This is a genomic window from Modestobacter sp. URMC 112, assembly GCF_053502575.1.
This window is the reverse complement of record NZ_CP199957.1, coordinates 1-112,559: the sequence shown is the minus strand read 5'-3', so window position 1 is coordinate 112,559 and position 112,559 is coordinate 1. Positions and strand designations below refer to the sequence as shown.

The following is a 112,559-nucleotide window of genomic DNA, read 5'->3' as shown; positions in this document are numbered from 1 at the left end:
TCCGACCGTCTGTCCACAGAGTGACCAGGCGTCCACACAGAGGCACCGGCCCGGCTCCGTCCACACCCCTGCCGGCGGTCCCGGGGACGGGACGACAGAGGCCCCCGTCCCGGAGGGACGAGGGCCTGGTCAGGTGCCGCGCGGGGGGCCGCCGGTCAGCGCCAGCGCATCGACATGATCAGCCCGGCCACCATGGCGCCGAAGCCGACCGCGAAGTTCCATGCGCCGAGGGACACCATGAAGGGGATCCGGTCGCCGGCGACGTAGTAGACGACGATCCACAGCAGACCGAGGAGCATCAGGGCCACCATCACGCCCGCGTACCAGCGGGGGCTGGGCTCGGCTGCCCGGGTACGGGCCGCCCGGGAGGGCAGCACGCCCTCGGGCGGGGTGTACACCGACTTCTTCCGCACCTTGGACTTGGGCACCGCGCCGACTCCTCCTCCAGCCGGGGGCCTGCTGCTCCCGGCGACTCCGCGGACCAGCCTAAGCTGCGGAGGCGGGCGCAGACCGCCGCCGGGCCCGGAAGGAGCAGACCATGTCCCGCCGCAGCCCCGGCAGCCGCCGCATCTGGGCCGCCCTGGTGCCGGTCGTCGCGCTGCTGGCCGGCCTGCTGTTCGCCACCTCGGGGAAGACGGCGCTGGGCACCGACCTGCGGGCCGGGACCAGCAGCGAGCTCTCCGGCCTCATCGCGCAGCGGGACCAGGCGGTCGCCCGCCAGCAGCAGGAGCTGCTGCGGGTGCAGGAGCGCATCCAGCAGCTCACCGAGCAGGCGGCGTCCCGCAACGGCGAGGTCGCCTCGGCCCAGGTGGAGGGCGACGCGGGGCTGACGTCCGCGGGGCTGACCCCGCTGACCGGCGCGGGGCTGCAGATCACCCTGGACGACGCCCCCCGCCCACCCGGCGGCGGCCTGCCGGCCGGGGCCACCGGCGACGACGTGGTCATCCACCAGTCCGACGTGCAGGCGGTGGTCAACGCCCTGTGGGCGGCCGGGGCCGACGGGGTGGCCATCATGGGCCAGCGGCTGATCGCCACCAGCGCGGTGCGCTGCGTCGGCAACACCCTCCTGCTGCAGGGCCGGACCTACTCCCCTCCGTTCGTGGTGACCGCGGTCGGCGACGCGGGGGACATGCGCGCCCAGCTGGCGGCGTCCGAGGGGGTCGAGCTGCTGCAGCAGGCGGTCGACGACTTCGGCCTGACGTTCGCCGTGCGGGAGTCCAGGACGGTGGAGCTGCCCGCTTACGATGGCACCCTCGACATGCAGTACGCCGACGCCGGCTGATCTCCGGCCGCCGACTCGGAGGGCCTCGTGGGCAGCGCAGTGGGGACGGAGTGGCCCGCGTCCGCCGGGCCCGTGCGGTACGGGCGGCCCCGGGGTCCCGCCGAGCGGGTGCGCACCCTCGTCCGCGGCATCGGGCAGACCCTGGTCACCGCCGGTCTGGTGGTGCTGCTGTTCGTCGTCTACGAGCTCTGGGTCACCGACCTGCTCACCAACCAGCGCCAGGGCGAGCTCAGCGACGAGCTGCAGGCCGCCTGGGACGACCCGGCGGGAGGCGGCGGCACGTTCGACGGCGGGCCGATCGAGGTCGCCGTCGGCGAGCCGTTCGCCGTCGTGCACGTCCCGCGGCTGGGGGAGGACTGGTCCCGGGTGGTCGTCGAGGGCACCGGCACCGCCGAGCTCGAGGAGGGCCCCGGCCACTACGCCGACACCGCCATGCCCGGGGAGGACGGCAACTTCGCCGTCGCCGGGCACCGGGTCGGCCGGGGCTCGCCCTTCCTCGACCTGGACCAGATGCGCCCGGGCGACCCCATCGTCGTGGAGACCGCCGACGGCTGGTTCACCTACCGGGTGCTGGGGGACCCGGCGACCGGCGACTTCGCCGACCCGACCGGCATCCCCGGCCAGCACGTGGTGACACCGGCGGACGTCGACGTCATCGCCGCGACCCCCGGTGGCCCGCCGGGGGTCGCGGCGAGCGGCAAGTACCTGACCCTGACCACCTGCCACCCGAAGTACTCGGCCCGGCAGCGGCTGATCGTCCACGCCGCGCTGGACGACGCGCAGAGCCGGGCCGACGCCCCCGACGGCCCGGCCGCCCTGCGCGAGGGCTGAGCCGGGACACTGGGCCCACCGGACCGACGAGGAGACCCGCACGTGTACACCTGGATCTGGCGGCGCCTGCCCGGCGGCAACGCCGCCAAGGCGCTCCAGTCGCTGCTGCTGGCGGCGGTGGTGGCCGCCCTGCTGCTGTTCGTCGTCTTCCCGTGGGTGGAGCCGATGCTGCCGTTCACGGCCGTGACCGTGGACCCCGGGAGCGGACGGTGAGCGCTGACGTGCGGCCGGTGCTGGTCGTCGACAACTTCGACAGCTTCGTCTACAACCTCGTGCAGTACCTGGGACAGCTCGGCGTGCCCAGCGTCGTCCGGCGCAACGACGCGGTGACCACCGCCGAGCTCGCCGACCTCGACGTGGCCGGGGTGCTGCTGTCCCCGGGGCCGGGCACCCCCACCGACGCCGGGGTGACCGTGCCGATGGTCCGGGCGGCCGCGGAGGCCGGGATGCCGGTGCTGGGCGTGTGCCTGGGCCACCAGGCCATCGCCGAGGCGTTCGGGGGCGTGGTGGTGCGGGCCCCGGAGCTGCTGCACGGCAAGACCAGCGAGGTCGTCCACGACGGGGTGGGGGTGCTGGCGGGGCTGCCGTCGCCGTTCACCGCCACGCGCTACCACTCGCTGGCGGTGGAGTCCGGCAGCGTGCCCGACGAGCTGGAGGTCACCGGGCGCACGCCGTCGGGCATCGTCATGGCCTTGCGGCACCGTGAGCTGCCCATCGAGGGCGTGCAGTTCCACCCGGAGTCGGTGCTCACCGAGGGCGGCCACCAGCTGCTGGCGACGTGGCTCGGCTCCTGCGGGCTGACGCCGGACCCGGAGCTGGTGGAGTCCGCCGCCGCCACCACCCGCCGGCTGACCACGGCCACGCTCTAGCGCGGCCACCCTCCTGCCAGCCACCCGTAGTGCGGTCCTTCCCCTAGGGAGTGGGCGTCGGGACCGCCGTGCTGGGCGGCGGCGCGCTGCTCGTCGCGGGCGCGGTGGTGGTGGGGGCCGCGGGCGGCGTGGTGGTCTCCACCGGCTCCGGCACGGCCACCAGGACGGTGATCTCGTCGCCGGCCGCCAACGAGGTGTTCGCGCCGGGCTCGGTCCCGAAGACGGTGCCCTCGGGGACGTCGCCCCGCTCGCCGGTCGCCACGTCCACGTTGGTGAACCCGGCGTCCGCGAGCCGGTCGAGGGCCTCCTGCTGGGTCAGCCCGGTGACGTCGGGGAGCGGCGCGGTGCCCTGGGAGACTCGCAGGGTGATCGCGGCGTCGGGGGCGACGGCGGAGCCCTCGTCGGGGTCGACGGCGATCACCTGGCCCTCGGGCGCGAGGTCCGGCACGTTGTCGATGGTCACGTTGGTGAAGCCGGCGCCGGTCAGGTTGGTCCGGGCGCGGGACACCTCGAGGCCGACGACGCCGGGCACGGTGACGGTGTCCGGGCCGGACCCGACCACCAGGGACACCGTGGTGTCCGGGTCGACCTCCCTGCCCTGCTCCGGGTCGGAGCTGAGCACCCGGCCCTCGTCCTCGGCGCTGCTGGCGGCCGGGGTGGCGGTGCCCACCCGCAGGCCGGCCTCGGTGAGCCGCGCCCGTGCGTCGTCCTCCAGCTCGCCGACCACGGTGGGCACGGTGACCTGGGCGACCGGGGGTGGTGCCTCCTCGCCGCTGTTGAGGCTGACGACCAGCGCGATGATGCCGGCCAGGACGAGCAGGCCGGCGACTGCCGCGGCGATGACGTTGCGGCGCTGGCGGCGCCGGGCGTCCTCGTCGTCGTCCTCCCAGTCGTCGTAGCCGGCCGCGCCCCCGGCGATGATCGTGGTCTTCTCCGCGTCGCTCATCACCGGCGTCGCCTCGACCCGCTGCCCGGCCACGGCGCGCAGCAGGTCCGCGCGCATGTCCGCGGCCGACTGGTAGCGGTTGGCCGGGTTCTTGCTCATCGCCTTGAGCAGGATCGCGTCCAGCTCCGGGGGGACCTGCGGGTTGATCGAGGACGGCGTGCGCGGGTCCTCGCGGACGTGCTGGTAGGCCACGGCGACCGGTGAGTCGCCGGTGAACGGCGGGGTCCCGGTGGCCAGCTCGTAGAGCAGGCAGCCGGCGGAGTAGACGTCGGAGCGGGCGTCCACACCCTCGCCGCGGGCCTGCTCGGGGGAGAGGTACTGCGCGGTGCCGATGACCGCGGCGGTGGAGGTCATCGTCGCCGCGGAGTCCGAGACCGCGCGGGCGATGCCGAAGTCCATCACCTTGACCGTGCCCTGCGGCGTGATCATCACGTTCCCGGGCTTCACGTCCCGGTGCACGATGCCGTTGCGGTGGCTGAAGTCCAGGGCGGCGCAGATGTCCGCGGCGAGCGACATGGCCCGCTCCGGGGACAGCCGGCCCTCCCGCCGCAGCACGTCGCGCAGGGTCTCGCCCTCGACGTACTCCATCACGATGTAGGGCGTGGCCCCGGTGGTGGTGCGGTCCTCACCGGTGTCGTACACGGCCACGATGGCCGGGTGGTTCAGCGACGCGGCGGCCTGCGCCTCGCGCCGGAACCGGACCTGGGAGGACGGGTCGCGGGCCAGGTCCTGGCGCAGCACCTTGACCGCCACCTCGCGGCCCAGCCGGAGGTCGCGGCCGCGGTGCACCTCCGCCATGCCGCCGCGGCCGAGCACCCCGCCGATCTCGTAGCGCTCACCGAGCACTGAGGGGGTGGTCATCGGAGGTCCTCTCGGGCGGTGCGGTGCGGCGCCGTCGGCAGTGCGCCCGGGCCACCGGTGGACGTCGCGGGTGCGGCGGTCCCGGCGGGCCCGACGATCGGCCCGGCGGGCAGCGTAACCGCCGGGAGGGCGCCCTCCCGGGCAACGCGGGCAGCGACGCGGGGGTCGCGTGACGGGTGGGTCACGGCGTGCTCACCGGGGGCTGGGCCACGGGAGTGGTCTCCTCGGTCGGGGTCGCCGTGGCCGTGTCCGGCGGCTGCGTCGTGGTCGACGGAGCCGTGGTGGTGGGCTGGGTCGTGGTCGCCGGAGCCGTGGAGGTGGGCGCCGCCGTGGTGGTGGGCGCGGCCGTGGTGGTGCGGGGCGCCGTCGTCGCCGGCTCCTCCTCCTCCGGCTCGTCCTCGGGCAGCGTCCAGCCGTCCTCGGCGACGTACAGGACGACGGTGGCGCCCGGCTGGACCTCCGTGTTCGCCGGGTCGGTGCCGGCGACGGTGTCCTCGCCGAGCTCGCGGCCCAGCGCGGTGAGCAGCTCCTCGTCGGCCGGTTCCCGGTCCACGACCAGCCCCTGGCCCTCCAGCAGCGTCTCCACGTCGTCGGCGGGCTCGCCGATGTACTGGTCGGTGGCCACCAACACCCCGGCGGGCGCGCTGGTGGCGGCCGGCGTGGGGGTGGTCGTCACGCTGGTCGTGGGGTCGGCGGTGGTGGTGCCGTCGTCCTCACCGCCGCCGGTGAGGGCCATCGCGACGCCCCCGACGGCCAGCAGCAGCACCAGCCCGGCGACCAGCCACAGCCACGCCGGTCGCTTGCGCCGGGGCTCGTCGTCCAGGCCGAGGTCGTCGTAGACGTCGTCGTCGTCGTCCGGCGCCGCCAGCGGCGGCATGGTGCGGGGCGCGGTGCGCGGGCCGGACGTGGCCGGGCCGGCGGCGTGCCGGCCGCCGGTCTGCGGGCCGAGGGCGGGCAGCACCGTGGTCGTGTCGCCGGGCTCGCCGACGACCTGGGTGGCGGCGGTGGCCGGGGCCCAGCCGCCCGCGGCGACCGCCCGCACCGCGGCGGCGATCTCGGCGCCGTCGGCGAAGCGCTCGGCCGGGTCCTTGGCCAGCGCCCGCTGCACCAGGTCCCGCACCGGCGGCGGGATGTCCGGCGGCAGCGGCGGCGGCGGCCGGTTGATCTGGGCCAGCGCGATCGCGACCTGGGAGTCGCCGTCGAAGGGCCGGGAGCCGGCCAGGCACTCGTAGGCCAGCACGCCGAGGGAGTAGACGTCCGAGGCGGCGGTGACCGGGAGTCCCTGCGCCTGCTCGGGGGAGAGGTACTGGGCGGTGCCGACCACCATGCCGGTGCGGGTCAGCGGGGCCGCGTCGCGGGCCCGGGCGATGCCGAAGTCGGTCAGCTTCACCACGCCGTCCGGGCGGACGATGAGGTTCCCGGGCTTGATGTCGCGGTGCACCATCCCCGCCGCGTGGGCCGCGGAGAGCCCGTCGCCGGCCTGGCGCAGCACGTCGAGCGTCTGCTGGACCGGCAGCCGGCCCTGCTCGGCGAGCACGGTCACCAGCGGGTTGCCCTCGACGTACTCCATGACCAGGTAGGCCACCCGCTGCCCGGGGTGCGGGCCGTCGGTGGTCACCGTCTCGCCGTAGTCGTAGACCGAGGCGATGTTGGGGTGCGACAGCGCGGCGGTGTGCCGCGCCTCGTTGCGGAACCGGATCAGGAAGCTGGGGTCGCTGGTGTACTCGCTGCGCAGCACCTTCGCCGCGACGATCCGGCCCAGCGTTCGGTCCCGGGCCTGCCACACCTCGCCCATGCCGCCGCTGGCGATCGGGGCGACGATCTCGTAGCGGTCGGCGAGGACGCTGCCGACGTGCAGGGCCATCAGCCTGCTCCCTGGACGGCGAGGTGGGCCTCGATGACCTGGCGGGCGATGGGGGCGGAGACGTCCCCGCCGGTGCCCCCGCCGTTGGCCACGAAGACGGCGACGGCGATGGAGGGGTCGTCGGCCGGGGCGAAGCCGATGAACCAGTTGTGGTCGGCCCCGGCGTTCTCCGCCGTCCCGGTCTTGCCGGCCACCTGCACGCCGTCGATCCGGGCCCGCCGCCCGCTGCCCTCCTCCACGACGCTGGTCATCATCTCGGTGAGCTGGTCGGCGACCTCGGCGGAGACCGGCTCGGACATCTCCTCGGGCTCGGTCTGGTCGATGACGCTGAGGTCCGGCGCCTGCACCGAGTCCACCAGGTAGGGCCGCATGAGGGTGCCGTCGTTGGCCACGGCCGCGGCGATCATCGCGGCCTGCATCGGGGTCATCGCCACGTCGAACTGGCCGATCGAGCTCTGCCCGAGCTGGGCCTCGTTCTCGATGTCGCCCATGGAGCTGCCGGCCACGTCCAGCGGCATCTCGAAGCCCTCGCCGTCCATGCCGAAGGCCTCGGCCATCTCCCGGACTCGGTCCTGGCCGAGGTCGATGCCCAGCTGGGCGAACGCGGTGTTGCAGGAGATCGTGAGCGCGTCGATCAGCGCCTGGTCGGCGCCGCCGTTGCAGCTGCTGTTGTCGAAGTTCCGCAGGTCGGTGCTGGTGTCGGGCAGGGTGAGCACGTCCGGGGCCGGCACCGTGGTCTCGGGGGTGTAGTCCCCGCCGGCCAGCGCGGCGGCGGAGACGACGACCTTGAAGATCGAGCCAGGCGGGTACCGGTCGCTGAGGGCGTGGTTGCGCAGCTCGGCCTCGCCCAGCTGGGCGCGGTACTCGCGGATGGCCGCGGGGTCGTGGCTGGACAGCTGCCCCGGGTCGAAGGTCGGCGTGCTCGCCAGGGCCAGCACCGCGCCGGTCCGCGGGTCGAGGGCGACGACGGCGCCGGTGACCCCCTCCAGACCCTGCATGGCCGCCTCCTGGACGGCCGGCTGCAGGGTCAGCTCGACGTTGCCGCCGGCCGGGTCCCGGCCGGTGAACAGGTCGCCGAGCCGGAAGAGCGTCAGCCGCGGGTCCGAGCCGGACAGGATGGCGTTCTCCGCCTCCTCCAGGCCGGTGTTGCCGTAGACCAGCGCGGACTGGTAGCCGGTCACCGGGGCGTACAGCTGCCCCTGGGGGTACTGCCGGAGGTAGCGCAGCCGGCCCTCGGTCGGGACGGAGAGCGCGATCTCGTTGCCGTCGACCACGATCGAGCCGCGTTCCCGGTCGAACTCGGCGGCCAGCACCCGGGTGTTGCGCGAGTTCTCCCGCAGGTCGCCGGCGCGGAAGACCTGGATGACGTTGACGTTGACGATCAGCAGGGTGAACAGCACCAGGACGCTGATCGCCACCCGGCGCAGCGGTGCGTTCACGGCCGGACCACCTCGGTGGGCGCGTCCACCAGGGGCGCCGGCGGCGTGGGCGGGGGCTGCGCGGGCCGGCGGGCGGCGTCGCTGATCCGCACCAGCAGCGCGACCAGCCCGAAGTTGGCCACGAGCGAGGACCCGCCGTAGGCCAGGAACGGGGTGGTCAGCCCGGTCAGCGGCAGCAGGCCGGTGACGCCGCCCAGGACGACGAACACCTGCCAGGCGACGGCGAAGGCCAGCCCGGCGGCGAGCAGCTTGCCGAACCCGTCGCGGACGACCAGCGAGGTCCGCAGCCCGCGCTCGACCAGCACCAGGTAGATCACGATCACCCCGACCAGGCCGAAGAGCCCCAGCTCCTCACCGATCGCCGAGGCGATGAAGTCGCTCTTGGCGACCGGCACCTGGTCCGGCCGGCCGCCGCCCAGGCCGGCGCCGAACAGCCCGCCGGTGCCCAGGCCGAACAGCGACTGGACGACCTGGAACCCGCCGGTGTCGTAGTAGGCGAAGGGGTCCAGCCAGGTGTCCACCCGGACCCGGACGTGGCTGAACAGCTGGTAGGCCAGGAAGGCGCCGCCGGCGAAGAGCAGCAGGCCGATGACCAGCCAGCTGGACCGCTCGGTGGCGACGTAGAGCATCACCACGAAGATGCCGAACAGCAGCAGCGAGCTGCCCAGGTCCCGCTCGAAGACCAGCACCAGGATCGACACGACCCAGGCCAGCAGCACCGGGCCCAGGTCGCGACCGCGGGGCAGCTCCAGGCCGAGCACCCGCCGGCTGGCCAGGGCCAGCACGTCGCGCTTGTCCACGAGGTAGCCGGCGAAGAAGACGATCAGGCAGATCTTGGCGAACTCGCCGGGCTGGATGGAGAAGCCGGCGACCCGGATCCACAGCTTGGCGCCGTTGATCTCCGAGTTCGGCAGCACTGCGGGGACGGCCAGCAGCACCAGGCCCAGCAGCGCCAGGGTGTAGGCGAACCGGGACAGCATCCGGTGGTCGCGGACGACCAGCAGCGTCGCGACGAACAGGGCCAGCCCGATCGTGGCCCAGAGCAGCTGGACGGGGGCGTCCTCGCCGGTGGCCTCGCCGCCGATCTGGGTGGCGGCGATGTCCAGCCGGTGGATCATCGTCAGCCCCAGCCCGACCAGCACCGCCACGCAGGGCAGCAGCAGCGGGTCGGCGTAGGGCGCGAAGCGGCGGACGACGAGATGCGCGACCACCCACAGCGCGGTGTACCAGATGCCGAAGGTGGCCAGCTCGGTGCTCAGCGAGCCGGTGACGGTCAGGTCGACGATGCTCTGCGCGACCAGCGTCAGCACCACCGCGAACCCCAGCAGGGCCAGCTCGGTGTTGCGCCGGGTCGGCGGTGTGGTGCCGACGGCGCTCGCCCGGGGGTCGGTGCCGGGTCCGCTCATGCCGCGCTCCCCGTCGGTGAGCCGGCGGGTCGACGCACTAGTCGTCCTCCCGGCAGTCCACCCCCGGCTCGCCCGTCCGGGAGGGGGTGGCGGAGGTCGACGGCGAGGCGCTGGGGAACGAGGGGGTGCTCTCCGGGCTGTTCGCCGCGGGGGTGGGCAGGGTCGGGGACGCCGAGGGGGTGGTGTCCTGGCCCGAGCCGGTCCGCGCCGCCGTGCCGGAGGTCCGGCAGACCGGGAGCTGCTGGTCGCGGAGGTTGGACAGGATCCGCTCCGCGTCGGCCCGGTCGCCGGCGGTGATGCCGGCGCGGACCCGGCTGCGCGCGGCCTGGGTGAGGTCGTCGGAGGCGAGGTCCGTGGCCGAGTCCAGCCGGTAGAGGTCCAGGCCGACGACCGAGGTGTCCAGTCCCTGGAAGACCGCCACCGCCTGACCGTCCGCGGTGTCGTGCACGCCGACGAACCAGTGCCGCATGACGAACACGTAGCCGCCGATCGCCACGGCGCCCAACACCAGCAAGGTGGCCAGGGCGATCAGGCCGGTGCGCAGCGGGCGGCGGCGCCGGGGCGGTGCGGTGCTGCCCGAGTGCGCGCTGGCGGGCGGCACCGGCGGCGGGTCGGCCAGGGCGGCTCGGCCGGCGGCCGAGCGGGGGTCGACCTCCCGCTGGCCGCGGTTGTCGCCGGCGGCGCCGTCGACGACCGGGTCGATGAGCGAGGTGCGCCCGTCGTCCTCGACGACGTCGGCGACGATGCAGGTGATGTTGTCCGGGCCACCGCTGCGCAGGGCCAGTTCGATCAGCCGGTCGGCGCAGGCCTGCGGGTCGGGGACCTGCATGGCCTGGGTCATCGTCTCGTGGCTGACCACGCCGGACAGGCCGTCGGAGCACAGCAGGTAGCGGTCGCCGGCCCGGGCGTCGCGCATCGACAGGTCCGGCTCGACGTCCTGGCCGTTGAGGGCCCGCAGCAGCAGGGACCGCTGGGGGTGGCTGTTGGCCTCCTCCTCGGTGATCCGGCCGTCGTCGATCAGGGTCTGCACGAACGTGTCGTCGTGGGTGATCTGGCTGAGCACGCCGTCGCGGAGCAGGTAGGCGCGGGAGTCGCCGACATGGCACAGGCCCAGGCGTCCGCCGGCGAAGAGGACGGCGGTGAGCGTCGTCCCCATGCCCTCCAGCTGGGGTGACTCCCGGATCACCTCGCGGAGGTGCTCGCTGCCGTCGAAGACGGCCTGGCGCAGCGCCTGCAGCAGGTCACCGGAGGGGGCGTCGTCGTCCAGGTGCTCCAGCGCCGCGATCACGACCTTGCTGGCGACGTCGCCCGCGGCGTGCCCGCCCATCCCGTCGGCGACGGCGAGCAGCCGGGGCCCGGCGTACACCGAGTCCTGGTTGGTGCCGCGGATGAGCCCGCGGTCCGAGCGCGCCGCGTAGCGCAGGACGAGGCTCATGAGCGCAGCTCCAGCACGGTCTGGCCGATCCGGATCGGCTGGCCCGGCGCCACCAGCAGCGGGCCCTGCACGCGCTGCTGGTCGAGGTAGGTGCCATTGGTGGAACCGAGGTCCTCGACGTACCACTGGCCGCCGCGGTTGGTGAGCCGCGCGTGCCGGGAGCTGGCGAAGTCGTCGGTGAGGACCAGGGTGGAGTCGTCGGCGCGGCCGATGAGGATGGGCTGCTCCCCGAGGGTGATGCGGGTGCCCGACAGCGGGCCGGCGGTGACGACCAGGTGGCGGGGACCGCGGCCGCCGCGCTTCCGGGCCGTGGCGGCGCGCGGGGGCACCGAGGTGACCCGGCCGGCGCGGCCGCCGAAGAGGTCGGCCCGCACCACCCGGAACGCGGCGAAGATGAACAGCCAGAGCAGGATCAGGAAACCGAACCGGAAGGCCTGCAGCACGATCTCCGCGGTCATGGGGCGGACCCCCTCACGAGCCGTCCTGCCGGTAGACCAGCACGGAGTGGCCGATCCGGATGACGTCCCCGTCGGCGAGCTCCTGCCGGCCCACCCGCCGTCCGTTGACGAGGGTGCCGTTGGTCGAGCCGAGGTCCTCCACGACCGCCGTGCCGCCCTCGAGCTGGACGTCGGCGTGCTTGCGGCTGACCCCGGTGTCCGGCAGCCGGATGTCGGCGTCGGTCCCGCGGCCGAGCACGTTGCTGCCCGGTTCGAGGACGTGCCGCGTGCCCGGCCCGTCGACGACCAGCACGTGGCTGAGGCCCGGACGCCGTCCGGGGCGGCCCACCACCGGGGTGCCCTTCCCGGTGTCGGTGGCGTGGTCGGTGCGGATGCCCGACAGCGGCGGCAGCGGGGGCAGGCCGGGCGGCGCCGGGGGCGGGGGCGCCGAGGTCGAGGCGCGCGGCGGGTGGGTGCCGTCGCCGACGTGGGAGGCGACCTCGAAGACGCCGGTGTGCAGGTCGTCGTCCCGCTCGAGGCGGACCTCGATGTCACCGAAGGTCTGGTAGCCCTCGGACGCGACGTGCTCGGCGACCATGTCGGCCAGCTCGGTGGCGAGCTGCTCGGACCAGTCGGCGAGGTTCTCGTAGTCGACCTTGCCCAGGGTGACCACGTAGACGTTGGGGGCGAGCACCCGGCCGCCGCCCATCACCGAGCGCTGCTCGGTCGCCTCGCGCTGGAGGGCGTGGGCGATCTCGGCTGGGTGGACCTTGCCCTTGAAGACGCGGGCGAAGGCGAGCCCGACCATGCCCTCGAGTCGTCGCTCGAAGCGCTGCAGAACACCCACAGTCGCTCCCTTGCGCTCGGCTGGCCTCCCCGTGCCCTGAGCGCGATCGTAGCGGGGCCGGAGTCACCGGACCGGTCGGTGAGCGCAGGACACCCCGGACGATCTCCCCACAGGGAGAGCGACGGGTCCTGTCTACCAGGGCACGCGCCGCGGCGGGCGGTGCCGCGCTGGGGGCGGCACGCCGGGGGGCCGCCCAGGGGCGCCCGAGCGGGCTGCTACTGTCCTTCCTCGCCAGGGCAAGTGGCGGAATGGCAGACGCGCACGGTTCAGGTCCGTGTGTCCGAGAGGACGTGGGGGTTCAACTCCCCCCTTGCCCACCCACGCGAGCGACCCGCACCGGGACGACAGAGCGCCGGAGCCCCGCAGGGGCCCGGCGCTCTCCTCGTGTGGTCCTCCGGCACGGGGTCCGGCCGGTCCCTACGGGGCCGTCGCGGCCGGTGCGCTCCTGGCTCGCCCGTGCCTCTCCGTCCCCGGGCGCCTGCCGGTGACCGCCCTCGGTCGGACGACCCCAGCGGGACCGTTGTCACGGCGCGTGCCCCATGGGAGCGTGTGACCGCGTCGCGGGGGAGGGCTTTCCCAGGGCCGGCACCCGACGCCGGGTCGCACCCCTTCGCCGTCTCGCACCGGAGCTCGTGACGATCCTCGAGTACATCCGCTACCGCGTCCCGCCGGAGCAAGGCGAGGACTTCGCCGCCGCCTACGCGACCGCCTCGGCGGTCCTGGACGCCGACGAGCACTGCCTCGGGTACGAGGTCGCCCGTGGTGTCGAGGAACCGGAGAACTGGGTCGTCCGCATCACCTGGGACTCCCTCGAGGGCCACGAGCAGGGGTTCCGCTCCGCACCGCACTTCCGGGACTTCTTCGCCGCCGTCCGCCCGTTCTTCGGCGCGATCCAGGAGATGAAGCACTACCGGCTCGAGCAGACGAGCGGGAGCTGACGGGTCTCCTGCGGCCTCAGCGGGCGGGGTGCTGCCCGGAGAGCTGCGGGCGCTCGTCGTGGTCGCGGCGGCCGGTCACCGACTGGGCGAGCAGCATCGCGCCCCACGGCCCGATGACCCAGATCGGCCAGGGGTAGAGCCACTCGCCGGTGCCCAGCATGGTGGCCACCCAGATCGTGAGGACGATCGCCGCGGTGCTCGCCCAGCTGGCCCAGGCCGCCCGGGTGCCACCGGCCCACGGGCCGCAGGCCGGGACGCCGTGCCGGGCCACCTGCTGCCAGGCCGGTGCCCGCGTCGTGCCCCGTCCCTGCGTCGTCCCCGGGTCCGGCGAGACACCGGTCGCGCCGCTCGGCCGAGCGGGCGGGGTGGCCGGCAGGTCGGTGGTGAGCTCGGCGAGCTCGCCGAACGTCCGGGCCGCGTAGGCCCGGGCCAGTCGCTCGTCGTACTCGGCGACCGAGAGCCGGCCGGCGGACATGTGCGCGCCCAGCACGTCGGCGACCGCGGCCCGGTCGGCATCGGAAGCGCGCAGGTGGGGCTCGGGCATCTCTCTGTGCTCCTCAGCTCGGTTCGGGCTCCAGTCTGTCCGCCCGGGGGTGCTGCGGGCCACTGACGTCTGTCACCAGTTCCCCGTCCCAGGACGCACCTCGGCTCACGTGCGCTCGGCCCGCACCAGGCCGCGGCCGGGACGCCAGGAGCTGATCACCAGGTGGGTGCGGTCGTCGGACACCGCCGTCAGCACCACCTGGTCCAGTTCCACGTGGAACAGCTCGTAGGACCCGTCGTCCGGCACCCCGGCCGCGGCGGCGAACCGGGCCCGGGTGGGCCCGTCGAGCACCTCGGCGGCCCGGCCGGAGACCTTGGCGTCGGCGGTGAACGCGTCCGGCTCGTCGCTGCCGCTGTGCAGCGCCATCCGGGGGTCCCGGCGCAGGTCGGCGAACTTCACCGACCGGGGCATGCCGGCCAGCCAGAGGTCACCGTCGGCGAACGACGCCTCGATGCCGCTGACCCGCGGCGCCCCGTCGGCGCGCAGGGTCGCGAGGACCTTGTGACGGTGTGCGTCGAAGGCGGCCCGCACCCGGGCGGCGAACTCCGGCTCGGCGCGCTCGACGTCGGCGAAGGAGGCCATAGGACCAGCGTGCACCCGGGCACCGACAGGACGGGGGATCGTCGTCCCGGTGTGGTGAGCTGACCGCATGCCGCTCGATCCGCAGTTCCGGCCGTTCCTGGACCAGCTCGTCGAGGGCGGGTTCCTCCCGATCTCGGCGGGCGACCCGGTCGAGGCCCGCGACCGGTACCGCCGGCTCTCGCAGGCGCGGCGCGGACCCGGCTTCGTCCCCGAGCCGGTGGACGACGTGGCCGACTGCACCATCGAAGGCCCCGGCGGCGACCTGCGGCTGCGCGTCTACCGGTCCGGCGACCGCGGCGCGGCCCACGTGGGCCCGGTAGTGGTGTGGCTGCACGGCGGCGGCTGGGTGCTGGGGGACCTGGACACGGCCGACCCGATCTGCCGCCGGCTGGCCAACGAGCTGTCCGCCGTCGTCGTCTCGGTGGACTACCGGCTGGCGCCCGAGGACCCGCACCCGGCCGCGCTCGACGACACGATGGCGGCGCTGCGCTGGGCCGCCGACCGCTGGCCCGACGCGCCGCTGGTGGTCGGCGGCGACAGCGCGGGCGGCGGCCTGGCCGCCGGTGCGGCGCTGCGCGCCCGTGACGAGGGCGGTCCGCGGCTGGCGGCCCAGGTGCTCGCCTACCCGGCGCTGGACCCCTCGCAGGGCATGCCGTCGGTGACCGAGAACGCCGACGGCCCGTTCCTCACCGCGGCGGACATGGCCTCTTTCTACGCCGCGTACGTGCCGGGGGAGGCGGCGGCGGACCCGCTGGTCGCCGTCCTGGGCGCGGACCTGCGCGGGCTGCCCCCGGCGGTGGTGGCGACCGCGGAGTCCGACCCGCTGCGCGACGAGGGGGACCGGTACGCCGAGCTGCTGGCTGCCGCCGGCGTCCCGACCACGCACCTGCCCGGGCCCGGCCTCGTGCACGGGTACCTGGCGCTGGGCACGGTCGCCGCCGCGGCCGCCGCCCGCCGGGACGACGTGTTGGGCGCGGTGGCGGACCTGCTGGCCGCCGCCGGGGACGAGCCGGACGCACGCTGGCCGCGGACCCGGCCGACGGGCGCCGAGGTGGAGCAGGGCGGCGCCCGGCTCGCCGTGGACCTGCGCGGCGGTGGACTGCGCCGGCTGGTGGTCGACGGCTGGGAGGTGCTCGACGGGTACGCCGCGGGGTCGGTGCCGGCCGGACGGCGCGGCGGCGTCCTGCTGCCCTGGCCGAACCGGCTGCGCGGCGGCGCGTGGCAGTGGCAGGGCCGCGACCTGCAGCTGGACGTCGTCAGCCCGGCGTCGCCCAACGCCGTCCACGGATTGGTGTCGGCGCAGCCGTGGCAGCTGCTCGACGGCCGCCCGGACGGCGTGACGGTCGGCGTCGTGCTCGAGCCGCGCTCGGGCTACCCGTTCCGGCTGGCCGCCGCGATCGACTACGACCTCACCCCCGACCGGCTGACCGTCACCGTCCGGGTGCGCAACGTCGGGGCCGGGGACGCCCCGTTCGGCGTCGGCATGCACCCGTATCTGCACGTGGGCGCCGAGGAGGACGGCGCGATCGCGGACGCCGAGCTGCGCGTGCCGGCGCGCACCGCGCTGGACCTGGACGGCGGACTGCCCACGGGCTCCCGGCGCGACTTCGACGGCGACGTGGGGCGGATCGGCGACCGTGCGCTCGACGACGCGGTCACCGACCTGGTCCGCGACGACGACGGCTGGGCGCGGGTGCGGCTGGGCGGGCCGGCCGGGCAGCTGGAGCTGGCCGTGGACGGGTCCTGGCCGTGGCTGCAGGTGTACTCCGGTGACACGCTGCCGTCCGGCCAGCGGCGGCGCAGCCTCGCCGTGGAGCCGATGACCTGCCCGCCGAACGCGCTCGCGGACGGGGCGGACCTGGTCGTGCTGCCGCCGGGGGAGAGCTGGTCGGGCAGCTGGCGGCTGGCCTGGACGCCGCGGGGTGCGGCATGACCGGCGGGCTGCGCGTGCGGGAGCTGTGGCGGTTCCCGGTGAAGTCGCTGCAGGGTGAGCGGCTGGACCGCGCCGAGGTCGGGCCGCAGGGGCTGGCCGGGGACCGCGGCTGGGCCCTGTTCGACCTCACGACCGGCTTCGGGCTGACCGCCCGCCGGGTCCCCGAGCTGCTGTTCGCGGCGGGACGGCTGGGGCCCGACGGGAGCGTCGAGGTGGTGCTGCCCGACGGCACGGCCACCGCTGACGACGCCGTCCTCTCCGACTGGGCCGGCCGCCGGGTCGCGCTGCGCTCGGCCGCGGAGGTGACCGGGACCCGCCGCTACGAGAACCCGTTCGACGTCGAGCGCGAGGGTGACTGGAACCCCTTCTCCGGCGCCGACGGCGCCTTCCACGACAACGCCGTCGCGCGCGTCACGCTGGTGTCCACCGGCACGCTCGGCAGCTGGGACCGCCGGCGGTTCCGGGCCAACGTCGTCCTGGACGGCGAGGGGGAGGACGACCTCGTCGGCCGGGCGGTGCGGCTGGGGACCGCGGAGCTCGACGTGGTCGCCCGGGTGCCGCGCTGCGTGATGGTGACCCGCCCGCAGGCCGGGGGGATCGGGCGGGACACCAGCGTGTTCACGACGGTGCACCGCCGGCGCGGCGGCGACCTGGCCGTCGGCGCGCTGGTCCCCCGGCCGGGGACGGTCTCGGTGGGCGACGAGCTCACGTCGCGCTGAGCAGGGAGGATCGCGGGGTGCGCACCATCGAGATCCGGTCCGGCGAGGACACCATCCGGCTCGGCCAGCTGCTGAAGCTGGTCGACGCGGTCCCCACCGGTGCGCAGGTCAAGGACGTGCTGGCCGGCGGTGACGTCCTGGTCAACGGGGAGCCCGAGGACCGGCGGGGACGGCAGCTCCGCCGCGGCGACGTCGTCTCGGTGGCCGGCATGGAGGACGTCCGGGTGGGGTGACCCGGCGGCCTGCGTCACCTCCGCCGACCTCAGCGTGAGCACGCGCCGGTGGCGGGAGAGTTAACAGGGATGTCACAGACTCCAGGTGCATGGAACGTGTCCACCGGGCAAGGCGCGGATGTCCCGGGCGGCGGTGGCGGTGCGGAACCCGCCGCCCGGGGAACTCCTCATGCGTGGATCGTCGTCCACGAGCCGATCGGGCGGGTCAGCCGGAGCGGGAGGGGAGCACCAGTTCGGCGACGACCGCCCGGTGGTCGCTCCGCGGGATGCGGTGCAGGGTCACCCCGGCCACGCCGACCCGCGGGTCGAGCAGCACGTGGTCCAGCGTCAGCCGGGGCTGCGGCGACCGCAGCGGCGTCCACGTGGTCCACAGGGCCCGGCCCACCGCCCAGGCGGCGTCGACGAAGCCGGTCCCGACCACCCGCCGGAACGCGGCGTGGTCGAACGTGGCGTTGAAGTCCCCGGCCAGCACGCGCAGCAGCGCGGGGTCGGGACCGGGCAGCGCGGCCAGGTCCGCCGTCCAGTCCCGCACCGACCTCGGCGACGTCGAGGGCGGAGCGGTGTGCACCGCGGTGATCTCGACGTCCGGCGCACCCGGCACCCCGATCCGGGCCGTCGGCTGCTCGAACCGCCCCGGCGTCGCGAGCCGCGCCAGCATCGGCCAGCGCGACCACAGCGCACCCCCGGCCGCCGGCGGCGAACCGTCCCGCGCCGCGATGACGTGCGAGTGCGGCAGCTCGTCGCCGATGCCCGCGGCCCGCAGCGCCAGCTCCGCCTCCGGCGTCACCTCCTGCAGCGCCAGCACGTCCACCCGGTGGTCGGCGACCAGCGACACCACGGCTGCCGGATCCGCCCGGCCGTACCGCAGGCTTACCGTCGCCACCCGGAGGTGCCGCGTGCCCGGCTCCCACTCCGTCCCCCGCCGGCCGGCCCGGCGCAGCACCGCCGCGGCGAGGACGACCGTGGCGGCCCCCGAGACCGCGGTCGCCGCCCGAGCCCCCGTGCGCGCCGCCACCGCGACCGGCACGACGCCCAGCGCCGCCGCGTACGGCGTGAAGGCGAGCGCCGGCACCAGCGGATAGCCGCGTTCGGTCCCGGTCGCCCGGAGCGCCGCCCAGGTCGCCCAGCCCACCGCCAGCGTCCCGGCGGCCCGGCGGCCGCGAACTGTCCGGCCCGTGGTCACCCGCGCCACGCTAACCGGGGCAGCTCCGCGCCGCCCGGACGGCCGCAGCACCCCGCTCCGGCAGCGACCGGTGCGGCGCCGGCGCGTGCGCACTGGTGAACTGTCACCCACGCGGCGTGGGACGGCTGCCCGCCCGTCCGGGACGCAGAGCAGAGGAGTGGTGTCCGTGGCACGCGAACACGTGGAGATCGAGCGCAAGTTCGACGTCGAGGAGACGTTCACGCTGCCCGACCTCTCCGGCGTACCCGGCGTCGCCTCGGTCGCCGACCCCGTCGAGCACAGCCTCGAGGCCGCCTACCACGACACCGCCGACCTGCGGCTGGCCCGCGCCAAGGTCACCCTCCGGCGTCGCACCGGCGGCACCGACGCCGGCTGGCACGTCAAGCTCCCCGCGTCCGCCGGCGCCCGGCGGGAACTGCACTCCCCCCTCGGCCGGGCCTCCAGGGCCGTCCCCAAGGCGGTGCTGGAGCCCCTGGTGGGGATCGTCCGCCGCGCCCCCGTCATCCCGGTCGCCACGCTGAGCACCCGCCGGCTGGTCACCGACCTGCGGGCCGAGGACGGGCGGGTCCTCGCCGAGATCGCCGACGACCACGTCACCGGCACCGCGCTGCCCGCCGTCCCCGGCGAGGCCGCCGTCGTCAGCACCTGGCGGGAGGTGGAAGTGGAACTGGTCGAGGGCGACGAGGACCTGCTCACCGCCCTCGGCGACGCGCTGACCGCTGCCGGAGCACGTCCCTCCGCGTCGGCCTCCAAGCTGGGCCGGGTCCTCGCCGACCGGCTCGACGCCGGCAGCACCGCGGCCGCCCCGGTCAGGGGACCGGCCGCCGACGGGGACGACGGGACCGGTCAGCCACCGGCGGAGACCCCCAGGACCCCCGCCGGGGAGGACGAGCCGGACGAGGACGCCACCGGCGGACCCCCGGACGCCGGGCCCGGGAGCGGGAGCGGGAAGAGCAAGAAGGGGAAGAGCGAGAAGCCGAAGAGGGAGAAGGGCAAGGGCGGGAAGAAGGGGAAGAAGGGGAAGAAGGGGAAGAAGGCCAGGCGGGAGGAGGACGAGGCCGTTCGGCAGCGGGCCGCCGGCGCGACCGCGGGCGAGGTCGCCCGGGCGGCGCTCGCCGACCTGGTCGCCGGTCTCCAGCAGGCGGACCTGATGGTCCGCACCGACACCCCCGACGGCGTGCACCAGGTCCGGGTCTCCTGCCGCCGGCTCCGCAGCGTCCTGGCCGCCTTCCGCCGGGTGCTCGACCGCGAACGGACCGATCCCGTCCGGGCCGAGCTGCAGTGGGCCGGGGCCCAGCTGTCCGGCAGCCGGGACGCCGAGGTGGCCGTCGGGCACCTGCGCGAGCTGGTCGCCGGCCAGCCGCCCGAGCTGGTGCTCGGCCCGGTGGCCGCCCGGCTGCAGCAGGAGCAGCTGCGCGACGGGCTCGCGGGCGGCGACGAGGCCCGCCGCACCCTCGGCGACCCCCGCTACCTCGACCTGCTCGACACGCTCGCCGACCTGGTCGCCGACCCGCCGTTCACCGAGCAGGCCGCCCGGCCCGCCGTCCCCGTCGTCCGGGCCGTGCTCGGCCGGACCGTCGACCGGATGCGCACCGCCGTCGAGACCGCTCAGACCTCCGAGGGACCGGAGGCGCTGCACGACGTGCGCAAGTCGGCCAAGCGGCTGCGCTACACCGCCGACGTCGCCGTCCCGGTCCTCGGCGCCCCGGTCCGCGACCTGGTCACCGCCCTCAAGGAGGTCCAGGAGGTCCTCGGGCAGCGGCAGGACACCTACGTCACCCGCCCGCTGTGCACCCGGCTCGGGCTCGAGGCCTTCGCGGCCGGGGAGAACGCCTGGAGCTACGGCCGGCTGCACGCCCTGGAGGAGGCGCGCGGCATCGAGGCCGAGCGCGAGTTCTGGGTGCGGTGGCCCGGCGTGCGCTCGGTGCTCGACGCCGCCACCCGGTGAGCGCTGCCCCCGAGGCGGTCGCGGGAGCTCGCCGGTGTCGGTGATCCTCCTGCTGGGCTTCGCCACCGTCGTCCTGCTCGCCATGCTGCTGCTGCACGGGTACGTGTGGTGGCGCTACGTCCGCAGCACCACCCGGCCGGGACGGACCCGCCGCCGGCTGACGCTGCTCACGGCCGTGCTGGCCCTGCTCCCGGTCTCCGCGGTGCTGCTCCGCCGCTCGCTGCCGACCTGGCTGAGCACGCCGCTGGAGTGGGCCGGCTACAGCTGGCTCGGGCTGGTGTTCTACCTGTTCCTCTGCAGCCTGCTGACGGAACCGGTGCGGGCAGTCCTCGCGGCCCGCCGGCGACATGGCGGACGGACGGGACCCGCCGAGTCCGTCCCGAGTGGGGCCCGGCGGGTCCCGCGGGAGGACGGCGCAGCCGCTCACCACGAGGGGACGGCATCTGACCGCGGTGCGGCCCGTGAGGATCGCGATGTGAGCCGCCGCCTCTTCCTGGCCCGCTCGCTCGCCGCGGGGGCCGGGGCGCTGGCGGTCGGCACCGCGGGCACCGGGGTGGTGCTCGCCAACACCGCCCCCGTGGTCCGGCGCGTGCCGATCCGGATCCCCCGTCTCGACCCGGGCCTCGCCGGCCTGCGGATCGTCACCTTCTCCGACGGTCACCTCTCGCACACCTACGGCGGGCGGCGGTTCGAGCGGGTGGTGGAGACGGTCAACGCCCAGCGCCCCGACGTGGTGGCCATCGTCGGCGACCTGGTGGACGGCGAGGTCGACGAGCTGCGCCAGGACGCCGCCCCGCTCGCCGACCTGGTCAGCGCGCAGGGCGTCTACTTCGTGACCGGCAACCACGAGTACTTCGTCGACACCGACGCGTGGCTGCGGCACCTGCCGACGCTGGGGATCGACGTGCTGCGCAACGAGCGGGTGCCCGTGCGCGGCCGCGGGGGCGCCACCCTGGACCTCGCCGGCATCGACGACCGGACGGCGGCGTCGTCGGGCCTGCCGGGTCACGGCGCCGACCTCGACGCCGCGCTCGACGGCCGGGACGACGGCGTCCCCCTGGTGCTGCTGGCCCACCAGCCGGTGATGGTGGAGCAGGCCCGCGCGGCGGGGGTCGACCTGCAGCTCTCCGGGCACACGCACGGCGGCCAGCTCTGGCCCTTCGACTACGCGATCCTGCTGGACCAGCCGGTGGTCGAGGGCTGGTCGCTGCAGGGACCGACCCAGCTCTACGTCACCGCCGGCGCGGGCAACTGGGGCCCGCAGATGCGCGTGGGCGCGCGTCCGGAGGTGACCGTGGTCGAGCTGCAGCCCGGCGAGCCCACCGCGCCGCGAGGCTGACCGTGGCCCGGAGGCAGCTCGTCATGACGTCTAGACGTCTCTCGGTGCAGTACCTTTCCTGACGTGCTCAGTTCCGCTGCGGGGCCCAAGTACCTCGCCGTCCGCGAGGCGTTGCGCCGGCGGGCCTCCGCGCTGCCCGAGCACACCCTGCTGCCGCCCGAGCCGGTGCTGTGCGCCGAGTACGGGGTCAGCCGGATCACCCTGCGCCGCGCGGTCGACGGCCTGGTCGCCGACGGCCACCTGGTGCGCGAGCAGGGCCGCGGCACCTTCGTCAGCCGGCCCGGCATCCGGCACGAGTACCGGGAGAGCTTCGTCCACCGGATCGCCGGGTTCCACTCGGTGATGACCGAGCAGGGTGCCCAGGTCGGCACCACGGTGCTGGCCCAGCGCGTCGTCCCCGCGGCGCCGCCGATCGCGGCGGAGCTGGCGGTCGGCACCGCCGAGGACGTCGTCGAGCTGGTCCGGCTGCGCAGCGTGGACGGGCTGCCCAACCACGTCGTCCGCAGCTTCCTGCCGGCGGGCACCTACCCCAGGGCCGCGACGGAGGACTTCGGGCACGGTTCGCTCTACGAGTTCCTCCGGCGCGAGTACCAGGCCGACCTGGCGCACGCCCGGATCATGGTCGACGTCGGGACGGCGGCCGCGGACGAGGCCGAGGTGCTCCAGGTGATCGCCGGGTCCCCGCTGCTGGTGGTGCGGACGACGGTCCGCGACAGCGCCGGCCACCCCCTCGTGCACTCGTTCTCCCGGCTGCGCCCCGACGTCAGCCAGGTCGAGTTCGAGGTGTCGGTCGGGGGTCGCTGACCCGGTCGGCGGGTAGCGACGACCCATGACCGTCAGCTACTTCGCCCTGTACCAGACGCCCGACGACCCGGCGGACTTCGAAGAGCACTACTTCGGCACCCACGTGCCACTGGTCGAGAAGACCCCGGGCCTGGTGGAGAACCGGGTGCACCGCGTGCTCCGCCAGTTCGTCGGCAAGCCGGCCTACCACCTGCTGGCCGAGCTGGTGTTCCAGTCCCCCGAGGACCTGAAGACCGCGCTGGCCTCCCCGGAGTGGACGGCGGCCGGTGAGGACCTGCGGTCCTGGGGCGGCCTGGAGCTGGCCACCATGTTCTCCGCCGAGCCGCACGGCCCCGGCACCGCGGGCTGAGGGGTCAGCGGCCCGGCACGACGGAGCCGGAGGGAGCCAGGCGCCGGCGGGCGGCGGACAGCAGCACCCGGTCCAGGGCGTGCCCGACGTGCCGGGCCAGGTCCGGGAGGACGGTCCGCACCGCCGGGTCGAGCTCTCGCCGCCCGGCCCAGGTGACCATCAGCGACCCGCTGGACGCGTGCTGTCCCAGCAGCACCGGGACGGCGAGCGCCGTCTCGTGCCCGGCGTCCGGGACGCCCCGGGCGTCGGGGAACAGCGCCTCGCCCTCCTCCAGCGTCGCCACCGTCACCAGCCGGCGCTCCCGGACCGCCGTGCACAGGGGGTGGTCGTCGTCCAGGGTCAGCGTCGCCGACGGCTCCGGATACCACGGGTAGGACGAGGTGTTCCACGCCCGCACCACCGTGCTGCCCGCGTCGGTCACCGCCAGCACCGCCGCCGCGGCGCCGAGCGGGGAGCGCACCAGCCGATCGACGGTCCGCAGCACGTCGGCCAGCGTGCGCACCGACAGCAGCCCCGAGCTCAGCCGGGCCACCACCCGGGCCCGGTCGGCCTCGGCCTCGGCCTCCTCCACCGCCAGCTGCGCAGCCGTGGCGGCCTTCCGGGCGGCGGCCTCCTCCCGCTCGGCGGCCGCCCGGGCCTCGCGCTCGGCCAGCTCCAGCGCCTGCGCCTGCAGCAGGCAGGAGCACTCGTCGGCCAGCGCGACCAGCTCCCGCACGTCCCCGGCGGCCCAGTCCCGCGGCCGGTCGTCGATGGCCACCAGCACGCCCATCGGCCGGCCCTGGACGTCGACCAGCGGCGCGCCGGCGTAGGCGCCCACCCCGAGCTCCCGCACCGCCGGGGAGTCCGAGACCGCCGGGTCCCGGCGGGTGTCCGGGATGACCAGGACGTCGCCGGAGACGACCACCTCCTGGCTCAGCGAGTGGCTCAGCGGCATCGACCGCCGGGTGTTCCACGGCTCGCCCAGCCCGGTGGCGCCCGGGATCACCTGCCCGCCCTTGGAGACCAGCACCACCAGCGCCCGCGGCACGGCCAGCCGGTCGGCCAGCACCCTGGCCAGCCGGTCGAAGTCGGGGTCCGGGCGGGCGGGGAGCGCCGACCAGGTCGGCAGTTCGAACTGCGCCCGGGTGGGCATGCTGCTCCTCGCCGGCCGGGAGCTGGGGGCCACGGCGGCGTCCCCGGACCGCCGTCGTGCTCACCTCTTGGAGGCATGTCGATGCTGTCAGACTCCAGCGCGGCACGCCGGTGGCCGATGGGCCCGTCGTGCAGGAACTCCAGGAGGACCAGATGACCGCCGTCCGTGAGGTGCTCAGGTCGGGCGGTGTCCGCAGCCACTTCCAGCCGATCGTGGAGATCGACACCGGCCGGGTGGTCGCGTACGAGGCGTTGGCCCGCGGGCCGGAGGGTCCGCTGCGGACCCCCGACGCGCTCTTCGCCGCGGCGCGCGGGGCGGGTCTGCTGGCCGAGCTGGACGCCGCCTGCCGGGCGGCCGCGTTCCGCGGCGCGGTCGAGCAGGGGCTGCTGGCCCCGCTCACCGTGTTCGTCAACGTGGAGCCCGAGGTCCTCGACGACGCCCCGCTGGCCGCCCTGGCCCGCAGCGTCGCCGAGGTCCCGGGTGACCTGCGCGTCGTCCTGGAGATCACCGAGCGGGCGCTGGCCGCCCGCCCCGCCGAGCTGCTGCGCACCGTCGAGCGGGTGCGCGAGTACGGCTGGTCCATCGCCCTGGACGACGTGGGCGCGGACTCGCTGTCGCTGGCCTTCATGCCGCTGCTGCGCCCGGACGTGGTCAAGCTCGACCTCCGGCTGGTCCAGGAGCGGCCCGGCCCGGCCATCGCCGAGATCATGAACGCGGTCAACGCCTACGCCGAGGCCAGCGGCGCGGTGGTGCTGGCCGAGGGCATCGAGGACGCCGCCCACCTGCGGATGGCCCGCGCGCTCGGCGCCACCCTCGGGCAGGGGTGGCTGTTCGGCCGCCCGGCGCCCGGCCCCGCGGCCGGTGCCCGCGTCGCGGCGCTGCCCCTCCCCGTGCCCTCGCCGGTGCGGCCGGGGGACGACGAGATCTCGCCGTTCCAGTGCCTGCCCGCCGGCGTGCCGCTGCGCCGGTCGCCCAAGGCGCTGCTGATCGAGCTGAGCAAGCAGCTGGAGCGGCAGGCCATGCGGCTCGGGGACACCTGCGTCGTCGCCGCGACCTTCCAGGAGGCCCGGCACTTCACCCCGGCCACCACCCTCCGCTACCGCGACCTGGTCTCCCGGGTCGGCTTCGTCTGCGCGCTCGGGGAGGACCTGCCCGTCGAGCCGCTGCCCGGCCTGCGCGGCGCCGACCTGCGTCCTGACGACCCGGTGCGCGGTGAGTGGGACGTCGTCGTGCTCAGCCCGCACTTCAGCGCCGCGCTGCTGGCCCGCGACCTGCACGAGGACGGTCCCGACCTGGACCGCACGTTCGAGTTCGCGCTCACCTACGACCGGGACACCGTGGTCCGCGCGGCCCGCGCGCTGCTCGGCCGGGTGGCCCCCCGCCAGCTCGCGAGGGCCATCGGGGAGTCCGGCCCGGCTCCCGTCGTCGTCCCGGGGCCCGTCCAGGAGACCGTTCCGGGGCCTGGCGTCCTCCGGGTGCTCGGCGGCGCGCCGGCGGGCGGCACCGGCGAGGCACTGCTGCAGCGGGCGCTCGCCGCGACAAGCAGCGGCGTCACCATCGTCGACATGCGGCTGCCCGACCAGCCGCTCATCTACGTCAACCCCGCCTTCGAGCGGCTGTCGGGCATGTCCGCCCAGGAGGTGCTCGGCCGCAACTGCCGCTTCCTGCAGGGCCCGGACACCGACGTCGCCGCGGTCGCCCGGATGCGGGCCGCCGTCGACGCCGGGGGCGAGTGCCGCGAGGTGCTGCTCAACCACCGCGCCGACGGCAGCGTGTGGTGGAACGAGTGCCACCTGGCCCCGGTCACCGACGAGCGTGGTGAGGTCGTGCAGTACATCGGCGTGCAGCAGGACGTCACCGAGCGCGTCGAGGCGCAGCGCGCCCTGGCTCGGGAGCAGGAGCGCACGCGCGGCGCGCTGGCCCGCATCCAGGAGCTGGCCTACACCGACCCGCTCACCGGGCTGATGAACCGCCGGCGGATGGCCGAGCGGGTGGAGAACGCGCTGTGGGACGCCCGCGTCGACGGCGGCGGGCTGGCCCTGCTGTTCCTCGACCTGGACCGGTTCAAGGCGGTCAACGACCGGCTCGGGCACGCCGCCGGCGACGAGGTGCTCGCCGAGATCGCCGTCCGGCTGCGGTCCTGCCTGCGCCGCACCGACCTGCTGGCCCGGCTCGGCGGCGACGAGTTCGTGGTCGTCCTGCTCGGCCTGGACGTCGACACCGCGGCCGCCGAGGCCGAGCAGGTCGCCGCCGCCCTGACCGCCGCGGTGAGCCGTCCGCTGCTGGTCCGCGGCGAGGAGATCTCCGTGGGGACCAGCGTGGGCGTCGCCGTCCACCCGCAGGACGGCTGCGACTTCGACGTCCTGCTGCACAGCGCCGACGTGGAGATGTACCGCAGCAAGACGCGGGTGCCCTGAGGTCGCCGTCCTCAGAGGGTCAGCGACTCGCCGGGCGCCAGCCGGGTCAGCGGGGTGGGGGTCCCGGGGCCCTGCTCGCCCAGCAGGCGGCCGACCACGGCCAGCCCGATGTCGCTGAGCAGCGCGTCGTGGACCCCGACCGCTCGGCCGGCCCGCACCTCGCGCAGGTAGTCGATCAGCTCGCCGGTCCTCGACCACGGCGCGGACAGCGGCAGCAGCAGCGTGGGCACCTCGGCGTCCGGCACGGTCAGCGCGTCGCCGGGGTGGAACACCTGCCCGTCCACCAGGAAGCCCACGTTCGGGATCCGGGGCACGTCGGGGTGGATGACCGCGTGCCACTCGCCGTGCACCTGGACGTCGAAGCCGGCGACGGTGACGGCGTCGCCCGCGCCGACCACGTGCACCCGCGGACCGGCGCCCTCGAGCTGCGCGGCGACCGAGGCGTTGGTCCACACCTCCAGGCCCGGGTCGGCGTCCACGGCGGCCCGCGTCCGGGCGGGGTCGAAGTGGTCGGCGTGCTCGTGCGTGACGAGCACCGCGGAGGCGCCGTCCCACGCCGACTCCTCGGTGAACGCGCCGGGGTCGACGACCAGCCGCCGGTCGCCGTCGGACAGCACGACGCAGGCGTGGCCGAGCTTGGTGAGCTGCACGGGATCTCCCTCCGGATGCGGGTCGGGCGGTGCACACCCCCCTTCGAGGGGAGCGGCACATCGGTACTCCAGCAGTCGGCGCCCGGTGCCGACAACAGGGGGGTGACCGCCGCCATCGCCTCGAGGAAGACCGCCATCGTGGACATCGCCACCGTCGCCGCCGCCCGCAGCCGGGCGCACGGACCCACCGCCGCCCTCTGGCACGCCGTCGAGGTGCACCGCGACCCGGCCGAGGTCGACGGCGCCTGCGAGCTCACCCTCTGCGGCGTCCTCGCCCGGGTGGCCACCGAGCGTTCCTGGCCGGTGGCCGGCACCGACGTCTGCCGGGTCTGCGAGACCCAGGCCCGGACTCGCTGAGCTCAGCTGCCGGTGAACTCCGGCGGCCGCTTCGCGAGGAACGCCTCGACCGCCTCGCGGTGGTCCCGGGTGGCGCCCAGCGCCGTCTGCAGCTCCGCCTCCAGGGCGAGGGTGTCCTCCAGGCGGTCGGTGGCCGCCGACGCGAGGACCCGCTTGATCGCGCGGTAGGCCAGGGTCGGCCCCACGGCCAGCCGGGCGGCCAGCGCCCGGGCCTCGAGCAGCACCTGCTCCGGTGCCACCACCCGGTGCACCAGCCCCCACGTCCCGGCGGTCTCGGCCGTGAACGGCTCGGGCAGCAGCAGCAGCTCGGTCGCCCGCGAGCCGCCCACGCAGTGCACCAGCCGGGACGCGAGCCCCGAGTCGCTGGACAGCCCGATGCCGGCGAACGCGGTGGTGAACTTGGCCCCCGCCGCGGCCACCCGCAGGTCACCGGCAAGCGCCAGCCCGAGCCCGGCCCCCGCGCAGGCGCCGTTGATGCCGACCACCAGCGGCACCCGGAGCGCCGACAGCGCCAGGACCAGCGGGTTGTACTCGTCCTCGACCACCGACAGCGACTGCGCCGCGTCCCCGCGCAGGGACTCCACGTGCTCGGCCAGGTCCTGGCCCACGCAGAACGCCCGGCCCGTCCCGGTCAGCAGCACCGCGCGGACCGACTCGTCGGACCCGACCGCCTGCACGGCGGCCATCAGCTCGGCGCGCAGCGCCCGGGACAGCATCGACCGCTGCAGGGTCAGGACGGCGACGCCGTCGGCGTCCTCGCGGGTGACGGTGGGCTCGGACAACGTCGTCCTCTCGTTCAGGAGTAGTCGTGGAAGCCGCGGCCGGTCTTCCGGCCGAGCTCCCCGGCGGCCACCTTGTCACGCAGCAGCTGCGGCGGGGAGAAGCGGTCGCCCAGCGTGCTGGCCAGGTACTCGGCGATGGCCAGCCGGACGTCCAGCCCGACCAGGTCGGTGGACCGCAGCGGGCCCATCGGGTGCCGGTAGCCCAGCTCCATGGCCGCGTCGATGGCCTCGGCGTCGGCGACGCCCTCCTCCAGCATCCGGATGGCCTCCAGGCCCAGCAGGACGCCGAGCCGGGAGGAGGCGAAGCCGGGGGAGTCGCGGACCACGACGTCGGTCTTGCCCAGCGCCCGCACCCACCCCCGGGCGGTGTCCACCACCTCGGGGGCGGTCTCCGGCGCCACCACCACCTCGACCAGCTTCGACGCCGGCACCGGGTTGAAGAAGTGCAGCCCCAGGAACCGCGCCGGGCGCCGCAGCGCGGCGGCCAGCTCGGTCACCGACAGGGAGGAGGTGTTGGTGGCGAGCACCGCGTCCGGTCCGACGGCGGACTCGGCGGCGGTGAGGACGGCGACCTTCACGTCGGCCCGCTCCGGTACCGCCTCCACCACCAGGCCGGTGGCCCGTTCGAGGTCGGCCGCGGAGTCGACCAGTGTCAGCCGGGACAGCGCCGTCCCGACGTCCCCGGACAGCTTCCCGCGGCGGGCGGCCTCCTCGAGGCCCTCGGCGACCCGGCCGCGGGCGGCCTCGGCGGCCGCCTCCCCGGCCTCCACCACGGTCACCCGCGCGCCGGCCCCGAGGAACGCCTGGGCGATGCCGGCGCCCATCCGGCCACCACCGATCACGGCGGTGAGCGCGGGGACGGCAGCGGACTCGGCAGGCGGCATCCGCCCATCATCGGGACTGGTCCTCCCGCGATCAACGCCGGGCGCCCGGAACCGTCGTACCCCGGCGGGAGCATCGCGGTGTCCCGAGGAGGACCGGTCCCGCCGCGGTGGGGCACCGGGAGGAGTGAGCGCCATGACGTCGCACGTGTCGTCGTCCATCGCACCCGTCCGACGTCGTCGGCTGCAGCGCCGGCCCGTCCGCGCCGGCCGGCCGGCGCCGCCGGCGGGCGGCGCGCTCGCCGTCGAACTGCTCCGGCTCTACGAGGAGGGGCACCGCTGCTTCTGCCCGGACTGCCGCTCCCGGGCCCGGGAGCGCGAGGTGCGCCGCCGGCACGCGGGGTCGACGCCCTAGGGTCGGCCCCATGAGCGGGGATCCCGGCCGGACGATGCGGGTGGTGCTCGCACCCGACTCCTTCAAGGGCACGCTGGGCGCCGCCGCGGCCGCCGACGCGCTCGCCGCCGGCTGGCGCAGCCGCCGCCCGCAGGACGAGCTGCGCACCTGCCCGCTGGCCGACGGCGGCGAGGGCACCCTGGACGCCCTCGGCCATGACCTGCCCGAGGACTGCTGGCGCGCCGAGGACGTCACCGGGCCCGACGGCCGGCCGGTCCGGGCGGCCTGGCTGCTGCTGCCCGACGGCACCGCCGTGGTCGAGATGGCCCGCGCCGCGGGGCTCCCCCTGCTCCGGGAGCCCGACCCCCTGCACGCCACCACCCGGGGACTCGGTGAGCTGCTCGCCGCCGTCGTCGCCGAGCCCGCCGTGCGGCGGGTGATGCTCACCCTCGGCGGGTCGGCCACCACCGACGGCGGCACCGGGGCGCTGGCCGCCCTCGGTGCCCGGTTCACCGACGCCGACGGCGCGGAGCTCCCGCCGGGCGGCGGCGCGCTCGCCCGGCTGGCCCGGGTGGACCTCGACGGCCTCACCCCGCCGCCGCCGGGCGGCGTGCAGTGCCTGGTGGACGTGACCGCCCCGCTGCTCGGCCCGCTGGGCGCGGCCGGCCAGTTCGGTCCGCAGAAGGGCGCCACCCCCGAGCAGGTCCGCGAGCTGGACGCGGCACTGGCCCGGCTGGCCGACCTGCTGGGGGGCGACCGTGAGGCTCCCGGGTCCGGCGCCGCCGGCGGGACGGCCTTCGGCTTCGCCGCCTGCTGGGGTGCGGAGTTCGTCAGCGGCGCGGGGGCCGTCGCCGCCGCGGCCGGACTGGACGACGCGCTGACCGGCGCGGACCTCGCGGTCACCGGCGAAGGCCAGTTCGACGCCCAGTCGATGCGCGGCAAGGTCGTCGGCGACCTCGTCGCCCGCGCGGCCGCGCACGGCGTGCCGGTGACCGTCGTCGCCGGCCGGGTCGTCGCCGACGGGCCCCTCCCGGTCGCCGAGGCCGTGTCGCTCACCGACCTCGCCGGTTCGGCGGAGGCGGCGATGGCCGATCCGGCGCGCTGGCTGACCGCGGCCGGGGCCCGACTCGCCGCCCGGCACGGGGGCTGAGCTCACTCGATGGGGGGTGGACGCGCGCGCGGTACCGTGCACTCCTGCCCCATCCGCCACTGTGATGTGTGGCAGCACCAGGAAGCGGGCAACCGCTGACCTGGTTGCGCCAGTCGCGCCCGGCCCGCCGACCGGCGGGCGACGCGCCGGCGACGGCAGGACGAGGGGGACGAACGGACGTGGTGGAGCCCGCGAGGACCAGCCTCGGGAACCGCTACGAACTGGGCGGACTGCTGGCCACCGGCGGGATGGGCCAGGTGTGGCGGGCCCAGGACCTGCTGCTGGGCCGGCCCGTCGCGGTCAAGGTGCTGCGCAGCGAGTACACCGGTGACCCGCTGTTCCGGGCCCGGTTCCGTGCCGAGGCCCAGCACGCCGCGGCGCTCAGCCACCCCAACATCGCCGCGGTCTACGACTACGGCGAGGAGACCGCGCTCGACGGGTCGGGGGAGTGCCTGGCCTACCTGGTCATGGAGCTGGTCGAGGGCGAGTCGCTGTCCTCGCTGCTGGACCGCACCGGCGCGCTGACCCCCGAGGCCACCCTCGACGTCCTCCGGCAGACCGCCAGTGCCCTGGGCGCGGCGCACGCCGCCGGCGTCGTCCACCGCGACGTCAAGCCGGGCAACGTGCTGGTCTGCGAGGACGGCACGGTGAAGATCACCGACTTCGGCATCGCCTGGTCGGCCGGCAGCGTGCCGCTGACCCAGACCGGTCAGGTCATCGGCACCGCGGCGTACCTCTCGCCCGAGGCGGCGTCCGGCTCGCACGCGACGCCGGCGAGCGACGTCTACTCCCTGGGCATGGTCGGGTACGAGTGCCTGGCCGGGCACAAGGCCTTCGACGGCGACAACTCGGTGGCCATCGCCGTCCGCCAGCTCCGCGACCAGCCCGATCCGCTGCCCGACGACGTCCCGGCCGGGGTGCGTTCGCTGATCGACCACTGTCTGGTGAAGGACCCGGCGCACCGCATCCCGGACGGCCACGCCCTCGTCGCCGCGGTGGACGACGTCGTGGCCGGCGCGGTCCTGCCGCCGGTCCAGCACACCGACACGATGAGCATCTGGCTGGCCCCCGGCGGCCTGCCCGGCGCCGGGACGACGGCGGCCGGGGCGACGGCTGCCGGGACGACCGGCACCTCGCCGGCCGTCGTGGCGGTGGCGCCGGCCCCGGTCCGGCACCGGCTGGGCCGGGTGCTGGTCCCGGTGGCGGCGCTGCTGCTCGGCGCCGGGATCGCCGGCACCGTCGTCCAGCAGCTGGCGCCGACCAGCAGCACCGGGGCGACGGCGGAGGCCGCAGCGGTCGCCGGTCAGCCGTCCACCTCGAGCGGCGAGCCGGTGGTCCCGCTGGCGCCGGGCGGGTACGCCGGGCGGCCGCTGGACCAGGTGCGGGCCGAGCTCGAGGCGCTGGGCCTGTTGGTGCAGACCGAGGGCGTGGAGACCGCCGATCTCGCCCCCTCGCTGGTCCTGGACCTGACGCCCGGGGACGGGGAGGTGCGCCGCGGCGACCTCGTGCTGATCCGCTACGCCGTGGCCCCGCCGGTGGCCGACCCCGAGCCCCAGCGGCGCGAACAGCCGTCGGTGGACACCGTCGTCGACGAGCCGGCCGGGACCACGGCGCCGCCGGCCACCACCGAGCCGGCACCCCCGGCCCCCGACCCAGCGGCCGGCACCACAGACGCGGGGGCCCCCGTCACCGGTGGACCGACCACCACCGAGCCGTCACCGACGGCCGGGGAGGACGCCGACCCGGGCACCGGGGCCGGCACCACGGCCCCCGAGGAGCCGGACGGCGACGAGGGCGACGGCGGCGACGGCGGCGACGGTTCCGAGGGCGGCGAGGACCCTGACGGCGGGGAGCCGTCGTCGGGCAACCCGGGCAACGGGTCGAGCGGATCGGCCACCCCGGGCGGCGGCAACGGGGACGGTGCGACCGGCGGCAGCAAGGGACGGGGCGCGGGCGCCGACCGCTGAGCGGGTCGCGTCGGGATGCCTCCGCGGGCACCCGGCGGAGCGGTATGTTCGCCGCCCAGCGCAGACCGGCGCTGTCCGGTGGGTCGGACGCGGGGGAACGTGGCCAGTCGAGCAGGGACCCGGGTGGAGCGCCGCAGGACCGACTACGCCGCCGTCTTCCAGGCGATGCCCACGCCCTACCTGGTGCTCGACCCCGACCTGGTGATCGTCGACGCGAACCCCGCCTACCTGGCCACCACCGGGCGCTCCCTGGCCGACCTCGTGGGCAGGCCGGTGTTCGAGGCCTTCCCCGGCAACCCCAACCCCACCGACGCCGACGGGGGCGTCGCCAAGGTCCGCGCCTCGCTGGAGCGGGCCCGGGACACCGGCCGGCCGGACACCATGCCGGTCCAGGAGTACGACATCCCCGCACCGGACGGCGGCTTCACCCGGCGGTTCTGGAGCCTGATCAGCATCCCCGTCCCCGGCCCGGACGGGAGCTGCCGGTACGTGCTGCAGCGGGCGCAGGACATCACCGACTACGTGCACCGGCGGAGCGACCCCGTCGGGGACGCCGAGGAGGACGTCGACCCGGCCGGTGGCCTCGACGGTGCGGCGGCCTGGCGGCGGCGGGTGCTGGAGGTGGAGACCGACCTGCACGCCCGGGGGGTGGAGCTCGAGGCGGCGCGCGAGGCCGAGGCGGTCACCGCCCGGCGGCTGGCCGCGCTGGCCCGCGTCGCGCTGACCATGAGCGGCGCGGAGACGGTCGAGGAGCTGATCCGGGTGGTGACCGAGGGCGGCCTGGCCGCGCTCGGGGCGCACGGCGGCGCGGTGGCGGTGCCGGTCGACGAGCACCTGGTGCGGCTGGTGATGAGCGAGGGGCTGCGGCCGGCCGCCGGAGGGGGCGACGGGCTGCTGCCGTGGGACGCGCCCTACCCCGGCTGCGTGGCGGCCCGGACCGGACGGACGGTGGTGCTGCCCGACCGCGCCGCCACCGAGGCCTTCTCGCCGGCGATGCGCGAGGTGATCGCCAGCACCGGCGCCGAGGCCTGGGTGGCCGTGCCGCTGCTCAGCGGCGGACGGCGGCTGGGCTCGCTGAGCGTGGCCTGGCTGCAGCCCCGGCGGTTCGCCGCGGACGAGCTGGACCTGCTGGTCGCCTTCGCCGCGCAGTGCGCCCAGGCGCTGGACCGGATCCGGACCCGGGAGACCGAGCGGCAGGCGCATGCCGCCGTGCAGGGCATGGCCGAGGCGCTGCAGCGCAGCCTGCTCACCGAGCCGCCGCAGCCCGACGACCTGGAGATTGCCGTCCGCTACGTCCCGGCGGCGAGCCTGGCCCAGGTGGGTGGCGACTGGTACGACGCCTTCCTGCTGCGTGACGGGCGCACGGCGCTGGTCATCGGCGACGTGACCGGGCACGACCGGTACGCCGCCGCGGCCATGGCGCAGGTGCGCAACGTGCTGCGCGGCATCGCGCACTGCCGGCCGGACCGCCCGGCCGGGGTGCTGACCGCGCTGGACCGGGCGATCGAGGACCTGGACGTCGGGACGCTGGCCACCGCCGTCCTCGCCACCGTCGAGCAGACCGAGGACGACGCCCGCCGCGGACTGCGGGTGCTGCGCTGGTCCAACGCCGGGCACCCGCCCCCGCTGCTCATCGACCCGGACGGGACGGTCCACGTGCTGGAGCGGGCGCCGGACCTGCTGCTCGGCGTCGACCCCGACGCCGAACGGGTGGACCACGCGCTGGCGCTGACGCCGGGTTCGACCGTCCTCTTCTACACCGACGGGCTGATCGAGCGCCGCGGCGTGTCGCTCGACGCCGGGCTGGCGTGGCTGACCGGCGTGGTCACCGACGGCGCGCGACTGCCGTTGGAGCAGCTGTGCGACCGGCTGCTCACCGAGCTGGCCGGGGCGGTCGAGGACGACGTCGCCCTCCTGGCACTGCGGGTGCACCCGCAGGGCTGAGCGCAGCGCCCGCGACGGCTCAGGACGGCGGGCGGCCCGGGACGAGCGGCCGGCCGTCGGCACGCAGCCCGGCGACGAGGCAGCCGACGGCCACCACGAGGGCGACCCGGCCGGGGGAGGGGGACAGCGCGCCGGACAGCACTCCGGCGGCGCCGGCGAGGACGGCCAGGCGGAGCAGCCCGTCCCGGCCGCTCCGTAGCCCGGCGGCCACCAGGACGACGCCGGCGACGACGGCCACCCGGGCCGGCAGCTGCCCGCCGGTGAGCACGGCCGGTGTGCCCGTACCGGTGGGCACGACGGCCCACGGGAGGCCGAGCGAGGCGGCGGCGCACACCGCGGCGGCCGCCAGCCAGGCCCGCAGCCGGCGGCTCACCCCTCCCGGCCCGGGGCCAGCCACACGGCTCCGGCGGCCAGCGCCAGCGCCGCCGTCAGCAGGAACCCGCGGTCGCTGGCCACCAGCGGCAGCCCGATGAGCACCCAGAAGGCGCCGAGCCCGGCGGCACCCGCGGCGCCCACTCGCCACGCCGTCCGGGCCGGGAGCCGCTGCGGGGCGAGGGACAGCAGCAGCGGGACCAGGGCCACCACCGCCGCCACCGTGGCGAACGCCGACCAGCTGGGCACCGCCGACCACAGCGACCGGTCTCCCGAGTCCATGGTCAGGCCCAGTTCGAGCACGACCAGCGCCAGGACGCCCAGGCCGAGGCCGGCCAGCACCCGCCGGTCCAGCCCGCGGCCGCTCTGCCGCCCGGACTGCAGGCCGCTGCCCAGCCGCGCGCCGAGGGCCCGGCCCGCGGCGCGCGCCCGGGTGCCCGCGCCCGGGCTCCCGGCCTCGGGGCCTCCGTCGTCCCCGGCCGGCGTCCCGGGCCCGGTCACCGCTGTGCTGCCCGCCGGGGGGTCCGGCGGCGCCGGGGTGGAGAAGCCGGGGACGAAGTCCAGCGGCCCCGTCGACTGCGGCGGGGCCGCGGCGTCCGGACCGGCGCCCGCGTCGGGGCCGGGGGCCGGGGGCGGACCGGGCTGGGGCCAGACCGGTCCGGCCGGTGCCGGGGCCGGGGGCGGTGCGCCCTGCGCGGCCTGGGGGGCGCCGGCCGCGGGCAGGACCGCCGTCGTGGGCGGGGACGGCGGCGGCGCCTGCTGGGCCGCCGGGTCGGGCGCGGACAGGAACGCCGGCCGCGGCTCACCCGGCTGCGGCTCGTACGCCGCGCCAGGGCTGACCACCGGGATCGACCGGGTCGGTGGGTCCTGCTGCTGGCTCGGCTGCGCCGGCGGGTCCTCCGGACGCGGCGGGTGCGGCTGGCTCATCTGTCCTCCGGGCTGGCGGGTGGTGCGCCGACCGGCTGCTGGCCGACCGGTCAGGCCACGGTATCGGCGCGGTCCGGCGGGGACGGCAGGACGGCCCGAGCCGCGCCGGTCTGCTGCCGGCCCGGTGGCGTCCTACTGTCGGCGGGTGGCAGTGCGCGCAGGCATCGTGGTCACCGGCACCGAGGTCCTGACCGGCCGGGTGGCCGACCGCAACGGGCCGTGGCTGGCCGAGCAGCTCCGGCAGCTGGGCGTCGACGTGGCCGCGGTCGTCACCGTCGGCGATCGGCCGGAGGACCTCCGCTCGGCGCTGACCTTCCTGGCCGGGGCGGGAGCCGACCTGGTCGTCACCACCGGCGGTCTCGGCCCGACGGCGGACGACCTGACCGCCCAGGTCGTCGGGGACGCGCAGGGCCGGCCGTCGGCCGTGGACCCGGCGCTGGAGCAGCGCGTCGGGGCGATCGTTGCGACGTTGATGGCCCGCCGCGGCTGGCGCGCCGACCCGGCCGCGACCGCCGCCGGGGTGGCCAAACAGGCCCGCGTGCCGGCCGGGGCGACGGTGCTCGAGCCGGTGGGCACCGCGCCGGGCCTCGTCGTCACGGCCGCGGACGGGCGCAGCGGTCCGCCGGTGGTCGTGCTCCCCGGCCCGCCGTCGGAGCTGCAGGGCATGTGGCCGGCCGCGGTCGCGTCCGAGCCGGTGCGCGCCGTGCTCGCCTCCGCCCCGGAGCTGCGGCAGGAGACGCTCCGGCTGTGGGGGACGCCGGAGTCCGAGCTGGCCGCCACGCTGCGCCGGGTCGATGACGAGCTGGCCGGTCTGGAGGTCACCACCTGCCTGCGGGACGGCGAGCTGGAGATCGTGACCCGGTTCGGTCCGCCGGCCGCCGCCGCCTACGACCGGCTGGTCGCGGCAGTGCGCGCGGACTTCGGGGACACGCTGTTCAGCACCGGCCCCACCGTGGACGACCTGGTCGCCGGCGGCTTCGCCGACCGGGGGTGGACCGTCGCGACGGCCGAGTCCTGCACCGGCGGGCTGCTGTCGGCCCGGTTGACCGCCCGCGCGGGGTCGTCGGCATGGGTCCTCGGCGGGGTCACCGCGTACGCCGACGCGGCGAAGACCGACCTGCTGGACGTGCCGGAGGAGACCCTGGCCGAGGTCGGCGCGGTCAGCCCCGAGGTGGCGCTGGAACTGGCCGAGGGGGCCCGCCGGCGGTTCGGGGCCGACGTCGGGGTCGGGGTCACCGGCATCGCCGGGCCCGGCGGCGGGACGGCGGAGAAGCCGGTCGGCACGGTGCACCTGGCGGTCGTCGGCCCCGAGGGCACGGCCACCCGGTCGCTCGTCCTGCCCGGCTCTCGGGAGGCCGTGCGGCAGCGCACGACCACCGTGGCGGTGCAGCTGCTGCGCTTCCTGCTGCTGGGCGGCCCGCCCGTCTGATCACCGCCCGCGCCCGGTTCCACGTGGAACCGGGCGGACGTCATGATGAGTTCGGCCCACAGGGGTTAGCGATCACCAGTTCTGCCTACCCCTGTGGACGTGCGCGACGCGCAGCGGGCCACAGGTGAGCGGGACCCATCCCGCTGGTCCTGGTGCCGTCGCGCCGTGGTCGGTGCCGGCCTGACCCTCGGTGGCTGTGTCGCGGTGGGGCTGGCCGGAGGTGTCGCCCAGGCCGCGGACTCCGACCTGCCCGCGACCGAAGTCGTGGTCGAGGCGGTCGGGGACGAGGCGATCGAAGAGGTCACGGACGACCAGGACGTCGAGGACGTCGAGGACGTCGCTGTCGAGGACGTCGAGGTCGAGGAGCCGCAGGCCGCTGAGGACGCCGCTGCGGACGAGCCGAAGGCCCCGGTCGAGTCCGTGGACGTCCCGGCAGAGCCGGTCGAAGAGCCGCAGGACGCGGTAGAGCGCGGGGCCGAGGTCGTCGAGGACGCCGAGCCGGTGGTGGAGCCGGTTGTCGACGTGGTGGAGCCGGTGGTGCCGGAGGTTCCCGCGGTGGAGCCGGTCGAGCCGGTCGAGCCGGTGGTGGAGCCGGTTGTCGACGTGGTGGAGCCGGTGGTGCCTGAGGTTCCCGCGGTGGAGCCGGTCGAGCCGGTCGAGCCGGTGGTGGAGCCGGTTGTCGACGTGGTGGAGCCGGTGGTGCCTGAGGTTCCCGCGGTGGAGCCGGTCGAGCCGGTGGTGGACCCGGTTGTCGACGTGGTGGAGCCGGTCGAGCCGGTGGTGGAGCCGGTGGTGGACCCGGTCGTGGACGTGGTCGTGCCGGTGGTGCCTGAGGTTCCCGCGGTGGAGCCGGTCGAGCCGGTGGTGGATCCGGTCGTGGACGTGGTCGTGCCGGTGGTGCCTGAGGTTCCCGCGGTGGAGCCGGTCGAGCCGGTGGTGGATCCGGTGGTGCACCCGGTTGTCGACGTGGTCGTGCCGGAGGTTCCCGAGGCCGAGCCGGTCGAGCCCGTGGTGGATCCGGTGCCGGAGCCGGTTGTCGACGTGGTCGTGCCGGAGGTGCCCGCGGTCGAGCCGGTCGTGCCGGTTGTCGATGTGGTCCAGCCGGTCGAGGACGTGGTGGAGCCGGTCGAGCCGGTCGAGCCGGTGGTGGACCCGGTCGTGGACGTGGTGGAGCCGGTGGTGCCTGAGCTCCCCGCCGTGGAGCCGGCCGAGCCGGTGGCGGACCCGGTGGTGGAGCCGGTCGTGGACGTGGTCGTGCCGGAGGTGCCCGCGGTCGAGCCGGTTGAGCCGGTCGTCGATGTGGTCGTCCCGGATGGGGTCGTCGAGGTGACGGACCCTGTCGCTCCGGAGGTCCCCGCGGTCCAGCCGGTCGTGGACGTGTCCGTGACGGGACCGGCCCTGCCGGAGCTGCCCGGCGCACCGCCGGTCGTCCAGGAGCTCCCGGCGGCTGTCACACCGCTGGTCGAGGCCCCGCTGGTGTCGGCGCCTCTGGGCGCCGCACCTCTCGACCCCCCGCCGCTGGACTCCGTGCCTCCGGTCCCGGCCCCGCTGGTCCCGGCCCCCGTCGGCCAGGCTCCGTCCGTCGACACTGGGTCCGTCGAGGTCCCCGCCGTCCTCCCGGCCGCTGACGTCCCTGCCCTCCCGGTCCCTGCCCTCGAGGCCCCGACGCTCCCGGTCCCCGGTGTCCCGCCGGCGCCCGCCGTCCACACGCACGCGGTGGTCCCCGCCGCCGCCCCGACGGCAGCTGCCGTGACGGTCCTCGACGGCCGAGACGTGCTGCGCAGGGGCCTGCGGACCGCGACCGTCCGGTCGGCCGTCCCGCCCTTGACCTCGTCCGCCGGCACGCACGCTCCCGCCGCGGCCCCCGCGGCGCCCCCCGCCAGCACGCCGACCGGCCCGCTGCCCGTGCCCACCGTCCCGGCAGAGCCGGCCGGCGCGCCCTCCGGCGGGTCCGGGTCGACGAGGGCCGGTACGCCGACCGTGCCGTCGGCCATGCTCCCGGACCTCGTCGGCGCACCGGCCCTGGTCGGCCTGGTCGTCCCCTCAGCGGCGGACACGCCGCTGCTCGGCTCGGTCTCCGAGCCGCCCACCCCGCCTGCCTGACCGGCCCCGGGCGGGGCGCTCCGGCGTCGGTCAGTGACGCCGTCGACATCCCCCGCTGCCCCCTGCAGCAACCGGCGGAGCGCTGCGCCGCTCCCCGGACGGCACTCCCCTCCTGACCGGGCGGCACCTCCGCCGCCGGTCCACAGCTCGGCCGGCTCGGCCGCCCTCCGGCGGCCCCGGCCGTCGGACGGGTCGCGATCACTCTCGGGGGCGGATCGCGGCTCGGCCGCCCGGGTGTCCCTGCGGCACCCGGGCGGTCCTCCCCTCGTGCGGAACAGGCGTCGGTCCCTCTCGGGGGCGGATCGCCGCCTGGCCCGCCCGGGTGTCACGGGGCACCTGGGCGGGCATCCGCACCTGGTGACCACCCTGACGCTGCACGCCACCGGACCGGTCACCCCCGCGGAGGCCTGGGACCGCTACCGCGTGGTCGGCCGGTGGCCGGAGTGGTCGCCGCAGATCATGGGCGTCGTCACCGAGGCCGAGCGCATCGGCCAGGGCGTCACCGGCCGGGTCCGCAGCCCGCTGGGCGTCACGCTGCCCTTCGTCGTGGACGAGGTGGACGACGCCAGCCGGGTGTGGACCTGGTCGGTCTTCGTGGGACCGGTCCGCCTGCAGCTGCGGCACTGGGTCTCCCCCGGGCCGGACGGCGGGGCCACCACCGGCACCCGGCTGCGCGGCGCCGCGCCGCTGGTCGCCGGCTACGCGCCGCTCACCCTGCTCGCGCTGCAGCGCCTCGTCCGCTCCTGAGCCGGGGCCGGGCGCCCGTCTCGTACGGTGCCCCCATGAGCGTCACGCATGAGGTGACCAACCAGGCGCCGCCGCTCACCGGCCACGACCCGATCGCCGGTGACGTCGTGCTCGCCGAGGCCTGCCGGCGGCACGCCGGGCCGGACACGCTCGCCTCGCTGGCCGACCTGGGCCGCCTCGCCGGCAGTGACCAGGCGCAGGAGTGGGGACGGCTGGCCAACGAGAACCCGCCCCGGTTGCGCACCCACGACCGGTACGGCCACCGGGTCGACGAGGTCGAGTTCCACCCGGCCTGGCACCAGCTGATGGACGCCGCCGTCCGGCACGGCCTGGCCGGGGCGCCGTGGGCGGACGCCGCGGCGGGCGACCGCCACGCGCACGTGCGCCGGGCGGTCGGCTACCTGGGGTGGACCCAGGTCGAAGCGGGCCACGCGTGCCCGGTGACCATGACCTACGCCGCCGTCCCGGCGCTGCGCCGATCCTCCGACCTCGCCGCCGCCTACGGGCCGGGGCTGACCCGCCGCGCCTACCAGCCCGGGCTCACCGACCCGGCGGGCAAGGCCGGACTGGTGGCGGGCATGGGGATGACCGAGAAGCAGGGCGGCTCGGACGTCCGGGCGACCACCACCCGGGCGGTGCCCCGCGGGGACGGCAGCCACGCCCTGACCGGGCACAAGTGGTTCACCTCCGCGCCGATGAGCGACCTGTTCCTCGTGCTCGCGCAGCTCGACGAGGGCCTGTCCTGCTTCGTCGTCCCCCGGGTGCTGCCCGGGGGCGAGCGCAACGTCTTCCGGCTGCAGCGGCTCAAGGACAAGCTGGGCGACCGCTCCAACGCCTCCTCGGAGGTGGAGTTCGACGGGACGACGGGGTTCCTGCTCGGTGAGCCGGGCCGCGGGGTCCCCACCATCCTGGAGATGGTCACCACCACCCGGCTGGACTGCGTGCTGGGGTCCGCGGCCACCGTCCGGGCCGCGCTCACCCAGGCGCTGCACCACGCACGGCACCGCCGCGCCTTCGGCGCCCGGCTGGTCGACCAGCCCCTCATGCAGAACGTGCTCGCCGACCTGGCCGTGGAGAGCGAGGCGGCCACGGTGCTGGCCGTCCGGCTGGCCGCGGCGCAGGACGCCGGTGAGACCGACCTGCTCCGGCTGGCCGGCGCGGTCGCCAAGTTCTGGGTCTGCAAGCGCGCGCCGGCCGCCGTCGCCGAGGCGCTGGAGGTGCTCGGCGGGAACGGCTACGTCGAGGAGTCCGGGCTGCCCCGGCTCTACCGCCAGGCCCCGCTGAACTCCATCTGGGAGGGGTCGGGGAACGTCATCGCCCTCGACGTGCTCCGGGCGCTGGGCCGCGGGTCGGCCCCGCTGGAGGCGGTCACCGCGGAGCTCGCGCTCGCCGCGGGGGCCGACCCCCGCTTCGACGCCGCGGTCCGGCGGCTGCACGCGGAGCTCGCCGACGCCGACCAGCTGCCGCTACGGGCCCGGCGGGTCGCCGGCGCCCTGGCGACCTGCCTGCAGGCCGCGCTGCTCCTGCGGCACGCCCCCGCTCCGGTCGCCGACGCGTACTGCGCCAGCCGGCTGGACGGCGACGCGTACGGGGTCCTCGGGACGCTGCCGGCCGGGACGGCGGTCGGCCCCGTCGTCGACCGTGCCGCCGTCGGAGCGCTGTGAGGTGGGCACCGGGGACCGGCTGCGCCGTCGGGGCCGACGGGCGACGGCACCGGCCGGCCCGCCACGTCCGCTGCCCGAGGCCGACCCGGGGCCGGCCGGCTCCCCCGGACGGGGAGTCCCCTCCGGACCCGGCGCCCGGCACACTGGGCCGGTGACCGACACCCTCGAGCCGGGGATCCTGTCCACGGACGGCTACGCCGACGGCTCCAGCGCCGCGCCGCCCGCGCTGGACCTGCTGGTCTGGGACGCCCCGAACATCGACATGACCCTGGCCAACGTGATCGGCGCCCGGCCGACGGCCGCGTCCCGGCCACGGTTCGACGCGATCGCCGCCTGGTTCGTCGACGGGGCGGGTGACCCGACCGCACCCGGCGCCCCCGAGGTCGAGGCCTGCGTCTTCGCCAACGTGCCGCCGCAGCACGCCACGTCGCTGCAGCGCTGGGTGGAAGCGCTGCGGAGCTTCGGGTACGCCGTGTTCGCCCGCCCGAAGACGCAGCCGGACGACGACATCGACCAGTCGATGCTCGACCACATCAGCGTCCGGACGCACAGCCACGCGCTCCGCCGCCTCGTCGTCTTCTCCGGCGACGGGCGCAACTTCGCCGAGCCGCTGGAGGACCTCGCCCGCAGCGGCACCGAGGTGGTCGTCGTCGCCTTCAGCGAGGTCGCCGGCTACGCGATCAGCTCCGAGCTCATCCACTTCATCGACATCGAGGACGTGCCCGGCGCGTTCGCGGCGCCGCTGGACCGGGTCCGGCTGGACGCGCTGCCGCCGGACGGCGCGTGGCTGCGGCCCACCAAGAGCCTGCGCGACGCCGCCGGCCTGTTCACGGCCCGGAGAACCGGCTAGGTCGACCGGACCGGGCCGCGCTCAGCGGCGGGCGAGCCGGCGCACGCCCGGGGTGTAGGGCAGCGAGTAGTGCGCGAACACCTCGGGCTCCCGGTCGGCGGTGAGCTCGCCGTCGGTGTCGATCGACGGGGCGTTCTTCGTCAGGTCCTTGGTGACCGTCACCCGGATGTGGTCGGGGGCCACGGTGGCGCCGGTCAGCGGCACGAAGGTGAGCTTGTGCCGGCCGATGAACCCGGTGGTCACCGAGGCGAAGAAGGGCTGGTCGGTCGCGGTGTCCACGTAGACCGACTCCAGCGTCCCGATCTTCGAGCCCTCCGGGTCGATCACGTTCAGCGTGCGCCAGTCACGGATGTTCTCGGCCGGGAACACGGCTCCTCCTCCTGTTGTGGGCAACTGGTGGCCCGGTGCCCGGTCTCCCCGCCGCGCAATCCTCGACGCGTCCCGGACGGGTGCCCGGGCCCGCCCCCGAGGAGCATCTCCGCAGGTCAGCGCGGAATCAGGACCTCCCGCGGAGCGTTGTACCGGACACCTACAGCAGCGAGGGAGGACCCCGTGAAGGGTGACCGGGTGGAGATCGTGATCGACGCGGGGGGCAGCACGCGCACGTACGACATCAGCGCGACGCGCGCCGGGCGCCGGGTGGAGACCACCCAGGGCCGGGGCGTCGTGGAGGTGGCCGAGGTGACCCGCGGCGGCACCCCGGTGCGGACGGCGCGGTTCATGTCCGGCCGGGTGCTGGCCCTGGTGGAGCACCCCGCCCCACGTCCCGCCGAGGACGACGACGCGCCGGTTCGGCCGCTGCGGGCCACCGCCTCGTGACGGACCCCGTCCTCCCCGCCCTTGGCGAGTCCGGGGCGGTGCCTGGGACGGGGCCTCAGGAGCTGGTGGTGATGGTCGGGCTGCAGGGTGCCGGGAAGTCCACCTGGGTGGCCGAGCACCTGCCCGGGCACACCGTCGTCAGCAAGGACCACTGGCCGCGGGCCCGGCACCGGGAGGCCCGGCAGCGCCGGGTGGTCGCCGGGCTGCTCGCCGAGGGGGCGGCGGTCGTGGTGGACAACACCAACCCGTCGCCGGCCGAGCGGGCGCCGCTGGTCGAGCTGGCCCGGGCGGCCGGCGTCCCCGTCCGGGCGGTGTTCCTGGACGTGCCCCTGGCGGTCTGCCGGGACCGCAACGACCGCCGGACCGGCACGGCGCGGGTGCCGCCGGTCGGCCTGTTCGCCGCCGCCGGGCGGCTGGTCCCGCCCACTCCCGCGGAGGGCTTCGACCGGGTCGACGTGCTGCGCTGAGCCGGGCGGTACCTCAGTCGTTGGCGGTGGAGCTGCGCGGGCGCGGCACCGACGCGACCTCGAGCCCGGAGGGGAGCCGCGCCCAGACGTGCTTGCGGCCGGCCTCGCTGGCCCAGCCGTAGTCCATGGACAGCTGGGCCACCATCGGCAGCCCCATCCCGCCGAAGGCCGGGTCGCGGTCGACCGCGGGTCGGGGCGGGGCGTCGGGGGCCTCGTCGCTGAGCACGATCAACCAGCAGGCGGCGTTGGTCACGATGACCGCCTGGACGTCGCCGCCGCCGTGCCGCAGCGCGTTGGACGACAGCTCCTCGAAGACCAGCAGCAGTCCCTCACGGGCGTCGTCGGTCGACCGCGCGGCGAGGGAGGGGTGCGCCAGCCGGGCCCGCAGGTCCATCCGCACGCGGGAGGCGTCGTGCACCGTGGGCAGCGACCATCGCCACTCGTCGCCCCGCTCCGCGGGGATCGGCGCCGACGGCCAGACCAGTCCGGTCACAGTGCCCCCCTCTGCGGCGGTGTCTCCGCCGGCCCCCATGGTGGCGGACGCCGTCGTTCCGTGCATCGTCTGGGGTCCCGGGAGCGTCGCCGCGGCCCGCCGCCGGCCGGTCCTGGAGCCCGCCGGACCCCGCTCGGGTCGCGTCGGCCGAGGCGGGCGTGGCAGCGTCAACGGACGCCGCGTGACCCCGCGGAGCGGCGGGCGGGGGCCGTCCGAGACCAGGCGCCGGCCCTCCCACCGTCCCGGCCCGGGACGTGCGGGGCCCCGGCCGCCGACGCGCCCGGCACCGGGCGATGCGGACAGGAGACGGACCCATGTGGGACTACGTGGTCGAACGCCGTGCCCAGATCGCCTACCAGGCGCTGCAGCACCTCAGCCTGGTGGTGCAGTGCGTGCTGCTGGGCACGCTCCTCGCGCTGGCCGTCGCCGTGCTCGTGTACCGCGACCCGCGCGCGACCGCGGTGGCCAACGGCGTCTCGGCCGTCGGGCTGACCATCCCGGCCTTCGCGCTGCTGGGCATCCTCCTGGCGCCGTTCGGCTTCGGCATCACCCCGGCGGTCGTCGCGGTGACCTTCTACGCCGCGCTGCCCGTCCTGCGCAACGCCGTGGTCGGGCTGGCCGGGGTCGACCGGTCCCTGGTCGAGTCCGCCCGCGGCATGGGGATGGGCCGGGCCGCGACGCTGCTGCGGGTGGAGCTGCCGCTGGCCTGGCCGGTGGTCCTGGCCGGGGTACGGACCTCGACGCAGATGGTCATGGGGATCGCGGCGATCGCCGCCTACGTGCTCGGTCCCGGCCTCGGTGGCTTCATCTTCACCGGCCTCTCCCGGCTGGGCGGCGCCAACGCACTCAACTCCGCGCTCACCGGGACGATCGCCGTCGTCCTGCTGGCCCTCGTCCTCGACCTGCTGCTCGTGGTGGCCGGCCGACTCACCACCCCCAGGGGGATCCGTGTCTGACGTGCACACCGCCGGACGGCGGACCAGCGGCCTGCCCATCCGGCTGGAGGGGGTGACCAAGCGCTACCCCGGCCAGGACCGGCCGGCCGTCGACGCCGTGACACTGGAGATCCCCGCCGGGGAGACGGTCGCCTTCGTCGGCCCGTCGGGCTGCGGCAAGACCACGCTGCTGAAGATGCTGAACCGGCTCATCGAGCCCACCAGCGGGAGGATCCTGCTCGGCGACGAGGACGTCACCGCCCAGGACCCCGACCGGCTGCGCCGGCGGATCGGATACGTGATCCAGGCCGGCGGGCTCTTCCCGCACATGACCGTGGCGACCAACGTCGGGCTGGTCCCGAAGATGCTCGGCTGGGACAGGCGCCGGGTGGCCGACCGCATCGAGGAGCTGCTCGACCTGGTCGGGCTGGACCCGGCCACCTACCGCGACCGCTACCCCCGCGAGCTGTCCGGCGGGCAGCAGCAGCGGGTGGGGGTCGCCCGGGCACTGGCCGCCGACCCGCCGGTGCTGCTGATGGACGAGCCGTTCGGCGCGGTCGACCCGGTCACCCGGGTGCGCCTGCAGGACGAGCTGCTGCGCATCCAGGAGGAGCTGGGCAAGACCATCGTCTGCGTCACCCACGACTTCGACGAGGCGGTCAAGCTCGGCGACCGCATCGTGGTCTTCGACGTCGGCGCCCGGATCGCCCAGTACGACCGGCCCGAGGCGATCCTGGCCGACCCGGCCGAGGAGTACGTCGCGGACTTCGTGGGGGCGGGGGCCACCCTCAAGCAGCTCACCCTCACCCGGGTGGCGGACGTGGAGCTGCGCCGGGTCACCACGGCCACCGTCGGGGCCGACTCGATCGCCGTCCTGGCCGTGGCCCGGGCCGCCGGCGACGACTTCGTGGTGGTCCTCGACGAGCGGGGCCGGCCGGTCAGCTGGCCCACGGTCGCCGAGCTCAGCCGGACCACGACGGTGCCGGCCACCGTCGACCACCGGCTCCCCGTGGTCGGGCTGCGCTCCACCCTCAACGACGCCCTGGACACCATGCTCGCCGCCAGCCAGGGCGGTGTGGTCGTCATGAGCGGGCGGGACGGCCTGGCCGGGGTGCTCACCGTGGAGAGCGTGATGGCCGCGATCCAGCGCACCCGTGCGGCGGTGGCCGGATGACCGCCGCCACGGTCCCGCCCGCGCAGCTGGACCCGGCCGCCGCCGTCCAGGACGACCGGGACACCGCAGCCCCCGGGGAGGCCCGCGGCGGCTGGCGGGCCCTGCTGGTGCAGCCGGCGCTGGTCCTGCTCGGGGTGGCCGGGTACCTGCTGTGGCGCACCACCGCGACCCTCAGCGAGACCGAGGCCCGGCAGCTGGGTGCGACGGCGCTGTGGACCAGCATCCGCGAGCACCTGGCGCTCACCGTGGCCTCGGCGGTCCTGGTGCTGCTGATCGCCGTCCCGCTCGGGGTGGCGCTCACCCGCCGGCCGCTGCGCCGGCTCAGCCCCCTGGTGCTCGCGGTCGCGAACACCGGCCAGGCGGCGCCGGCGATCGGGCTGTTCGTCCTGCTGGCCAGCTGGCTCGGGTTCGGCTTCCGGACGACGGTGGTCGCGCTGGTGCTCTACGCCGCGCTGCCGGTCCTGCGCAACACCATGGTCGGCGTCCAGCAGGTCGACGCCCGGCTGGTGGAGGCCGGTCGCGGCATGGGCATGAGCGCGCCCGCCGTCCTCCTCCGGGTCGAGCTCCCGCTGGCCGTGCCGGTGATGCTGGCCGGGGTGCGCATCGCGCTGGTGCTGCTGGTCGGCACCGCCACGCTGGCCACCTTCATCGACGGCGGCGGGCTCGGCGTGCTGATCAACACCGGGATCACCCTGTCGCTGAACTCGCTGCTGGTGTCCGGCGCGGTGCTCGTGGCGCTGCTGGCGCTGGCCGTCGACTGGCTGGGCCGCGTCGTCGAGCACGTCGCCCGACCGAAGGGACTCTGAGTGCGCACCGTCCGGGCCGCCGTGGTCCTGCCGTCCGTCGCCGCCCTGCTGGCCGGCTGCGGGCTGCAGAGCGCCAGCACGTTCACCCCACAGGCGGAGCCCGCGGCGATCCAGCCGATCGCCGGGGTCGACGGCGCGCCGATCACCGTGGGGTCGAAGAACTTCACCGAGCAGCTGATCCTCGGCAAGATCGCCGTCATCGCGCTGCAGGTGGCCGGTTTCGACGTGTCCGACCGGACCAACATCCCCGGCGCGGCCCCCTCCCGGGCCGGACAGCTCGGCGGTGAGATCGACCTGCAGTGGGAGTACACCGGCACCGGGTGGCTGAACTACCTCGCGATGCCCGAGGGCATCCCCGACCAGCAGGAGCAGTACGAGGCGGTGCGCGACGCGGACGCCGCCAACGGGATCACCTGGCTGCCGCCCGCGGAGGCCAACAACACCTACGCCTTCGCCGTCCGCAGCGAGGCGGTGCCCGAGCTGGGCGGGGTGGCGAGCCTGTCCGACGTCGCCGCCCTGCCGGTGGAGCAGCGCACCTTCTGCGTCGAGTCCGAGTTCGCCACCCGCAGCGACGGGTTCGAGCCGATGCTCGAGGCGTACGGCATCCCGCTGGGCGACCCACAGGGCGTGCCCCGGGAGAACGTGCGCGTCCTGGACACCGGCGCGGTCTACACCGCCACCGACGCGGGCGACTGCACCCTCGGCGAGGTCTTCACCACCGACGGGCGGATCGCGTCCCTGGACCTGACCGTCCTGGAGGACGACCGCGGGTACTTCCCGGCCTACAACATCGCCCCGGTGGTGCTCACGGGCACGCTGGAGGAGCACCCGGGGATCGCCGACGTCTTCGCCGGGATCACGCCGCTGCTCACCGACGAGGTGATGATCGGGCTGAACGGCCGGGTGGACGTCGGGGGCGAGGAGCCCGCCGACGTGGCGTACGACTGGCTGCGCAGCGAGGGGCTGGTCAGCTGAGCGAGGCGGCCAGGCGCTCCAGCCGGCCGACCAGGAACTCGACCGCGGCCTCGCCGTCGACGTGCTCGGCCACCGCCACCGCGGTCGGCGAGCCGGACGGCGCCCGCCGGTCCACCAGGGTCTGACCCCGGCCGGCGCCGGGCCCGGTGTCGACCACGACGTCCCGGGGGACCGTGCCCAACGTCCCGGGGGCGATGGCCTCGGTCAGCGCCAGCGCGTCGTGGACGACGACCCCGTCGGTGCCGTAGGCGGTGCGGGCGTGGTCCACGTACTGGGCCAGCACGGCGGCCGCCTGGGCGCCGACCGGCCCCGCCGCGGCGAAGCGGGCGATGCCCGCGGCGGTGAGCACCGTCGGCAGGGTGACGTCCAGGCCCACCATCACCGTGGGCAGCCCGGCGCAGAACACCACGGCCGCGGCCTCCGGATCGGCCCAGATGTTGAACTCGGCCGCGGCGGTGACGTTGCCCCCGCGCGTCGCCGACCCGCCCATCACCACCAGCCGCCCGATCCGCGCGGCCGCGTCCGGGTACACCGCGAGCAGCAGCGCGATGTTGGTCAGCGGGCCGATCGCGGCCACGGTGACCGGCTCGGTGCTGTCCGTCAGCACGTCCGCCAGCGCGGTCACCGCGGGGCGCGGGTCCACGGCGGCCGGCGACGGCGGCAGGACGACGCCGCCCAGCCCCGCGACGCCGTGCACGTGCCCGGCGCGCCGCTGCTGCGGCACCACCAGCGAGGACCGCGCCCCCGCGGCCACCGGGACGTCGCTGCGGCCGGCCAGGTGCAGGACCCGCAGGGCGTTGTCGGTGGTCGCCCCGAGGTCGACGTTGCCGTGCACGGTGGTCACCAGACGGAGGTCGACCTCGGGGCTGGCCAGGGCCAGCAGGACCGCCAGGGCGTCGTCGATGCCGGGGTCGGTGTCGATCACCAGCGGGATCGGGGACGGGGTCACTGGCGGGGTCGGAGGCACCCGGCCATCCCATCAGACGGGCCCGACACGCCGGCGCGTCGCCGGGGGCGCCGAGGTCGCCGACCGCCGGTCCGGCGCCTGACCTGGGCTTTCCCCGCCCGGCTGTCGACAAGTGACCGGACCTGCCGCGGGTGACCACCCCGCCGGGAGCGCCCGCGCAACGGTTGGGTCACGCGCCCCCGGTGGGGTGTCGCAGACCCGGGTCGCGGGGCGCCGTCGTCCGTAACTTCTCTCTTGCCCGCGGTCCCTTCCCCGGCCGCGGCAACTCTTCCCAGGAAGGAGCTGGACATGGCGTTCGACCCCGCACTCCTCGACACCGTCGCCGGCCTCCTGGTGCACCCCGGCGCCCTCCTGCGGCGGGCCGCCGCCTGGGGTGCCGGCCCCGACGGGGAGCGGCTGGCCTGGGGCGGCCCGCGGCTGCGGGTGTACAGCCTGGGCACGCCGGGCTCCCCGGTGGTCCGGCGGACCCGGCCGGTCGAAGGCGCGGCCCCCGCCGTGGCACCGCGCCGGGCCCCCGTCGAGCGGGTCGACCCGGCACTGGAGGCCGCGCTCGCCCGGGCGACGGACCTGGCCGCGGACCTGCTCTCCACCCCCACCACCCCGGCTGCCGGCACCCGTTCACCGGTGCGGCAGCTGATGAACCGGCTGCGCACCGCCGCGCGGCGGGTCGGCGCCCGGGGCGCCGGACCGCACGGCGAGCGGCCGGCCGGCCGGCAGTACTCGCTGGTCCTCCCCGACGTGCGCCACCGCGCCCCCGACGGTGAGAGCCCGATCCCGCAGCGCGAGCGCCCCGGCGTCCCGTCCGGCCCCGCCCGGCCGCGGCGCGGGTCGTCGCTGAGCGCGCCGTCCCCGGTGGTCCTTAGATTGGCTTCGTGTTCACCACGAGGCCAGAGCTCAGCGGCACCTTCGGCATGGTCGCCTCCACGCACTGGCTCGCCAGCGCGGCGGGCATGGCGACCCTCGAGGCCGGGGGGAATGCCTTCGATGCGGCCGTCGCCGCAGGGCTGGCCCTGCAGGTGGTCGAGCCCCACCTCAACGGGCCCGGTGGCGAGGTCCCCGTCCTGTTCGCCCGCGGTGGGCACGGACCGGGCGCGGGGGTCCCCGTCGTCCTGTCCGGTCAGGGGGTCGCCCCGGCCGGCGCGACGATCGAGGCCTTCTCGGACCTCGGTCTCGGGCTGGTCCCGGGCACCGGCCTGCTCGCGGCCACCGTCCCGGGCGCCATGGGCGCCTGGCTGACGATGCTCCGCGACCACGGCACCCTGCCGCTGGACGCCGTCCTGCGCTTCGCTCTCGAGTACGCCGAGTCCGGTCACCCGCTCGTCCCGCGGGTGTCCGCGACCGTGGCCTCGGTCTCCGAGCACTTCCGCACCCATTGGCCTACCTCGGCCGCCACCTGGCTCGCCCCCGACGGAGCACCCCCCGCCGCCGGTCGCCTGTTCCGCAACCCGGTCCTCGCCTCGACCTACCGCCGACTGCTCGACGCAGCGCGCGGTCCCTCCCGAGAGGCACAGATCGACGCGGCACTCGCGGCCTGGTACACGGGGTTCGTCGCCGAGGCGATAGACGAGTTCTGCCGGTACCCGACGATGGACGACTCCGGTCGTCAGCACCGCGGGTTTCTGACCGGGCACGACTTGGCCAGCTGGACGGCGACGTACGAGCCACCGGTCACGTTGGACCGGCAGGGGTGGACGCTCGCGAAGGCCGGGCCGTGGTCGCAGGGCCCGGCGCTGCTCCAGGCGCTCGCGCTGCTGGACGGCGTCCCGGCGGCCGGCCCCGGCGCCCGGTACGCCTCCGCCGTCCCCGACGCCGAGCTGGTGCACGCCAGCGTCGAGGCGGTGAAGCTGGCGATGGCCGATCGCGAGGCCTGGTACGGGGACGTGGCGGACGCGCCGGTGGACGACCTCCTGTCGCCCTCCTACAGCACGGAACGGCGGGCGCTCATCGGCGACCGGGCCAGCAGGGAACTGCGGCCCGGCTCGCCCGGTGGGCGCCCGCCCAGGCTGCCCGCCTACGTCACCGACAGCTCTGCGGGACCCCGCCCCTCCCCGGGCGGCGTCGCCGGGGTGGGGGAGCCCACGGTGGACGCCCGGGGCACGACCCGGGGCGACACCTGCCACGTCGACGTCGTGGACCGGTGGGGCAACATCGTCGCGGCCACTCCCTCCGGGGGCTGGCTGCAGAGCTCGCCGGTCATCCCGTCGCTGGGCTTCCCGCTGGGCACCCGGGCGCAGATGTTCTGGCTGGAGCCCGGCCTGCCCAACTCCCTGGTGCCGCGCAAGCGGCCGCGCACCACCCTGTCGCCGTCCCTCGCGCTGCGCGGCGGCGTCCCCACCCTGGCCTTCGGCACGCCCGGCGGTGACCAGCAGGAGCAGTGGCAGCTGTGCTTCTGGCTCGCCCACACGCTCGGCGGGCTGGACCTGCAGGCGGCCATCGACGCGCCGGCCTGGCACACGACCAGCTTCCCGTCCTCGTTCTACCCGCGGGACATGACGCCCGGCGAGGTCGTCGTCGAGTCCCGGCTCGGCGAGGCGGTGATCGAGGACCTGCGCCGCCGCGGGCACGACGTCACCGTCTCCGACGCCTGGTCGCTGGGCCGGCTCTCCGCGGTGTCCCGCGACCCGGAGACCGGGGTGCTGCGGGCCGGGGCCAACCCGCGCGGGATGCAGGGCTACGCGGCGGGGCGCTGAGCCGTCCGCGGCACCGGGCAGAATGGCCGCCGGACGACGAACGCGGGCAGCTGACCGGCGCACCGTGCCGGCCGACGAGAGGCGGGACACCGACGATGTCGCCGCTCGACCCCGAGCGGGTGGCCGCCGCCGCCCGCTTGGCCGCGTCGGCGACCGGCGCGCGCGGCGTCCAGCACCTGACCGAGCTCGCCGCCCGGCTGCTCGCCGCCCCGAGCGCGGGGGTGTCCCTGGTCAGCGAGGTGCAGACCGTCACCGGGGCGACCGGATGGCGCGGCACCGTCGGCGCACGGATCCCCCTGGACGGGTCGCTCGGCGCCATCGTCGTCGCCTCCCGGGGGCCACTGGTGGTGGCCGACGCCCGCGACGACCCGCGCCTGTCGGACCTGCCGTCGGTGCGGAACGGGGACGTCGTCGCCTACCTCGGCGTCCCCCTGCTCACCGGCGAGCTGGTGGTCGGGGTGCTGGCGGTGTTCGCCCCGCACCCGCGTGCGTGGACCGACGCCGACGTCGCGCTGCTGGGCGAACTGGCCGCCCCGGTGGCCACCGAGCTGCAGTTCGCCGCCGTCGTCCGGGAGTTCGAGGCCAGCAGGCTCCGCTGGGGACTGGCCATCGACGCCGCCGGGATCGGCAGCTTCGACTGGGACCTCGCCTCGGGCACGCTGCACTGGGACGACCGGCTCATCGAGCTGTTCGGCTACGACGAGGCCACCTTCGAGCAGAGCATCGAGGACTTCACGGCGCGGCTGCACCCCGACGACGTCTCCCGGGTCATGGACGCGGTGCAGTCGGCCGTCGACCGCTGCGGGGACTTCGAGGTCGAGTACCGCGTCCTGGTGCCGGGGGGCGGGGTGCGCTGGGTGCAGGGCCGCGGCCGCGCGCTGGCCGGCGACGGCGGCACCGCCACGCGCGTGCTCGGCGCGGCGTACGACACCACGTCGCAGCGGCACAGCGACGCCCGCGTGGCCCGGGTCCTGGAGAGCATGCCGGCCGCCTTCTTCTCCCTCGGGCCGGACTGGCGCTTCACCTACGTGAACGCCGAGGCCGAGCGGCTGCTCGACCAGCCCCGTGAGGAGCTGCTGGGCGCGGACATCTGGGAGCGCTTCCCGGCGGCGCTGGGCAGTGTGTTCGAGACCCAGTACCGCCGGTCGATGGACACCGGGGAGCCCACGGCCTTCGAGGCGTACTACCCGCCGCCGCTGGACAGCTGGTACGAGGTCCGCGCCTGGCCGAGTGCGGACGGCCTCTCGGTGTACTTCTCCGAGGTCACCGAGCGGCGGGCCGCCGAGGAGCGGGCCCGCCGGACGGCCGAGCGGCTGTCCCTCATCGCGGAGGTGACGGCGGCCTTCTCCACCAGTCTGGACGGCGACCAGCGGCAGGCGGCGCTGGACGTGCTGGCCGGTGCGGTGGTCCCGGTCCTGGGCGACTGGGTCATCGTCAGCGTCGTCGACGAGGGCGGCCGGCTGCAGGACGTCGCCAGCGCGCACTGGGACCAGGACCTGCAGGAGGACACCGCCCGGTACGCCGAGCTGCGGCTGGCCGCGCTGCCGGCCGCAGCCCCGATCGTGGCGGCGCTGGGCACCGGCGAGGTGACGCTGGTCGAGGACGTCGGAGCCGCGGTGGGGCGGGCCCTGCCCCCGGGGGAGGTCAGCGACCGCTTCCGGAAGCTGGCCCCGCAGACGGCGGTGGCGCTGCCGCTGGTGGCCCGCGGCCGGACGGTGGGGGCGATGAGCGTCTACCGGTCGGCGGACCGGCCGGCCGCGGACGCCGAGGACGTCGCCACCCTGCGCGAGCTCGCCGACCGGGCGGCGCTGGCCCTGGACAACCTGCAGCTGTACGAGCACCAGCGCCGGATGGCCGAGGACCTGCAGCGCAGCCTGCTCACCGAGCCGGTGCAGCCGGAGTTCGCGCAGATCGCCGTCCGCTACTCACCGGCCGTGCGGGCCGCGCACGTCGGCGGGGACTGGTACGACGCCTTCGGCCAACCCGACGGGGCCACGATGCTGGTCATCGGCGACGTCGTCGGGCACGACACGGTCGCCGCCGCGGCGATGGGCCAGCTGCGCGGCCTGCTCCGCGGCCTCGCCTTCCGGGCCGGGGCCGGGCCCGCCGAGGTGCTCGGGGACCTGGACCGCGCCATGGCGGGGCTGGCGGTGCACACCCTGGCGACCGCGGCGATCGCCCGCCTCGAGCAGTCGGCGGAGGAGCGGGCCGAGGGGCTGACCCGGCTGCGCTGGTCCAGCGCCGGTCATCCCCCGCTGATGGTGCGGGACCCGGACGGCGTGGTCACCGTGCTGGGCGGGGAGCAGTTCGACCTGCTGCTGGGTGTCGACCCGCGTGCCCGGCGCCGGGAGCAGGAGGTGGTGCTGCGCCGGGGCAGCACCGTGCTGCTCTACACCGACGGCCTGGTGGAGGGTCGCGGCGTCCCGCTGGACGACGGCGTGGCCCAGTTGCGCGCCCTGTTCACCGAGCTGGGCGGGCAGCCGCTCGAGGACCTGTGCGGAGGCCTGCTGGACCGGCTGCGGCCGGGCACCTCCGAGGACGACGTGGCCCTGGTCGCGGTCCACCTGCACGGCTGAGGGGCCGGGAGCCGGTCAGCGGCGGGGGAGCAGGGCCCAGACGCTCTTGGTGGTGTCCTCGAGGAACCAGCCGTGCGCGTCCGACATCTCGGCGATGAGGTACAGGCCCAGCCCGCCCAGGCTCGGGTCCCGGCCGACGGCGGGCTCGGGCGGCCGGGTGGGGGCGTTGTCGCACACCTCGACCAGCCAGGCCTGCGCGGCCCGCTGCACCCGGGCGCGCACCCCGCCACCGCCGTGCCGCAGGGCGTTGGAGGCCATCTCGTCGAAGGCCAGGACGACTGCCTCGTCGAGTTCGGCCGCCCCGTCGGTGGCCGAGGAGGCGGCGGCCAGGCCCGCACGCAGCTCGGCACGCGCCTGGGGCAGCTGGGAGACGTGCGAGAACTCCCAGTGCCAGCCGTCTTCGGCCGGCGGGGGGGCGGAGGAGGGCCACAGGAGCCGGGCGGGCTCGCCGGTCACTCGGTCTCCTCGCGTTCCTGGCCGCTGGGGCTCGGCGGCGACCCACTGTCTTGGCAGGAAGCGGGGCTGTCAAACCCCGCCACGCGTGTGAGCCACCACTCAGGGCGCGCGGCCGCGGCGCGCCGGTCACCGGACGTCGACCGGAGGGTGACCCCGGGAGACCACGCGCGGGCACGCCGGGCGGCGTGAACGGCCGTGTCCGCCCCGCGCCGCTTGCGTCGGATGTGATCCGGACGCCCTTCTGCGCGGGGCGCTGACCCGGTCCACGGGGCGCGGACGTTACCGTCCGGTAGACGGCACCTGACCCGCGCCGGCGACACATGCCGCCCGCGGGGTCGTCCGAGGACTCGACGAGGAGACGCAGTGGCACAGCAGAGGACGGCGATCGTCACCGGGGCAGCGCGCGGGATCGGCGCGGCCATCGCACGGCGGTTCGCACAGGACGGGATGGCGGTCGCGGTGCTGGACCTCGACGAGGGCGCCTGCTCCGACACCGTCAAGAGCATCACCGCAGCCGGCGGCGAGTCGATCGGCGTCGGGGTCGACGTCGCCGACGAGGCCGCAGTGGCCGCCGCGGTCGAGCGGGTGGCCGAGGAGCTGGGCGCCCCGACGGTGCTGGTGAACAACGCCGGCATCACCCGGGACAACCTGCTGTTCAAGATGAGCGTCAGCGACTGGGACGCGGTCATGGGCGTCCACCTGCGCGGCGCGTTCCTGATGAGCCGGGCGGCACAGAAGTACATGGTCGAGGCCGAGTTCGGCCGGATCGTGAACCTCTCCAGCGTCTCGGCGCTGGGCAACCGCGGCCAGGTCAACTACTCCGCCGCCAAGGCCGGCGTGCAGGGGTTCACCAAGACCCTGGCCATCGAGCTGGGCCGCTACAACGTGACCGCCAACGCGATCGCCCCCGGGTTCATCGAGACCGAGATGACCGCTCAGACCGCCGAGCGGGTGGGCGTGCCCTACGAGCAGTTCAAGGAGATGGCGGCCAAGCAGATCCCGGTCGCCCGGGTCGGCCAGCCCGAGGACATCGCGCACGCCGCCTCGTTCCTGGTCAGCGAGGGCGCCGGCTTCGTGTCCGGCCAGGTCCTCTACGTCGCCGGCGGCCCGCGCACATGAGCCTCAGGGGCCTCCACGGCGGCTCGGGCCGCCGTGGAGGCCCCGCAGGGCCATCGCCGCCGTGAGCGCGGTCCACGCCCGGACCGGCACCAGCCGGGCCAGCTTCATCCCCACCGCCATCGGAAGGGGGAAGACGATCTCCGCCCGGTCCCGGGCGATGCCGTCGGCGATCGTCCGCGCGGCCACCTCCGGTTCCACCAGGAACGGCATCGGGAAGCGGTTCCGGTCGGTCATCGGGGTGCGCACGAAGCCCGGGTTCACCGTCTGGACGACGATGCCGCGGTGCGCCAGTGAGCCGCGCAGGCTCTCGAACAGGTTGATCAGCGCGGCCTTGCCGGCGTTGTAGGCCTCCGAGCCGGGGACCCCGCGGTACCCGGCGACCGAGGCGACCCCGACGACCCGGCCCCGGCCGGCCGCCAGCATCGCGGGGACGACCGCCTCGAGGGTGTGCACGGTGCCGAGCACGTTGACCTGCAGGTGCTCGGCGAACAGGCCGCTGTCCCACGGGTCCACGACGAACCGGGACCAGGTCCCGGCGTTGAGCACGGCGACGTCCAGCCCGCCCAGCGCGGCGCGCACCGCCTCCCCGGCGGCCACGACAGCGGACCGGTCCGTCACGTCGGCCGGGACGACGGCCATCCGCCCCCCGGCCACCTCGGCCAGCGCGTCGGCGCGGCGGGCACTGACCGCCACCCGCGCCCCGCGGTCGGCCAGCTCGCGGGCGAGCGCCGCGCCGATCCCGGACGAGGCGCCGGTGACCCAGATCCGTGCTCCGGCGATCTCCATGCCGCCACCCTGCGACGGCCGGGGCGCCGGGACCACCGCAGGGCGGGGGAGGATGCCGGCATGGCGGCGCGCAAGGGACCCCGGCGGCAGCCGGCACCGGCACTGGGCCACGGCGAGTACGTCGTCTACCCCGGCACCCGGGCCGAGGTCTACGACCTGCTCGAGCGGCTGTCCGCGGCCGCCGGCAACTCCCCGGACTTCGGCACCCCCGGCGTCAGCATGGACCGCACCCGGCTGACCGTCCGCTGGTTCGGGGAGCCACCGGCCGCGGTGGCCCGGGTGCTCGCCTCCGCCGAGGGGTTCACCGTGGCGGTGCAGCACACCCCGTTCCGCCCCGGCGACCTGCGGGACGAGGCGGACCGGCTGGCCGGTGGGCACGGGTCCGTCGTCCGGTCCGCCCGTGCCCGGCCCGAGGGGGACGGCATCGACGTCCTGGTCGCGCCGTCCGCCGTCGCGGCCGCGGGCACCCCGGCCGGGGCGCTCGCCGCGGCCGGGGTGGACAGCCCCTTCCCACTGTTCCCCGAGGAGGGGACCGAGCCGCCGGGGTGAGGCCCCGGCTCAGCCGGCGGCCGGCGCCGGGCCGTAGCTGAGGTGCACCACCCCGTTGCTCAGCGGCTCGGCGCCGAGCAGGGCCAGCGGCGTCCGCGGTGCCCCCTCGGGGAACAGCCGGATGCCCGCGCCCAGGGCGACCGGGTACACGTAGAGGTGCAGCTCGTCGACCAGGCCGTCGGCGAGCATCGCCCGCACCAGGGTGGCGCTGCCGCTGACGTACAGGTCGCCGGCCTCCTCCTCCTTGAGGGCCCGGATCCGGTCGGCGTCGTACCCGCCGATGGCCGTCGAGTTCCGCCACACCGCCTCGGCGTCGGACAGCGTCGAGCTGACGACGTACTTGCGGGTGTCGTTGAAGAACGGGGCGCCGGGGTCCTCCTCCACCGTGCGGGTCGACCAGGCCGGCGCGAACATCTCGAAGGTGGTGCGGCCGAGCAGGATGCCCGACGACGCCTCGGTCATCGCTCCGATCGAGGCGGACAGGTCGTCGGGGAAGCCGTAGTCGACGGTCCACATCGGGACGTCGACCACGCCGTCGACGGTGGTGAACTCGTGGACCTTGATCGCGCCCATCTGGTGCTCCTCAGCAGTTCCGGTCGGCGCCGTGGTGCACGGCGCCGGTGTGGGTGTCATCCAACAGACGGCACCCGGTGCCGGTTCTCATCGGTCCCCGCCGGTGCCGTGCACAGCGCGGTCCGGGCGGCCGTCGAGGCGAAGCCCAGCCAGGTGTGCCGGTTTCCGGCCCAGCACCAGCCCACCTTGGGCGCACCGCGTCGTCCCCGGCCGTCGCGGCCCGTGCCGTTGCTCAGCCACAGCGCCGGGGTGCGCGCGTCCAGCCGCCCGTCGGGCCGGCGCCGGCGGGAGCCGATCGTCATGAAGCAGTGGTTGCGCTCGAGCGCCCCGGGCTGCTGCAGCAGCCAGTGCAGTCCCTCGCCCAGGGTCAGCGGCGTGCGGCCGGCGGCGGTGATGGCCGGGAGGGCCTCGTCGGGGCTGCGGTTCGCCAGGGCGTCCCCCCGGTCCGGGGCGTCGAGGAGGTAGACCGGTCCGGCCGGGACCGGGGCCTGCTCGACGGGTGCGAAGTCGTCGACGTCGGTCATGTCGACCACCACGAAGGCCTGCCGGCCCTCGCGCTCCACCAGCGGCGTGAGCGCCGAGGCGGGCGCCAGCGCCGGGTGGACGACGAGCAGGGCGCCGTCCCGTCGTCCGGCGCGGGCCGCGGCCCCGCAGACCTCGGCGGGGGAGAGGCCGGCGACCCGGTGCACGCCGAGGGCGACCAGCCGCTCGGCCTGCGTGGTCAGGGGAGGGAGGGCGAGCACGGTGGACCTCCGGCGTCCGGGGAGAGGGGGGTCAGAGGGGAACGAGGCGCGGCCGGTGGCGGTTCCCGCCCGCTCAGCCCAGCACCAGGTCGACGAGCAGGTAGCCGTTCAGCCCGATGATGAGGGCGGCCACCAGCGAGCCGGCCAGCGTGGTGACCCGCCGGTTCACCCAGGCCCCCATCAGGTCCCGGCGGCTGGTCAGCCACAGCAGCGGCACCAGCGCGAACGGGATGCCGAAGGACAGCACCACCTGCGACCAGACCAGCGCCGTCGTCGGGTCCCCGCCCAGACCCAGGACCAGCAGCGCCGGGGCCAGCGTGACCAGCCGCCGGACCAGCACCGGGACGTGCCGGCGCAGGAAGCCGGCCATCACCACCTGCCCGGCGTGGGTGCCGACCGAGGAGGCGGCGAACCCCGAGGCCAGCAGCGCCAGCGCGAAGGCCAGCGCCGCTCCGGTGCCCAGCTGGTCGCCGAGGCCGGCGTGCACGCTCTCCAGCGAGGTGATCGCGGCGTCCCCGGTGAACAGCTGCGCGGCGATCACCAGCATCGCGGCGTTGACCAGGCCGGCCAGGCCCATGGCCAGCAGGACGTCGAGCCGCTGGGCCCGGAGCAGCCGACCGCGGCCGGCCGGGGTCCGCCCGGCGGTCACCGCGTCGCCGTACCGGCCGGGGGTGAGCGCCGAGTGCACGTAGATGACGTGCGGCATGACCGTCGCGCCGAGGATGCCGGTGGCCAGCAGCAGGCTGTCGGTGCCGGCCAAGCTGGGCACCATGCCCGAGGCGACGCCGCCCGGGTCGATGCCGGAGCCGACCAGCGTGTAGCCGAACCCCAGGCCGATCACCAGCAGCAGCCCGGCGATGACCCGCTCGAAGGGCCGGTGGCCGCGGGACTGGGCGGCCAGCAGCACGAACGCGACGACGGCGGTGATCACCCCGCCGACCGGGAGCGGCACCCCGAACAGCAGGTTGAGCGCGACCGCACCACCGACGATCTCGGCCAGGTCGGTCGCGATCGCCACCGCTTCGGCCTGCCCCCACAGGCCCCACACCACCGGTCGCGGCAGCCGTTCCCGGCAGCAGGTGGCCAGGTCCCGGCCGGTCGCCAGGCCCAGCTTGGCGGTGAGCGCCTGGATCAGCATCGCCATCAGGTTGGCCGCGACGATCACCCACAGCAGGGTGTAGCCGAAGGAGGCACCGCCGGCGAAGTTGGTGGCGAAGTTGCCCGGGTCCACGTACGCGACCGCGGCCACGAACGCCGGGCCCAGCAGCGGCCACAGCCGCCGCCTGCTCGGCGGGACGGGCGTGCGGGGCAGCGTGCGGGGCAGCGTGCTGGTGAGGACGGCGGCCTCGGTCTTCGACAGGTACACGGGGACCTCGCTGGGGGCGGTCAGGTGGGCGGTCGTTCCTGGTCTGCCCGCCGCACCCGGTCCACCCGGGCCGACCTGTGGCCCCCGGGGGTCAGGTCAGGCTGGCCTCGGCCGGACCGATGAGGACGGCGCCGCGGCGGGGTCCTCACCCCGGGACGACCCCCACCGGAGGAGAGACAGATGGGCAGGATCGTGGTCACCGAGAACATCACCGTGGACGGGGTGGTCGAGGCCGAGGGCGGGTGGTTCGCACCGTCGGACGCGGCCGAGGACGACCGGTCCGACGTGCTCGCCGTCGTCCAGCAGCAGGCTGCCGCGTCCGACGGCTTCCTGGCCGGCCGGCTGACGTTCGAGCAGCTGCGCGGGTACTGGCGCCACCGGGCCGACGACGGGACCGGGGTCGGTGCGCACCTGGACCGGGTGGCGAAGTACGTCGTCTCGAGCACGATGACCGATCCGCAGTGGGAGAACGCGACCGTGCTGTCCGGACCGCTCGCGGACGGGATCGCGGAGCTGCGGCGCCGGCCGGGCGGGGACGTCGTGACCACCGGCAGCATCACGCTGGTGCAGGACCTCGTCCGCCGGCGTCTGGTCGACGAGTACCGGCTCTTCGTCTTCCCCGTCGTGCTCGGCCGCGGACGCCGGCTGTTCCCGGACGGCGTCGGCGTCCCGGCCCTGCGGCTGCTGGAGTCCCGTCCGTTCCGCTCCGGCGTGGTCCTGCTGCGCTACGCGCCGGGCTGAGGTGCGCCGGGCCGGCGGACCAGCGTCCAGATGGGCAGCTCGTGGTCGACCGCGGTGCGGGTGGAGTGGGTGACGGCGAAGCCCACGCGCTCCAGCCAGCGCACCACGGTGGACGTGTACACGGTCGCCGCGGCCGGCACCCCCTCGGCGTCGCACCGGTCGAGCACCGGCCGCAGCACCGCGGCGCCCAGGCCCTGGTGCCGCGCGGAGGGTCGGGTGCCGACGGCGTGCAGCCACCAGTGCGGCTCCACCGGCCGGCCCGGCGCGCCCAGCCGCTCGCTGGCGAGCACCACCGGCTGGCGCGCGCCGAAGACCCGTGGCAGGTCCCGGTCGACGACCGCCTGGAGGTCGGCCGCCGGAGGACCGGTGTCCGGCGCCGCCCAGGCCGCCACGGAGGCGCAGTCGTCGGTGACCCACGCCGTCCCGGCCAGCACCGGGACCAGCCCGCCCCACAGCTCGGCCCACCGGCTCAGCCGCTGCGCCCGGCCGTCCTCCGGCAGTGCCCAGGAGGTCCAGCGGTAGTCGGGGTAGGCCGCGGCCAGGGTGGCGGCCATGCGCGGGACGTCGGCCCGGGTGGCGAGCCGGACGACGGGGCGGACGACGAGCGGCTCGGTCACTCCCCCATCAGAACACGACGGTCCGCGGCGGATCTGTCCAGACCATTCCTCTGTGGGCACAAGAAATGCGCGGACAGCTGAACAGCGCCATTCGGCATCGCATTCTCCGGCGCGCAGCGATTGGCTGTCCGTGCCATTCCGCGCCCTCACGAAGGAGACGACCCGATGAGTTCCGTGCACCTCCGCGCCGCCACCGACACCGCCGGCACCCTGGGTGACGCCGTCTACGAACGGCTGCTGCGGGAGCGGATCGTCTTCCTCGGCCGCGAGGTCGACGGTGTGATCGCCAACCAGCTGTGCGCCCAGATGCTGCTGCTGGCGGCGGAGGACCCGACCCGCGACGTCCACCTGTACGTGAACTCGCCCGGCGGCTCGGTGACCGCCGGGCTCGCCGTCTACGACACGATGCGGTTCGTCCAGTGCGACGTGGCCACCTACGCGATGGGGATGGCCGCGTCGATGGGCCAGTTCCTGCTGACCGCCGGCACCCCGGGCAAGCGCTTCGCGCTGCCGCACGCCCGGATCCTGATGCACCAGCCCTCGGCCGGCCTGGGCGGCACCGCTGCCGACATCACCATCCAGGCGGAGATGCTCGGCCGGCTCAAGCGGCAGGTGAACGAGCTGCAGGCCGCGCACTCCGGCCAGGACGTCGAGCAGGTCACCCGGGACTCCGAGCGCGACCGCTGGTTCTCCCCGGAGGAGGCGCAGGCCTACGGCCTGGTCGACGTGGTGCTCCCGGACGCGATGTCGCTGCCGCGGGGCCGCTGACAGCGGGTGGTGCGGAATGCTTGAACGTTCATGTACGTTGTGGCGAGCACCATCCCTTCTCCCGTAGGAGTCCCCGTGCCCGTCCAGCGTCTGAACCACGCCGTCCTCTTCGTCCGCGACGTCGACCGGAGCTCGGCCTTCTACCGCGACGTCCTCGGTTTCCGGGTGAAGGTGGAGATGCCGGGCCGGGCGGTCTTCCTGCAGGCCGAGGGGTCGACCAACGACCACGACCTGGGGCTGTTCCAGGTCGGCGCGGCCGCGGGCCCCTCGGAGGCCGGCCGGCGCACCGTGGGGCTCTACCACCTGGCGTGGGAGGTCGACACCCTCGGCGAGCTGGCCCGGATCCGCGGCGCCCTGACCGACGCCGGCGCCCTGGTCGGCGCGTCGGACCACGCCACCACCAAGGCGCTGTACGCGCAGGACCCCGACGGCATCGAGTTCGAGGTCTCCTGGCTGCTGCCCGCCAACCTGATCACGCCCGAGATCGAGGCGGCCGGGGCCACCACCGGACCGCTGGACCTGGAGGCGGAGATCGCCCGCTACGGCGCCGGGACCCGCGGCGGCGTCGGCGTCTCGGTGCCTGCCTGACCACCGTGCCGGGCCGAGCCCGGCACCCGGCCTGCGAGCGGTGTGGCACCGTGACCCCGTGCCCACCGACGTGCTCGCCGTCACGCTGACCGGCGGCCCCACCGCCTTGCTGGAGATCGGCGGGGCCCGGCTGCTGGTCGACCCCACGTTCGACCCGCCCGGCGACTACCCGCTGGGCGGTGGCCGGGTGCTGACCAAGACGGCGCCGGCCGCACTCACCGCCGCCGACCTCGGCCCGGTGGACGCCGTCCTGCTCAGCCACGACCAGCACCCCGACAATCTGGACCGCGCCGGCCGGGAGGCCCTTGCCTCCGCGCCGGTCGTGCTGACCACCGCGCTGGGCGCCGAGCGGCTCGGCGGCACCGCCCGCGCGCTGGCGACCGGCGAGACGGTGCCGGTCGGGCCGGTCCAGGTGACCGGCGTCCCGGCTCTGCACGGGCCGGAGGGCGCCGAGGCGCTCACCGGGCCGGTCACCGGGTTCGTGGTGCACGGCGCCGGCGTGCCCACCGTCTACGTCAGCGGGGACAACGCCTCGCTGGACTGCGTGGACGCCGTCCGGGCCGCGTTCCCGCGCGTCGACGTCGCCGTCCTGTTCGCCGGGGCCGCGCGCACCGCCCTGTTCGACGGCGCGCCCCTGACGCTGACCGGCGAGCTGGCGGCCGAGGCGGTCCGCCGTCTGGACCCCGCGCAGGTCGTCGTCGTGCACGTCGACTCGTGGGCGCACTTCAGCGAGGGCCCGGAGGCGGTGCGCGACGCGCTGGCCGCCGCGGGTCTCGACGGGCGGCTGGTGGACGTCGAGCACGGGGTGCGCACCCCGCTGGGCTGACCCTCAGCCGACCGTGGCACCCGGCTGCGGTCGGATCAGCAACACGCTGCTGACCGCGGTGGCGAGCAGCCGGTCGGCGTCGTCGACGAGGCGCGCCTCGGCCAGCCCGGTGCGGCCGCCCAGGTGGGTCACCGTGCCGGTGCAGCGGACCCGGCCGGTGTCGACGGTCATCGCGCGGAGGAACTTCACCGTCAGGTCCAGGCTGGTGTAGCCGACGCCCGCCGGGAGCAGGGAGTGGACGGCGCACCCGGCCGCGGAGTCCAGCAGGGTCGCGTAGACGCCGCCGTGCACCGAGCCGATCGGGTTGTAGTGGTACTCGGCCGGCACGAAGGAGAACTCCACCCGGCCCGGCTCGACGGAGTCCAGGACGAAGTCGAACGTGGCGGCCACCGGGGCGCCGGGCAGCCGGCCCCCGGCCACCGCGCGCAGCAGGTCGATGCCGGCCGAGCTCCGGGCGGCGTCCGCGCTGAGGGACGGGTCGGACCAGGTGTAGGTGCGTTCGCGGGCGGGTTCCGTCGTCGTCACGCCGCGGACGCTAGCCGTCCGGCCGCGGAGGCCGTTGCGTGCCCGTGGAGGGGCCCGGTGCGGTCGGTCGGCTGGGACCATGCGGGCATGGAGCCCGTCGAGCTGGCGGCCGGTGCGCTGCTGCTGCGCCCCTGGCGGGAGAACGACGTCCGGGCGGTCGCCGCGGCCCTCCGCGACCCGGCGATCCGGCTGTGGAACGGCGCCGGTGCCGGCTCGGACGAGGAGGTCGCGGCGATGCTGCGGCGGCGACGCGACTGGAGCGAGGGCGACCACGCCAGCTTCGCCGTGGTGTCGGCCACGGGGGGTGAACTGCGCGGGTCGGTCTCGCTGCACTCCATCGACCGGGACCAGGCCGACGCGGAGATCGGCTACTGGACGGTGCCGGCCGCCCGCGGTCAGGGCGTCGCCGTCGCAGCCGTGGTCGCCGTGTGCGGATGGGGCTTCCCGGCCTTCGGCCTGGACCGGATCGAGCTGGTGCACGCGGTGGAGAACCCGGCGTCCGGCCGGGTGGCGGCCAAGGCCGGGTTCGTCCTGGAGGGTCGGCTCCGTCGGTCCTACCGCTACGGGGACGGCGTGAAGCACGACGAGCTGCTGTGGTCGCGGCTGGCCGACGACCCGCCGCCGCCGGTGGCGCCGGGGCCCGGCCACCGCGTCGGGTGACCGGGCCCCGGTGCTGATCAGCTCGCTACGACGCCGCGGCGGGCCCGGATGGTGAGCCCCAGCCCGAGGAGCAGCGCGAGCAGCCCGCCGAGGGCCAGGGGCACGACGTCGGCGCCCGTCCACGCCAGCACCCCGCCGGGCCGGCCGGCAGCACTGCCGGTACCGGCGCCCGTGCCGGCCGCCGTGCCGAGCGCCGTGCCGAGCGAGGTGCCGAGCGCCGCGGCGGTCGTGCTGACCGTGCCCAGCGGGCCTCCCGCGCCGGCCGTACCGGCCGTGCCGGCCGTACCGAGTGCCGCGTCGACCGCACCGTCCGACCGCGCCGGCCGGACGGTGCCGCCGGTCGGGCCGGTCGAGCCGGTCACCGGCGACGTCGGCAGGTCGAGTCCGCCGCCGGCCGCCGGAGCGCTGCAGGTGGCGGCGGCATCGCCGAGGACGCCGATGCCGCTGCCGCAGACGCCGACCCGGGCGTCCCCGTCGACCAGCGGGGGAGTCCCGCCGGTCGTGGAGTCGCCGGTGCCCGGGTCGGTGGCGGTGCAGTCCGCGGTGGCGTCGCCGAGGACGGCGAGGGCGTTGCCGCAGACGGTGACCGGAGCATCGACGTCGACCAGCGGGGGAGTCCCGCCGGTCGCGGGACCGCCGGTGCCCGGGTCGGTGGCGGTGCAGTTCGCCGTGGCATCGCCGAGAACGGCGACGGCGTTGCCGCAGACGGTGACCGGAGCGTCGACGTCCAGCAGGGCGGCGTCGATCCCGCTCGCCGCGGGAGGCCCGGCGTCCCCGCGGGCAGTGGCCTCACCGAGGACGGCGACGGCGTTGCCGGTCACCGTGACCGGGACGTCCGCGACCACCGCAGAACCGTGCCCGCCGCCCGCTGCCGGTCCGGGTGCCCCGGCCGGCTGGGCGACGTCCAGCCCGGCCACGTCGGCGCTGTTCCCGCCGACGGTGACGGGCGCGGACACCGTCGCGGCGCCGAGGTCCACGTGGACGAGTGCCTCGACGGCCGGGAGCGGGATCTCGGGAGCCGTCGTCCCCGGGCTGGTGCCCAGGACGGCCACCGCGTTGTCGGTGACGGTGACCGGGACGGTCACGTCGATGCTGTCGTCGGCGGAGGCGGTGCCCGAGCCGGCGGCCAGCAGGCCACCGGTGAGCAGGGCAGTCCGCAGGCCGTGCCTGATCCACACGTTCATGGGAGTCCTTCTCTCTCTGACTGGGGAACCGGTCCGGTGGGGACCGGGGATGGCCGCGTCAGCGCAGGGCTGACCGGAGCCGGCTCAGTCGGGGGAGGAGGACGGTTCAGAGGGGAGGGCGGCCGCGGCGTCGCGTGCCTCCACGGCCGCCGCGCCGAGCGCTGACGCGGCCGCCGCGAGCACGGCTCCGCCGAGGTCGGCGGACGGCTGGTCGGGCTGATGCGGGCCCGCGTGCCCAGCCGGACCGGGGACCGGCGCGGGCAGCGCCGGCGGGTACGCCGGCAAGGGCGCAGGCGACGTCGGGGTGCTGGTCGGGGTGTGGGTCGGGGTGGGGGTGCCGGGCACGGTGGCCGGCGACGCGTCCCGGTCGGCGGCGAGCTGTGCGGGCACCGCCGCGCTGCTGGGCGCCGAAGGGTCCTGCACCGCCGTCGCCGGCACCGCCGCTTCCAGCACCGCCGTCTCCGGCTGCGCGGGCTGCCCCGCGGGGGCGGCAACCCGGGATACCGGGAGGGCGGGCGCCGGCGCGTTGGTGGGCACGGCGAGGTCGGGAGCGCGGACCTCGGGAGCGCGCAGCAGCGGCGCGGGCGCCGGCACCGCATCGACCACTCCAGCCACCACCTCGGCGACCGGGGCGCCCACCTCGGCGACCGGAGCGACCACCTCGACAACAGGAGCGACCACCCCGGTCACCGGGGTGACCACGTCGGCGACCACGTCGGCGACCGGGGCGCCCACCTCGGCGACCGGAGCGACCACCTCGACAACAGGAGCGACCACCCCGGTCACCGGGGTGACCACGTCGGCGACCACGTCGGCGACCGGGGCGCCGGCTGGTTCGAGCGGGTGCAGGACCGGTCCGGCCAGCGGGTCGACGGTGGCGAGGGCGGCCTGCACCGCGGGTACCGGCACCGGTGCGACCTCCTCGGCCGAGGCCGTCGCCTGGCCGAGGAGCCACATGCCGACGGCCGCACCAGCGAGGGTCAGCGCTCGGACGGCAGCCCGGGGGAGGACGGCGCGGTGCACGGTCGGGTCGGACTCGGACATCGCACCTCCTCCACGTCGGGTGACCCACTTCATACCCACAGTGAGCGCGGTGGAGAACGTGGCGGATGGGTGACCGACGTCGCCCGATCCGGTCGGATCGCCGGCCGGGCGGTGACCGGCAGTGACGAGCGGGGGCCGGCCGATCAGAGCGGGACGGCGAGGCCCTCGGGTGACTGCTGGGCGAGGGCCGCGGTGATCTCAGGGCGCATCGGCTCGAGCCCCGCTCCGGCCAGGACGACGTCCCGGGTGAAGGTGTGCCACCGGTGGGCCCGCCGCAGCATGCTGTGGCCGCCGGCGACGGTGAACCGGGCCACCCGTGCACCCGCCCGGCGGGCGCGGACGCCGAAGTCGGCGGAGAGCCGGGCCGGGACCCACCGGTCGCCGCGTCCGTGCAGGATCACCACGGTCTGGTCACGCAGGTGCATCACCGGCTCGCCCGGTGGGGTCCAGGGAGCGAGGGCGCACACCGCGGTGACCTGCGGCTCGCCTCCGGCGCGCAGCGCTGCCCGGCCGCCCATCGAGTGGCCGACGAGGACCATCGGCACGTCGTTGCCGTGCTCGGCCCGCAGCTGCTCGAGCGACCAGCGGACGTCCTGGTAGGCGTCGGCGGCCTCGCCGTTCCAGCCGGCCAGCCGGTAGCGGACCAGGGCGGTGGCGATGCCCCGCTCGGCGGTGGTGGCGTGCACGAACTGCTCGATGGCCCGCATGCGGGCGAGCGAGAGGGCGCGCTCACGGGGTGGTTCGAGGCTGGCGACGGTGCCGCCGTGGCAGAAGAGGGCCACGGCACGGGTCTCGTCCGCTGCGGGGCGCTGTTCGAGGACGGGGGTGTCCAGGGGGTCCTCCGGTGGATCGGCGTGGGACGTCGAGCTGGTCGTCGGGTGGGTCAGTGGCGACGGCCGCCGCGGAGCCGGGCGCGTGCCCGCTCGCCGAGCTCCCCGGCCCGCAGCAGGCCGTTGCTGACCGCCGAGGGTCCGTTGCGGCGCTGCAGCGCCTCGCCGACGCGACGCAACAGGCCGGTGGCCAGCGGGACGAGGAAGGTCAGGAGCACCCAGGTGCGGAACCTGCGGGTGAGGAAGAGCCACATGGTGCTGAGACTGCCCTGACGCCGTCCGCGCCAACCGGCCGGCCCGCCAGGCGGGTCTCCGGTGGACGTCAGAACGGCGGCGGGTCGGGGTCCGCCTGCCGTTGCGGTGCCGGGCGTCCGGGTGCGCCTGGCTCAGCCTTCGGCGGCTTCGTGAGGTCGTCGTCGGTGCCGTGTCGGGGTGGGTGGGTGGTGGCGGTCCGTCCGGTGGGGGTCCGCCAGTGCAGGGCGCCGTCGGGTCCGGTGGTGACCGACCAGCCCGGCGCCTGGTGTCGGAGGCGGTGGTGGTGTCGGCACAGGCAGGCCAGGTTGGCCGCGCTGGTGGCCCCGGCCGGCCAAGGGGTGGTGTGGTCCAGGTCGCCGCGGGTGGCGCGGGTGCGGCAGCCGGGGAACCGGCAGCGGCGGTCGCGGTGCCGGACGAACCGGTCCAGCCCCGGCCCGGGCCGGTAGCCCGGGGAGGCGGGTGGCGGGCCGAGCCCGCGGCCGGCGCGGGCCGCGCCCTGGAGGGTGGCGGCGTCGGTGAGGCAGGCCAGCGCGCCGGTGAGCTCGTCGACCAGCGCCAGCTGCGGCCGGTGCTCCAGGGCTGTCCCCGCCACCTGTCGCACGCCCAGCAGCTCGGCCAGCGCGGCGACACGGTCGGGTGCGGGCGCGGTGCCGGAGGGCGCGGGTTCCGGCACAGTCGGTCGCGCGGCTGAGCCCTCTTCCGGCAGCAGGCCGAGGGTGGCGGCGAGTCGGCGGACCATCACCGCGGGCACCAGGTCCCCGTCCACCTCCCCCGGCTCCTGGGCGTCCGCGCCCTCACCGAGCAGGGTCTGCACCGCCGCGACCACGGTCAGCCGGGCCTGGACGGGGGCCAGGCCATGCTCCCCGGGCCGCAGCACCAGGTCCACCAGGCAGTCCGCCATCCGCTGCGCCTTGCTCCGCCCGTCGCCGGGTTCGGCGGCGGCGTCGGCGTAGCGGGACAGTGCGTCGTGCACCGCCCGGGCCACTGGGCCCGGCAGCACCGCTGCCACCGAGGCCATCCCGTCCTCCCCCGGGTACAGCGCCACCCCCCGCTCCCGGACCGCGGCCGCGACCCGCCGGCTGATCGCCTCGGCGTCCAGCCGGGCCACCACCCGCCGCGCGGCCTCCCGCAGCTGCGGAGGCGTCTTGCCGGCCACCCGGGCCAGCAGCCGCCGCTCAGCCTCCGCCCGGACCACCGGGTCCGGCAGCGGCGTGACCAGGTCGCACAGCACCTGCGCGTGCGCCCAGTGGATCTCCCCGGCCTCCAGGGCGGCCAGCGTGCCCGGCAACCGGTCGACCAGCTGCAGGGACTCGGCCAGCAGCCGGGACGCCGCCGCGCCGGTCATCGACAACGCCACCGCCACCTCGTCGACCGCCCACTCGCTCACCGCTCCCAACACGGTCGGGCGGGCCGCCCGGGACGCGACCGCCGCCGCACCCACCTCCGCGTCCGGCCGGTCCAGAGATGCCGGCCGGGACCGGGCGAACGCCACCAGCGCCCGGGCCCGCACCGCCTGCTCCCGCCCGATTGCCGCCTGCGCCGCGCGCACCTGGTCGAGCGCCGCGAGTCCCGCGCCGAACTGCGCGTCCCACTCCAGCGCACCCGGGAGAAGAGCATCGGGAGCGGGCGCCGGGCGCCGGGCGTGCCAGCGGAAGTCGTCAGCCAGCTCCACGGGCGGCCCGACCGGCACCTTCAGCAGCACCGTCACCGGCGCCGCCGAGGACGCCAGCAACTCGCGCAGCCCGGCCTCGAACGACGACCCCGCCCGCGGGGGCAGAGCGGCAGCGGAGTCGTCGAACACGTGTTCGATCCTACCGGCTGAGTGGTGCTCTGACCAGCCGGAACAGCTACCTGTGGACAGCCGTGCGCGCAGGCGTGCGGCCGACCGGGGAGGAGTCTCGAGCGCGCCGCGGTCAGGCCGGGTCGGGCGCCAGGCGGACGACCATCTTCCCGGTGTTCGCACCCCCCAGCATGGCCAGGAACGCGGTGACGGCGTCGTCCAGGCCGTCGACCACTGTCTCGCGGGCCACCAGCTCGCCGGACCGGAGCAGGGCCGACGTCTTCTCCAGGAACTCCGGTCGGGCGTCCGCGTGGTCGCTCACGATGAACCCGCGCAGGGACAACCGCTTGCCCACGAGCAGGAACATGTTGCGCGGTCCCGGGGGCGGCTCGGTCGCGTTGTAGCCGGAGATCGCCCCGCACAGCGCGGCCCGGCCGTGCTGCCTGAACGCGCCGATCGCCGCTTCCAGGTGCTCGCCCCCGACGTTGTCGAAGAAGACGTCGATCCCGTCCGGCGCCGCCGCCGCCAGCGACGACCGCACCGGCCCGTCGTGGTGGTCGAAGGCGGCGGTGAACCCGAGCTCCCCGGTCAGCCACCGGACCTTCTCCGGCGTCCCGGCGCTGCCGATGACGGCCGCGGCGCCGTTCAGCCGGGCCAGCTGGCCGACCATGCTGCCCACGGCGCCGGCCGCACCGGAGACGAACACCGTGTCGCCGAGGCGGAACTCCGCCATCCGGAACAGCCCCACCCACGCGGTCAGCCCCGGCATGCCCAGCGCACCCAGGTACAGCGACAGCGGCAACCCCGGCAGGGGCTCGACCACCGACACCGCGGAGGCGTCGAGCACGGCGACGTCCCGCCAGCCCGAGCCGTGCAGGACGAGCGCGCCCTCGGGCAGCGCGGCATCGCGGGAGGCGACCACCTGGCCGACCGCCCCGCCCTGCATCGTCTCGCCCAGCTCCCACCGCGGCGCGTACGAGGGCCCCTCGTTCATCCGCCCGCGCATGTACGGGTCGACCGACATGGCGATGGTGCGGACGACGACCTGCCCGGGCCCCGGGTCCGGCCGGGACCCCGTCACGAGACGGAAGTCCTCGGGCACCGGCTCCCCGTGCGGCCGGCGGACCAGCTGCCACTCCCTCGTGGGGACGCTCACCGCGGGAAGTCCGGCTCGTTGCGCGGCACCACGAACACCTCGGGCACGAAGCTGGTGTCGGGCATGGTCACCATGGTCAGCACCATCCGCGCGACGTCCTCCGGCGGCATCATCCGGTGCCCGGGGATCCCCCAGCGCTCCATCATCGGGGTGTCCATCGCGGCCGGGACGATGCTGTGCACCCGGGCCGGGAACGGCGTCTCGGCGCCGTCCGGGCCGACCGTCGCCTTCTCCCGGAGCTCGCGCTGGATGCAGCGCGTCGCGCTGCGGAACGCCGCCTTGGAGCTGTTGTAGGCGATCGCCCCGCTGCCCGAGGTCACCGCCGACAGTGATGTCACGTGGACGACGTCCGCCGTCGTCCCCGCCGGCCGGTGCTGGACCACCTTGAGGAACTCGCTGGTCAGGAACACCGGGCCCTCGCAGTTGACGGCGTGCACCATCCGGTAGTCGTCCAGGTCGATGTCCGTGACGTAACCGGGACGGTCGATGCCCGCGACGTTCACCAGCAGGTCGAAGCGGTTCCCGTGCCGGCCGAACAGGTCGGCGACCACCCGGCGGCGGACGGCGTCCTGGGTGACGTCGAGCTCGACGACCTCGGCGGTGCCGCCGGCCTCGGCGACGGCCTTGGCCGTCACCTCGGCGCCCGCGGTGTCGATGTCGCCGAGGACGACGGTCGCCCCCGCCCCGGCCAGGGTGGTCGCCACCGCCCGCCCCAGCCCGCTCGCCGCTCCGGTCACCAGGGCCACCCGGTCGGTCAGCTCCGTTGTGCTCATCTGCTCCCGTTCCTCGTCCAGCCGGCCGCCGTCGGCCGGAGCAGTCACCTTGGCGCAGGTCGGGACAGCTTGCAGGGCGGACCTACAGTTGGGCCATGTTCTTCTCCTCCCGCGCCAAGACCCAGCCGGTCGCCGCGGAGGACGCGCTGGCCGGCCGTCCCGAGCCGCTCCCGTACGTCCCCGAGGTGCACGCGGTCAACGGCAACCGCATCCAGCCCCCGTTCCCCGACGGGATGCAGACCGCGGTCTTCGCCGCCGGCTGCTTCTGGGGCGTCGAGAAGGTCTTCTGGGAGCTGCCGGGCGTGTACTCGACGGCCGTCGGCTACGCCGGTGGGTACACCCCCAACCCGACCTACGGCGAGGTCTGCTCCGCGCGGACCGGCCACGCCGAGGTCGTGCTGGTCGTCTTCGACCCGGCGCTGACCTCCTACGAGCAGCTGCTGAAGGCGTTCTGGGAGGACCACGACCCCACCCAGGGCATGCGCCAGGGCAACGACGTCGGCACCCAGTACCGCTCGGCGGTCTACACGCAGGGTCCGGAGCAGGAGGCGGCCGCCAAGCTCAGCCGCGACCTGTACCAGGAGCGGCTGACGGCGGCGGGCTACGGGGAGATCACCACGGAGATCGCCCCGCTCGACGCCTTCTACTACGCCGAGGCCGAGCACCAGCAGTACCTCTACAAGGTCCCCAACGGCTACTGCCCGGTGCACTCCACCGGCGTCTCCTGCCCCGTGGGCCTGCCCGGCGTGTAAAGGGCAGAGTGGACGGCGTGACCGCCGCTCGCTCCGACTTCTTCGACCAGCTCCGTCGCGCGCCGGACGTCGAGGCGCCGGAGCTGGTCGCCGTCGACGCCACCGACCGGCTGCTGCTGGACGAGGCGGCCGCGGACCTGGCGGCCCATCGGGGGGACGTCGTGGTCCTCGACGACTCGCACGGCGCCCTGACCCTGGGCGCGGTCGCGCTGCACGGGGCGACCGGGGTCCGGGTGCACCAGGACCTCCTCCTCGGCGAGCTCGCGCTGGCGGCCAACGCTGAGCGGACCGGCCTCACCGGCCGGTACCGGTCGCTGCCGCTGGGCCCCGAGCTGGTGCGCGGGGCGCGGGTGGTGCTGGCCAAGGCGCCCAAGAGCCTGGACGCCCTCCGGGAGCTGGCCGAGGTGGTCGCGGGCGGCGTCCACCCGGAGGCGACGCTCTACGTGGGCGGCCGGGTCAAGCACATGACCCGGGCGATGAACGACGTGCTCGGGGACTGCTTTACCGACGTCTCCGCCACGCTGGCCCGGCAGAAGTCCCGGGTGCTGGTCGCCCGCGGCCCGCGCGAGGTCACGCCGTCCTTCCCGCGCTGCCGGGAGCACGCCGACCTCGGCCTCACCGTGTGCGCGCACGGCGCCGCGTTCGCCGGCAGCAAGGTCGACCGGGGCACCCGTGCGCTGCTCGCCGCGATGCCGGCCGCGGTCCCCGGGGCCACCACGGCCGTCGACCTGGGCTGCGGCACCGGGTTGCTGGCGGCTGCGCTGGCCAGGGCCCGGCCGGACCTCGCGGTGCTGGCCACCGACCAGTCGGCGGCCGCGGTCGCCTCCGCTCGTGCCACGGTCGCCGTCAACGGCCTGACCGGCCGGGTGACGGTGCAGCGAGACGACGCCGCCGCCACCGTGCCGGACGCGAGCGTCGACCTGGTCGTCTGCAACCCGCCGTTCCACCTCGGCGCCGCGGTGCACACCGCGGCGGCCGAGCGGGTCTTCGCCGCCGCCGGCCGCGTGCTGAGCCCGGGCGGCGAGCTGTGGTGCGTCTACAACTCCCACCTGCCGCACCGCGAGTCGCTGCGCCGACTGGTCGGGCCCACCCGGCAGGTCTCGCGCGACCCCGTCTTCACGGTCACCGCCAGCACCCGCCGCTGAAGAAGGACCCCCTCCTGCCGACCCCTCGCAGGCTCGGGGCGGTGCCCGGGAGGGGGCCTGACCTCCTGCCGACCCCTCGCAGGCTCGGGGCGGTGCCCGGGAGGGGGCCTGACCTCCTGCCGACCCCTCGCAGGCTCGGGGCGGTGCCCGGGAGGGGGCCCGACCTCCTGCCCACCCCTCGCAGGCTCGGGGCGGTGCCCGGGAGGGGGCCCAGGGTCACCGGCGGCTGCGTCCGACCCCGATCTCGTGACCGGTCCCTGCGTCCCGGGGCGGTCCGCCGACCGATCCTCACCGGTTCTTGAAAATTGGTGAAGACATCGCGGTCCGGATGCACTGCCGGCCGCTGGTGCCGATGTACTACCCAACGGGCGAACACAGTCACCCGGCGCGCTCGAGGAGAGCCGATGTCCCGCAATCTCTGGTCCGACCGTCCGCTCGGCGTGAAGCTGTCCGCCCTCGTCGCGGCCGCGGCCCTGGTCCTGCTCGTCTTCGCCGTGATCACCGTCCAGGCACTGCAGGGCACCGGTGAGCGCACCGAGGTGCTGCTGGCCACCACACAGGCCACCGAGCAGGCGCTGGAGGCGGACATGATGCACGACGCCGTGCGCGGCGACGTGCTGCAGGCTCTGCTCACCGGGACCGGGCCGCAGTACCAGAGCGCGGTGACCGACCTCGAGGAACACGGGACGACGATGCGAGACATGATGGCCGGCATCGTGGCCAACCAGCTGGGCGACGACGTGAACGCAGCGGTCGCCGAGGTGGCGCCCGCGGTCGACGCCTACCTGGCCTCGGCACAGGAGATCGTCACCACCGCGGGGCAGGACCCCGTGCTCGCCCGCAACAGCTACCCGGCCTTCCTGCAGGCGTTCGAGGCCCTCGAGGCGTCCCTGCCCAGCGTCGGGGACGCCGTCGGCGAGCACGCCACGAAGGCCGCCCAGGCCAGCGCCGACCAGCGCGCCACGGCGATCACCTCCGCGCTCGCCGTCGCCGGCGGCGGGGTGCTCCTGCTCGGCGCCCTCGGCTGGGTCGTCACCCGCTCGGTGGTGCGCCCGCTGCAGCGGGTGTCGCTCGTGGTCGCGGGGCTCGCCGACGGCGACCTGCGCGGCACGACCGGCATCACCAGCAAGGACGAGGTCGGCCGGATCGCCTCGGCGCTGGAGGTCTCGATGGGCACCATGCGCGGAGTCGTCTCCACCATCGGGGGCAGCGCCAACACCCTGGCCTCGGCCACCGAGGAGCTCTCCGCGACGGCCGCCGGGATGACCCGGCTGGCCGCCGAGTCCGCCACGCAGACCGAGGTGGTGGCCAGCACCGCCGGTCAGGTGTCCGGCAACGTGCAGACCGTCGCGGCCGGCACCGACGAGATGGGTGCCTCGATCCGGGAGATCGCGCAGAACGCCACGGACGTCGCCCAGGTCGCCGGTCACGCCGTCGGCGTGGCGAGCACGGCCACCGCCACGGTGGCCAAGCTCGGGGACTCCTCGCTGCAGATCGCCTCGGTGGTCAAGGCCATCACCGCCATCGCCGAGCAGACCAACCTGCTGGCGCTCAACGCCACCATCGAGGCGGCCCGGGCCGGTGAGGCGGGCAAGGGCTTCGCCGTCGTCGCCAACGAGGTCAAGGAGCTGGCCCAGGAGACCGCCAAGGCGACCTCGGACATCACCTCCCGGGTCCAGGGCATCCAGGACGACACCCAGGACGCCGTCCAGGCCATCAGCGAGATCGCGTCGATCATCGCCCGGATCAACGACGCGCAGACCACCATCGCGGCCGCGGTGGAGGAGCAGACCGCCACCTCCAGCGAGATGAGCCGGAGCGTCGCCGCGGCCGCCTCCGGTGTGCACCAGATCGCCGGCAGCATCGACTCGGTGGCCGAGTCGACCGGGTCGACCACCCGCGCCGTGGCCGAGGCGCAGACGGCCATCGACGAGGCCGCCCGGCTCGCCGCCGACCTCTCCACCGCGGTGGCGCGCTTCCGCTACTGAGGAAGGACCCCCCTGCCCCCCACCGCTCGCAGGCTCGCGGCGGGCCCCTGCAGGGGGGCCTGGCCCGCCGGCTTAGACGAAGCCCGGAGTGCCCAGCCAGGCTGCGTCGGCCGGGGGGAGGTCGTCGCGGAGCACGGTTCCCTCGATCAGCCCGTAGGGGCGGTCGTCGGCGTGGTAGACGACCGCTCCCTCGCCGTCGAGGTCGTTGGACAGCCCGAAGGCGGACAGGTCCTGCAGGAAGTGGTGCTTGTTCGGCATCGACATCCGCACCTCGGCGACGTCCGGGTGCTGCTCCAGGACCGCCTCGCCCATCGCGTACAGGCTCTGCTGCAGGGCGAGGGAGTGCGTGTCGGCGAAGGTCTCCAGCAGCGTCGTCCGCACGCCCGCGAAGACGGCGTCCCACTCCAGGTCCGACGAGGTGTACCGCCACCGGGCGGTCACCGCCGTGGCCAGGATCCGGTCCCGCGTCTCGGGCAGGGTGGTGTACCGGTCGACCGGGTAGCCCCAGAACTCCGACCCGGTGGTCTTGAGGACGACGAGGTCCGTCAGTCCAGCGAGCACGTGCAGGTCGTCGCCGTCGGCCGTGACCACCGCCGTCCGCACCTCCCCGCCGGCCCTGCGGAAGGCGTGGTCGTGCGGCCGCCCGCCGACGGCGATCCGGTCCCAGCCGTAGGACTCCACCGCCACCCGGGCGCCGCTGACCCACTCCGCCGCGCCGGTGAAGTGCCGGGCCAGCCGCAGCCCGAAGGCCTCCGGCGGGCCGACGCCGTCCCGGGCGAAGGCGAACACGGTGTTCTTCTGCGTGTCCGTGGTCAGCACGTGGCCGTTGTCCCCGGAGGTGTGCGCCGCCGCGAAGTCACCGCGCAGGCTCACCGAGACGTTCAGGTCGACCAGCGAGTGCCGCGGGGTGGCCCGGTCGACGGCCACCACCCGGACCTCCGCCTTCCCGTACTGGTTGGGGCCGAGCACGATCGCCATGGGGAGAGCCTCTCTGGTCCGGGTGCCGGCATGGTGCGCGGCCCCCTCCAGGGCACCGCCCCGAGCTCGCGCGGGGTGGGGTGGAGGGGGTCCTTCTAGGAGCCGCGGTACGTCGAGTACGCGAACGGGGCCAGCAGCAGCGGGACGTGGTGGTGCTCGGCCGGTTCCCGGACGGCGAAGGTCAGCACCACCTCGGGGTAGAAGGTCGCCCGGCCCTGCCCGGCGAACCACTCCCCGGTGCCGAACACCAGCCGGTGCGCGCCGGCGCCGGTGGACCCCTCGGTCAGCCGGCAGCGCCCGTCGGCGTCGGTGGTGCCCTCGGCGAGCAGCTCGTCGCCGGCCAGCAGCCTCACGGTCACACCGGCCGCCGGGCGGCCGGTCACGGAGTCCAGCACGTGGGTGCTCACGCTCATGGCTGCACGATCCCCCGCACCCGCAGCTCGGTGATCTGGGCGAGCTGCTCGGTCACCTCGGCCCGTTCCTCCGCCGGCGGGTTGCCCAGCCGGCGGCGCAGCTCGGCGAGCATCTCCTCGGCCGAGCGCCCGGCGGCCCGGATCAGGAAGACGGTGTCGAAGCGCTCCTCGTAGGCGCGGTTCCCCTCGAGCACCGCCGTCCGCAGGTCGTCGTCCGCGTCGTCCATCCCGCTCTGCTCCCGCCGCGAGGCGGACGCCTCGGCCGAGCTGCCGGCCACCCGGTCCCCGATCCGCGGATGGGCGGCCAGCGCCGCGGTCACCTCCGACCAGTCCAGCGACCGGCTGACCTCCCCGGCCCGGGCGACCAGCGCCTCCGCGGAGGGGTAGGGCCGGCCGGCCAGCACCTCGGCGACGAAGCGGGGCGCGGCGTTGCACGCCCGCAGCACCTCGGCGGCGCGCTCGGGCGGCGCGGCGTTGACGACGTCCAGCTGGGGATCCGGCACGACTGGGAGGATGCCAGGAGAGGACGCCAGGAGAGGATGCCGGCCATGGTGCCCGAGGAGCTGCTCGCCGAACTCGACCGCCGGCTGGCCCCGGTGGACGCCGCGCGGCTGGCCGCCTACCCGGGCGAGTCGCCGGCCCGGCAACCGGTGCACACCTGCTACGTCCCGGCCGACGCCGTCGTCCCCGGGCTCACCTCCCGCTGGGGGACGGCGGCGCTCGCCGCGCTGGACGAGCACGGCCTGCCCGACCTGGGCCTGGACCCGGCGCTGCTGGAGGCGGTGCTGCCCCGGGTCCGGGCCAAGCTGGCCGACGAGCCGGTGGAGGACCTCCGGGTCGACGCCGAGGACGGCTACCTCGGCGGCCCCGACGCCGAGGACGACGACGTCTCCGCCGCCGCGGCGGTGCTCGCCGCCGAACCGGACCTCCCGGTGTTCCTGGGCACCCGGGCCAAGTCCCTGGAGGGCCCGACCCGGCGCCGCGGGGTGCGCTCGCTGGACCTCTTCCTGACCGGCCTGGCCGCCAGTGGCAGGGAGCGGGCGATCGTGACGCTGCCCAAGGTCACCGCCGTGGAGCAGGTCGAGGCCTTCCTGCCGGTGCTGGACGCGCTGGAACAGGGCTGCGGCATCGGGCTGGACCTCGAGCTGCAGGTGGAGACACCGCAGGCGGTGCTCGGGGCGGACGGCAGGACCACGCTGGCCCGGATGCTGCACGCCGGCGCGGGGCGGGTCACCGGCCTGCACTACGGCACCTACGACTACAGCGCCTCGCTGGGCATCGCCGCCGCGCACCAGGCCTCCGACCACCCGGCGGCCGACGCCGCGAAGCAGGCGATGCAGGTCGCGGTGGCCGGCACCGGCGCCCGGGCGGTCGACGGCTCGACCAACGTGCTGCCCGTCGGCGACCGGGAGCAGGTGCACGCCGGCTGGGCGCTGCACGCCGGCCTGGTCCGCCGGGCCCTGGAACGCGGCTTCTACCAGGGCTGGGACCTGCACCCGGCCCAGCTGGTCACCCGCTACGTGGCCACCTACGCCTTCTTCCGGGCGGCGCTGCCGGCCGCCGCCGCCCGCCTGGACGCCTACGTGCACAAGGTCGCCGGCGGCGTGCTCGACGAGCCGGCGACGGCCCGGGCGCTGGCTGCCGTCGTCCTCCGCGGCCTGGACTGCGGAGCGCTGGACGGGGCCGAGGTGGACGCGGCTACCGGCCTGGACCGGGCCGAGCTGGACCGGCTGGCCGGTCGCCGGACGCGGTCCGGCTGACGGTGGCCCCGTCCCTCTCTTGGGGGGCGGCGGCAGTGGCCCCGGACACGTCCTCGACAATGCGAGCAGTCGTTCCCCGCTCGAGAGGTCGGTGCCCGTGCTCGGAGGTCCCCCGCGGGGGCGCACCGATGACGGGCACAGCCATGCCGCGGCCGTGGTCGGGTCGGACGCCGAGCTGCTCTCCGCCGCCCTGCCGTTCCTCGACGCCGGACTGGTCGCCGGTGACCTGGTGGTGCTGACCTGTCCACCGTCGCGGGCCGAGCAGCTGCGCGGCGAGCTCGGGGACCGGGCGTCCGGCGTCCGGACCGACCCCCGGGTCAGCCTGCTCGACGCCCGGGCCCCCGACGCCGTCGCCGCGGTCCGGCGGCTGCTGGCGCAGGCGGCCGAGACCGGGTCGGGCCGGCTGCGGGTGCTCGGCGAGACCGTGTTCGGCCCGGCGCCGCGCACCTGGCGGGAGGGCCAGCGGTACGAGTCCGCGGTCAACGTCGTCCTCGCCGGCGCACCGGTGGAGGGGCTGTGCCTCTACGACCGCCGGTCGCTGCCGCCGGAGGTCGTCGACAGCGCGCTGGCCACCCATCCGGTGCTCGCCGTCGGCGGCGAGCGGCAGCCCAGCCCGGCCTTCCAGGACCCGGTGGAGTACCTGGCCGGCCTGCCGTTGCCGGAGGAGCCGCTGGAGGGGACGCCGCCGATCTTCGCCGTGGACGACGCCGTCGAGCTCGCGCGGCTGCGGCACCAGCTGGCCGCCGTCCTGGCGACCTGCGTGCCCGACCCGGACATGGGCGGGGACATGCACCTGGCGGTCAGCGAGATCGCGGCCAACGCCTTCCGGCACGGCGTCCCGCCGGTCTCGGCCCGCGTGTGGGCCGACGGCACGCAGGTCGTCTGCACGATCACCGACCGGGGCACCGGGTACGGGGACCCGCTCGCCGGGTTCCAGCCCGCGCACGGCAGCGACCTGTCCCGCGGCGGCATGGGGCTGTGGCTGGCCCGCAAGCTGTGGGACCACGTCGACCTGCTGCCCGGTCCCCGCGGACTCACCGTGCGGCTCAGCTCCGCCCTGCGCGCGGGGACCTGAACCGGCCCGCGGCCGGGTGACCCGTCGCTAGGGTGAGCGCCGATGATCGTCGTCACAGCGGCCGGCGGCCGCACCGGGACGGCGGTGGTCCGCGTCCTCCGGGAGCGCGGTGAGCAGGTGCTCGCGGGCGTGGACCTCCGGTGACCGAGCGCCCGGTCGAGGACGCCCTCGACCAGATCCTCGCCCAGTGGGCGCGGGAGCGTCCCGACCTGGACTGCTCGCCGATGGGCGTGATCGGCCGGATCAGCCAGCTGCAGCGGGAGGTGTTCCTCGCGCAGCGGGCCACCTTCGCGCGGCACGGGCTGGACGCGCCGTCCTTCGACGTGCTGGCGGCGCTCCGCCGGGCCGGGGAGCCCTACCAGCTGACCCCGACCGCGCTGATGCGCACGGCGCTGGTCACCTCCGGCGCGATCACCCAGCGGCTGGACCGGCTGGAGGAGAAGGGCCTGATCACCCGCGGCCGCAGTGACGCCGACGGCCGAGCCGTCGTCGTCTCGCTCACCGAGGCCGGCCGGCAGGCGCTGGACGCGGCGCTGCCGGACCACCTGGAGACCGAGCGCGGCATGCTGGCCGGCCTCTCCGCGGCCGAGCAGCGACAGCTCGCCGACCTGCTGCGCCGCTTCCTCGTCGCCCTGGGCCGGGTCCCGCAGGACCCCTGAGTCAACTGTGCTGGTGGCCCGGGTCGAGCGGCTCGTGCGTCGCCTGCGCGGTGTCCGGCCGCCGGTCGAGGACGGTGAAGCGGTGCCACAGTCCGCTCAGCTGCAGCGGACGGGCCACCCCGTCGGAGGCCACCTCGAGGACCAGCGTGATGCCGCGCGGCTGCACCATCTTCTGCAGCTGCACGAGCGCGGCGATGCCGGCCGAGTTCAGGAAGGACACCCGGGTCACGTCCAGCTCCACCCGCTTGAGCGGCGCCTTGCCCAGCATGAGGTCGGTCAGCTCGCGGACCAGCGGACGGCGGGCGGCGTCGGTGAGCTCGCCCACGACCTCGATCCGGGCGGTCTGACCCTCCCGGGTGCACGTCACCGTGACGGCGTGGGTGTCCGACGGCGGTCGGTCCTCGTCCCGCGGCGCTGACTGGGGCTCCACCATGAGGGGGTTCTGCCCGCGTCGCGGGTGGTTCACTCCTGACGCGTGGGCGCCGCCGCCCGGGCCAGCAGCAGCAGGCTGTACGCGGCCAGCGACGGACCGTCGGTGAACCGGCCCTCCCGGATCATGGCCCGCAGCTCGGTCTCGGTCACGAACGCGTGCCGCATGTCGGCCTCGGTGGCCTCCCGCGCGGTCGGCCCGGCGGTGAGCCCGCTGGCCAGCCACACGTCGAACTCCTGGGTGGACAGGCCCGGCGCCAGGTCCAGGTGGCCCAGGTGCGCCCAGGTGGCCGCCCGGAGTCCGGTCTCCTCGGCCAGCTCCGCGCGGGCGAGCTCCTCCGGCGTCCCGTCGTCCCCGGCTGTCCAGGTGCCCTGCGGGAACTCCCAGGCCCGCCGGCCCAGCGGGTGACGGAACTGTTCGACCAGCCAGACGCCGTCCCGCTCGGCGGCGATCACCAGCCCGAAGTGCGGTTTCTCCACCACCCCGTAGACGCCCGTGGAGCCGTCCGCGCGCTCGACCGCGTCCTCCCGCACCCGGATCCAGGGGTTCCGGTAGACCTCTCGGCTGCTCGTCGTCCGCACGTCGCCCACACTGGCAGACGGCGGGGACGGAGGAGGACGCCGATGACGCAGCGCAAGCCGAGCGGGATGACGTTCGAGAGCTGGGTGGAGCAGCAGATCCGGCGGGCCGAGGACGAGGGCGCGTTCGAGGGGCTGTCCCTCGCCGGCAAGCCGCTGCCGCGGCGCGACCGGGAGAAGAGCAGCTACGAGTGGGCGCTGGAGTGGGCCAAGCGCGAGGAGGCCGATGTCGCGGGGATGCTGCCGACCGGCCTGGCCCTGCGCAAGGAGCGCGAGGAGCTGCCCGCGCTGATCGCCCGGCAGACCTCCGAGGTCGCCGTCCGGGCCCTCGTGGACGCGCACAACGCGCGGGTCGACCAGTACTACCGGCGACCGGTGGAGGGTGTGTGGGTCCCGGTCGGGATGGCCGACGCCGACGAGCTGGTGGCCGTGTGGCGCGCGGACCGGCCGGCCACCCCGCCTCCCCCGCCGCCGGCCCCGGAGGTTCCCCGCCGCCGCCGCCGGTTCGCTTGGCGGCGGCCCTCGGGGAGGGCACAGTGGTGACGCAGGTCACCGCCCACCGGACCCAGGAGGCCCCATGTCCGAGAACGAGCCGTCCAGCCCCGCCGACCCGTCCGCCCTGACCGCCACTCCCAGCGGCAAGGCCGCCGGCGGAGAGGGCAGCGACCTGCACGGCACCGCGCGCGAGGTCCACCAGGACAACCAGGAGGGCGGTGCCGACGAGGCGGCCAAGACGCCCGGCGCCTGAGGAAGGACCCCGCTGTCCCCCACCGCTCGCAGGCTCGCGGCGGGCCCTACAGCGGGGCCGAGGGCAGCGGGGTCCTTTCTCTAGAGCAGGTCGAACTCGTTGGACGCCGCGCCGCCGGACAGCCTCGCGTAGCCGGGGCCGCGGTCGAAGAACGGCTGCACCTCCGGGCGCTGCGCGCGCAACTGCGCCCGCAGTGCCTCCGTGGCCGCCGCGTCGGCACCGCCGTCGCCGTCCACCACCACGCCGTAGTCCTCCCGCGCACCCTCGACGCTCACCTTCCGCCAGGCGACGTCCCGGAGCACCTCGTCGACCGGGCGCTCCAGCGGGTCGCCCCAGCCGCCCCCGCCGGTGGTCCGGATCCGGACGACGGTGCCGGCCCGCAGCGGCTCGGCGTCGGCCAGCGCGTCCACCTCGTGCTCGTCCGGGCCGCCCGGGTCCACGGTGACCTGGAACGGCCGCCCGGCCCGGCCGCCCTTGACGCCCCAGCAGGACAGGATCGAGCGGTCGGCGATCGACATGAAGTGCGCGTCGCGCAGCACCCGGATGTGCTTCTCGTAGCCGCAGCCGCCCCGGTGACGGCCGGGTCCGCCGGAGTCCACCGCCAGCCCGAGCCGCTCGACCCGCAGCGGGAAGCGCGCCTCGGTGAACTCGGTGGGCAGGTTCCGGGAGTCCGGGACGACGTGGACGGTGTCCTCCCCGTCGGCGTAGTACCGCCCACCCGACCCTCCGCCGAGCACCTCGCGCATCAGGTACGGCTCGCCGTTCGCGTCGGTCCCGTACACGCCGGTGTACCGGATGGTCTCCTGGTCGGCGGGCATCCGGCCGCCGGTGGCCTTGGCCAGCACCCCGGCGAGCACGCCGAGCAGCCGGAGGATGACGAACGTGCGGGCGTTGGTGGGGGCCGGGAAGACCGGCGTGAGCAGCGTGCCCTTCTCGGGGAACCGCATCTCGATCAGCGGGACCACGCCCTCGTTCACGTCGAGCTCGGCCATCCGCTCCGGCGTCGCGGCGAGGTTGCGCAGGACCGGCGCCAGCCACTTCTTGAGGAAGTTGCCGTCGGCGTAGTCGCCGCAGTGGTTGATCGGGCCCCTGGCCTGCGGACCGGTACCGGTGAAGTCGATGACCAGCGGGACGTCGGCGGTCGAGTCCATGGTCAGCGTGATCCGCTGCCGGTGCAGCCGCGGCTCGTCGACGCCGTCGTGCTCGGCGTAGTCCTCCCAGACGTAGGTGCCGTCGGGGATCTGGGAGAGCACCTCCCGCCGGTAGACCTCGGTCGAGCGGGTCAGGATCACCTCGAAGCAGGCCTCCACCGCCGCGACGCCGTACCGGTCGAACAGCTCGCCGAGCCGCCGGGCGCCGGCAAGGCAGGCCGAGCACTCGGCGTCGAGGTCCGCGGCCAGCGAGTCCGGCATCCGCGAGTTGCGGGTCATGATCGTCAGCGCCGCCTCGTTGCGGACGCCGCGGTCCCACAGCTTGATCGGCGGGACCATCAGGCCCTCCTCGAACACGCTCGTCGCCGCCGACGGCATGGAGCCGGGCACCGAGCCGCCGATGTCGTCGTGGTGGCCGAACGCCTGGACGAAGGCGACCACCGTCGGGACGCCGTCCACGTCGGCGAAGACCGGCACCGTCACGCACAGGTCGGGCAGGTGGCCGATCCCGCCCTCGGACAGGTAGACGTCGTTGTGGAAGAACACGTCCCCCGGGTTCATCGTGGCGATCGGGTGGTCGCGGACCACCGGGTGCACCAGCGCGGAGTACGAGCGGCCGGTGAGCTTGCGCAGCTGCCGGTCGTGGATGCCGGCCCGGAAGTCGTGCGCGTCGCGGATCATGGGGGAGCGGGAGGTCCGCCCGATCGACGTCTCCACCTCCTTCTCGATCGCGGCCAGCGTGCCCGCGACGATCTCGACCAGGACCGGGTCCGCGGTGGTCACCGGCTCTCCCTCGTCAGCAGCAGGTTCCCGTGCCGGTCCACGGTGGCGAGGAAACCGGGGTGCACCGGGACGGTCGAGCCGAACTCCTCGACGACCGCCGGCCCGCGGACGACGTCCCCCGCGCCCAGGCCGGACCGCTGGTGCACGGGAGTGTCGACCCAGCCGTCGCCGAAGGACACCGGCCGGCTGCCGGTGACCGGGTCGCCGTCCCGGGGGAGCAGCTCCCTGATCTCGGGACGGCGGATCGGCCCGATGCCGCTGACCCGGAGGTTCACCCACTCCACGGCCTGGCGCGGGTCGCCGGCGAGGTCGTAGCCGTAGAGCTGCCGGTGCGCGGCGTGGAAGGCGGTGGCCACCCGGTCGACCGCCTCACGGTCCGGCGTCCCGTCACCGACCGGGACCCGCACCTCGAAGGCCTGGCCGACGTAGCGCAGGTCGGCGCTGCGCTGCATCCGCTGCTGGTCGCGCAAGAAGCCCTCGGCGTCCAGCGCCCGCGCCGCCTGCGCCTCCAGGGCGCCGAAGCCGGCCGCGACGGCGGCCGGGTCCAGGTCGGCGTGCCGGGTGACCATCGTCTGCACGTGGTCGTCGCGGACGTCGACGGTCAGCAGCCCGAAGGCGCTGACGTTGCCCGGGTCCGGCGGCACCAGGGTGCGGGGGAGGCCCAGCACGTCCATCAGCCGGCAGGCCAGCAGCGGGCCCGAGCCGCCGAAGGTGGTCAGCGTGAAGTCGCGGACGTCCAGGCCCCGCGCGACCGTGACCTGGCGCAGCGCGTTGGCCTGGTTCCAGGCGGAGATCTCCAGGACCCCGGTGGCGGCCGCCTCCAGCGACAACCCCAGCCGGTCGCCCAGCCGCTCGAGCCCGGCGCGGGCGGCGTCGACCGACAGCGGGATCTCGCCGCCCAGCAGGTGCGGGGGGATCCGGCCCAGGACGAGGTGCGCGTCGGTGACCGTGGGGGCGTCGCCGCCGGACGGGTAGCACATCGGACCCGGGTCGGCGCCGGCCGACCGCGGCCCGACCTTGAGCGAGCCCTCGGGCGACAGCCAGGCGATCGACCCGCCGCCGGCCCCCACGGTCACCACGTCGATCATCGGGATCTTGCTCGGGTGGCCGCCGACCGAGCCCTCGGTGGTCAGGGTCGGCTCCCCGTCGACCACCACGGTGACGTCGGTGGAGGTGCCTCCGCCGTCGCAGGTCAGCACCCGGTCGAAGCCCGCCGTCCCGGCGATCAGGGCCGCGCCGAGGGCGCCGGCCGCCGGGCCGGAGAGCATCGTGGTGATCGGCTGGTCGACCACCTCGGCCGCGCTCAGCACGCCGCCGTTGCTCTTCATGACGGAGAACGGGACGCCGGGGGCGATCTCGTCCAGCCGGGCGCGGACGTTCCGGACGTAGGCGGCCACCCGGGGCTTCACCGCGGCGTCGACCAGCGTCGTGACCGACCGCTCGTACTCGCGGTACTCGCGCAGCACCCGGGAGCTGATCGACACGACCGCGTCCGGGTGCTCGGCGGAGAGCACGTCGAGCATGGCCCGCTCGTGGGCGTCGTCGGCGTAGGAGTGCAGGAAGCAGACCCCGACGGTGGTCACCCCGGCGTCCCGGAGGGACCGGGCCGCGGCGACCGCGTCCTCGCGGGAGAACGGCCGCACCTCGGCGCCGGTGGGGTCCAGCCGCCCGCCGACCGTGCGGACCAGGTCGGCCGGGACGATCCGGGGCGGCTTGACCCAGAACCAGCTGTTGCCGTAGCCGTCGGGGACCGACTGCCGGGCGATCTCCAGCACCGACTCGTAGCCCTCGGTGGTGATGAAGCCGATCCGGTCCAGCCGGCCCTCGAGCAGCTGGTTGGTCGCCACCGTCGTCCCGTGGCTCACCGCGGTGACCGACCCGCCGTCCAGCCCGAGCAGGCCGAGCACCTTGCGCAGGCCGGTCAGGAAGCCCTGGGCCGGGTCCGCGGGGGTGGACGGCGTCTTGGTCGTGGTCACCTCGCCGGTGTCCTCGTCCACCGCGACGACGTCGGTGAACGTGCCGCCGGTGTCGATCCCGATGCGGACCCGTCGGGCCGGCGCGCTCATGCCGGTACCTTAGTGTTGAGGTACCAGGTCGGGGAAGGTCAGCCGGTGGTGCCCGTCGCCCGGGCGAGCTCGTCCTTGTAGTACTCCAGGGTCCGGTAGAGGCCCCGGTGCAGCTCGTCGAAGGCGAGCAGCCGGTCGGCCTGGGCCCGGCTCAGCCGCTTGGGCCGGGGGCTGCGCAGCGCCCGGGTGGCCAGCAGCCGGTCCAGCTGCCCGGACAGGCGCCACTGCTCGGCGTGCTCGGGGCGCCGGCTGCGGGCCCACTCCAGGGCCGCGGGGAACCCGGTGGTGACCTCCTCGGCGATGGTCGCGGCGTCGACCTGCCGGCGGGTGGCCCGGCCGGAGAAGTTCCACCACCGCTCGGCGTCCAGGTTCTCCGAGGTGAGCCAGCCGACGCCGCCGAAGTGGTCGTAGACGTAGCAGGGCAGCCCCATGGACAGCGCGTACTGCACGGTCTTGCCGATGGTGACGACCGCGTCGTAACCGTCGAGCAGCGCCGGCGTCACCCGGGCGGCCGTCGTCACCTCGCCCAGGACGTCGACCTGCAGCCCGTCGCGCTCCCGGAGCAGGGCCGCCGCGGCCAGCACCTCCTCGGGTGGGTGGTTGGAGACCACGAGCACGCGCTCCAGGTCCGTGCCGGTGCGTCCGCGGACCGCGTCGGCGAACACGTCGGGCGCGGGGTTGTCGAACAGCGCGATCCGCTTGCGGTTCAGGCCGAACCGCTCGAGCAGGTCGGCGACCTCGCCGGACACCGCGGTCGACACGTCGGCGAAGGCCTCCTCCACGTCGGTCAGCAGCGGCAGCTCCATGTGGATCTGCGCGGACATGTGGTGCCAGACGACGGCGGTGGTCAGGCCGGTGTCGGCCAGCTGCTCGATGACGCTGGGGGGCAGCAGGCTGTGCTGGGTCCAGATGAGGTCGTAGGGGCCGGAGAACTCGTGGTACGGGTCCTCGGCGACCGTCAGCCGCTCCTGGCCGGGCAACTGGGCGAACTCACCGGCCATTGGCCACAGGAAGAGGTTGTTGGCCACGTCGACCTCCGCGCCCCGGGCCAGGAAGTGCTCCACCAGCTCCAGGGTGACCAGCTCGGAACCGCGGATCTCGCGCAGCTGGTTGGTACAGACCAGGACCCGGTTCAGCTCTGCCACTCCTGCAGGCTAGAGCCCGCCGGGGAGCCGGGGCCGGGTCGGGCGGGGTCGCTGGGACGCATGGGACGGAACGGTCCTGTGACGGGGCCGTCCGTCGCGTCGGTGCTGACTTTCGTCACGCCATCCCGCTAGCGTCGTCACTGATCGTGCCGCCAAGGGTGCGGTTCGGTGAACGGATAGGGGTCACGCACTGATGAACGACAGCCTGAAGAAGGTCCGCAACGCGGTGGCCGACCGGTCGTGCGCCGCACTCTCGCTGGACGTCTTCGACACCATCCTGTGGCGGCGCGTGCCCCGGCCCGCGGACCTGTTCATGGTGCTGGCCGACACCCTGCGCCGGGGCGGGCAGTGCCCCGCCTGGATCACCGACGCGACCTTCCGGCACATGCGCATCAACGCCGAGATGGAGGCCCGGCACACCGAGCACGGCCCGGAGATCTCCCTGTTCGACATCTGGCGCAAGATGCCGCTGGAGCAGTTCACCGGCTCGCTGGACGAGCTGGTCGCCGCCGAGATCGCGGTGGAGGACCAGTTCCTGGTCGTCGACTTCGACATCGCCGAGCTGATCGCCGGCGCCGCGGCCAACGGCGTCCCGATCGTCCTGGTCTCGGACACCTACTTCACCGAGGCCCAGTTCCGTCAGCTGCTCGACCGGCCGGAGCTCGCGCCGCTCAAGGACGCCCGGCTCTTCCGCTCGCACGAGTACGGGGCGGACAAGGCCAACGGCCTGTGGCCCGTGGTGCTCGACGAGCTCGCGCTGCGTCCCGAGCAGCTGTGGCACGTGGGCGACAACCACCTGGCCGACGTCGCCGTCCCCTCCCGGCACGGGATCCGCTGCACGCACTACGAGCGCATCGACGGCGGCCTGGCCCGGGTGCTCGAGCGCGAGCGCCAGCCGCTGGACGGCTACGGCCCGGTGGACCCGCTGCTGGACCCGGAGGAGGGCGACTACGGGCTGACCAGCCTGCGCGCCAAGACCGTCCGCACCGCGCCCGACGACATGGCCCGCGCGGTGACCACGGCGTGGCGCTACGGGGCCGCGGTCGTCGGCCCGGTGCTCACCGGTTTCGCCGAGTGGGTGGTCGAGAGCGCCGAGAAGAGCGGCACCGAGGTCGTCTGGTGCCCGATGCGCGAGGGCGAGCTGCTCTCCACGCTGATCAACAACGCCGCGCAGGCCCGCGGCCGCAAGATCGAGGCCCGCCCGCTGTGGCTGTCCCGGCACGTCACGTCGGTCGCGATGCTGGACGAGATCAACCGAGAGACCCTCAGCGAGCTGATCCGGCGCAGCTACCACCTGACGGTGAGCGGGCTGCTGGACATCCTGCACCTGCGTCCCGGCGACGTCCCGGCGCTGGCCGGCGAGCTGCACACCGTCATGGACAACAGCGGCATCCTCGACCGGGTCGCCTCCGCGCTCACCGAGAGCCCGCACCTCCGGAACCAGATGACCGCCACGGTCACCAAGGCCCGCGAGCGGCTGATCACCGCGCTCCGCAACGCCGGCGCGCTGGAGGGCGAGGACCTCACCCTCATCGACCTCGGCTGGGGGGCGACCATCCAGTTCCAGCTGGGTCGCCTGCTGTCCCTGGCCCGGATCCCGATCGTCCCGGCCGGTCTGTACCTGGCCACCGAGGACCGGTCCGCCCGGGTCGTGCAGACCGGCCTGCGCGCCGAGGGCTACCTGGCCCAGGGCGGCTACCCCCGCGAGGTCTCCACCACGCTGACCCGCAGCCCCGAGGTGCTCGAGCAGTGCGTGAACGCGCTGTGCGGCTCGCTCATCGACTTCACCGACGACGGGGAGCCGGTCCTCGGCCCGGTCGTGGACAGCCCCGCCCAGAACGCGGAGCGCAAGGCCGTGCAGGACGGCATCCTGGCCTTCCAGGCCATGTGGAACCGCTACGCCGAGGCGGACCCGGACTGGCCCAGCCTCAGCAACCCGTCCGCGGGCAAGCGGCTGGCCAACATCATCGTCACCGCCCTGCAGTCGCCCACGGCCGAGGAGGCCCGGGTGTTCGGCAACTGGCGGCACGAGGACAACTTCGGCTCCACCGTCGTCACCCAGGTCATCCCCGACGACCTGGCGGCCGCGATCGCCTACCTGTCCCCGAACGACCTCGACGACCTGCAGCTGCGCGACGCGTTCTGGCCGCGGCTGGTGGCCGCCACCGACCCCAACCTCGCCGCGCAGATCGAGGCCGTGCACCAGGGGCACGTCGACAAGCAGGTCTTCGAGCCCTCCGGTGAGCCCTTCGAGACGCACCTGCGCTGGCGCAGCGCCGACGGGCACACCCACCCGGGCCCGCGCCGGCGGGTGCGGATCAACCACAACGGCCTGTCCTTCGCCCGGCTGAACATCGGGGCCGACGACATCAAGGACGTCGCCCTGTCGATCCCCGGCCGTCCGGCGCTGGTCCGGATCGACTGGATCGAGGCCAGGCTCATGACCGACCGCAGCGAGCCGATCGTGCTGCGCTGGGACAGCCCGGAGGACATCGCCGAGCTGGTGTTCAGCCAGTGCCGCTGGCTGGGCGGGACGCTGGTCGAGTTCGACTGGCCGCACTCGGCGGTGTGGCTGAACCTCGGCGACCGGGCGGGCCGGCCGATCAGCTCCGCGCAGATCAGCATCGCCTTCGCCATGCTGCCGCGGTCGGCCTCCGGGCTGGAGCCGCACCTGCGCTCGGCTCCGTCGGTGCTCCGCCTGGCGCACCGTGCGGTGGCCGACTACCAGCGCCACGGGATCATCGGCCTGGCCACCGGCCTCAAGGGCACCGCGGGCCGGCGGCTCGCCCCGGAGCGCCGTCGTCCCGACCGCCGCCGCTCCTGACCGCCCGCTGACCGCCCGCCCTCCTCCCCCGCCGGAGGAGGACGGGCGGTCACCGACGGCTGGGCGGCACCGGCGCGGCGGTCGTGTCGGTGGACGCCGTTAGGGTCGCGCGGTCCCGTCCGCGTCCCCCGGGAGACCCCGTGCCCGACCGCCCTGCGATGACGCTCACCGCGACCGTGCTCGACTGTCCCGACCCCCGCGCGCTGGCCCGGTTCTACGCCCGGCTGCTGGACTGGCCGCTGGACACCGACGACCCCGAGTGGGCGACGCTGCGGCCCGGCGACGGCCGTCCCGGACTGTCCTTCCAGCGGGAGACCGACCACGTGCCGCCCCGTTGGCCGGCCGGGCCGGGGGAGCAGCGGATGCAGCTGCACCTGGACGTCGCGGTCGAGGACCTGGCCGCGGCGGTCGCCTTCGCCGAAGCCGGGGGCGCCGTGCAGGCGGAGCACCAGCCTCAGGACGACGTCCGGGTGATGCTCGACCCGGCCGGCCACCCGTTCTGCCTCTTCCTGGCCTGATCCGGAGTGGGCCGACCACGTCCTCGACCGGTCCGCCGGCGTCACGGCCGGCCGGGTCGGGCACGGGGTGGTCACCGTGCTGGCCATCGCGCTGTTGGCTGCCGCGCCTGCGCTCTGGCGGTGGTCCGGTCGCCGTCCGGCGGCAGGATGTTCGGACCGGGAGGTGCCGATGGCCCAGCTGGCGCAGGCGAACGTCTTCCGGCCGCGCGGCCCGTGGGGGGATCCGGTCATGCGCGAGTTCGTGCTCGCCCTGGACGCGGTCAACCGGCTCGCCGAGGCGAGTCCCGGCTTCGTCTGGCGGCTGCGCCCGGGCGAGGGCCACGGCGCGGTCGTGGTGGCCGACGACCGGTCGCCGGTGCTGCTCAACCTGTCGGTGTGGGAGTCCTACGCGCCGCTGCACGAGTTCGTCTACCGCAGCGCGCACGGCGGCTTCCTGCGCCACCGGGCCCGGTGGTTCGAGGCCGCGCCGCAGCCCGCCGCCGTCCTCTGGTGGGTGGCGGAAGGGCACCGACCCACCGCTGAGGACGGCCTCACCCGGCTGCGGTACCTGCAGCGCCACGGGCCCAGCGCCCGGGCGTTCGGGATGCGCCGGCGGTTCGAGCCCGACGGCCGTCCCAACCCGCGGCGCGACGGGCCGCGGGACCGCCCGCCTTGGCGGCCGGCGGACCGGCGGACGCCGGCTGAGCCGGTCCGGCCCGCTCCGCCCGGCCGCGTGACGATCATCGCAGTCCGGGCCGTGCGGGATGGTCGCGCTCCGGCGCCCGGTTCGGACCGGGCATGGACCTGTTCTCCCCTGTCACCCTGGGCGGCCTCGAGCTCGCCAACCGCGTCGTCATGGCCCCGCTCACCCGGATGCGGTCGGGCCCGGCCGGTGTCCCCGGGGACCTCGTCGTCGACCACTACGCGCAGCGCGCGAGCATCGGCCTGATCATCACCGAGGGCACCTACCCCACGCACGAGGGCCAGGGGTTCGTCGGGCAGCCGGGCATCGTGACCGACGAGCAGGTCGAGGGCTGGCGGCGGGTGGCCGAGGCGGTGCACGCCCGCGGCGGCCGGATCGTCATGCAGGTGATGCACGCCGGGCGGGTCACCCACCCCGACGTCAACGGCGGGCGCCGGGTCGTCGCCCCCAGCGCGATCGCGATCGACGGCGCCGGACACACCGAGAGGGGCAAGCAGCCCTACCCAGTGCCGTACGCGCTGACCACCGAGGAGGTCGAGGCGACGGTGCAGGACTTCGTCACCGCGGCCCGCCGGGCGGTCGAGGCCGGGCTGGACGGCGTGGAGGTGCACGGGGCCAACGGCTACCTGATCCACGAGTTCCTCGCCCCCACCTCCAACCGGCGCGAGGACCGGTACGGCGGCTCGCCGGAGGGCCGTGCCCGCTTCGCCGTGGAGGTCGTGACCGCCGTCGCCGAGGCGATCGGCGCGGGCCGGGTCGGCCTGCGGATCTCCCCGGAGCACGACATCCAGGACGCCCTGGAGACCGACCGGGACGACGTGCTGGCCACCTACGGCACCCTGGTGGACGCCCTCGCGCCGCTCGGCCTGGCCTACCTCAGCGTGCTGCACCGCGAGCCGGCCGGTGACCTGGTGCAGGAGCTGCGGCGGCGGTTCGGCGGCGGGCTGATCGCCAACAGCGGCTTCGGCTCCCCGACCACCCGCGACGAGGCCGTGGCGCTCATCGAGGCCGCACACGCCGACGCCGTCGCCGTCGGGCGGCTGGCCATCGCCAACCCCGACCTGGTCGAGCGCTGGCAGGGGCGGCACCCGGAGAACGAGCCGAACCCGGCCACGTTCTACGCCGCCGGCGCCGAGGGCTACACCGACTACCCGACGCTCGTCCTCAGCCAGAGCTGAGGCGCGCCGCTCGCCGTGGTGCAGCCAGTGCTCCCTCCCGGCCGCGGAGGCCGCACTGGGTGCACAACGATCATGGGCCGGCCAGCGTGGCCGGCCGCAGGATGTTCGAGCAGCACCTGGCCGACCGGCCGGCGCGGCCTCAGTCCCGAGCGCGGACCCGCACCGGGACCGGCGGTGCGAGCCGGGGAGCCGGGACGCTGGTCAGCGTGGGCGCGCCGCCGTCGCCGAGCGCGGACGCCGGCCCAGGGCGGCCGAACAGCCAGCCCTGACCCAGGTCGACCCCGAGCGACCGCAGCACGGCGTGCTCGGCCGGGGTCTCCACGCCCTCGGCCACGACCCGGACGTCGCAGCCGTGACCGAAGTCCACCAGCGACGAGACGAGCTTGGACAGCACCGGGTCGGTGTCGATGCCGGCGACGATGCTGCGGTCCATCTTGATCACGTCCGGCGAGGTCACCACGATGTGCCGCAGCGAGGAGAAGCCGGCCCCGACGTCGTCGATCGCCAGCTTCATGCCGCGGGCGCGGAGCGGCTCGAGGACGGCGGTCAGCGCGTCGTAGTCCTCCACCTGGTCGTGCTCGGAGAGCTCGAGCAGGATCCGCGGGAGCGGCAGCGCGTGCAGCAGCTCCAGGCACTCGGGGGTCAGCAGGGTCGCCGGGGAGACGTTCATCGAGACGTAGCCGCTCACCGTGTCCAGGTGTTCGGCGGCCCGGCCGAGGGCGAGCAGCTCCAGATGGTCGCCCTGGCCCACGCTGTGGGCCTCGGCGAAGCAGACGTCGGGGGCCTTGCCCCACTCGGCGGGGAAGCGGCTGAGCGCCTCGGCACCGACCCGGGCACCGGTCTCCAGGTCGACGATGGGCTGCAGGACGACGGTGGGGCCGCCCGCGGCGATCAGCGGTGCCAGCCGGTCCTCGATCTCGGTGCGCTGCTGGGCGTCCCGCAGTCCCGGCTCGATGATCACCGAGGCGGCGTCGGCCAGGACGTCCATGAGGGACTTGTCGCGGGTGGTCAGCTCGGGGTCGGAGGTGAAGCCGAACGCGCAGAGGGTGCCGTACAGCGAGCCGTCGCTGAGGACGACGGGGGTGGTCACGTAGCTGCGGATCCGAGGGATGCGGGCCACCGGCAGGCTCATCGCCAGCGAGGACTTACGCATGTCGGGCATGACGGCGGGGAGCTTCCCGTCCAGGACGAGCTGGCAGAAGGTGGACTCCTGCTTCTGCTGGATCCCGTCGTGGAAGAGCATCGGGATCGCCGAGTCGACGACCTCCAGGTGCTGCGTCGTCCCGTCCATCCGGCTGAGGAAGGCGACGCTGAGGCGCAGCGACCTGCGCGCCGTCGACAGCAGGTCGGCGATCTGCTGCTCCGACTCCGAGCGTTGCTTGCGCACGAGCCCTCCCGAACCACGATGTCCGTCCCGATCTCCGTCCCTGAAGTGATCGGCCGGGGTCGGCACCGACTGGAGCGGCTTGAGGGCCCGACGTGACCGGACCACTCGTACGGGTCAGGCGGGGAGCGGCTCCGCGCCGGACCGGGCGGACGGGCGCAGCGGGGGAGCGAGCACGGTGCCCTCGTCGACGAGCAGGTCGGCGGGTCCGGGCCGGCCGAACAGCCAGCCCTGCCCGCCGTCCACGCCGAGGTCCTGCAGCACGGCGTGCTCGGCCGCCGTCTCCACCCCCTCGGCGATGACACAGATGTCGAAGCTGTGCGCGAACCCGACCAGCGACTGGGCCAGCCTGGCGAGGATCGGGTCGGAGTCCAGGCCGCTGACGATGCTGCGGTCCATCTTGATCACGTCGGGGCCGGTGATCACGATGTGCCGCAGCGAGGAGAAGCCGGCGCCGACGTCGTCGATCGCCAGCCTCATCCCGCGGGCCCGGAGCGGGGCCAGCGCGGCACCCAGCGCGGCGTAGTCGTGCACCGGGGTGTGCTCGGAGAGCTCCAGCACCACGCGGTCCAGCGGGAGGCCGGCGAGCACCTCGGCGCACAGCGGCGTCAGCAGGGTCTGCGGCGATACGTTCATCGACACGTAACCGGACACCTGGTCGAGCAGCGTGGCGGCGCGGGCGAGGGCGAGCAGTTCCAGCCGGTCGCCGTCCCCGACGCTGTGCGCCTCACCGAAGACGACGTCGGGGGCGCGTCCCCACTCGGCCGGGAAGCGGCTGAGCGCCTCGGCGCCCACCCGCCGGCCGGAGTCGAGGCCGACGATCGGCTGGAGGGCGATGGTCGGCCCGCCGGCGGTCATCAGCGGGGTGAGCCGGTCGCTGATCTCGGCCTGCCGCTGCTCCAGCCGGACCTGGGGCTCGATCAGCAGGGCCGCGGCCTCGGCGAGCACCTCCATCAGCGCGAGGTCACGCGGCGACACCTCCGGGTCGGAGACCAGGCCGAAGGCGCAGAGCGTGCCGTACAGGGCACCGTCACTGAGCACCACGGGGACGCTGACGTGCCCGCGGATCTGCGGCAGGTCGTCCGGGTGCAGCCGCATCGCCTCCGGGACGTCGCGGACGTCGGGCATGACCTGGGGCAGCCGCCCCTCCACGACGGCCAGGCAGAACCCGCTGTCCCGCGGCCCGCCGTAGCCGACCTGGACGTCGGGCAGCGCCGAGTCCACCACCTGCATCGTCCGGGTGGTCTCGTCGATCCGGCTGAGGAACGCCACGCTCAGGTCCAGCTTCCGGCGGGCGGTCCGGAGCAGCGCGGCGACCTGGTCCTCTGCCACTGAGCGTTCCCGGTGCACGTGTCCTCCCTGGACGGTGGCCCCCTCGGCCGTGAGGAGGACACGTGCATCGTCCCGGACGAATCCGTCCGAATCATCACCCGCAGGAGTGGCCGGGGACAACCGGTCGGCGAGCGGTTCGGTCGCCCAGGGGATCGGCGCCCGTGACGACGGACCGCCGGCTCGGGGCCGCGCCGATGGCCGGGTACACCTAACGGCGGCGGCCGAGCAGGTACCCGATCCAGACGCCGAGCAGGGTCAGCACGCCGCCGCCGGCGGCGCCCACCAGGAGCGGACGGGCGTCGGCCGGGACCCAGCCGCCGGCCGTCGTGGGTCCCGCGGCGGAGGCGGCCGGCGCGGACTGTCCCGCGGCGTCCGCCGGCACCGGGGCCGCGCTGCCGGCCGGGACCGGAGCCGCCGGCACCACTGCGCCGCTCAGCTCCCCCTCCACCGCGGCGAAGAACTGGCCGGCCATCCGCTTGGCCACCCCGGTGATCATCCGCTGGCCCACCCCGGCGACCGCGCCCCCCACGACGGCGTCCGCCGAGTAGGTGACGTTGGTCGAGTCGCCTTCGGGGTGCAGGTTCACCGACACCGTCGCCCGCACCGACCCCGGCCCGCCGGACCCGGACGCGTGCATCACGTACGAGGCGTGCGGCTTGAGGTCGCTCAGCCGCACCTCCCCGGCGTAGGTCCCCCGGACCGCCCCCACCCCGGCCGACACCGAGATCGCGTAGCTGTCCTCGCCGGACCGCTCCAGGGACAGGCACCCCGGGATCGTCCGCGCCAGCACCTCGGGGTCGGTGAGCAGCGACCACACCCGCTCCGGTGGCGCCGAGAGGACCGCACTGCCGTCGAGGTTCACGCCGTCGCTCCAGTCGTCGAGTTGGTCACCGGTTCGGCCGGGGAGCGCACCAGGTCGTACAGCTCGCTCGGGGAGATGGGCATGGACGAGACCCGCCGTCCGACGGCGTCCTCGACCGCGGAGGCGATCGCGGCCGACCCCGGGATGACGCCGGCCTCGCCGGCGCCCTTGATGCCCAGCGGGTTCAGCGGCGACGGCGTCTGCTGGTGGTCGATCACCACCGGCGGCACCTCGCTGGCGTAGGGCATCAGGAAGTCCATGAACGAGGCGTTCTGCAGCTGCCCGTCCCGGTCGTAGGCCATCCGCTCGTACAGCGCACCGCCCACGCCCTGCGCGACCCCGCCGTGCACCTGGCCCTCGACGATCATCGGGTTGACCACGTTCCCGCAGTCGTGCACCACCGCGTAGGAGACGACGTCGATCTCGTAGGTCGCCGGGTCGACCTCCACCACCGCCGCGTGCGCGCCGGAGGCGAACGTCGACCGCACCGGGGAGTAGTAGTCGGTGTGCTCCAGACCCGGCGCGTCCCCCGGCGCCACCGGCGGCCTGGTGTCGTCCCCCGGCCCGGCGAACTGGGTGGCCTGCTTGGCCGCCTCGTCGAAGGCGTACCGCAGTGGGTTGGACAGCACGGCGACCGTCCGCAGCGGGATCGAGGCCCCCGGTGTCCCCTTCACCCCGACCAGTCCGTCGGCGATCTCCAGGTCGTCCGGCGAGGCCTCCAGGACCTCCGCCGCGATCCGCAGCGCCTTCTCCCGCACCCCGCGGGCGGCCAGCGCGACGGCGTTGCCGCTCATCACCGCGGCCCGGGAGGCGAAGGTCCCCACCGCGTACCCGAAGCGCCGGGTGTCCCCGGTGGTGACCTCGACGTCCTCGATCGGCACCCCGAGCTCGGAGGCGACGATCTGCGCGAACACCGTCTGGTGGCCCTGGCCCTGCGACGTCAGGCCGGTCGACACCAGGACCTTGCCGCTGCCCAGCACCTGCACGTGCCCGCCCTCGTAGGGCCCCGGCCCGGTCCCCTCCACGTACAGCGCCATCCCGATGCCCAGCAGCTTGCCCCGGGCCGCGGCCTCGGCGCGCCGCCCCGCCACGTCGTCCCAGCCGACCAGCGCGGTGAGCTTCGCCAGCAGCGCCGGGTAGTCGCCGGAGTCGTAGACGACCGGCCGGCCGTCCTGGAAGGTCAGGTGCTGGTCGTAGGGGAACTGGTCGGCCCGGATCAGGTTGCGTTCCCGGACCGCGGCGCGGTCCAGGCCGCGCTCCTGGGCGATCCGGTCCATCGTCCGTTCCATCGCGAAGCAGCCCTGCGGGCGGCCGGCGCCCCGGTACGGCGTGACGATGACCGTGTTCGTGTAGACGCTGTCCACCCGCACCCGGTAGACCGGGACGGCGTACGGGCCGACCAGCTGGGTCGCAGTGACGATCGGGATGATGATCCCGTAGGGCGTGTAGGCGCCGTGGTCGTGCCAGATCGCCACGTCCAGCGCGGTGACCCGGCCGTCGTCGTCGTACCCGACGGTGATCTCCTGCCGCTGCTGCCGTTCGTGCGCCGAGGAGACGAAGTGCTCGCGGCGGTCCTCGGTCCACTTCACCTCGTGGCCCAGCGCGATCGCCGCCATCGGCACCAGCAGCTCCTCCGGCCACGGGTGCACGATCTTCACGCCGAAGCCGCCGCCCACGTCGGGGGCGACGACCTCGACCTTCTCCAGCGACAGCTGCAGCTTCGCGGCGATCGCGGCCCGCACCGACGTCGACGCCTGGGTGCTGGTGTGCACCCGCAGCGCGGAGTCGTCGGGGTCCCAGCGGGCGTGCACACCCTTGCCCTCCATCGGCATGCCGGCGCTGCGCTCGACGTACTGGGTGAACGACAGCGTGTGCGCGCTGGCCGCCAGTGCCGCCTCGACGTCCCCGGTCTCCTGGTGATGGCGCGCCGCGACGTTGTCGGGCACGTCGTCGTGCACCGCGTGCACCGCCGTCCGCGCGGCGTCCACCCCGACCACGACCGGCAGCTCCTCGTAGCTGACCATGATCCGCTCGGCGGCGTCCTCGGCCACGTACCGGTCGGTGGCCACCACCATCACCACGGCCTCGCCCACGTGCTGGACGACGTCCTTCGCCAGCGGGTACCCGGTGCGTGGAGCGGTCAGCTGCGGGTGCGGGATGAGCACCGGCAGCGGCTCGGCCATCGGGCCGGTCAGGTCCTCGTAGGTGTAGACGGCGAGCAGCCCCTCGACGTCCAGCGCGTCGGTGACGTCGACGTCCAGCACCCGGGCGTGCGCGTGCGGGCTGCGGACGAACGCCGCGGCGTACGCGCCCGCGCCGATGTCGTCGAGGTAGCGGCCCTGGCCGGTGATCAGCCGGAGGTCCTCGCGCCGGCGCACCGGCTCCCCGAACAGCTTCGTCGTCACCGGAGCCCCCCTCTCCGCGCTTTCGGTACCGAGAGCGCGGTCGTCATCGGGCGGCCTCGGCTCGCATCGTCTCCGCCGCTCTCCGGCAGGCCTTCGCGATGTTGGCGTAGCCGGTGCAGCGGCACAGGTTGCCGCCGATCAGGTCGTCGACCTCGGCGTCGGTGATCTCCACCGCCGGGTCGCGGGCCTCCAGCCCGGCGGCGATCGTGGTGAGGAAACCCGGCGTGCAGAACCCGCACTGCAGGGCATGGCACTCGCGGAAGGCCTCCTGCACCGGGTGCAGCACCTGCCCGCCCTGGTGGTCGGACCGGGACAGCCCCTCCACCGTCGTCACCGACCGGCCGTCCACCTGGACGGCGAGCACCAGGCACGAGCGCACCGGCACGCCCTCCAGGACGACCGTGCAGGAGCCGCACACCCCGTGCTCGCAGCCCACGTGCGTGCCGGTCAGCCCCAGGTCGTGCCGCAGCGCGTCGGACAGCAGCCGCCGCACCGGCACGGTCGCTTCACGTGGAACACCGTTCACGGTGACCGAGATCGTCCGTTCCGTGTCGGTCCTCATGCGGCCTCCAGGGCCCGGCGGGTCGCTTCCGCGCCCGCGTCGGCGAGGGTGCGTTCGGTCAGGGTGGCGACCAGCAGGCGCCGGTAGTCCGCGCTGGCGTGCAGGTCGCCGTCCGGGTCGACCAGCCCGCGCGCCAGCGCGCCGGCCGCGGCCCAGTCGGCCCGGTCCACCGGCGCGCCGGACACCGCCTCGGTCAGGTCGTGCACCTCGGGCACCGGACCGACGGACAGGAAGGCGGCCCGGGCGGCGGCCACCCGCAGGTCGGCGTCCACGGTGACGACGACGGCCGCGCCGCACACCGCGTAGTCCCCCTTGCGCCGGGAGACCTCGGCGAACGCGGTGCCGGACGCGGCCGGCAGCGCCGGGAAGACCGCCTCCAGGACGACGGCCGGCCCGTGCACCGACGTCTCCAGGGGTCCGACGAACAGCTCCCGCCAGCCCACCACCGAGCGGCCGCCCGGGGTGGCCACCGTGACGGACCCGTCCGTGAGCGCCAACACCGCGGTCATCTCGCCGGCGGGGTCGGCGTGGGCGATGGAGCCCACCGTGGTCCCGCGGTTGCGGATCGCCGGGTGCGCGACGTTCGCGGTCGCCCGGGCCAGCAGCGGCTGGACGGCGGCGGCCTCGGTGGAGGCGAGCAGGGCCGCGTGCCGCACCAGTGCGCCCACCCGCACGCCGTCCCGGTCCGCCTCGATCCGCCCGAGGCCGGACACCCGGTTGATGTCGACCAGCGTGGTCGGCGCGGCCAGCCGCATCGACAGCAGCGGCAGCAGCGACTGGCCTCCGGCCAGCACCTTCGCGCCCGCTCCCTCGGCGGTGAGGACGTCGAGCGCCTCGTCCACCGTCGTGGGGTCGGCGTAGCCGAACGGAGCGGGCTTCACCGGGTGCGGGTCACCTCCGAGCGAGCAGGCCCCTGGACCGGGGAAGGCGTCACTCTGTCACCGCATCTGGGAAGTCGGAAGTACCTCAGCGCTAAGCCGCCGGGCGTTCCTCCGGTAGCGTCCCGCCGGGTGGAGGACGGTCAGGGTGCAAGGCACGTCTCGCTGCGCAGCGGCGTCTACGCCGACTCGGTGCGGCTGATGCAGGTGAGCCGGGACGTCGGCGCCCGGCCGGGCGTCACGGCGGTCCTGGTGGCCATGGCCACCCCGCTCAACCTCGAGCTCGCCGCCGGCATGGGCCTCGCCCCGGACGGCGCCGCCCGGCCGGACGAGCTCCTGGTCGGGCTGCGGGCCACCGACGACGCCGCACTGGCCGACGCGGTCGCCGCCGTCGAGGCCGCGCTGCGCGCCCGGGAGGCCGGCGGAGAGGCGCGCACCGTGCCCGCCCGCACCGTCGGGGCGGCGCTGTCCGAGCTCGACGCCGGCCCGGCGCTGGCCGTCGTCAGCGTCCCCGGCCCGTACGCCGTCGCCGAGGCCGCGGACGCCATCGCGGCGGGCTCCAGCGTGCTGGTCTTCAGCGACGGCATCCCGGTCGAGCACGAGGTCGCCCTCAAGCTGGCCGCGCACGACGCCGGCGTCCTGGTCATGGGCCCGGACTGCGGGACGGCGATCGTCTCCGGCCTCGCGCTCGGCTTCGCCAACGTCGTCCGTTCCGGCGCGGTCGGGCTGGTCGCCGCCTCGGGGACCGGCGCCCAGCAGGTCAGCTGCCTGCTCGACGCGGCCGGGGTCGGGGTCTCGCACGTGATCGGGGTCGGTGGCCGCGACCTGTCCGAGGCCGTCGGCGGCCTGGGGACCCTGGACGCCCTGGCCGCGCTGGACGCCGACGAGGGCACCGAGCGGGTGCTGCTGGTGTCCAAGCCACCCGCACCGTCCGTCGCCGCGGCCGTCGAGGCGGCCGCGGCCCGCCTGTCGGTGCCGGTGCGCTCGGCCGTCCTGTCCGCCGGCAGCCCCGACCTCACCGCCGCGGTCGAGTCGCTGCTCGCCGACCTGGGCGTCGCCGTCCCGGCCTGGCCGTCGCGCCCGGGCACCGCGGACGCCGTCCCGGACGGCGCCGTCCTCAAGGGCTTCTACTCCGGCGGCACGCTCGCCGACGAGGCGATGCTGATCGCCGCCCCCGTGCTCGGCGACGTCCGGTCCAACACGCCGCTGCGGCCGGACCTGGACCTGGGCGGCGACCTCGCGGCCCGCGGGCACGTCGTCGTGGACTTCGGCGACGACGCGCTCACCGTGGGCCGCCCGCACCCGATGATCGACCCCACGCTGCGGCTGGAGGCGATCGCCGGGCTGGCCGCCGGCGGCGAGCCCGCCGTCCTGCTGCTCGACGTCGTGCTGGGCCACGGCGCGGACCCCGACCCGGCGGCGGCACTCGCGCCGGCCCTGCAGTCGGCGGCCCTGCCGGCCGTCGTGGCGCTGATCGGGACGGAGGCCGACCCGCAGGGCTGGTCCCGGCAGGCCGACGCGCTGGCCGAGGCCGGCGCGGCGGTGTTCGCCAGCAACGCGGCGGCCACCCGGTACGCCCTCACCCTGCTCGGAGGTCAGGCGTGAACCAGCCCCTCGGCGGCCTGCTGTCCGCCCCGCCGGCCGTCGTCGCCGCGGGGGTGGAGGTCTTCTCCGCCGCCCTGCGCTCCCAGGGCGCCGCCGTCACCGACGTCGACTGGCGGCCGCCCGGCTTCGGCGACCCGGCCGACCTCGTCCAGCTCGCCCTGGACCCGCGCCGCGCCGCGGCCAACCGGACCGCCGTCGAGCGCGTGCTCGCCGCGGGCTCCCTGCTCACCGACGTCCGGCCGGCCCGCGACGTCCTGGACCTCCCGGACCGGACGCTGCTGCACTCCGGGCCCCCGCTGACCTGGGAGACGGCGTCGGGCCCCATGCGGGGCGCGCTGATGGGCGCCTGCGTCTTCGAGGGCTGGGCGGCCGACCCCGCGGACGCCGAGCGGGTCCTGGCCGCCGGGGAGATCGCCCTCGACCCGTGCCACCACCACCGGGCCGTCGGACCGATGGCCGGGGTCACCAGCCCGTCGATGTGGCTCTGGTGCCTCGAGGACCCGGTCAGCGGCGGCCGGGCGTACTCCAACCTCAACGAGGGCCTGGGCAAGGTGCTGCGGATGGGCGCCTTCAGCGAGGAGGTGGTCACCCGGCTGGCCTGGATGCGGGACGTCCTCGGGCCGGTGCTGGCCGCCGCGGTCCGCGGCCGGGCCGGTGACCCGCTGGACGTGAAGGCGGTCCTGGCCCAGATGCTGCAGATGGGCGACGAGGGGCACAACCGCAACCGCGCCGGGTCCCTGATGGCGCTGCGCGAGCTCTCGCCCGCCATCGTCGAGGTCGACGCGCCGTCGGCGGACATCGCCGCGGTGCTGCGCTTCATCGGCGGCAACGAGCACTTCTTCCTCAACCTCGGCATGCCCACGGCCAAGCTGGCGATGGACGCCGCCCGCGACGTCCCCGGCTCGACGATGGTCACCGTGCTCGCCCGCAACGGCACGGACTTCGGCGTGCAGACCGCCGGCACCGGGAACCGCTGGTTCACCGCGCCGGCGAACACCCCCGTCGGGCTGTTCCTCGGCGACTACGGCCCCGAGGACGCCAATCCCGACATCGGCGACTCCGCGATCATGGAGACCTACGGGGTCGGCGGGTTCTCGATGGCCGCGGCGCCGGCGATCGTCCGGTTCGTCGGCGGGACGGTCCCCGACGCCCTGGCGACGACGGAGCGGATGTACCAGCTGACCCTGGCGGAGAACCCGGCGATGCAGATCCCGGTGCTCGGCTTCCGCGGCGCACCCACCGGCATCGACGTCGTCAAGGTCGCCCGCACCGGGTGGCTGCCGCAGATCAACACCGGCATGGCCGGCCGGGTCGCCGGCACCGGCCAGGTGGGTGCCGGGCTGGTGCAGCCGCCGCAGGCGTGCTTCGAGCAGGCGCTGGCCGCCCTGGCCGCGGAGTCCCGCACCGCCGCTGGCTGACCGCGCGGACCTCGATGGCCACGACATCTGCGATCTCGGGGCCGCGGCGGCGGCAATGCAACCGTGATCGCAGACCTCGCCGCCGACTCGACCCCGCCCCGCTCGTTACCGGGCACCGCCGTCGGGTAGTCCGCGGACGGCGTGGCCGGTCCCGGTCGCGACGCCGACGGGGAGGGACGCCATGGCCAGCTGCGAGGTCTGCGGCAACGACTACCGGCTCAGCTTCGAGGTGCACGCCGCGGGGGCGGTGCACGTCTTCGACAGCTTCGAGTGCGCGATCCACGCGCTGGCCCCGATCTGCGAGCAGTGCGGGGTGAAGGTGGTGGGGCACGGCGTCGAGGCCGACGGCGTCTTCTTCTGCTGTGCCTCCTGCGCCCGGATGCACGGGGGACCGGAGAGCGCCGCGGAGCTGGTCGACCACGCGGGCCGTGCGCCGGACGAACGCTGACCGGACGGCGGTGGACGTCGTCCGCACCAGCAAGCGTCTGTCGCACGTGCTGCGGCACGCGCCGGGCAGCGTCGGGCTGACCCTGGACGAGGCCGGCTGGGTCGAGGTCGACGCGCTGCTCGCCGCCCTGGCCGCGGCCGGGACACCGGTCAGCCGGGCGGAGCTGGACGAGGTGGTCGCTCGCAACGACAAGCAGCGGTTCGCTCTCGACCCGCCGGGCCGGCGGATCCGGGCCAGTCAGGGGCACAGCGTCCCGGTCGACCTCGGCTACGCCGCCGAGCCACCGCCCGCGGAGCTGTTCCACGGCACCGGACGGCGCGCCCTGGCGGCCGTCCTCGCCGAGGGGCTCCGGCCGATGGGCCGGCACGCGGTGCACCTGTCCTCCGACGTCGCCACGGCCCGGCGGGTCGGCAGCCGGCGTGGGCCGCCCGTCGTCCTGCGGGTGGACGCCGCCGGCATGCACGCCGACGGCGCCGAGTTCACCCGGTCGGCGAACGGCGTGTGGCTGGTCCCCGCCGTCCCGATCCGGTACCTCACCGTCCTGGACCGGTGACGGTGGGCGTCGGCCAGCTCCTGTCAGGAGCGGATGCCATCATCAGGACCCGGGGGCGACGAGCGCCGTCGCAGCGGCCTCGGCCGTACGGGTCGAGGGGGTGCCGGGCTGGACGGGCGGTTGGCCGAGCTGGTCGCGAGCGGTGAGCGCACCGAGATGCAGCGCGCCGTGCTGGAGCACGACTGGGCCTCGACCTCGCTCGGCGACACCGAGGACTGGTCGCCGACCCTGCTGGGCACCGTGAGCACCTGCCTGAACTCCCGGTTCCCGATGCTCGTCATGTGGGGCCCGGAGCTGGCCATGGTCTACAACGACGGCTACGCGCCGATGCTGGGCGCCCGGCACCCCGCGGCGCTCGGCCGGCCGCTGTCCGAGGTCTGGTGGGACATCTGGTCGGTGATCGGCCCGATGGCCGACGGCGTGCTGGCCGGCCAGGCCACCTTCAGCGAGGACCTGCCGCTCACCATGCGCCGGGACGGGTTCGACGAGGAGACCTACTTCACCTTCTCCTTCAGCCCCGTCATCGAGCCCGGCGGGAAGGTCGGCGGGATCCTGGACACGCTGGTCGAGTCCACCGCCCGGGTGCTGGCGGCCCGCCGCATGGCGGTGCTCCAGCGGCTGGGCAGCCTGCCGCGCGCGGTGCACGGCAGCGCCGCGAAGGCGTCCGAGGCGGCGCTGGAGGTGCTGGGCGGCGCGCGGGCGGACTGCCCGTTCGGCCTGGTCTACCTGCTCGACGACGACAGGGGCCGACCCCGGCTGGCAGCCCGCTACGGCCTGGGCGTCGACGAGCAGGCCGCCGTCCCGGACCTGTTCCCGGCCGGCGTGTGGGCCGAGGTCGCGGCCGGGTCCGCCTTCACCTCGACCGGCCTGGCCGCCCGGGCGCCGGGGCTGGTCGGGCACGGCGCCAGCCCGGCCGGGGAGGCCGACGTGGACACCGCGGTCGTGCTTCCCCTCGCCGTGCCCGGCCAGCCCCAGCCGGTGGGTGCGCTGGTGCTGGGCACCAGCCCGCACCTGCGTCTGGACGAGGAGTACCGGGTCTTCCTGCACCTGGTGGCCGGCCAGGTCGCCGCCGCGGTCACCGACGCGCAGGCGGTCGAGGCCGAGCGGCGCCGCGCCGACGAGCGGGCCGAGCTGGACCACGCGCGCACGCAGTTCTTCACCGAGGTCGCGGTCACCCTGCAGCGCGCCGTCCTCGGACCCACCGCGCTGCCCGCCGGGTTCGCCGTCCACTACGAGCCCGCCGCGGGGACCCTCGAGGTGGGGGGCGACTGGTACGACGTCGTGGACCTGCCCGGCGGCCGCTACGGGGTCGTCGTGGGCGACGTGGTCGGCAGCGGCCTGCCCTCGGCCGCGGTGATGGGGCAGCTGCGCAGCGCCGGCCGGGCGCTCCTGCTGGAGAGCCATTCACCGTCCCAGGTGCTCTCCGCCCTGGACCGGTTCGCCTCCCTGGTGCCCGGCGCCTCCTGCAGCACCGTCTTCTGCGGGGTCATCGACCCGGCCGGCGGGGTGCTGCGGTACAGCAGCGCCGGGCACGTGCCCGCCGTCCTCGTCGACGCCGACGGCGGCTCCCGCCTGCTCGAGGCGGCCGGCTCGCTCCCGCTGGCCGTCGTGGACGACGTGCAGCGGCCGGAGGCCGACGTCCTGCTGCCCGCCGGGTCCACCCTCCTGCTCTACACCGACGGACTGGTCGAGCGGCGGGGCAGCGACCTCGACGAGGGGACCGCCCGGGCCACCGCCGCGCTGGCCGACGGCCGCCACCTCGCGCCCGCCCGGCTGGCCGAGCTGCTCACCGACCAGCTGCTCGACGACGCCCCCGACGACGACGTCGCCTTCCTCATCTACCGCAGCGCCGGCTGACCTCCCCGGCATGCCCGCCGGGTACCGGTGCACCACGATGGGGCGGTGATCCGCAACGTGGTGGTCGGCCGGCTCCGGCCGGGCACCGACCCGGCCGTCGTCCGCTCGGCCCTGGACGCGATCGTCGCGCTCCCCGTCGAGGGGCTGCTCGACGTGCGGGTCGGCCTGGACGCGGGCCTGCGCGACGGCGCCTGGGGCTTCGCGATCACCAGTGACTTCGCGGACGCCGCCGCCTACCGGGCCTACGACGCCGACGAGGAGCACAACCGGGTGCGCCGGGAGATGTTCGACCCGGTGTGCGAGGAGATCGCCCGCGTCCAGTTCGAGGCCTGAAGGACCCCCGCCCCTCGCCACTCGCGAGCTCGTGGCGGACCCTGCAGGGAGGCCGTCCTACGCCTCGATGATCGCGGCCACCGGTCCGCCGCCGGACGGGCCCTGGTGCACCGCCGCCACCGACACGAACACCGCCGGGTCACCGGTCACCGAGGCGGCGACCCCGCCGACGGTGGCCTTGATCTGCCGGTGCCAGAACACGTCCGAGTCGTCGAGCATGGCGTTGCGTCGGCCGCGCACGTAGCCGGTCGGGTCGGCCTCGCACTTGAGGAAGACGTTGACCAGCCGGTCGCCCAGGTCCGAGGAGTGCGGCCGCTCGGGGAGGTCCAGCCCGGCGTCCCGGATGGCGTTCCAGATGCCGTCCTGGTCGAGGGCGTCGGTCATCACCGAGTGGCCGATCCGGTACCCGCCGCCGTGCCCGCGGGCGTTGCCGACGACCACGATCTGCGCCCGGTCCAGCTCGACCCCCGAGGAGCAGGAGGCGACCGCGCTGAACAACGAGAGGTCGCGCATGACCTGCTTCTGCTCGGGCATCTCGATCTCGCCTAGCGCGAGCGCGATGCCCAGCGCCGTCGTGCCGTTGGACAGGTCCATCGAGCCGTGCGGCTCGTCGTAGTAGGTGTCCTTGCCGCGGGACTTCGCCTCGCGGATGGTCTCGATGGTCAGCAGCGGCGTCTTGGTCTGCACGTAGTGCACGTCCGCGGGGTCGGTGATGCCCGCCTCCGCCATCGCCCGGCGCACGCCCTGGGCGACCTTCTGCACCATGGTGAGCCGGCCGATGTCCTCGGGCAGCAGCGTGTCGCTCATGGCGTAGCCGACGGTCAGCCGTGGTTCGTCGGTCGCCTCCACGGCGTCCTCGGGCAGGGTGGCGAAGACGGTGGCGTGCGGGCTGATGACGCCGTCGGTGCCACCGGACCAGACGATCGGGACCTGCTTGACCTGCTCCGGGGTACGGCTGCCCTTCTCGACCAGCACCTCGCGGAACGCGCGGTCGGCGATGATCCGGGTGTAGTCGTTGACCCCGCCGTTGCCCTCGGTCTTGCCGATGACGGCGACGATCCGGTCGGCCTCCATGACCCCGTCGTCGATGAGCCTGGCCAGCTCCGAGGCGTCACTGACGTTGTGCAGCGGGATCTTGCGGACCTCGATGGGTGCGGGCACGGGATCACTCTTCCTTCTGCTGGACGACGGTGCCGACGTCGTCTCCGGCGACGGCGTCGGCGATGTGCTCGAGCGAGGTGACGACGGCGCGGGAGCCGCCTCCCTCGACGAAGCGGAGTGCGGCCTGGACCTTGGGGCCCATGCTGCCGCGGGCGAACTCCCCGGCGGCCTCGTGCCCGCGCAGCTCCGCCGGGGTGACCCGGCGCAGCGGCCGGGCTCCGGGGGTGCCGAACCCGACCATGACGTGCGGGACGTCGGTGGCGATCACCAGCACTTGCGCGCCCAGCTCGCGGGCCAGCAGCGCGGCCGTCAGGTCCTTGTCGATGACGGCCTCGACGCCGCGCAGGGGCCCGACGTCGCCGTCATGGTCCTGGCCGTCGTCGACCACCGGGACCCCACCCCCACCGGCACAGACGACGACGAACCCGGCGGCGGACAGCGCCGCGACCGCCGGGGCGTCGACGACCGCACGGGGCTCCGGGGAGGCGACGACCCGCCGCCAGCCGCGCTCGCCCCGGTCCTCCCACACCTGGCCCAGCTCGACGAACCGCTGTGCCTCCGCGCGGGGCAGGTACCGGCCCACCGGCTTGGTCGGGGTGCGGAACCCGGGGTCGGCCGGGTCGACCAGCGTGCGGGTGACCAGCGCCGCGGCGCGCTGGGGCAGACCGCGGACGGCGAGCTCGGCGTCCAGCTCGTCGGCGAGGGTGAACCCGATGGTCGCCTGGGTCTGGGCCACGTTCCAGTCCAGCGGCACGGGCGGCACGACGTGCGCCGCCAGCTCGTTCTTGACCAGCAGGTTGCCCACCTGCGGGCCGTTGCCGTGGGTCACCACCACCTGCACGCCGGTGGCGACCACCTCGGCGACGTGCCCGGCAGCGACCGCGATCGCCGCGCGCTGCGCCGCCGGCGTCGCCGATCCGTCCGGCCCGGTCATGGCGTTGCCACCGAGCGCGATGACGGCGCGGCGCGGCAGGGGCACGGCACGACCCTATCCGGATCTCTCTCAGCGCTGAAGTAAATCCGTCAGCGGCGCCAGAAGTCGAAGCGGTCCCGTCCGGGCCGGAAGCCGGCCGCCTCCACGACGTCGACCGCGAGGTCGAAGCGCTGGCCGACCGCGTGCGGCAGGTGGGCGTCGCTGCCGAAGCTGATCGCCGTCCCGCCCTCCTCGCGGTACCAGCGCACGAGTTCCACCGACCACAGCGGGCTGGTGGTGTTCACCTCCAGGGCCCGTCCGCTCCCGGCCAGGGTCCCGAACACCGCCCGGTACTCCTCCTCGAACGCCGCCTCGGGGTACCGGTCCCGGCCCCCGGGCCAGTAGCGCCGCGGGTAGTCGCAGTGCGCGAGCACCTGGAAGACGTCGCTCTGCTCGATCATCGTGACCATCTCGGTGAGGTACCGGCGCATCGTCTCCACACCGCCGGCGGCGGTGAGCATCCGGTTCACCCCGATCAGCCGGCCGTCCACGGTCAGCGAGTGCAGCGACCCCAGCACCCGGTCCACCGGCGCGCTGCCCAGGTGCGCGGCCACGCTGCCGGCGAACAGGTGTGGCTCGCCGGCCTCCACCCCGGTCAGCACCCGCAGCGTCGGGTACCGGTCGCGGCACTCCCAGATCGTCTCGGCGTAGACGTCCACGTCGATCGGGCGCTGGTTGGCCGGGTGCCGGTCGGTCAGCCCCTCCGCGGTGGCCCGGTCGTCGGCGCCCCAGGAGGTGAAGTCCAGGTGCTCGGTGAAGGCGACGGCGGGCAGGCCGATCCGGACGGCCTCCGCGCAGGTGCGCAGCATCGAGGCCCGGGGACCGGTGTCCCAGGAGAACTCGCTGTGCACGTGGTTGTCCGGCGGCAGCATCGCGCCCATCCTCTCCCGCCGTCCACAGCGTCCGCCGGGCGGGCCGAGGGTGTCGGTGCGACCGCCTACGGTCGTCGCTATGAGCAGCATCGCGTCGCCGACCACCGACTCCTTCGTCGAGTCCGCCGACGAGGCGCTCGGGGTGCTCCGCGAGCTCACCGGCCGGCCCGACGCGGTGTTCCGCGAGGGGCAGGACGCCGCGGTCGCCGCGTTGGTCGAGCGCCGGCAGCGCGCCCTCGTCGTGCAGCGCACCGGCTGGGGGAAGTCGGCGGTCTACTTCGTCTCCACCGCCCTGCTCCGCCGCCGGGGCAAGGGCCCCACGCTGCTGGTCAGCCCGCTGCTCGCGCTGATGCGTGACCAGGTGGCGGCGGCCGCGCGGGCGGGGATCAAGGCCGTGGAGATCTCGAGCTCCAACGTGACCGAGTGGGACGACATCAACGCCCGGCTGGCTGCCGACGACGTCGACGTGCTGCTGGTCTCCCCGGAGCGGCTGACCAACCCGCGCTTCCGCGACGAGCAGCTCCCGGCGCTGGTGTCCCGCTGCGGGTTGCTCGTCGTCGACGAGGCGCACTGCGTCTCCGACTGGGGCCACGACTTCCGCCCCGACTACCGCCGCATCCGCGACCTGCTCGGCCGGCTGCCGGCCGGCACGCCGGTGCTGGCCACCACCGCCACGGCGAACGAGCGGGTGGTCGAGGACGTCGCCGAGCAGCTCGGCTCCGGCGGCGTGGCGGTGACCACCGTGCGCGGGCCGCTGGCCCGCGACTCATTGCGGCTCGGGGTGCTCCGGCTGGACACCGACCGGGCCCGGCTGGCCTGGCTGGCGGCGCACCTGTCCGACCTGCCGGGCAGCGGGATCGTCTACACCCTCACCGTCGCCGCGGCGGAGGAGACCGCCGCGCTGCTGCGCGACGGTGGGCACGAGGTCCGGGCCTACACCGGCCGGCTGGACGACGCCGACCGCAAGGACGCCGAGGAGGCGTTGCGGGAGAACCGGGTCAAGGCGCTGGTGGCCACCTCCGCGCTGGGCATGGGCTTCGACAAGCCCGACCTGGGCTTCGTCGTCCACCTGGGAGCGCCGTCGTCGCCGGTCAGCTACTACCAGCAGGTCGGTCGCGCCGGCCGGGCCGTCGAGCACGCCGACGTGCTGCTGCTGCCCGGCCCGGAGGACCTCGCCATCTGGCAGTGGTTCGCGACCTCCTCCATGCCCCGGCAGGACCACGCCGCCGCGGTGCTGACCGCGATGGCCGACGGCAAGGCCTGGTCGGTGGCCCGGCTGGAGACGGTCGCCGACGTGCGCCGCTCCCGGCTCGAGCTGCTGCTCAAGGTGCTCGCCGTCGACGGCGCGGTGGAGCGGGTGCAGGGCGGGTGGCGGTCGACGGGCGTGCCGTGGTCCTACGACGCCGACCGGTACGCCCGGGTGACCGCGACCCGGGAGGCCGAGCAGCGGGCGATGATCGCCTACGCCCGGCCGGCGGAGTCGGCGGAGTGCCGGATGGCCTTCCTCCAGACGGCGCTGGACGACCCGACCGCAGCACCCTGCGGCCGGTGCGACGTGTGTGCCGGCCCCTGGTACGCCACCGACATCCCGGCCGGCGCCGCGGAGGCGGCGACCGCCCGGCTCGACCGGCCCGGGGTCGAGCTGGCGCCGCGGGCGCAGTGGCCCACCGGCGCGGACCGGCTGGGGGTCGACGTCAAGGGCAAGATCGCCGCCGGTGACCAGCTGGAGCCGGGCCGGGCGGTCGCCCGGCTGACCGACCTGGGCTGGGGGCAGCGGCTGCGGACCCTGCTGGGGGACGACGGTGTCGGTGGGGTGGCCACCCTCGCCGAGGACCTCGAGGCGCCCACCATCGAGGAGGACCCGGACGCCGCCCTCGATGTGTCCCACCGGGTGATCCGGCCCGGTCTGCCCTCGGATGCACCCCCGGACGACGAGCTGCTCAAGGCCTGCGCCCGGGTGCTCGGGTCCTGGGACTGGGCGCAGCGCCCGGCCGCGGTGGTCGCGATGCCCTCCCGGCGCCGACCGGCGCTGGTCACCGGCGTGGCCCAGGGGCTCGCCCGGCTGGGCCGGCTCCCCTACCTCGGCACCTTGGACCTGGTGGCCGGCGGGCCCAGTGGCGGGCCGGGCGGGAACAGCGCCTTCCGGCTGGCCGGGGTGTGGGGCCGCGTGGCCGTCGGGGAGGGGTTGCGCGACCAGCTCGCCCGGCTCGACGGCCCGGTGCTCCTGGTCGACGACCTCGCCGACTCGCGCTGGACCGTGACCGTCGCCGGCCGTGAGCTCCGCCGGGCCGGTGCCTCGTCGGTCCTGCCCTTCGTCCTGGCTCTCTCGGCGTAAGGACCCCTCTGCCCCCCACGCCTCGCAAGCTCGGCGCGGGCCCCTGCAGAGGGGCCTGTCCACAGGTTTTCGAACAGCTGTGCGAAACCTGCGGTAGCGTCCGTGCATGTCGCTCGCGCACCAGCCGTCCATGTGGGACGTCGCCGAGGAGGCACGGCTCACCCCGCTCGCCGGGCGGGTGACCCGGCACCCGCTGTCGCGTGGCGCCTGGGTCGACCACCTGCCCGGGTGGGTGGAGGGCTCCGACGTCGTCCTGGACGTGCTGCTCGGGGACATCGGTTGGCGGGCCGACCGCCGGCAGATGTACGACCGCGAGGTCGACGTGCCGCGGCTGCTCCGCTGGTACGGCGGCGAGGAGGCGTTGCCCCACCCAGCGCTCACCGACGCCCGCTCGGCGCTGAACTCCCACTACGGGCCCGAGTTGGGTGAGCCGTTCGTGACGGCCGGCATGTGCCTCTACCGCGACGGCCGGGACAGCGTCGCCTGGCACGGTGACCGGATCGGCCGCAGCCGCACGCAGGACACCATGGTCGCCATCGTGTCCTTCGGTTCGCCGCGGGCGCTGATGCTCCGGCCGGTGGGAGGCGGGGAGAGCCTGCGGTTCACCCTCGGCCACGGCGACCTCGTCGTGATGGGCGGCTCCTGTCAGCGCACCTGGGAGCACTGCATCCCGAAGACGGCGAAGCCGGTCGGTCCCCGCGTGAGCGTCCAGTACCGCCCCTACGGCGTGGCCTGAGGCGCGTCCTCGCGGCTCAACAGCGACCGAGGGTCGTCAGCAGACCCCCGGTCGACCCCCGCGTGCACGGCCCGCTGAGGCCGTGTAATGTTCTCCCTGCACCGAGCGAGAACGGACCGGGCCGCAAGGCCCGGGAAACCGCCGGCCGAATCCCTGAGGTTCGACTGCTGCGGAACTCGGTGTAGAGTGGGGAAACCGCCACGGGAGTTCGGCCGATCATTCGGCCGGGGTTCGTG

The 112,559-nt window shown here is 75.5% G+C and carries 109 protein-coding genes and 1 tRNA gene; 59 read left to right on the top strand and 51 right to left on the bottom strand.

What is annotated here, in order from left to right:
- Positions 1-155: 155 nt before the first annotated feature.
- Positions 156-428 carry a cell division protein CrgA gene (crgA, locus tag ACWIX6_RS00550; RefSeq protein ID WP_448614897.1) on the bottom strand — a complete coding sequence of 91 codons (273 nt, stop codon included), beginning with the start codon at positions 426-428 and terminating at the stop codon, positions 156-158.
- A gap of 110 nt (positions 429-538) precedes the next feature.
- On the opposite strand from crgA, the gene ACWIX6_RS00545 reads away from it, so the two are divergent.
- The 4 genes from ACWIX6_RS00545 to ACWIX6_RS00530 all read left to right on the top strand — a co-directional run bounded on the left by ACWIX6_RS00545 (position 539) and on the right by ACWIX6_RS00530 (position 2,982).
- A complete protein-coding gene (locus ACWIX6_RS00545; RefSeq protein WP_448614896.1) occupies positions 539-1,282 on the top strand; it encodes a DUF881 domain-containing protein in 744 nt (247 codons plus the stop codon).
- Positions 1,283-1,390: 108 nt separating this feature from the next.
- On the top strand, positions 1,391-2,113 hold the full coding sequence (locus ACWIX6_RS00540; RefSeq protein ID WP_448614895.1) for a class E sortase: 723 nt from the start codon (positions 1,391-1,393) through the stop codon (positions 2,111-2,113).
- Between the two features lie 42 nt (positions 2,114-2,155).
- Positions 2,156-2,326 (top strand): hypothetical protein, encoded by a 171-nt coding sequence (locus ACWIX6_RS00535; RefSeq protein WP_448614894.1) that lies wholly within the window; start codon positions 2,156-2,158, stop codon positions 2,324-2,326.
- Positions 2,323-2,982, top strand: a complete 660-nt coding sequence (locus ACWIX6_RS00530) for an aminodeoxychorismate/anthranilate synthase component II (RefSeq protein WP_448614893.1) — start codon at positions 2,323-2,325, stop codon at positions 2,980-2,982. The genes ACWIX6_RS00535 and ACWIX6_RS00530 overlap by 4 nt, the downstream gene beginning before the upstream one ends.
- Positions 2,983-3,025: 43 nt before the next feature.
- Here the strand turns inward: ACWIX6_RS00530 and pknB are convergent, their stop codons facing one another.
- The 7 genes from pknB to ACWIX6_RS00495 all read right to left on the bottom strand — a co-directional run bounded on the left by pknB (position 3,026) and on the right by ACWIX6_RS00495 (position 12,217).
- On the bottom strand, positions 3,026-4,789 hold the full coding sequence (gene pknB, locus ACWIX6_RS00525; protein WP_448614892.1) for a Stk1 family PASTA domain-containing Ser/Thr kinase: 1,764 nt from the start codon (positions 4,787-4,789) through the stop codon (positions 3,026-3,028).
- 181 nt (positions 4,790-4,970) lie between these two features.
- Entirely contained in the window at positions 4,971-6,653 is a 1,683-nt protein-coding gene (locus ACWIX6_RS00520) for a serine/threonine-protein kinase (protein WP_448614891.1), read from the bottom strand.
- Positions 6,653-8,092, bottom strand: coding sequence for a peptidoglycan D,D-transpeptidase FtsI family protein (locus ACWIX6_RS00515; protein ID WP_448614890.1), 1,440 nt, complete (start codon positions 8,090-8,092; stop codon positions 6,653-6,655). Before ACWIX6_RS00515 ends, ACWIX6_RS00520 begins: the two co-directional genes overlap by 1 nt.
- On the bottom strand, positions 8,089-9,498 hold the full coding sequence (locus ACWIX6_RS00510) for an FtsW/RodA/SpoVE family cell cycle protein (RefSeq protein ID WP_448614889.1): 1,410 nt from the start codon (positions 9,496-9,498) through the stop codon (positions 8,089-8,091). Before ACWIX6_RS00510 ends, ACWIX6_RS00515 begins: the two co-directional genes overlap by 4 nt.
- A 37-nt stretch (positions 9,499-9,535) precedes the next feature.
- A complete protein-coding gene (locus ACWIX6_RS00505; RefSeq protein WP_448614888.1) occupies positions 9,536-10,933 on the bottom strand; it encodes a protein phosphatase 2C domain-containing protein in 1,398 nt (465 codons plus the stop codon).
- A complete protein-coding gene (locus ACWIX6_RS00500) occupies positions 10,930-11,391 on the bottom strand; it encodes an FHA domain-containing protein FhaB/FipA (RefSeq protein ID WP_448614887.1) in 462 nt (153 codons plus the stop codon). The genes ACWIX6_RS00505 and ACWIX6_RS00500 overlap by 4 nt, the downstream gene beginning before the upstream one ends.
- 13 nt (positions 11,392-11,404) lie before the next feature.
- Positions 11,405-12,217 (bottom strand): FhaA domain-containing protein, encoded by an 813-nt coding sequence (locus ACWIX6_RS00495; RefSeq protein WP_448614886.1) that lies wholly within the window; start codon positions 12,215-12,217, stop codon positions 11,405-11,407.
- Positions 12,218-12,451: 234 nt separating this feature from the next.
- Between ACWIX6_RS00495 and ACWIX6_RS00490 the strand changes: the two genes are divergently transcribed.
- Together ACWIX6_RS00490 and ACWIX6_RS00485 are read left to right on the top strand one after the other, a co-directional pair.
- A tRNA-Leu gene (locus ACWIX6_RS00490) sits at positions 12,452-12,534 on the top strand.
- Positions 12,535-12,849: 315 nt separating this feature from the next.
- The gene (locus ACWIX6_RS00485) at positions 12,850-13,155 is read left to right on the top strand and encodes a putative quinol monooxygenase (protein ID WP_448614885.1); all 306 of its coding nucleotides are present in this window, start codon (positions 12,850-12,852) and stop codon (positions 13,153-13,155) included.
- Positions 13,156-13,171: 16 nt separating this feature from the next.
- Here the strand turns inward: ACWIX6_RS00485 and ACWIX6_RS00480 are convergent, their stop codons facing one another.
- Together ACWIX6_RS00480 and ACWIX6_RS00475 are read right to left on the bottom strand one after the other, a co-directional pair.
- Complete coding sequence (locus ACWIX6_RS00480) at positions 13,172-13,699, bottom strand: DUF1707 SHOCT-like domain-containing protein (protein WP_448614884.1); 528 nt, start codon at positions 13,697-13,699, stop codon at positions 13,172-13,174.
- A gap of 105 nt (positions 13,700-13,804) precedes the next feature.
- Positions 13,805-14,281: a pyridoxamine 5'-phosphate oxidase family protein gene (locus ACWIX6_RS00475; RefSeq protein WP_448614883.1), complete on the bottom strand. Its 477-nt coding sequence runs from the start codon at positions 14,279-14,281 to the stop codon at positions 13,805-13,807.
- Between the two features lie 67 nt (positions 14,282-14,348).
- Between ACWIX6_RS00475 and ACWIX6_RS00470 the strand changes: the two genes are divergently transcribed.
- The 3 genes from ACWIX6_RS00470 to ACWIX6_RS00460 are packed head-to-tail and all read left to right on the top strand — an operon-like array spanning position 14,349 to position 17,166.
- Entirely contained in the window at positions 14,349-16,214 is a 1,866-nt protein-coding gene (locus ACWIX6_RS00470) for an aldose epimerase family protein (RefSeq protein WP_448614882.1), read from the top strand.
- A complete protein-coding gene (locus tag ACWIX6_RS00465; RefSeq protein ID WP_448614881.1) occupies positions 16,211-16,933 on the top strand; it encodes an MOSC domain-containing protein in 723 nt (240 codons plus the stop codon). Before ACWIX6_RS00470 ends, ACWIX6_RS00465 begins: the two co-directional genes overlap by 4 nt.
- 17 nt (positions 16,934-16,950) lie before the next feature.
- Positions 16,951-17,166 (top strand): RNA-binding S4 domain-containing protein, encoded by a 216-nt coding sequence (locus ACWIX6_RS00460; protein ID WP_448614880.1) that lies wholly within the window; start codon positions 16,951-16,953, stop codon positions 17,164-17,166.
- A gap of 205 nt (positions 17,167-17,371) precedes the next feature.
- On the opposite strand, the gene ACWIX6_RS00455 is transcribed toward ACWIX6_RS00460, so the two are convergent.
- A complete protein-coding gene (locus ACWIX6_RS00455) occupies positions 17,372-18,349 on the bottom strand; it encodes an endonuclease/exonuclease/phosphatase family protein (RefSeq protein ID WP_448614879.1) in 978 nt (325 codons plus the stop codon).
- 166 nt (positions 18,350-18,515) lie between these two features.
- On the opposite strand from ACWIX6_RS00455, the gene ACWIX6_RS00450 reads away from it, so the two are divergent.
- The 4 genes from ACWIX6_RS00450 to ACWIX6_RS00435 all read left to right on the top strand — a co-directional run bounded on the left by ACWIX6_RS00450 (position 18,516) and on the right by ACWIX6_RS00435 (position 22,789).
- Complete coding sequence (locus tag ACWIX6_RS00450; RefSeq protein ID WP_448614878.1) at positions 18,516-20,297, top strand: CYTH and CHAD domain-containing protein; 1,782 nt, start codon at positions 18,516-18,518, stop codon at positions 20,295-20,297.
- 34 nt (positions 20,298-20,331) lie between these two features.
- Complete coding sequence (locus ACWIX6_RS00445) at positions 20,332-21,636, top strand: metallophosphoesterase (RefSeq protein ID WP_448614877.1); 1,305 nt, start codon at positions 20,332-20,334, stop codon at positions 21,634-21,636.
- Positions 21,637-21,699: 63 nt separating this feature from the next.
- Positions 21,700-22,440, top strand: a complete 741-nt coding sequence (locus ACWIX6_RS00440; RefSeq protein WP_448614876.1) for a GntR family transcriptional regulator — start codon at positions 21,700-21,702, stop codon at positions 22,438-22,440.
- Positions 22,441-22,465: 25 nt separating this feature from the next.
- A complete protein-coding gene (locus ACWIX6_RS00435) occupies positions 22,466-22,789 on the top strand; it encodes an EthD family reductase (protein ID WP_448614875.1) in 324 nt (107 codons plus the stop codon).
- Positions 22,790-22,793: 4 nt separating this feature from the next.
- Here ACWIX6_RS00435 and ACWIX6_RS00430 read toward each other — a convergent pair whose 3' ends face one another.
- Positions 22,794-23,921, bottom strand: a complete 1,128-nt coding sequence (locus ACWIX6_RS00430; protein ID WP_448614874.1) for a GAF domain-containing protein — start codon at positions 23,919-23,921, stop codon at positions 22,794-22,796.
- A gap of 152 nt (positions 23,922-24,073) precedes the next feature.
- On the opposite strand from ACWIX6_RS00430, the gene ACWIX6_RS00425 reads away from it, so the two are divergent.
- Positions 24,074-26,338, top strand: coding sequence for a diguanylate cyclase domain-containing protein (locus ACWIX6_RS00425; RefSeq protein WP_448614873.1), 2,265 nt, complete (start codon positions 24,074-24,076; stop codon positions 26,336-26,338).
- A gap of 11 nt (positions 26,339-26,349) precedes the next feature.
- Here the strand turns inward: ACWIX6_RS00425 and ACWIX6_RS00420 are convergent, their stop codons facing one another.
- Positions 26,350-26,988, bottom strand: a complete 639-nt coding sequence (locus tag ACWIX6_RS00420; RefSeq protein WP_448614872.1) for an MBL fold metallo-hydrolase — start codon at positions 26,986-26,988, stop codon at positions 26,350-26,352.
- A 102-nt stretch (positions 26,989-27,090) separates the two neighbouring features.
- Here ACWIX6_RS00420 and ACWIX6_RS00415 point away from each other — a divergent pair, with 102 nt between their 5' ends.
- On the top strand, positions 27,091-27,345 hold the full coding sequence (locus ACWIX6_RS00415; RefSeq protein WP_448614871.1) for a hypothetical protein: 255 nt from the start codon (positions 27,091-27,093) through the stop codon (positions 27,343-27,345).
- 2 nt (positions 27,346-27,347) lie between these two features.
- Here the strand turns inward: ACWIX6_RS00415 and ACWIX6_RS00410 are convergent, their stop codons facing one another.
- Together ACWIX6_RS00410 and ACWIX6_RS00405 are read right to left on the bottom strand one after the other, a co-directional pair.
- Positions 27,348-28,127, bottom strand: coding sequence for an enoyl-CoA hydratase-related protein (locus tag ACWIX6_RS00410; RefSeq protein WP_448614870.1), 780 nt, complete (start codon positions 28,125-28,127; stop codon positions 27,348-27,350).
- 14 nt (positions 28,128-28,141) lie between these two features.
- Entirely contained in the window at positions 28,142-29,011 is an 870-nt protein-coding gene (locus ACWIX6_RS00405) for a 3-hydroxyacyl-CoA dehydrogenase family protein (RefSeq protein ID WP_448614869.1), read from the bottom strand.
- Positions 29,012-29,144: 133 nt separating this feature from the next.
- On the opposite strand from ACWIX6_RS00405, the gene ACWIX6_RS00400 reads away from it, so the two are divergent.
- The 4 genes from ACWIX6_RS00400 to ACWIX6_RS00385 all read left to right on the top strand — a co-directional run bounded on the left by ACWIX6_RS00400 (position 29,145) and on the right by ACWIX6_RS00385 (position 34,403).
- A complete protein-coding gene (locus ACWIX6_RS00400) occupies positions 29,145-29,363 on the top strand; it encodes a hypothetical protein (RefSeq protein ID WP_448614868.1) in 219 nt (72 codons plus the stop codon).
- A 10-nt stretch (positions 29,364-29,373) separates the two neighbouring features.
- The gene (locus ACWIX6_RS00395) at positions 29,374-30,492 is read left to right on the top strand and encodes a glycerate kinase (RefSeq protein ID WP_448614867.1); all 1,119 of its coding nucleotides are present in this window, start codon (positions 29,374-29,376) and stop codon (positions 30,490-30,492) included.
- 179 nt (positions 30,493-30,671) lie between these two features.
- Positions 30,672-32,459: a serine/threonine-protein kinase gene (locus ACWIX6_RS00390; protein ID WP_448614866.1), complete on the top strand. Its 1,788-nt coding sequence runs from the start codon at positions 30,672-30,674 to the stop codon at positions 32,457-32,459.
- Between the two features lie 123 nt (positions 32,460-32,582).
- A complete protein-coding gene (locus ACWIX6_RS00385; RefSeq protein WP_448614865.1) occupies positions 32,583-34,403 on the top strand; it encodes a SpoIIE family protein phosphatase in 1,821 nt (606 codons plus the stop codon).
- Between the two features lie 19 nt (positions 34,404-34,422).
- On the opposite strand, the gene ACWIX6_RS00380 is transcribed toward ACWIX6_RS00385, so the two are convergent.
- Both ACWIX6_RS00380 and ACWIX6_RS00375 read right to left on the bottom strand, forming a co-directional pair.
- Complete coding sequence (locus tag ACWIX6_RS00380; protein WP_448614864.1) at positions 34,423-34,776, bottom strand: hypothetical protein; 354 nt, start codon at positions 34,774-34,776, stop codon at positions 34,423-34,425.
- Positions 34,773-35,702, bottom strand: a complete 930-nt coding sequence (locus ACWIX6_RS00375) for a hypothetical protein (protein ID WP_448614863.1) — start codon at positions 35,700-35,702, stop codon at positions 34,773-34,775. The genes ACWIX6_RS00380 and ACWIX6_RS00375 overlap by 4 nt, the downstream gene beginning before the upstream one ends.
- A 145-nt stretch (positions 35,703-35,847) precedes the next feature.
- Between ACWIX6_RS00375 and ACWIX6_RS00370 the strand changes: the two genes are divergently transcribed.
- The 5 genes from ACWIX6_RS00370 (at position 35,848) to ACWIX6_RS00350 (ending at position 42,495) form a co-directional block, all read left to right on the top strand.
- Positions 35,848-37,131 (top strand): competence/damage-inducible protein A, encoded by a 1,284-nt coding sequence (locus tag ACWIX6_RS00370; protein WP_448614862.1) that lies wholly within the window; start codon positions 35,848-35,850, stop codon positions 37,129-37,131.
- 165 nt (positions 37,132-37,296) lie between these two features.
- On the top strand, positions 37,297-39,234 hold the full coding sequence (locus tag ACWIX6_RS00365) for a hypothetical protein (RefSeq protein ID WP_448614861.1): 1,938 nt from the start codon (positions 37,297-37,299) through the stop codon (positions 39,232-39,234).
- 357 nt (positions 39,235-39,591) lie between these two features.
- Positions 39,592-39,981: an SRPBCC family protein gene (locus ACWIX6_RS00360; RefSeq protein ID WP_448614860.1), complete on the top strand. Its 390-nt coding sequence runs from the start codon at positions 39,592-39,594 to the stop codon at positions 39,979-39,981.
- A gap of 35 nt (positions 39,982-40,016) precedes the next feature.
- Complete coding sequence (locus ACWIX6_RS00355) at positions 40,017-41,645, top strand: acyl-CoA dehydrogenase family protein (protein WP_448614859.1); 1,629 nt, start codon at positions 40,017-40,019, stop codon at positions 41,643-41,645.
- Between the two features lie 151 nt (positions 41,646-41,796).
- Positions 41,797-42,495, top strand: coding sequence for an NYN domain-containing protein (locus ACWIX6_RS00350; protein ID WP_448614858.1), 699 nt, complete (start codon positions 41,797-41,799; stop codon positions 42,493-42,495).
- A 21-nt stretch (positions 42,496-42,516) separates the two neighbouring features.
- Here ACWIX6_RS00350 and ACWIX6_RS00345 read toward each other — a convergent pair whose 3' ends face one another.
- Positions 42,517-42,864, bottom strand: coding sequence for a PRC-barrel domain-containing protein (locus tag ACWIX6_RS00345; protein WP_448614857.1), 348 nt, complete (start codon positions 42,862-42,864; stop codon positions 42,517-42,519).
- 183 nt (positions 42,865-43,047) lie between these two features.
- Here ACWIX6_RS00345 and ACWIX6_RS00340 point away from each other — a divergent pair, with 183 nt between their 5' ends.
- Positions 43,048-43,314, top strand: a complete 267-nt coding sequence (locus ACWIX6_RS00340) for a hypothetical protein (RefSeq protein ID WP_448614856.1) — start codon at positions 43,048-43,050, stop codon at positions 43,312-43,314.
- A 71-nt stretch (positions 43,315-43,385) separates the two neighbouring features.
- Positions 43,386-43,781, top strand: coding sequence for an AAA family ATPase (locus ACWIX6_RS00335; RefSeq protein WP_448614855.1), 396 nt, complete (start codon positions 43,386-43,388; stop codon positions 43,779-43,781).
- Between the two features lie 13 nt (positions 43,782-43,794).
- Here the strand turns inward: ACWIX6_RS00335 and ACWIX6_RS00330 are convergent, their stop codons facing one another.
- A complete protein-coding gene (locus tag ACWIX6_RS00330) occupies positions 43,795-44,274 on the bottom strand; it encodes an ATP-binding protein (RefSeq protein WP_448614854.1) in 480 nt (159 codons plus the stop codon).
- Positions 44,275-44,588: 314 nt separating this feature from the next.
- Between ACWIX6_RS00330 and ACWIX6_RS00325 the strand changes: the two genes are divergently transcribed.
- Genes ACWIX6_RS00325 through ACWIX6_RS00310 form a run of 4 tightly spaced genes read left to right on the top strand, consistent with a single transcriptional unit; the run spans position 44,589 to position 48,164 of the window.
- Complete coding sequence (locus tag ACWIX6_RS00325) at positions 44,589-45,230, top strand: ABC transporter permease (protein WP_448614853.1); 642 nt, start codon at positions 44,589-44,591, stop codon at positions 45,228-45,230.
- Entirely contained in the window at positions 45,223-46,383 is a 1,161-nt protein-coding gene (locus ACWIX6_RS00320; RefSeq protein ID WP_448614852.1) for an ABC transporter ATP-binding protein, read from the top strand. The genes ACWIX6_RS00325 and ACWIX6_RS00320 overlap by 8 nt, the downstream gene beginning before the upstream one ends.
- Positions 46,380-47,189 (top strand): ABC transporter permease, encoded by an 810-nt coding sequence (locus ACWIX6_RS00315; RefSeq protein ID WP_448614851.1) that lies wholly within the window; start codon positions 46,380-46,382, stop codon positions 47,187-47,189. Before ACWIX6_RS00320 ends, ACWIX6_RS00315 begins: the two co-directional genes overlap by 4 nt.
- A complete protein-coding gene (locus tag ACWIX6_RS00310) occupies positions 47,190-48,164 on the top strand; it encodes a glycine betaine ABC transporter substrate-binding protein (protein ID WP_448614850.1) in 975 nt (324 codons plus the stop codon).
- On the opposite strand, the gene ACWIX6_RS00305 is transcribed toward ACWIX6_RS00310, so the two are convergent.
- Positions 48,157-49,113 (bottom strand): nucleoside hydrolase, encoded by a 957-nt coding sequence (locus ACWIX6_RS00305; protein WP_448614849.1) that lies wholly within the window; start codon positions 49,111-49,113, stop codon positions 48,157-48,159. The two genes, ACWIX6_RS00310 and ACWIX6_RS00305, sit on opposite strands and share 8 nt — an antisense overlap.
- Positions 49,114-50,003: 890 nt before the next feature.
- On the opposite strand from ACWIX6_RS00305, the gene ACWIX6_RS00300 reads away from it, so the two are divergent.
- Both ACWIX6_RS00300 and ACWIX6_RS00295 read left to right on the top strand, forming a co-directional pair.
- Positions 50,004-51,821, top strand: coding sequence for a gamma-glutamyltransferase family protein (locus ACWIX6_RS00300; RefSeq protein WP_448614848.1), 1,818 nt, complete (start codon positions 50,004-50,006; stop codon positions 51,819-51,821).
- Positions 51,822-51,916: 95 nt separating this feature from the next.
- Complete coding sequence (locus ACWIX6_RS00295; RefSeq protein WP_448614847.1) at positions 51,917-54,397, top strand: SpoIIE family protein phosphatase; 2,481 nt, start codon at positions 51,917-51,919, stop codon at positions 54,395-54,397.
- Positions 54,398-54,412: 15 nt separating this feature from the next.
- Here ACWIX6_RS00295 and ACWIX6_RS00290 read toward each other — a convergent pair whose 3' ends face one another.
- Positions 54,413-54,853: an ATP-binding protein gene (locus tag ACWIX6_RS00290; RefSeq protein ID WP_448614846.1), complete on the bottom strand. Its 441-nt coding sequence runs from the start codon at positions 54,851-54,853 to the stop codon at positions 54,413-54,415.
- A 363-nt stretch (positions 54,854-55,216) separates the two neighbouring features.
- Between ACWIX6_RS00290 and fabG the strand changes: the two genes are divergently transcribed.
- On the top strand, positions 55,217-55,972 hold the full coding sequence (gene fabG, locus ACWIX6_RS00285) for a 3-oxoacyl-ACP reductase FabG (protein ID WP_448614845.1): 756 nt from the start codon (positions 55,217-55,219) through the stop codon (positions 55,970-55,972).
- 3 nt (positions 55,973-55,975) lie between these two features.
- On the opposite strand, the gene ACWIX6_RS00280 is transcribed toward fabG, so the two are convergent.
- Complete coding sequence (locus ACWIX6_RS00280) at positions 55,976-56,758, bottom strand: SDR family NAD(P)-dependent oxidoreductase (protein ID WP_448614844.1); 783 nt, start codon at positions 56,756-56,758, stop codon at positions 55,976-55,978.
- Between the two features lie 60 nt (positions 56,759-56,818).
- On the opposite strand from ACWIX6_RS00280, the gene ACWIX6_RS00275 reads away from it, so the two are divergent.
- Positions 56,819-57,307: a hypothetical protein gene (locus tag ACWIX6_RS00275; RefSeq protein ID WP_448614843.1), complete on the top strand. Its 489-nt coding sequence runs from the start codon at positions 56,819-56,821 to the stop codon at positions 57,305-57,307.
- Between the two features lie 9 nt (positions 57,308-57,316).
- Here ACWIX6_RS00275 and ACWIX6_RS00270 read toward each other — a convergent pair whose 3' ends face one another.
- The 3 genes from ACWIX6_RS00270 to ACWIX6_RS00260 all read right to left on the bottom strand — a co-directional run bounded on the left by ACWIX6_RS00270 (position 57,317) and on the right by ACWIX6_RS00260 (position 59,989).
- Complete coding sequence (locus ACWIX6_RS00270) at positions 57,317-57,880, bottom strand: dihydrofolate reductase family protein (RefSeq protein ID WP_448614842.1); 564 nt, start codon at positions 57,878-57,880, stop codon at positions 57,317-57,319.
- Positions 57,881-57,936: 56 nt separating this feature from the next.
- The gene (locus ACWIX6_RS00265; RefSeq protein WP_448614841.1) at positions 57,937-58,623 is read right to left on the bottom strand and encodes a DUF5701 family protein; all 687 of its coding nucleotides are present in this window, start codon (positions 58,621-58,623) and stop codon (positions 57,937-57,939) included.
- 73 nt (positions 58,624-58,696) lie between these two features.
- The gene (locus ACWIX6_RS00260; protein ID WP_448614840.1) at positions 58,697-59,989 is read right to left on the bottom strand and encodes an Nramp family divalent metal transporter; all 1,293 of its coding nucleotides are present in this window, start codon (positions 59,987-59,989) and stop codon (positions 58,697-58,699) included.
- A 180-nt stretch (positions 59,990-60,169) separates the two neighbouring features.
- Between ACWIX6_RS00260 and ACWIX6_RS00255 the strand changes: the two genes are divergently transcribed.
- The gene (locus ACWIX6_RS00255; protein WP_448614839.1) at positions 60,170-60,730 is read left to right on the top strand and encodes a dihydrofolate reductase family protein; all 561 of its coding nucleotides are present in this window, start codon (positions 60,170-60,172) and stop codon (positions 60,728-60,730) included.
- Here the strand turns inward: ACWIX6_RS00255 and ACWIX6_RS00250 are convergent.
- Positions 60,715-61,347 carry a GNAT family N-acetyltransferase gene (locus ACWIX6_RS00250; protein ID WP_448614838.1) on the bottom strand — a complete coding sequence of 211 codons (633 nt, stop codon included), beginning with the start codon at positions 61,345-61,347 and terminating at the stop codon, positions 60,715-60,717. The two genes, ACWIX6_RS00255 and ACWIX6_RS00250, sit on opposite strands and share 16 nt — an antisense overlap.
- 165 nt (positions 61,348-61,512) lie before the next feature.
- On the opposite strand from ACWIX6_RS00250, the gene ACWIX6_RS00245 reads away from it, so the two are divergent.
- The 3 genes from ACWIX6_RS00245 (at position 61,513) to ACWIX6_RS00235 (ending at position 63,529) form a co-directional block, all read left to right on the top strand.
- Positions 61,513-62,115, top strand: coding sequence for an ATP-dependent Clp protease proteolytic subunit (locus ACWIX6_RS00245; RefSeq protein ID WP_448614837.1), 603 nt, complete (start codon positions 61,513-61,515; stop codon positions 62,113-62,115).
- Between the two features lie 75 nt (positions 62,116-62,190).
- Entirely contained in the window at positions 62,191-62,703 is a 513-nt protein-coding gene (locus ACWIX6_RS00240) for a VOC family protein (RefSeq protein ID WP_448614836.1), read from the top strand.
- 58 nt (positions 62,704-62,761) lie between these two features.
- Positions 62,762-63,529: an MBL fold metallo-hydrolase gene (locus tag ACWIX6_RS00235; RefSeq protein WP_448614835.1), complete on the top strand. Its 768-nt coding sequence runs from the start codon at positions 62,762-62,764 to the stop codon at positions 63,527-63,529.
- Between the two features lie 3 nt (positions 63,530-63,532).
- Here the strand turns inward: ACWIX6_RS00235 and ACWIX6_RS00230 are convergent, their stop codons facing one another.
- Positions 63,533-64,054 (bottom strand): PaaI family thioesterase, encoded by a 522-nt coding sequence (locus ACWIX6_RS00230; RefSeq protein WP_448614834.1) that lies wholly within the window; start codon positions 64,052-64,054, stop codon positions 63,533-63,535.
- 87 nt (positions 64,055-64,141) lie between these two features.
- Here ACWIX6_RS00230 and ACWIX6_RS00225 point away from each other — a divergent pair, with 87 nt between their 5' ends.
- The gene (locus ACWIX6_RS00225; RefSeq protein ID WP_448614833.1) at positions 64,142-64,714 is read left to right on the top strand and encodes a GNAT family N-acetyltransferase; all 573 of its coding nucleotides are present in this window, start codon (positions 64,142-64,144) and stop codon (positions 64,712-64,714) included.
- A 17-nt stretch (positions 64,715-64,731) separates the two neighbouring features.
- Here the strand turns inward: ACWIX6_RS00225 and ACWIX6_RS00220 are convergent, their stop codons facing one another.
- The 7 genes from ACWIX6_RS00220 to ACWIX6_RS00190 form a co-directional block, all read right to left on the bottom strand.
- Positions 64,732-65,898, bottom strand: a complete 1,167-nt coding sequence (locus ACWIX6_RS00220) for a hypothetical protein (RefSeq protein ID WP_448614832.1) — start codon at positions 65,896-65,898, stop codon at positions 64,732-64,734.
- An 84-nt stretch (positions 65,899-65,982) separates the two neighbouring features.
- Positions 65,983-66,942 (bottom strand): hypothetical protein, encoded by a 960-nt coding sequence (locus ACWIX6_RS00215; protein WP_448614831.1) that lies wholly within the window; start codon positions 66,940-66,942, stop codon positions 65,983-65,985.
- Positions 66,943-67,085: 143 nt separating this feature from the next.
- A complete protein-coding gene (locus ACWIX6_RS00210; protein ID WP_448614830.1) occupies positions 67,086-67,724 on the bottom strand; it encodes an alpha/beta fold hydrolase in 639 nt (212 codons plus the stop codon).
- A 101-nt stretch (positions 67,725-67,825) separates the two neighbouring features.
- Positions 67,826-68,026, bottom strand: coding sequence for a hypothetical protein (locus ACWIX6_RS00205; RefSeq protein WP_448614829.1), 201 nt, complete (start codon positions 68,024-68,026; stop codon positions 67,826-67,828).
- A gap of 68 nt (positions 68,027-68,094) precedes the next feature.
- The gene (locus ACWIX6_RS00200; protein ID WP_448614828.1) at positions 68,095-69,828 is read right to left on the bottom strand and encodes a DUF222 domain-containing protein; all 1,734 of its coding nucleotides are present in this window, start codon (positions 69,826-69,828) and stop codon (positions 68,095-68,097) included.
- A gap of 112 nt (positions 69,829-69,940) precedes the next feature.
- Complete coding sequence (locus ACWIX6_RS00195) at positions 69,941-70,963, bottom strand: NADP-dependent oxidoreductase (RefSeq protein ID WP_448614827.1); 1,023 nt, start codon at positions 70,961-70,963, stop codon at positions 69,941-69,943.
- Entirely contained in the window at positions 70,960-71,784 is an 825-nt protein-coding gene (locus ACWIX6_RS00190) for an SDR family NAD(P)-dependent oxidoreductase (RefSeq protein WP_448614826.1), read from the bottom strand. Before ACWIX6_RS00190 ends, ACWIX6_RS00195 begins: the two co-directional genes overlap by 4 nt.
- Positions 71,785-71,831: 47 nt before the next feature.
- Here ACWIX6_RS00190 and msrA point away from each other — a divergent pair, with 47 nt between their 5' ends.
- The 3 genes from msrA (at position 71,832) to ACWIX6_RS00175 (ending at position 75,621) form a co-directional block, all read left to right on the top strand.
- Positions 71,832-72,488, top strand: coding sequence for a peptide-methionine (S)-S-oxide reductase MsrA (gene msrA, locus ACWIX6_RS00185; protein WP_448614825.1), 657 nt, complete (start codon positions 71,832-71,834; stop codon positions 72,486-72,488).
- Positions 72,489-72,505: 17 nt separating this feature from the next.
- On the top strand, positions 72,506-73,633 hold the full coding sequence (locus ACWIX6_RS00180) for a class I SAM-dependent methyltransferase (RefSeq protein WP_448614824.1): 1,128 nt from the start codon (positions 72,506-72,508) through the stop codon (positions 73,631-73,633).
- 404 nt (positions 73,634-74,037) lie between these two features.
- Positions 74,038-75,621 (top strand): methyl-accepting chemotaxis protein, encoded by a 1,584-nt coding sequence (locus ACWIX6_RS00175; protein ID WP_448614823.1) that lies wholly within the window; start codon positions 74,038-74,040, stop codon positions 75,619-75,621.
- A gap of 72 nt (positions 75,622-75,693) precedes the next feature.
- On the opposite strand, the gene pucL is transcribed toward ACWIX6_RS00175, so the two are convergent.
- From pucL to uraD, 3 genes are all read right to left on the bottom strand, one after another.
- Positions 75,694-76,599 (bottom strand): factor-independent urate hydroxylase, encoded by a 906-nt coding sequence (gene pucL, locus ACWIX6_RS00170; protein WP_448614822.1) that lies wholly within the window; start codon positions 76,597-76,599, stop codon positions 75,694-75,696.
- Between the two features lie 95 nt (positions 76,600-76,694).
- Complete coding sequence (gene uraH, locus ACWIX6_RS00165; RefSeq protein ID WP_448614821.1) at positions 76,695-77,012, bottom strand: hydroxyisourate hydrolase; 318 nt, start codon at positions 77,010-77,012, stop codon at positions 76,695-76,697.
- Positions 77,009-77,515, bottom strand: coding sequence for a 2-oxo-4-hydroxy-4-carboxy-5-ureidoimidazoline decarboxylase (uraD, locus tag ACWIX6_RS00160; protein WP_448614820.1), 507 nt, complete (start codon positions 77,513-77,515; stop codon positions 77,009-77,011). The genes uraH and uraD overlap by 4 nt, the downstream gene beginning before the upstream one ends.
- Before the next feature lie 45 nt (positions 77,516-77,560).
- On the opposite strand from uraD, the gene ACWIX6_RS00155 reads away from it, so the two are divergent.
- The 3 genes from ACWIX6_RS00155 (at position 77,561) to ACWIX6_RS00145 (ending at position 80,506) form a co-directional block, all read left to right on the top strand.
- Positions 77,561-78,772: a DUF6986 family protein gene (locus ACWIX6_RS00155; protein WP_448614819.1), complete on the top strand. Its 1,212-nt coding sequence runs from the start codon at positions 77,561-77,563 to the stop codon at positions 78,770-78,772.
- 97 nt (positions 78,773-78,869) lie between these two features.
- Positions 78,870-79,847, top strand: coding sequence for an anti-sigma factor RsbA family regulatory protein (locus ACWIX6_RS00150; RefSeq protein ID WP_448614818.1), 978 nt, complete (start codon positions 78,870-78,872; stop codon positions 79,845-79,847).
- A gap of 140 nt (positions 79,848-79,987) precedes the next feature.
- Complete coding sequence (locus ACWIX6_RS00145) at positions 79,988-80,506, top strand: MarR family winged helix-turn-helix transcriptional regulator (RefSeq protein ID WP_448614817.1); 519 nt, start codon at positions 79,988-79,990, stop codon at positions 80,504-80,506.
- 1 nt (position 80,507) lies between these two features.
- On the opposite strand, the gene ACWIX6_RS00140 is transcribed toward ACWIX6_RS00145, so the two are convergent.
- Entirely contained in the window at positions 80,508-80,939 is a 432-nt protein-coding gene (locus ACWIX6_RS00140; RefSeq protein WP_448614816.1) for an STAS domain-containing protein, read from the bottom strand.
- Between the two features lie 29 nt (positions 80,940-80,968).
- Positions 80,969-81,517: an NUDIX domain-containing protein gene (locus ACWIX6_RS00135; protein ID WP_448614815.1), complete on the bottom strand. Its 549-nt coding sequence runs from the start codon at positions 81,515-81,517 to the stop codon at positions 80,969-80,971.
- Positions 81,518-81,559: 42 nt separating this feature from the next.
- Between ACWIX6_RS00135 and ACWIX6_RS00130 the strand changes: the two genes are divergently transcribed.
- Together ACWIX6_RS00130 and ACWIX6_RS00125 are read left to right on the top strand one after the other, a co-directional pair.
- Complete coding sequence (locus ACWIX6_RS00130) at positions 81,560-82,057, top strand: DnaJ family domain-containing protein (RefSeq protein WP_448614814.1); 498 nt, start codon at positions 81,560-81,562, stop codon at positions 82,055-82,057.
- A gap of 34 nt (positions 82,058-82,091) precedes the next feature.
- Complete coding sequence (locus ACWIX6_RS00125) at positions 82,092-82,262, top strand: hypothetical protein (protein WP_448614813.1); 171 nt, start codon at positions 82,092-82,094, stop codon at positions 82,260-82,262.
- 80 nt (positions 82,263-82,342) lie between these two features.
- Here the strand turns inward: ACWIX6_RS00125 and ACWIX6_RS00120 are convergent, their stop codons facing one another.
- The 3 genes from ACWIX6_RS00120 to ACWIX6_RS00110 are packed head-to-tail and all read right to left on the bottom strand — an operon-like array spanning position 82,343 to position 87,407.
- Positions 82,343-84,196, bottom strand: coding sequence for a hydantoinase B/oxoprolinase family protein (locus tag ACWIX6_RS00120; protein WP_448614812.1), 1,854 nt, complete (start codon positions 84,194-84,196; stop codon positions 82,343-82,345).
- Complete coding sequence (locus ACWIX6_RS00115) at positions 84,193-86,262, bottom strand: hydantoinase/oxoprolinase family protein (RefSeq protein ID WP_448614811.1); 2,070 nt, start codon at positions 86,260-86,262, stop codon at positions 84,193-84,195. The genes ACWIX6_RS00120 and ACWIX6_RS00115 overlap by 4 nt, the downstream gene beginning before the upstream one ends.
- A gap of 38 nt (positions 86,263-86,300) precedes the next feature.
- Positions 86,301-87,407: a hypothetical protein gene (locus ACWIX6_RS00110; RefSeq protein WP_448614810.1), complete on the bottom strand. Its 1,107-nt coding sequence runs from the start codon at positions 87,405-87,407 to the stop codon at positions 86,301-86,303.
- A gap of 193 nt (positions 87,408-87,600) precedes the next feature.
- On the opposite strand from ACWIX6_RS00110, the gene ACWIX6_RS00105 reads away from it, so the two are divergent.
- The 4 genes from ACWIX6_RS00105 (at position 87,601) to ACWIX6_RS00090 (ending at position 92,609) form a co-directional block, all read left to right on the top strand.
- Positions 87,601-90,231, top strand: a complete 2,631-nt coding sequence (locus ACWIX6_RS00105; RefSeq protein ID WP_448614809.1) for an HAD family hydrolase — start codon at positions 87,601-87,603, stop codon at positions 90,229-90,231.
- 140 nt (positions 90,232-90,371) lie between these two features.
- The gene (locus ACWIX6_RS00100; RefSeq protein ID WP_448614808.1) at positions 90,372-90,749 is read left to right on the top strand and encodes a VOC family protein; all 378 of its coding nucleotides are present in this window, start codon (positions 90,372-90,374) and stop codon (positions 90,747-90,749) included.
- Positions 90,750-90,918: 169 nt separating this feature from the next.
- Positions 90,919-91,677 (top strand): DUF3291 domain-containing protein, encoded by a 759-nt coding sequence (locus tag ACWIX6_RS00095; RefSeq protein ID WP_448614807.1) that lies wholly within the window; start codon positions 90,919-90,921, stop codon positions 91,675-91,677.
- Complete coding sequence (locus ACWIX6_RS00090; RefSeq protein ID WP_448617023.1) at positions 91,584-92,609, top strand: alkene reductase; 1,026 nt, start codon at positions 91,584-91,586, stop codon at positions 92,607-92,609. Before ACWIX6_RS00095 ends, ACWIX6_RS00090 begins: the two co-directional genes overlap by 94 nt.
- Positions 92,610-92,748: 139 nt before the next feature.
- Here the strand turns inward: ACWIX6_RS00090 and ACWIX6_RS00085 are convergent, their stop codons facing one another.
- The 6 genes from ACWIX6_RS00085 to ACWIX6_RS00060 form a co-directional block, all read right to left on the bottom strand.
- The gene (locus ACWIX6_RS00085) at positions 92,749-93,996 is read right to left on the bottom strand and encodes an EAL domain-containing protein (RefSeq protein WP_448614806.1); all 1,248 of its coding nucleotides are present in this window, start codon (positions 93,994-93,996) and stop codon (positions 92,749-92,751) included.
- 114 nt (positions 93,997-94,110) lie between these two features.
- Complete coding sequence (locus tag ACWIX6_RS00080) at positions 94,111-95,325, bottom strand: sensor domain-containing phosphodiesterase (RefSeq protein ID WP_448614805.1); 1,215 nt, start codon at positions 95,323-95,325, stop codon at positions 94,111-94,113.
- Between the two features lie 208 nt (positions 95,326-95,533).
- A complete protein-coding gene (locus ACWIX6_RS00075; RefSeq protein WP_448614804.1) occupies positions 95,534-96,187 on the bottom strand; it encodes an SRPBCC family protein in 654 nt (217 codons plus the stop codon).
- The gene (gene cutA, locus ACWIX6_RS00070) at positions 96,184-98,592 is read right to left on the bottom strand and encodes an aerobic carbon-monoxide dehydrogenase large subunit (RefSeq protein ID WP_448614803.1); all 2,409 of its coding nucleotides are present in this window, start codon (positions 98,590-98,592) and stop codon (positions 96,184-96,186) included. Before cutA ends, ACWIX6_RS00075 begins: the two co-directional genes overlap by 4 nt.
- A 43-nt stretch (positions 98,593-98,635) precedes the next feature.
- Positions 98,636-99,154 (bottom strand): (2Fe-2S)-binding protein, encoded by a 519-nt coding sequence (locus tag ACWIX6_RS00065; RefSeq protein ID WP_448614802.1) that lies wholly within the window; start codon positions 99,152-99,154, stop codon positions 98,636-98,638.
- Positions 99,151-100,035: an FAD binding domain-containing protein gene (locus ACWIX6_RS00060; RefSeq protein ID WP_448614801.1), complete on the bottom strand. Its 885-nt coding sequence runs from the start codon at positions 100,033-100,035 to the stop codon at positions 99,151-99,153. The genes ACWIX6_RS00065 and ACWIX6_RS00060 overlap by 4 nt, the downstream gene beginning before the upstream one ends.
- A 129-nt stretch (positions 100,036-100,164) precedes the next feature.
- Here ACWIX6_RS00060 and ACWIX6_RS00055 point away from each other — a divergent pair, with 129 nt between their 5' ends.
- The 6 genes from ACWIX6_RS00055 to ACWIX6_RS00030 all read left to right on the top strand — a co-directional run bounded on the left by ACWIX6_RS00055 (position 100,165) and on the right by ACWIX6_RS00030 (position 106,246).
- The gene (locus ACWIX6_RS00055; protein ID WP_448614800.1) at positions 100,165-101,637 is read left to right on the top strand and encodes an FdrA family protein; all 1,473 of its coding nucleotides are present in this window, start codon (positions 100,165-100,167) and stop codon (positions 101,635-101,637) included.
- On the top strand, positions 101,634-103,055 hold the full coding sequence (locus ACWIX6_RS00050) for a DUF1116 domain-containing protein (RefSeq protein ID WP_448614799.1): 1,422 nt from the start codon (positions 101,634-101,636) through the stop codon (positions 103,053-103,055). Before ACWIX6_RS00055 ends, ACWIX6_RS00050 begins: the two co-directional genes overlap by 4 nt.
- Before the next feature lie 181 nt (positions 103,056-103,236).
- Positions 103,237-103,503 carry a hypothetical protein gene (locus ACWIX6_RS00045; protein ID WP_448614798.1) on the top strand — a complete coding sequence of 89 codons (267 nt, stop codon included), beginning with the start codon at positions 103,237-103,239 and terminating at the stop codon, positions 103,501-103,503.
- Complete coding sequence (locus tag ACWIX6_RS00040) at positions 103,484-104,056, top strand: RNA 2'-phosphotransferase (protein ID WP_448614797.1); 573 nt, start codon at positions 103,484-103,486, stop codon at positions 104,054-104,056. The genes ACWIX6_RS00045 and ACWIX6_RS00040 overlap by 20 nt, the downstream gene beginning before the upstream one ends.
- Positions 104,057-104,176: 120 nt before the next feature.
- Positions 104,177-105,913, top strand: coding sequence for a SpoIIE family protein phosphatase (locus ACWIX6_RS00035; protein ID WP_448614796.1), 1,737 nt, complete (start codon positions 104,177-104,179; stop codon positions 105,911-105,913).
- A 45-nt stretch (positions 105,914-105,958) separates the two neighbouring features.
- On the top strand, positions 105,959-106,246 hold the full coding sequence (locus ACWIX6_RS00030) for a Dabb family protein (protein ID WP_448614795.1): 288 nt from the start codon (positions 105,959-105,961) through the stop codon (positions 106,244-106,246).
- Positions 106,247-106,303: 57 nt separating this feature from the next.
- On the opposite strand, the gene bar is transcribed toward ACWIX6_RS00030, so the two are convergent.
- Genes bar through ACWIX6_RS00015 form a run of 3 tightly spaced genes read right to left on the bottom strand, consistent with a single transcriptional unit; the run spans position 106,304 to position 109,252 of the window.
- Positions 106,304-107,407, bottom strand: a complete 1,104-nt coding sequence (gene bar / locus ACWIX6_RS00025; protein ID WP_448614794.1) for a barbiturase — start codon at positions 107,405-107,407, stop codon at positions 106,304-106,306.
- A gap of 4 nt (positions 107,408-107,411) precedes the next feature.
- Positions 107,412-108,386 (bottom strand): carbamate kinase, encoded by a 975-nt coding sequence (locus tag ACWIX6_RS00020; protein WP_448614793.1) that lies wholly within the window; start codon positions 108,384-108,386, stop codon positions 107,412-107,414.
- Between the two features lie 44 nt (positions 108,387-108,430).
- Complete coding sequence (locus ACWIX6_RS00015) at positions 108,431-109,252, bottom strand: PHP domain-containing protein (RefSeq protein WP_448614792.1); 822 nt, start codon at positions 109,250-109,252, stop codon at positions 108,431-108,433.
- A gap of 79 nt (positions 109,253-109,331) precedes the next feature.
- On the opposite strand from ACWIX6_RS00015, the gene ACWIX6_RS00010 reads away from it, so the two are divergent.
- On the top strand, positions 109,332-111,587 hold the full coding sequence (locus ACWIX6_RS00010) for a RecQ family ATP-dependent DNA helicase (protein WP_448614791.1): 2,256 nt from the start codon (positions 109,332-109,334) through the stop codon (positions 111,585-111,587).
- 106 nt (positions 111,588-111,693) lie between these two features.
- Entirely contained in the window at positions 111,694-112,323 is a 630-nt protein-coding gene (locus ACWIX6_RS00005; RefSeq protein ID WP_448614790.1) for an alpha-ketoglutarate-dependent dioxygenase AlkB, read from the top strand.
- Positions 112,324-112,559 lie beyond the last annotated feature (236 nt).

What these genes read in the sequence shown, in the direction of transcription:
- ACWIX6_RS00545 (WP_448614896.1), top strand. Translation starts at nt 539, where the DNA reads ATGTCCCGCCGCAGCCCCGGCAGCCGCCGCATCTGGGCCGCCCTGGTG.
- pknB (WP_448614892.1), bottom strand. Translation starts at nt 4,789, where the DNA reads ATGACCACCCCCTCAGTGCTCGGTGAGCGCTACGAGATCGGCGGGGTG.
- ACWIX6_RS00520 (WP_448614891.1), bottom strand. Translation starts at nt 6,653, where the DNA reads ATGGCCCTGCACGTCGGCAGCGTCCTCGCCGACCGCTACGAGATCGTC.
- ACWIX6_RS00510 (WP_448614889.1), bottom strand. Translation starts at nt 9,498, where the DNA reads ATGAGCGGACCCGGCACCGACCCCCGGGCGAGCGCCGTCGGCACCACA.
- ACWIX6_RS00505 (WP_448614888.1), bottom strand. Translation starts at nt 10,933, where the DNA reads ATGAGCCTCGTCCTGCGCTACGCGGCGCGCTCGGACCGCGGGCTCATC.
- ACWIX6_RS00500 (WP_448614887.1), bottom strand. Translation starts at nt 11,391, where the DNA reads ATGACCGCGGAGATCGTGCTGCAGGCCTTCCGGTTCGGTTTCCTGATC.
- ACWIX6_RS00480 (WP_448614884.1), bottom strand. Translation starts at nt 13,699, where the DNA reads ATGCCCGAGCCCCACCTGCGCGCTTCCGATGCCGACCGGGCCGCGGTC.
- ACWIX6_RS00475 (WP_448614883.1), bottom strand. Translation starts at nt 14,281, where the DNA reads ATGGCCTCCTTCGCCGACGTCGAGCGCGCCGAGCCGGAGTTCGCCGCC.
- ACWIX6_RS00470 (WP_448614882.1), top strand. Translation starts at nt 14,349, where the DNA reads ATGCCGCTCGATCCGCAGTTCCGGCCGTTCCTGGACCAGCTCGTCGAG.
- ACWIX6_RS00465 (WP_448614881.1), top strand. Translation starts at nt 16,211, where the DNA reads ATGACCGGCGGGCTGCGCGTGCGGGAGCTGTGGCGGTTCCCGGTGAAG.
- ACWIX6_RS00435 (WP_448614875.1), top strand. Translation starts at nt 22,466, where the DNA reads ATGACCGTCAGCTACTTCGCCCTGTACCAGACGCCCGACGACCCGGCG.
- ACWIX6_RS00430 (WP_448614874.1), bottom strand. Translation starts at nt 23,921, where the DNA reads ATGCCCACCCGGGCGCAGTTCGAACTGCCGACCTGGTCGGCGCTCCCC.
- ACWIX6_RS00425 (WP_448614873.1), top strand. Translation starts at nt 24,074, where the DNA reads ATGACCGCCGTCCGTGAGGTGCTCAGGTCGGGCGGTGTCCGCAGCCAC.
- ACWIX6_RS00405 (WP_448614869.1), bottom strand. Translation starts at nt 29,011, where the DNA reads ATGCCGCCTGCCGAGTCCGCTGCCGTCCCCGCGCTCACCGCCGTGATC.
- ACWIX6_RS00400 (WP_448614868.1), top strand. Translation starts at nt 29,145, where the DNA reads ATGACGTCGCACGTGTCGTCGTCCATCGCACCCGTCCGACGTCGTCGG.
- ACWIX6_RS00395 (WP_448614867.1), top strand. Translation starts at nt 29,374, where the DNA reads ATGAGCGGGGATCCCGGCCGGACGATGCGGGTGGTGCTCGCACCCGAC.
- ACWIX6_RS00375 (WP_448614863.1), bottom strand. Translation starts at nt 35,702, where the DNA reads ATGAGCCAGCCGCACCCGCCGCGTCCGGAGGACCCGCCGGCGCAGCCG.
- ACWIX6_RS00355 (WP_448614859.1), top strand. Translation starts at nt 40,017, where the DNA reads ATGAGCGTCACGCATGAGGTGACCAACCAGGCGCCGCCGCTCACCGGC.
- ACWIX6_RS00335 (WP_448614855.1), top strand. Translation starts at nt 43,386, where the DNA reads ATGGTCGGGCTGCAGGGTGCCGGGAAGTCCACCTGGGTGGCCGAGCAC.
- ACWIX6_RS00325 (WP_448614853.1), top strand. Translation starts at nt 44,589, where the DNA reads ATGTGGGACTACGTGGTCGAACGCCGTGCCCAGATCGCCTACCAGGCG.
- ACWIX6_RS00315 (WP_448614851.1), top strand. Translation starts at nt 46,380, where the DNA reads ATGACCGCCGCCACGGTCCCGCCCGCGCAGCTGGACCCGGCCGCCGCC.
- ACWIX6_RS00295 (WP_448614847.1), top strand. Translation starts at nt 51,917, where the DNA reads ATGTCGCCGCTCGACCCCGAGCGGGTGGCCGCCGCCGCCCGCTTGGCC.
- ACWIX6_RS00280 (WP_448614844.1), bottom strand. Translation starts at nt 56,758, where the DNA reads ATGGAGATCGCCGGAGCACGGATCTGGGTCACCGGCGCCTCGTCCGGG.
- ACWIX6_RS00275 (WP_448614843.1), top strand. Translation starts at nt 56,819, where the DNA reads ATGGCGGCGCGCAAGGGACCCCGGCGGCAGCCGGCACCGGCACTGGGC.
- ACWIX6_RS00270 (WP_448614842.1), bottom strand. Translation starts at nt 57,880, where the DNA reads ATGGGCGCGATCAAGGTCCACGAGTTCACCACCGTCGACGGCGTGGTC.
- ACWIX6_RS00255 (WP_448614839.1), top strand. Translation starts at nt 60,170, where the DNA reads ATGGGCAGGATCGTGGTCACCGAGAACATCACCGTGGACGGGGTGGTC.
- ACWIX6_RS00245 (WP_448614837.1), top strand. Translation starts at nt 61,513, where the DNA reads ATGAGTTCCGTGCACCTCCGCGCCGCCACCGACACCGCCGGCACCCTG.
- ACWIX6_RS00225 (WP_448614833.1), top strand. Translation starts at nt 64,142, where the DNA reads ATGGAGCCCGTCGAGCTGGCGGCCGGTGCGCTGCTGCTGCGCCCCTGG.
- ACWIX6_RS00220 (WP_448614832.1), bottom strand. Translation starts at nt 65,898, where the DNA reads ATGAACGTGTGGATCAGGCACGGCCTGCGGACTGCCCTGCTCACCGGT.
- ACWIX6_RS00215 (WP_448614831.1), bottom strand. Translation starts at nt 66,942, where the DNA reads ATGTCCGAGTCCGACCCGACCGTGCACCGCGCCGTCCTCCCCCGGGCT.
- ACWIX6_RS00205 (WP_448614829.1), bottom strand. Translation starts at nt 68,026, where the DNA reads ATGTGGCTCTTCCTCACCCGCAGGTTCCGCACCTGGGTGCTCCTGACC.
- msrA (WP_448614825.1), top strand. Translation starts at nt 71,832, where the DNA reads ATGTTCTTCTCCTCCCGCGCCAAGACCCAGCCGGTCGCCGCGGAGGAC.
- ACWIX6_RS00175 (WP_448614823.1), top strand. Translation starts at nt 74,038, where the DNA reads ATGTCCCGCAATCTCTGGTCCGACCGTCCGCTCGGCGTGAAGCTGTCC.
- pucL (WP_448614822.1), bottom strand. Translation starts at nt 76,599, where the DNA reads ATGGCGATCGTGCTCGGCCCCAACCAGTACGGGAAGGCGGAGGTCCGG.
- uraH (WP_448614821.1), bottom strand. Translation starts at nt 77,012, where the DNA reads ATGAGCGTGAGCACCCACGTGCTGGACTCCGTGACCGGCCGCCCGGCG.
- ACWIX6_RS00155 (WP_448614819.1), top strand. Translation starts at nt 77,561, where the DNA reads ATGGTGCCCGAGGAGCTGCTCGCCGAACTCGACCGCCGGCTGGCCCCG.
- ACWIX6_RS00140 (WP_448614816.1), bottom strand. Translation starts at nt 80,939, where the DNA reads ATGGTGGAGCCCCAGTCAGCGCCGCGGGACGAGGACCGACCGCCGTCG.
- ACWIX6_RS00130 (WP_448614814.1), top strand. Translation starts at nt 81,560, where the DNA reads ATGACGCAGCGCAAGCCGAGCGGGATGACGTTCGAGAGCTGGGTGGAG.
- ACWIX6_RS00125 (WP_448614813.1), top strand. Translation starts at nt 82,092, where the DNA reads ATGTCCGAGAACGAGCCGTCCAGCCCCGCCGACCCGTCCGCCCTGACC.
- ACWIX6_RS00115 (WP_448614811.1), bottom strand. Translation starts at nt 86,262, where the DNA reads ATGAGCGCGCCGGCCCGACGGGTCCGCATCGGGATCGACACCGGCGGC.
- ACWIX6_RS00105 (WP_448614809.1), top strand. Translation starts at nt 87,601, where the DNA reads ATGAACGACAGCCTGAAGAAGGTCCGCAACGCGGTGGCCGACCGGTCG.
- ACWIX6_RS00095 (WP_448614807.1), top strand. Translation starts at nt 90,919, where the DNA reads ATGGCCCAGCTGGCGCAGGCGAACGTCTTCCGGCCGCGCGGCCCGTGG.
- ACWIX6_RS00090 (WP_448617023.1), top strand. Translation starts at nt 91,584, where the DNA reads ATGGCCCCGCTCACCCGGATGCGGTCGGGCCCGGCCGGTGTCCCCGGG.
- ACWIX6_RS00065 (WP_448614802.1), bottom strand. Translation starts at nt 99,154, where the DNA reads ATGAGGACCGACACGGAACGGACGATCTCGGTCACCGTGAACGGTGTT.
- ACWIX6_RS00045 (WP_448614798.1), top strand. Translation starts at nt 103,237, where the DNA reads ATGGCCAGCTGCGAGGTCTGCGGCAACGACTACCGGCTCAGCTTCGAG.
- ACWIX6_RS00015 (WP_448614792.1), bottom strand. Translation starts at nt 109,252, where the DNA reads ATGCTGCCGCCGGACAACCACGTGCACAGCGAGTTCTCCTGGGACACC.
- ACWIX6_RS00010 (WP_448614791.1), top strand. Translation starts at nt 109,332, where the DNA reads ATGAGCAGCATCGCGTCGCCGACCACCGACTCCTTCGTCGAGTCCGCC.
- ACWIX6_RS00005 (WP_448614790.1), top strand. Translation starts at nt 111,694, where the DNA reads ATGTCGCTCGCGCACCAGCCGTCCATGTGGGACGTCGCCGAGGAGGCA.